The organism is Flavobacterium undicola (assembly GCF_009909155.2).
Taxonomy (GTDB): Bacteria; Bacteroidota; Bacteroidia; order Flavobacteriales; family Flavobacteriaceae; genus Flavobacterium; species Flavobacterium undicola.
In genome coordinates, this window is the sequence record NZ_JAAAPM020000007.1 from 57,672 (window position 1) to 149,614 (window position 91,943).

At 33.9% G+C, this 91,943-nt stretch carries 75 protein-coding genes (1 of these 75 only partly in view); 21 read left to right on the forward strand and 54 right to left on the reverse strand.

Going from position 1 to position 91,943, the window contains the following annotated elements:
- Together GTZ96_RS05890 and gltB are read right to left on the reverse strand one after the other, a co-directional pair.
- Positions 1 to 1,051 carry the 5' portion of a glutamate synthase subunit beta gene (locus GTZ96_RS05890; protein WP_161641845.1) on the reverse strand. 404 nt of this gene lie to the left of the window's left edge, so only the first 1,051 of its 1,455 coding nucleotides appear in the window; it begins with the start codon at positions 1,049 to 1,051; its stop codon lies off the left edge, out of view.
- A gap of 4 nt (positions 1,052 to 1,055) precedes the next feature.
- The gene (gene gltB / locus GTZ96_RS05895; protein ID WP_161641847.1) at positions 1,056 to 5,570 is read right to left on the reverse strand and encodes a glutamate synthase large subunit; all 4,515 of its coding nucleotides are present in this window, start codon (positions 5,568 to 5,570) and stop codon (positions 1,056 to 1,058) included.
- Between the two features lie 422 nt (positions 5,571 to 5,992).
- Between gltB and sucC the strand changes: the two genes are divergently transcribed.
- Together sucC and GTZ96_RS05905 are read left to right on the forward strand one after the other, a co-directional pair.
- Positions 5,993 to 7,195 carry an ADP-forming succinate--CoA ligase subunit beta gene (sucC, locus tag GTZ96_RS05900; protein WP_161641989.1) on the forward strand — a complete coding sequence of 401 codons (1,203 nt, stop codon included), beginning with the start codon at positions 5,993 to 5,995 and terminating at the stop codon, positions 7,193 to 7,195.
- A 333-nt stretch (positions 7,196 to 7,528) separates the two neighbouring features.
- Complete coding sequence (locus GTZ96_RS05905) at positions 7,529 to 7,867, forward strand: hypothetical protein (protein WP_161641849.1); 339 nt, start codon at positions 7,529 to 7,531, stop codon at positions 7,865 to 7,867.
- 99 nt (positions 7,868 to 7,966) lie between these two features.
- On the opposite strand, the gene GTZ96_RS05910 is transcribed toward GTZ96_RS05905, so the two are convergent.
- Genes GTZ96_RS05910 through GTZ96_RS05920 form a run of 3 tightly spaced genes read right to left on the reverse strand, consistent with a single transcriptional unit; the run spans position 7,967 to position 10,519 of the window.
- The gene (locus GTZ96_RS05910; RefSeq protein WP_161641852.1) at positions 7,967 to 8,434 is read right to left on the reverse strand and encodes a DUF1456 family protein; all 468 of its coding nucleotides are present in this window, start codon (positions 8,432 to 8,434) and stop codon (positions 7,967 to 7,969) included.
- 39 nt (positions 8,435 to 8,473) lie between these two features.
- On the reverse strand, positions 8,474 to 9,502 hold the full coding sequence (locus tag GTZ96_RS05915) for an aminotransferase class I/II-fold pyridoxal phosphate-dependent enzyme (protein ID WP_161641853.1): 1,029 nt from the start codon (positions 9,500 to 9,502) through the stop codon (positions 8,474 to 8,476).
- Positions 9,503 to 9,508: 6 nt separating this feature from the next.
- Positions 9,509 to 10,519 (reverse strand): dipeptide epimerase, encoded by a 1,011-nt coding sequence (locus GTZ96_RS05920; RefSeq protein ID WP_161641855.1) that lies wholly within the window; start codon positions 10,517 to 10,519, stop codon positions 9,509 to 9,511.
- A 311-nt stretch (positions 10,520 to 10,830) separates the two neighbouring features.
- Between GTZ96_RS05920 and GTZ96_RS05925 the strand changes: the two genes are divergently transcribed.
- Positions 10,831 to 11,235 (forward strand): excinuclease ABC subunit B, encoded by a 405-nt coding sequence (locus tag GTZ96_RS05925; RefSeq protein WP_161641991.1) that lies wholly within the window; start codon positions 10,831 to 10,833, stop codon positions 11,233 to 11,235.
- Here GTZ96_RS05925 and uvrB read toward each other — a convergent pair.
- Positions 11,232 to 13,223 carry an excinuclease ABC subunit UvrB gene (gene uvrB / locus GTZ96_RS05930; RefSeq protein ID WP_161641857.1) on the reverse strand — a complete coding sequence of 664 codons (1,992 nt, stop codon included), beginning with the start codon at positions 13,221 to 13,223 and terminating at the stop codon, positions 11,232 to 11,234. The genes GTZ96_RS05925 and uvrB overlap by 4 nt on opposite strands.
- 258 nt (positions 13,224 to 13,481) lie before the next feature.
- On the opposite strand from uvrB, the gene GTZ96_RS05935 reads away from it, so the two are divergent.
- Both GTZ96_RS05935 and GTZ96_RS05940 read left to right on the forward strand, forming a co-directional pair.
- Entirely contained in the window at positions 13,482 to 14,861 is a 1,380-nt protein-coding gene (locus tag GTZ96_RS05935) for a CmpA/NrtA family ABC transporter substrate-binding protein (protein ID WP_161641859.1), read from the forward strand.
- Between the two features lie 481 nt (positions 14,862 to 15,342).
- Entirely contained in the window at positions 15,343 to 15,759 is a 417-nt protein-coding gene (locus GTZ96_RS05940; protein WP_161641862.1) for a hypothetical protein, read from the forward strand.
- Positions 15,760 to 16,038: 279 nt separating this feature from the next.
- Here GTZ96_RS05940 and GTZ96_RS05945 read toward each other — a convergent pair whose 3' ends face one another.
- The 14 genes from GTZ96_RS05945 to trmD form a co-directional block, all read right to left on the reverse strand.
- Entirely contained in the window at positions 16,039 to 16,617 is a 579-nt protein-coding gene (locus GTZ96_RS05945; RefSeq protein ID WP_161641864.1) for a YdeI/OmpD-associated family protein, read from the reverse strand.
- 267 nt (positions 16,618 to 16,884) lie between these two features.
- Positions 16,885 to 19,407: a glycoside hydrolase family 95 protein gene (locus GTZ96_RS05950; protein WP_161641866.1), complete on the reverse strand. Its 2,523-nt coding sequence runs from the start codon at positions 19,405 to 19,407 to the stop codon at positions 16,885 to 16,887.
- A gap of 183 nt (positions 19,408 to 19,590) precedes the next feature.
- Positions 19,591 to 19,854: a hypothetical protein gene (locus GTZ96_RS05955; RefSeq protein WP_161641868.1), complete on the reverse strand. Its 264-nt coding sequence runs from the start codon at positions 19,852 to 19,854 to the stop codon at positions 19,591 to 19,593.
- 222 nt (positions 19,855 to 20,076) lie between these two features.
- Positions 20,077 to 21,084 (reverse strand): type I restriction endonuclease, encoded by a 1,008-nt coding sequence (locus GTZ96_RS05960; RefSeq protein ID WP_317168880.1) that lies wholly within the window; start codon positions 21,082 to 21,084, stop codon positions 20,077 to 20,079.
- 158 nt (positions 21,085 to 21,242) lie between these two features.
- A complete protein-coding gene (gene rlmF / locus GTZ96_RS05965; RefSeq protein ID WP_161641870.1) occupies positions 21,243 to 22,205 on the reverse strand; it encodes a 23S rRNA (adenine(1618)-N(6))-methyltransferase RlmF in 963 nt (320 codons plus the stop codon).
- Positions 22,206 to 22,393: 188 nt separating this feature from the next.
- The gene (locus GTZ96_RS05970; protein ID WP_161641872.1) at positions 22,394 to 23,056 is read right to left on the reverse strand and encodes a thiamine diphosphokinase; all 663 of its coding nucleotides are present in this window, start codon (positions 23,054 to 23,056) and stop codon (positions 22,394 to 22,396) included.
- Between the two features lie 388 nt (positions 23,057 to 23,444).
- Complete coding sequence (locus tag GTZ96_RS05975) at positions 23,445 to 24,263, reverse strand: DUF4249 domain-containing protein (protein ID WP_161641874.1); 819 nt, start codon at positions 24,261 to 24,263, stop codon at positions 23,445 to 23,447.
- Between the two features lie 28 nt (positions 24,264 to 24,291).
- Complete coding sequence (locus GTZ96_RS05980) at positions 24,292 to 26,673, reverse strand: TonB-dependent receptor (protein ID WP_161641876.1); 2,382 nt, start codon at positions 26,671 to 26,673, stop codon at positions 24,292 to 24,294.
- Positions 26,674 to 26,780: 107 nt separating this feature from the next.
- Complete coding sequence (locus tag GTZ96_RS05985) at positions 26,781 to 28,052, reverse strand: MFS transporter (protein WP_161641878.1); 1,272 nt, start codon at positions 28,050 to 28,052, stop codon at positions 26,781 to 26,783.
- 4 nt (positions 28,053 to 28,056) lie between these two features.
- On the reverse strand, positions 28,057 to 28,287 hold the full coding sequence (locus GTZ96_RS05990) for a hypothetical protein (protein ID WP_161641880.1): 231 nt from the start codon (positions 28,285 to 28,287) through the stop codon (positions 28,057 to 28,059).
- An 11-nt stretch (positions 28,288 to 28,298) separates the two neighbouring features.
- Positions 28,299 to 28,889, reverse strand: coding sequence for a TetR/AcrR family transcriptional regulator (locus GTZ96_RS05995; protein WP_161641882.1), 591 nt, complete (start codon positions 28,887 to 28,889; stop codon positions 28,299 to 28,301).
- Between the two features lie 324 nt (positions 28,890 to 29,213).
- The gene (locus tag GTZ96_RS06000) at positions 29,214 to 31,451 is read right to left on the reverse strand and encodes an NADP-dependent isocitrate dehydrogenase (protein WP_161641884.1); all 2,238 of its coding nucleotides are present in this window, start codon (positions 31,449 to 31,451) and stop codon (positions 29,214 to 29,216) included.
- Positions 31,452 to 31,720: 269 nt separating this feature from the next.
- Positions 31,721 to 32,071: a 50S ribosomal protein L19 gene (rplS, locus tag GTZ96_RS06005; protein ID WP_161641886.1), complete on the reverse strand. Its 351-nt coding sequence runs from the start codon at positions 32,069 to 32,071 to the stop codon at positions 31,721 to 31,723.
- A gap of 182 nt (positions 32,072 to 32,253) precedes the next feature.
- The gene (gene trmD / locus GTZ96_RS06010) at positions 32,254 to 32,934 is read right to left on the reverse strand and encodes a tRNA (guanosine(37)-N1)-methyltransferase TrmD (protein WP_161641888.1); all 681 of its coding nucleotides are present in this window, start codon (positions 32,932 to 32,934) and stop codon (positions 32,254 to 32,256) included.
- Positions 32,935 to 33,311: 377 nt separating this feature from the next.
- Between trmD and GTZ96_RS06020 the strand changes: the two genes are divergently transcribed.
- Together GTZ96_RS06020 and GTZ96_RS06025 are read left to right on the forward strand one after the other, a co-directional pair.
- On the forward strand, positions 33,312 to 33,929 hold the full coding sequence (locus GTZ96_RS06020; RefSeq protein WP_161641892.1) for a murein L,D-transpeptidase catalytic domain-containing protein: 618 nt from the start codon (positions 33,312 to 33,314) through the stop codon (positions 33,927 to 33,929).
- Between the two features lie 156 nt (positions 33,930 to 34,085).
- Positions 34,086 to 35,018, forward strand: coding sequence for a peptidylprolyl isomerase (locus tag GTZ96_RS06025; protein ID WP_161641894.1), 933 nt, complete (start codon positions 34,086 to 34,088; stop codon positions 35,016 to 35,018).
- 148 nt (positions 35,019 to 35,166) lie between these two features.
- On the opposite strand, the gene GTZ96_RS06030 is transcribed toward GTZ96_RS06025, so the two are convergent.
- Positions 35,167 to 35,730 (reverse strand): thioredoxin family protein, encoded by a 564-nt coding sequence (locus tag GTZ96_RS06030; protein WP_161641896.1) that lies wholly within the window; start codon positions 35,728 to 35,730, stop codon positions 35,167 to 35,169.
- Between the two features lie 107 nt (positions 35,731 to 35,837).
- Here GTZ96_RS06030 and GTZ96_RS06035 point away from each other — a divergent pair, with 107 nt between their 5' ends.
- Positions 35,838 to 36,179 (forward strand): tRNA-binding protein, encoded by a 342-nt coding sequence (locus GTZ96_RS06035; protein WP_161641898.1) that lies wholly within the window; start codon positions 35,838 to 35,840, stop codon positions 36,177 to 36,179.
- A gap of 8 nt (positions 36,180 to 36,187) precedes the next feature.
- Here GTZ96_RS06035 and GTZ96_RS06040 read toward each other — a convergent pair whose 3' ends face one another.
- The 3 genes from GTZ96_RS06040 to GTZ96_RS06050 all read right to left on the reverse strand — a co-directional run bounded on the left by GTZ96_RS06040 (position 36,188) and on the right by GTZ96_RS06050 (position 39,351).
- Positions 36,188 to 36,991, reverse strand: a complete 804-nt coding sequence (locus tag GTZ96_RS06040) for a sulfurtransferase (protein WP_161641900.1) — start codon at positions 36,989 to 36,991, stop codon at positions 36,188 to 36,190.
- A 143-nt stretch (positions 36,992 to 37,134) separates the two neighbouring features.
- Positions 37,135 to 37,518 carry a PUR family DNA/RNA-binding protein gene (locus GTZ96_RS06045; RefSeq protein ID WP_161641902.1) on the reverse strand — a complete coding sequence of 128 codons (384 nt, stop codon included), beginning with the start codon at positions 37,516 to 37,518 and terminating at the stop codon, positions 37,135 to 37,137.
- Positions 37,519 to 37,590: 72 nt separating this feature from the next.
- Entirely contained in the window at positions 37,591 to 39,351 is a 1,761-nt protein-coding gene (locus GTZ96_RS06050; protein ID WP_161641904.1) for an ABC transporter ATP-binding protein, read from the reverse strand.
- A 415-nt stretch (positions 39,352 to 39,766) separates the two neighbouring features.
- Here GTZ96_RS06050 and nusB point away from each other — a divergent pair, with 415 nt between their 5' ends.
- Both nusB and yajC read left to right on the forward strand, forming a co-directional pair.
- Positions 39,767 to 40,678: a transcription antitermination factor NusB gene (nusB, locus tag GTZ96_RS06055; protein WP_161641906.1), complete on the forward strand. Its 912-nt coding sequence runs from the start codon at positions 39,767 to 39,769 to the stop codon at positions 40,676 to 40,678.
- Positions 40,679 to 40,711: 33 nt separating this feature from the next.
- Positions 40,712 to 40,984, forward strand: coding sequence for a preprotein translocase subunit YajC (yajC, locus tag GTZ96_RS06060; protein WP_161641908.1), 273 nt, complete (start codon positions 40,712 to 40,714; stop codon positions 40,982 to 40,984).
- A gap of 73 nt (positions 40,985 to 41,057) precedes the next feature.
- Here yajC and GTZ96_RS06065 read toward each other — a convergent pair whose 3' ends face one another.
- From GTZ96_RS06065 to GTZ96_RS06105, 9 genes are all read right to left on the reverse strand, one after another.
- Positions 41,058 to 41,507: a hypothetical protein gene (locus tag GTZ96_RS06065; protein ID WP_161641910.1), complete on the reverse strand. Its 450-nt coding sequence runs from the start codon at positions 41,505 to 41,507 to the stop codon at positions 41,058 to 41,060.
- Positions 41,508 to 41,864: 357 nt separating this feature from the next.
- Positions 41,865 to 43,136, reverse strand: coding sequence for a peptidase T (pepT, locus tag GTZ96_RS06070; protein ID WP_161641912.1), 1,272 nt, complete (start codon positions 43,134 to 43,136; stop codon positions 41,865 to 41,867).
- Positions 43,137 to 43,197: 61 nt separating this feature from the next.
- The gene (locus tag GTZ96_RS06075; RefSeq protein WP_161641914.1) at positions 43,198 to 43,605 is read right to left on the reverse strand and encodes a DUF1003 domain-containing protein; all 408 of its coding nucleotides are present in this window, start codon (positions 43,603 to 43,605) and stop codon (positions 43,198 to 43,200) included.
- 163 nt (positions 43,606 to 43,768) lie between these two features.
- On the reverse strand, positions 43,769 to 44,350 hold the full coding sequence (nudK, locus tag GTZ96_RS06080) for a GDP-mannose pyrophosphatase NudK (protein ID WP_161641916.1): 582 nt from the start codon (positions 44,348 to 44,350) through the stop codon (positions 43,769 to 43,771).
- A gap of 147 nt (positions 44,351 to 44,497) precedes the next feature.
- Positions 44,498 to 45,769 carry an adenylosuccinate synthase gene (locus tag GTZ96_RS06085; RefSeq protein WP_161641918.1) on the reverse strand — a complete coding sequence of 424 codons (1,272 nt, stop codon included), beginning with the start codon at positions 45,767 to 45,769 and terminating at the stop codon, positions 44,498 to 44,500.
- A gap of 65 nt (positions 45,770 to 45,834) precedes the next feature.
- Positions 45,835 to 46,332 (reverse strand): Fur family transcriptional regulator, encoded by a 498-nt coding sequence (locus GTZ96_RS06090; RefSeq protein ID WP_128194229.1) that lies wholly within the window; start codon positions 46,330 to 46,332, stop codon positions 45,835 to 45,837.
- A 167-nt stretch (positions 46,333 to 46,499) separates the two neighbouring features.
- Positions 46,500 to 48,719, reverse strand: coding sequence for a RelA/SpoT family protein (locus tag GTZ96_RS06095; protein WP_161641993.1), 2,220 nt, complete (start codon positions 48,717 to 48,719; stop codon positions 46,500 to 46,502).
- Between the two features lie 183 nt (positions 48,720 to 48,902).
- The gene (locus tag GTZ96_RS06100; RefSeq protein WP_161641920.1) at positions 48,903 to 49,688 is read right to left on the reverse strand and encodes a TrmH family RNA methyltransferase; all 786 of its coding nucleotides are present in this window, start codon (positions 49,686 to 49,688) and stop codon (positions 48,903 to 48,905) included.
- A gap of 28 nt (positions 49,689 to 49,716) precedes the next feature.
- Complete coding sequence (locus GTZ96_RS06105) at positions 49,717 to 50,400, reverse strand: cell division ATP-binding protein FtsE (protein WP_161641922.1); 684 nt, start codon at positions 50,398 to 50,400, stop codon at positions 49,717 to 49,719.
- Between the two features lie 165 nt (positions 50,401 to 50,565).
- Between GTZ96_RS06105 and GTZ96_RS06110 the strand changes: the two genes are divergently transcribed.
- Entirely contained in the window at positions 50,566 to 53,577 is a 3,012-nt protein-coding gene (locus GTZ96_RS06110) for a tetratricopeptide repeat protein (protein ID WP_161641924.1), read from the forward strand.
- A gap of 111 nt (positions 53,578 to 53,688) precedes the next feature.
- On the forward strand, positions 53,689 to 55,458 hold the full coding sequence (locus GTZ96_RS06115) for a porin family protein (RefSeq protein WP_161641926.1): 1,770 nt from the start codon (positions 53,689 to 53,691) through the stop codon (positions 55,456 to 55,458).
- A 118-nt stretch (positions 55,459 to 55,576) separates the two neighbouring features.
- Here the strand turns inward: GTZ96_RS06115 and GTZ96_RS06120 are convergent, their stop codons facing one another.
- Positions 55,577 to 56,122, reverse strand: a complete 546-nt coding sequence (locus GTZ96_RS06120; RefSeq protein WP_161641928.1) for a DUF2911 domain-containing protein — start codon at positions 56,120 to 56,122, stop codon at positions 55,577 to 55,579.
- A gap of 171 nt (positions 56,123 to 56,293) precedes the next feature.
- Here GTZ96_RS06120 and GTZ96_RS06125 point away from each other — a divergent pair, with 171 nt between their 5' ends.
- From GTZ96_RS06125 to GTZ96_RS06160, 8 genes are all read left to right on the forward strand, one after another.
- On the forward strand, positions 56,294 to 56,743 hold the full coding sequence (locus GTZ96_RS06125) for a hypothetical protein (RefSeq protein WP_161641930.1): 450 nt from the start codon (positions 56,294 to 56,296) through the stop codon (positions 56,741 to 56,743).
- Between the two features lie 183 nt (positions 56,744 to 56,926).
- Entirely contained in the window at positions 56,927 to 57,196 is a 270-nt protein-coding gene (locus GTZ96_RS06130; RefSeq protein ID WP_181033152.1) for an Asp-tRNA(Asn)/Glu-tRNA(Gln) amidotransferase subunit GatC, read from the forward strand.
- 2 nt (positions 57,197 to 57,198) lie between these two features.
- Positions 57,199 to 58,596 (forward strand): amidase, encoded by a 1,398-nt coding sequence (locus tag GTZ96_RS06135; RefSeq protein WP_161641934.1) that lies wholly within the window; start codon positions 57,199 to 57,201, stop codon positions 58,594 to 58,596.
- Positions 58,596 to 61,925, forward strand: coding sequence for a bifunctional amidotransferase subunit GatB/aspartate--tRNA ligase AspS (gatB/aspS, locus tag GTZ96_RS06140; protein ID WP_161641936.1), 3,330 nt, complete (start codon positions 58,596 to 58,598; stop codon positions 61,923 to 61,925). The genes GTZ96_RS06135 and gatB/aspS overlap by 1 nt, the downstream gene beginning before the upstream one ends.
- A 325-nt stretch (positions 61,926 to 62,250) precedes the next feature.
- A complete protein-coding gene (gyrB, locus tag GTZ96_RS06145) occupies positions 62,251 to 64,197 on the forward strand; it encodes a DNA topoisomerase (ATP-hydrolyzing) subunit B (RefSeq protein WP_161641938.1) in 1,947 nt (648 codons plus the stop codon).
- A 90-nt stretch (positions 64,198 to 64,287) separates the two neighbouring features.
- On the forward strand, positions 64,288 to 65,223 hold the full coding sequence (gene mdh, locus GTZ96_RS06150) for a malate dehydrogenase (protein WP_161641940.1): 936 nt from the start codon (positions 64,288 to 64,290) through the stop codon (positions 65,221 to 65,223).
- Positions 65,224 to 65,436: 213 nt separating this feature from the next.
- On the forward strand, positions 65,437 to 68,403 hold the full coding sequence (gene secDF, locus GTZ96_RS06155) for a protein translocase subunit SecDF (RefSeq protein WP_161641942.1): 2,967 nt from the start codon (positions 65,437 to 65,439) through the stop codon (positions 68,401 to 68,403).
- A 185-nt stretch (positions 68,404 to 68,588) separates the two neighbouring features.
- Entirely contained in the window at positions 68,589 to 70,091 is a 1,503-nt protein-coding gene (locus GTZ96_RS06160) for a T9SS type B sorting domain-containing protein (protein WP_161641944.1), read from the forward strand.
- A gap of 42 nt (positions 70,092 to 70,133) precedes the next feature.
- Here the strand turns inward: GTZ96_RS06160 and GTZ96_RS06165 are convergent, their stop codons facing one another.
- The 12 genes from GTZ96_RS06165 to GTZ96_RS06220 form a co-directional block, all read right to left on the reverse strand.
- The gene (locus GTZ96_RS06165) at positions 70,134 to 71,228 is read right to left on the reverse strand and encodes a sensor histidine kinase (RefSeq protein WP_161641946.1); all 1,095 of its coding nucleotides are present in this window, start codon (positions 71,226 to 71,228) and stop codon (positions 70,134 to 70,136) included.
- On the reverse strand, positions 71,215 to 71,778 hold the full coding sequence (locus GTZ96_RS06170) for a chemotaxis protein CheB (RefSeq protein ID WP_161641948.1): 564 nt from the start codon (positions 71,776 to 71,778) through the stop codon (positions 71,215 to 71,217). Before GTZ96_RS06170 ends, GTZ96_RS06165 begins: the two co-directional genes overlap by 14 nt.
- On the reverse strand, positions 71,775 to 72,587 hold the full coding sequence (locus tag GTZ96_RS06175) for a CheR family methyltransferase (protein WP_161641950.1): 813 nt from the start codon (positions 72,585 to 72,587) through the stop codon (positions 71,775 to 71,777). The genes GTZ96_RS06170 and GTZ96_RS06175 overlap by 4 nt, the downstream gene beginning before the upstream one ends.
- Positions 72,584 to 76,642, reverse strand: coding sequence for a response regulator (locus tag GTZ96_RS06180; protein WP_161641952.1), 4,059 nt, complete (start codon positions 76,640 to 76,642; stop codon positions 72,584 to 72,586). Before GTZ96_RS06180 ends, GTZ96_RS06175 begins: the two co-directional genes overlap by 4 nt.
- 159 nt (positions 76,643 to 76,801) lie before the next feature.
- Entirely contained in the window at positions 76,802 to 77,512 is a 711-nt protein-coding gene (locus tag GTZ96_RS06185) for a DUF4369 domain-containing protein (protein ID WP_161641954.1), read from the reverse strand.
- Positions 77,513 to 77,634: 122 nt separating this feature from the next.
- Positions 77,635 to 79,491, reverse strand: a complete 1,857-nt coding sequence (locus GTZ96_RS06190) for a M61 family metallopeptidase (protein WP_161641956.1) — start codon at positions 79,489 to 79,491, stop codon at positions 77,635 to 77,637.
- A gap of 106 nt (positions 79,492 to 79,597) precedes the next feature.
- Positions 79,598 to 79,876: a DUF2805 domain-containing protein gene (locus tag GTZ96_RS06195; RefSeq protein WP_161641958.1), complete on the reverse strand. Its 279-nt coding sequence runs from the start codon at positions 79,874 to 79,876 to the stop codon at positions 79,598 to 79,600.
- A gap of 254 nt (positions 79,877 to 80,130) precedes the next feature.
- Positions 80,131 to 80,838 (reverse strand): aquaporin Z, encoded by a 708-nt coding sequence (gene aqpZ / locus GTZ96_RS06200; RefSeq protein WP_161641960.1) that lies wholly within the window; start codon positions 80,836 to 80,838, stop codon positions 80,131 to 80,133.
- 24 nt (positions 80,839 to 80,862) lie between these two features.
- The gene (locus GTZ96_RS06205; RefSeq protein ID WP_161641962.1) at positions 80,863 to 81,222 is read right to left on the reverse strand and encodes a DoxX family protein; all 360 of its coding nucleotides are present in this window, start codon (positions 81,220 to 81,222) and stop codon (positions 80,863 to 80,865) included.
- Between the two features lie 89 nt (positions 81,223 to 81,311).
- Complete coding sequence (locus tag GTZ96_RS06210; RefSeq protein WP_161641964.1) at positions 81,312 to 82,202, reverse strand: EamA family transporter; 891 nt, start codon at positions 82,200 to 82,202, stop codon at positions 81,312 to 81,314.
- 227 nt (positions 82,203 to 82,429) lie between these two features.
- Entirely contained in the window at positions 82,430 to 83,560 is a 1,131-nt protein-coding gene (locus GTZ96_RS06215) for a DUF1501 domain-containing protein (protein WP_235972877.1), read from the reverse strand.
- A gap of 62 nt (positions 83,561 to 83,622) precedes the next feature.
- Positions 83,623 to 85,029, reverse strand: a complete 1,407-nt coding sequence (locus GTZ96_RS06220) for a DUF1800 domain-containing protein (protein WP_161641966.1) — start codon at positions 85,027 to 85,029, stop codon at positions 83,623 to 83,625.
- A 335-nt stretch (positions 85,030 to 85,364) separates the two neighbouring features.
- Here GTZ96_RS06220 and GTZ96_RS06225 point away from each other — a divergent pair, with 335 nt between their 5' ends.
- Positions 85,365 to 85,820, forward strand: coding sequence for a hypothetical protein (locus tag GTZ96_RS06225; protein WP_161641968.1), 456 nt, complete (start codon positions 85,365 to 85,367; stop codon positions 85,818 to 85,820).
- Positions 85,821 to 86,340: 520 nt separating this feature from the next.
- On the opposite strand, the gene GTZ96_RS06230 is transcribed toward GTZ96_RS06225, so the two are convergent.
- The 8 genes from GTZ96_RS06230 to GTZ96_RS06265 all read right to left on the reverse strand — a co-directional run bounded on the left by GTZ96_RS06230 (position 86,341) and on the right by GTZ96_RS06265 (position 91,789).
- On the reverse strand, positions 86,341 to 87,063 hold the full coding sequence (locus tag GTZ96_RS06230) for a DUF3784 domain-containing protein (protein ID WP_161641970.1): 723 nt from the start codon (positions 87,061 to 87,063) through the stop codon (positions 86,341 to 86,343).
- A 19-nt stretch (positions 87,064 to 87,082) separates the two neighbouring features.
- Positions 87,083 to 87,640 (reverse strand): DUF4256 domain-containing protein, encoded by a 558-nt coding sequence (locus tag GTZ96_RS06235; RefSeq protein ID WP_161641972.1) that lies wholly within the window; start codon positions 87,638 to 87,640, stop codon positions 87,083 to 87,085.
- A 332-nt stretch (positions 87,641 to 87,972) separates the two neighbouring features.
- On the reverse strand, positions 87,973 to 88,542 hold the full coding sequence (locus GTZ96_RS06240; RefSeq protein WP_161641974.1) for a YdeI/OmpD-associated family protein: 570 nt from the start codon (positions 88,540 to 88,542) through the stop codon (positions 87,973 to 87,975).
- 118 nt (positions 88,543 to 88,660) lie between these two features.
- Entirely contained in the window at positions 88,661 to 89,266 is a 606-nt protein-coding gene (locus GTZ96_RS06245; RefSeq protein ID WP_161641976.1) for a hypothetical protein, read from the reverse strand.
- A 95-nt stretch (positions 89,267 to 89,361) separates the two neighbouring features.
- Entirely contained in the window at positions 89,362 to 90,027 is a 666-nt protein-coding gene (locus GTZ96_RS06250; protein WP_161641978.1) for a hypothetical protein, read from the reverse strand.
- A gap of 14 nt (positions 90,028 to 90,041) precedes the next feature.
- A complete protein-coding gene (locus tag GTZ96_RS06255; RefSeq protein ID WP_161641980.1) occupies positions 90,042 to 90,371 on the reverse strand; it encodes a hypothetical protein in 330 nt (109 codons plus the stop codon).
- Between the two features lie 258 nt (positions 90,372 to 90,629).
- Positions 90,630 to 90,935, reverse strand: coding sequence for a GIY-YIG nuclease family protein (locus tag GTZ96_RS06260; RefSeq protein WP_161641982.1), 306 nt, complete (start codon positions 90,933 to 90,935; stop codon positions 90,630 to 90,632).
- 233 nt (positions 90,936 to 91,168) lie between these two features.
- Positions 91,169 to 91,789, reverse strand: coding sequence for a hypothetical protein (locus tag GTZ96_RS06265; protein WP_161641983.1), 621 nt, complete (start codon positions 91,787 to 91,789; stop codon positions 91,169 to 91,171).
- Between the last annotated feature and the right edge of the window lie 154 nt (positions 91,790 to 91,943).

Sequence of the window (91,943 nt, forward strand, 5' to 3'; positions counted from 1 at the left end):
TATTGATTAACCAGTTTCTGTCACATCCTTCTTTGTGAGAAGAAGATGTTTTTAACTGTAACGGCCAGAAAGGCCAAGGAGTTGATTCGCTTCTTCCAACAGATGGTTTAGGCATAATCTCAAAGTTAGTCACTGATTTTGCACCGTGACGGTTTGATGTACCCACACAGTCAGAACCTGTATCTCCACCTCCAATTACGATTACATCTTTTCCAGTTGCTAAAACTTGATTTTCAATTTTTTCTCCAAAAACAACTTTAGTTTGTTGAGTTAAGAAATCCATTGCTTGAACTACACCATCAGCATCAGCACCTGGAGTTGGTAAGCTTCTTCTTTGAGTAGCACCACCACAAAGTACGATAGAATCAAATGCTTTTAAATCTTTGATATCGTAGTTTATTCCAACATTAGTATTTACTTTGAAAGTAATTCCTTCTGCTTCAAGGATAGCAACACGTCTGTCGATAATTTCTTTTTCTAATTTGAAATTAGGAATTCCGTAACGCAATAATCCACCGATTGCATTGTCTCTTTCAAAAACAGTAACAGTATGTCCTGCTCTGTTTAATTGTTGTGCAGCTGCTAAACCAGCAGGTCCTGAACCAACAACAGCAACAGCTTTGCCAGATCTTACTTTTGGTGGTTGAGGTTTAATCCATCCCTCAGCAAAGGCACGCTCCACAATATTTTTTTCTATATTTTCAATAGAGATTGGCTCATTAATAATTCCCAATACACATGCTTTTTCGCATGGAGCAGGACATAAACGTCCTGTGAATTCAGGGAAGTTATTTGTTGAATGTAATATCCAAGAGGCTTTTTGCCATTCACCTTGGTGTACCATGTGGTTGAAATCAGGGATTAAATTCCCTAATGGACATCCACTGTGGCAAAATGGAATACCACAATCCATACAACGTGATCCTTGTTTTGTAATTTCAGCTTCACTCAAAGGAACTGTAAATTCTTTATAATGTCCTACACGCTCTTGTACTGCTGTGTATGATTCATCTTTTCTTTCGAATTCTTTAAAACCTGTTACTTTTCCCATTGTATTATGCTGTTAATTCTTCTACCATTTGTACCTCAGTTTCCAAACGCTTTAATGCTTTTTTGTATTCTGTAGGCATTACTTTTACAAAATTTTCTAAGCTTGTATTCCAATCACTTAATAATTCGATACCTTTTGTACTATTAGTGTACTGTACGTGTCTTTCAATTAAGTTTTTCAATTCGTCAGCTTCGTTTCCTTCAATTGTTTCAAATTCGATGGTTTCAGTATTACATAAACCATTTTTGAATTTGTGTTCAGGATCGTAAATATAAGCGATACCACCACTCATACCTGCTGCAAAGTTTCTTCCGGTTTTACCTAGAACAACTACTTTTCCACCAGTCATGTACTCACAACCGTGATCTCCTACACCTTCTACAACTGCTGTTGCACCCGAGTTACGAACTGCAAAACGCTCTCCAGCAATACCGTTGATGTAAGCTTCTCCTTCGATTGCACCAAATAAACAAACGTTACCTACGATAATGTTTTCAGAGGCAATAAAAGTGGCGCGAGCTGGTTTCTTGATGATTAATTTAGCTCCAGATAATCCTTTTCCTAAATAGTCATTTGTATTTCCTTCAACAGTAAAAGTTAATCCGTGTGCACTAAATGCTCCTAAACTTTGTCCTGCAGAACCTGTGAAATTGATATTTAAAGTGTCTTCCGGTAGGCCTAAGTGTCCGTATATTTTAGAAATCTCGTTACTAACAATAGCTCCCACTGAACGGTCGGTATTCTTAATAGGATATTCTAAAGTCATTTTTTCTTTTCTGTATAAAGCACGGTGAGAGTCTTTCAAGATTTGGAAATCCATAACATTCTCTAATCCGTGATCTTGTTTTTCAGTATTACGAACCGTCAAGTATTTGTATTGATCTGGTCTGTGTAAGATAGAAGATAAATCTAATCCTCTTGCTTTATAATGTGTAATGGCTTTGTTAGAATTGATTTTGTGTGTTTGACCAATCATTTCTTCTAAAGTTCTGAATCCAAGTTGTGCCATGATACCTCTTAACTCTTCTGCAACATAGTAGAAGAAGTTAATTACATGCTCAGGAGTTCCTTTGAAATTTTTACGCAATTCTTTATCTTGAGTAGCAATACCTACTGGACAAGTATTCAAGTGACATTTACGCATCATGATACATCCGGAAGCAACAAGTGGAGCAGTAGCAAAACCAAATTCTTCAGCTCCTAATAAAGCAGCGATAGCTACGTCACGTCCTGTTTTTAACTGTCCATCACATTCTACAACGATACGGCTTCTTAGGTTGTTTAGTACTAAAGTTTGTTGTGCTTCAGCCAATCCAAGTTCCCAAGGAAGACCTGCGTGTTTCAATGAAGTTAATGGAGAAGCTCCAGTACCACCATCATAACCAGCAATTAATACAACGTCAGCTTTTGCTTTAGCAACACCAGCAGCAATTGTTCCAACACCAACTTCAGAAACTAATTTCACGTTGATACGTGCTTCTCTGTTAGCATTTTTCAAGTCGAAGATTAATTGTGCTAAATCCTCAATTGAGTAAATATCGTGGTGAGGCGGTGGTGAAATCAATCCTACGAAAGGAGTTGAGTTACGAGCCGATGCAATCCAAGGCAATACTTTTTCACCTGGTAATTGTCCACCTTCTCCAGGTTTTGCACCTTGAGCCATTTTAATTTGAATCTCTTTTGCACTAGATAAGTAGTGAGAAGTTACTCCAAAACGTCCAGAAGCTACTTGCTTGATAGCCGAGTTACGACTGTCACCGTTTACATCCGGTTGGAAACGAGTTCTGTCTTCTCCACCTTCACCTGAATTAGATTTTCCTCCAATACGGTTCATAGCGATAGCCAAGTTCTCGTGTGCTTCTCTGGAAATAGATCCGTAAGACATTGCTCCAGTTTTGAAACGTTTTACGATATCAGTCCATGGTTCTACTTCGTCTAATGGAATTGGATCTAAGTTGTCAAATTCGAATAAACCACGGATGGTCATTAAATTCTTAGCCTGATCGTTTACAGTTTTTGCATAAACATCATAACTGTCTTGATCGCTTAAACGTACTGCTTGTTGCAATTTAGCAATAGTAGTAGGGTTGAACATGTGTCTTTCCCCGTTACGTCTCCATCTGTATTCACCTCCAATGTTTAATCCTAAACGGTTTGGAACTAATACATCAGGATAAGCATATTGGTATCTTTCGTTGATTTCTTTTTCAATTTCATACAATCCAATACCTTCAATTCTTGAAGCAGTGTAAGGGAAGTATTTTTGAACAAATTTAGAGCTGAAACCAACAATTTCGAAAATTTGAGAACCTCTGTATGAATGTAAAGTCGAGATTCCAATTTTGTTCATGATTTTTAAAATACCTGAACCAATTGCTTTGTTAAAGTTATCAACTGCTTTTTGTTCGCTAATTCCAGTGATGAATCCTTCTTGTACTTGTACGCGAATGATTTCGTTAACCATGTATGGGTTAATTGCACTTGCTCCGTAACCAAATAATGTTGCAAAATGGTGTGGTTCACGTGGTTCGGCTGATTCGATAATAATATCAAAGTAAGAACGCTTACGCAAACGGTTCATTTGGTGGTGAACATAAGAACAAGCTAATAAAGCAGGAATTGGGGCAAACTCTTTATTTACACCTCTATCAGATAAGATAATGATGTTAGTTCCTCTATCAACTGCTTTGCTGATTTGATTGATAATGTCTTCTAAAGCATTTTCTAAACCATTTAAACCTTTATCTTTTGTATATAAAATTTCAATAGTTTCTGCTTTGAAATTATCGATATCAATATTTCTGATTTTTTCTAAGTCATCGTTAGAAATAACAGGATTTTGAATTCTTAATTTTCTACATTGTTTGCTGGAAATATCAAAGATGTTTCTGTCTTGTCCTAATGCTAAACTAATATCAGTTACAATTTCTTCACGGATACCATCCAAAGGTGGATTAGTTACCTGAGCAAATAATTGTTTGAAATAGTTAGGAATTAATTGTGGTCTATCAGATAAAACAGCAAGAGGTGTATCGATACCCATTGAACCCAAAGCTTCTTTTCCAGCTTGAGCCATTGGCGTAATCATATCTTGGATGTCCTCTAAAGTATAGTTGAATAAACGCTCTCTAGTTTTTAAATCGATAGTTTCGATTGGACAAACTTTAGTTGTAGCAGGAACGTCTTTCAGGTTCAAACGGTATTGTTTCAACCATTCCTGATAAGGTCTTTCAGAAACAATTTTGCTTTTGATTTCCTCATCATTGATGATACGTCCTTTGTTCATGTCTACCAAGAACATTTTTCCTGGCTCTAATCTACCGTGGCTTTCTACATCTTCCGGATCAACAGTTACAACACCAATTTCTGATGCCATAATCAGTTTACCACTTTTAGTTACAGTATAACGAGAAGGTCTTAAACCATTACGGTCTAATAAAGCTCCTACATAATCTCCATCAGAGAAAGGTACTGAAGCTGGTCCATCCCATGGCTCCATGATACAAGCATTGTACTCGTAGAATGCTTTTCTTTCGTCAGACATGGTTTTGTGTTTTTCCCATGCTTCAGGAATCATCATCATCATTACTTCAGGTAATGATCTTCCAGTATGTGTCAATAATTCAACTACCATATCCATAGAAGCAGAATCTGATTTTCCAGGTAAGATGATAGGGAATAATTTTTCGATTTGTGGTCCAAAGACATCACTTTTCATGATTTCTTCACGTACACGCATTCTACTTACGTTACCTCTTAAAGTATTAATCTCACCATTTTGACACATGTATCTAAAAGGTTGAGATAATTCCCAAGTAGGCATTGTATTAGTAGAGAAACGTTGGTGTACTAAAGCCAAACGAGTTACTAAATCCGTTTGTTGTAAGTCAGTATAATATGGCCCAATATCCTCAGGCATAATGATACCTTTATATATTAAGGTAGTAGTAGATAAACTTGGTACATAAAAATAAGAACTTTGCGATATTTTAGAATTCGCAATAGCATGTTCTGTGATTTTACGAGCAGCATATAGCTTAGCTTTAAAAGTAGCTTCGTCAATAACTTCGCTTTGACCAACAAAAACTTGTTCGATAGTAGGTTCAGAAGCTGATGCAATTTCACCTAGTTGTGTAGAGTCTACAGGAACTTCTCTCCATCCTAGAACAGTAAGTCCTTGTGCTTTAATTTCTTTTTCAAATATGTCTTTACAAAAAACGTATTGATTTTGGATTTTAGGTAAAAATACCATTCCAACAGCATATTCACGTGCAGCAGGTAATTTGAAATCACAAACTCTATTGAAATATTCGTGTGGAATGTCAATCAAAAGTCCAGCTCCATCTCCCGTTTTTCCGTCAGCACTTACACCACCACGGTGCTCTAGTTTTACTAGAATCTCTAATGCGTCGTGTATAATTTGATTCGTTTTCTCACCTTTAAGGTTGCAAATAAAACCAGCTCCACAGTTTTCATGCTCGAATTCTGGCAAATAAAGGCCTTGTTCTTTAAGTTTCATGCTTGATAATTTTTTCTACAAAAATAGATATTTCATTAAATATAATCCATCGATTTGGAGTATTATAAGCCACTTTTACAGGAATAATAGAAAAATGTGTAATTAATAATAATAATTGCATTATTTGTGCTATGTATTAACAAATCGTTAATTAAGCTTTGTTTTTAGGGTGTTATTTTGACAATTATTTCTGATTTTTTTAAATTCAATATTGAAAAATTCAATGCAAAAACGTCTGTTCGTCCTTTTTTTAGCTAAAAAACCTTTTTTTGGTTGAAAAAAAACTGCAAAAGCATCTTTTTTTAACTTTATTTATAAGATATTTTAAATCACTAAAAAGATTGTTGATTGTAAGTTCGTTTTTGCTACTTTTGTCGGACTTATTTTCTGAAATAAAATCAGATTCAGATAAAATCTATATTATGAACATACACGAATATCAAGGAAAAGAGATTTTAGCTAGCTACGGAGTACGCGTTCAACGCGGAATCGTTGCTAATAATGCGGTTGAAGCTGTTGCTGCTGCAAAACAATTAACTACCGAAACTGGAACAAGTTGGTATGTTGTAAAAGCACAAGTTCACGCAGGTGGACGTGGTAAAGGAGGCGGGGTTAAACTTGCTAAAGGAATTGACAAAGTGGAAGGAATTGCAAGCGAAATTATCGGAATGCAATTAGTGACTCCTCAAACATCTGCTGAGGGAAAAAAAGTACACAAAGTTTTAATTGCTGAAGATGTTTACTATCCTGGTGAATCTGAAACTTCTGAGTTTTATGTTTCTGTTTTATTAAACAGAGGAACAGGTCGCAACATGATTATGTATTCTACTGAAGGTGGGATGGATATTGAAGAAGTGGCTGAGCACACACCTCATTTAATTTTTACTGAAGAAATTGATCCTAATGTAGGATTACAAGGTTTTCAAGCAAGAAGAATTGCTTTTAACTTAGGTCTTTCAGGAAATGCTTTTAAAGAAATGGTGAAATTCATCGATGCATTATACAAAGCTTATATTGGTTCTGATGCTTCTATGTTTGAAATCAACCCAGTTTTAAAAACATCTGATAATAAAATTTTAGCTGTTGATGCTAAAGTAAATATTGACGATAACGCTTTATACAGACAAAAAGCATATGCTGAGATGCGTGATATTCTTGAAGAAAATCCAATCGAAGTTGAAGCTAAAGAAGTAGGATTGAACTATGTGGATCTTGACGGTACTGTAGGTTGTATGGTAAACGGTGCAGGTCTTGCAATGGCAACTATGGATTTAATTAAATATGCAGGTTTTGAACCAGCTAACTTCCTTGACGTAGGAGGAACTGCTGATGCTAAACGTGTGGAAACTGCTTTCCGTATTATCTTGAAAGATCCAAACGTAAAAGCTATTTTGATTAACATTTTTGGAGGAATCGTTCGTTGTGACCGTGTTGCTCAAGGTGTTGTTGATGCTTACAAAAACATGGGAGACGCTATTAAAGTGCCTATCATTGTTCGTTTGCAAGGTACAAATGCTGAAATTGCAAAAGAATTAATTGATAATTCAGGTATGCCAATTTTATCTGCTGTTCAGTTTCAAGAAGCTGCTGACCAAGTACAAGCTGCTCTTTCTGTAGTTTCTTAATTAAGAAATTTAGTTATATATCAAAATTCTGTTCGCCGCGGCGAACAGAATTTTTTGTTTACAGCCCATTCCTCTTGATTATCAATCTTTATATTAATTTAATATTATCTGGATAATCGATGCGTTTTTTTGATGATTTACCCTTTTTTGTGAGATTAATGGAATTTTAATCATTCTTTTTTATAAAGCTTTTATTTTTAGTACAGATAGTTTTTACACTTCGTAAAAGTTATAAAACGGAGTCTTTTATGTTTAGGTTAAGTAATTGTTTTTGTGATTTTTATGTTGGAAATCGGTGGTAATTTTGACCTGTAATTTAAAAACAAAGAAATCATGAAAAAATTATTTTTATCTGTTATCGTTACTTTATTTATGAGTACAGCTTTTGCTGCGGATAAGTCTCCAAATACAGCAAAAAATTTTGATGAGACTTATAGAGAATTGACTAAGTTATTGAACACATATCCTAATTTAGGAGGATTAGACCAGGACGTTGTGGTAAAAGTAAGAATTGCAATCAATGAGAATCATGAAATTGTGGTGATGAGCACTGATACTACTAACGAGGATTTGAATTATTATATTAAAAACACCTTAAACTATCAAAAGCTATTAGCTGAAGAATTGAAAGTTGGAAAAGGACTTGTTTTTCTGATTAAGTTTACTAAATAGTCTAAAGTAATTTAAACAAAAAAAATCCCGATTTCGTTTTAAGACGAGATTGGGATTTTGTTTTTATGATTGTAAAGAAAATAAAATTTTAGTTTAAACTTAAGATTTTTTTCCTTTACCGTTATTGAACTTTACTTTTTCGACAACCTGAATTTTAGGAGCTGTTTTTGAATTACTTTTCTTAAAAGGTTTTTTTGCAGTAGTACCCGATTTTGAAGGTTTTTGATCTCCTCTTCCTTTTTCTTCATCTTTAGCAGCGGCTTTAAATTCAGAACGTTCTTTGGTACTGTCTTTTTTCGGAATCTCTGCTTTGTGTTTTGCTAAAACATCATTTGGGTTTTTAGGATTTTCTTTAGTCCCACGCAAATGAATAACCAAAGCATTTAAAAAATTACGTAAAACCTGGTCACCACATTCTACATAATTAGGATGTTTTTCATCACGGAAAAAAGCCCCTAATTCTGATTTTGAAATTCTGAAATCTACTAATTCCAATATTTCTACTATTTGGTCATCACGAAGCATTAAAGCCACGCGTAATTTTTTAAAGATATCGTTGTTTGTCATTTTTGTATTTTTTACAAAGGTACGTTATTCTGGCATTAGCTAATCGCATCGATTGAGGATTTCAATTATTTTGTCCAAATCCTTCTTCTTGTGATTGGCTGTGATGATGATTCGATTCAAATAATCCGTTTCTGAAGTGTATTTAAAATTGGTGATAATGATCTTATTCGACGCTAAAATAGTATTGATGTTTTCGATTCGGGGATAAATAACGGGGTAGTTTTTATCAAACAGAATGTTAGTATTGGGAATCAATTTCGAATGAATATAAGCCAAATTTTTTCTCAATTTTTTGTTTTGCTTCCAATAAATCTTTTCGGCATCAGCTAGGGTTTTTACAAAAGCGGGATTCATCCCGGCACTCGAAACAAAAGTGTCATTTGCCTTGATTTTATTGATGAAATCAATGTCGCCGGCAATCACACCTCCTGATAATCCCATGGCTTTTCCTAAAGAAGAAACCATGATTTTTCGTTTAATGTTAGGTTGATTTATCGTCGAAAAAACACCATTTCCATCAGTGCCTAAAATTCCTAGCGAATGCGATTCGTCAATAACTAAAGTAATTTCTTTGTGATTGGGAATTTGTTCTAAAACAGAAAGTGAAACAGCAGTTACGGTATTAGTCGCAACAGCATCGGTTAGGATTGTAATTTTTTCTGGTTTGTTATTTAATAAACGCGGATTTAATTCCTCGTTTATAAAAAACGGAATACTATCACCGTTGCTAATAGCAACATGATTGTCTGGAAAATGATAGAAAACCGCTGTTTCTGACTTTAAAGTTTCAAGAACTAATTTTCCGGCTAACATACCAGAAGAAACAGTAAGAGCAGCTTCGGCTTGAATGAATTTTGCTAAAAAAGTTTCTCCTTTTTCGTAAGCAGTCAGTTTGATATTCGCATTTCTGGAACTGCCATAAGCCGTTCCCCAGCGGGTAATATTTTTAAAGAGTATTTTTTGAAATTTTTTATTTGGCGGTAGGCCTAAATAAGCTGTCCCGCCAAAATATAAATAGTTGCCTCCGTCGATTTTTAAGACCCGATCAGGGAATTTAGTTACTTTCATTAACTGTTATTTTAAAATAACTCCAGTTCCATTCAATGCTGAATAGCCAATTTTCCCATCTTTAATTTGTACTCCGCTGGCAATATCTTCGGATAAAAGTAAGGCACCATCCATGTCAACATAATCCAATTGTGGTAACAGATGTGCAATAGCTGAAATTCCGACAGAAGATTCCGTCATGCAACCCACCATGGTTTTTAATCCCAGTTTTTTGGCTTGTTGAATCATTCTTCGGGCAGGAGTCAAACCTCCACATTTCACCAATTTGATATTTATACCATGAAAATGATTGTAACATTTAGCAACATCTTGTTCAATGATACAGCTTTCGTCAGCAATGATAGGTAAAACAGAGTGTTTGTAAACAATTTCGTGTCCTTTCCAGTCGTCCGCTTTTAGCGGTTGCTCCAGAAATTCGACACCTAGTTTTTTTAATTCGATGGCATTATTTAGGGTTTCTTCAATTTCCCAACCACAATTGGCATCAATTCTAAAAATCGCATCGGTATGTTCTCTTAAAGCTTTTACAATGGCAATATCTTCGCTGGTTCCTAATTTTATTTTATAGATAGGCCATGGCAATTCTTTCATTTTAGCCACCATTTTATCGATAGAATCAATTCCGATGGTATAATTGGTTAAAGGATTTCTTTCGATGTTGTAATCCCAAAGTTCATGTAGCTTTTTACCTTTTTTTCGGGCGTACAAATCCGTGTAAGCCATGTCCAACGCACAAAGTGCAAACATATCATGCTTTAAGTAAGGATGTACTTTTGCCCAAAATTCTTCAGGAGTTTCGTCAACAGTGGATTCGATAAGCGTTTGTATGGCTTCTAAATCCTGTTTCATCATTGGCACACTAATATTGTAATAAGGATTTGAAGTTGCTTCGCCATATCCAGAGAATCCACCACTTTTTAATTGTACAATTAAAGAAGGCTGAATATCAATTGACTCTCTAGAGATTGTAAAAGTGTGCTTTAATTGTAGCTCGTATTCTCTAATTATCAATTCCATAATAGTCGCGTTTTATGATAAAATTAAGCTATAAAAACGAATATTATTTAGTGTAGATGAAGAATTTTGATTTTCTGATTTTTTTTATCTCATTTTGCAGATATCATAAAAAAGGATATCGATAAAAGCGGTTTATGTAAAAAGTGGTTTTCGGTTCTAAGTATTTATATTCCCAAAAGTTATTTTTATGCTATTTTTTGCTTTTTTATGTTGGAAAAAAAATATGATTTTCCGATTAAATTGTTTGATTGTTCCTTTTTCTTTGGGTTATTATCATAAAAAATGATATTTTAGCTAAAATTATTGACGATATGGATACTTGTGAAGAGAAGAAAAAATTGCTTTTGGAGATGATTGCCTTTGCAACAGTTGATGGTCAATTGAGTAAAAAAGGCTATGATTTTTTATTTCTAATTGCCAATGAATTGAATTTTGGAAAGGGAGGATTCATTGATTTATTGAGTCAGGAAATGCCAGCACTACCTGATAATATGAAATTGAATCGAATCAAGCAATTTTATCAGTTGGTTGTGTTTTTTCAGAACGATGGTGTTTTATACAAACAAGATCCGGATTTAATTGTTCATATCGCAATTAGCATGGGATTAGATACAGACGCTGTCAAATATTTAATAAAAAAGGTGAAAAACGCACCTAACTCATCAATTTCAGATGACGTTTTATGGGATATTTTTAATGAAGCAACAGATTATTAAGCGAGCTGTTCCTGTAGTTTTTTAATTTCATCACGTAATTTTGCTGCTTGCATAAAGTCCAAATCTTTAGCGGCTTTTTCCATTGATTTACGCTTCTCGCGAATGCGTTTCTCCACTTCATCTTTCGATAAGTATTCGTTTATAGGTTCTGCGGCAGTATTCAAAGTATGTCCCAGTTCATATTCTACCAAAGGATTTTTGGTAAAAGCACTATCAATTTTCTTATTCAATGCCTGCGGAACAACGTTATTAGCGGTGTTGAAATTAATCTGTTTTGTTCTGCGATAATTGGTTTCGTCAATTGTTTTTTGCATACTGGCCGTGATTTTGTCTGCATACATAATCGCTTTACCGTTCAGGTTTCTCGCAGCACGACCAATAGTTTGTGTCAACGAACGATGTGAACGCAAGAACCCTTCTTTATCTGCATCTAAAATAGCCACAAGCGAAACTTCGGGTAAATCCAATCCTTCACGCAATAAGTTCACTCCAATCAAAACATCAAAGATTCCTTTTCGCAAATCTTGCATAATTTCGATTCGTTCCAAGGTATCTACATCCGAATGAATGTAACGACAACGAATACTTACTTTAGTTAAATATTTCGCTAATTCTTCTGCCATTCTTTTGGTCAAAGTAGTGACCAAAACGCGTTCGTCTAATTCACAACGTTGCTGAATTTCTTCTATCAAATCATCAATTTGATTCAAACTTGGACGAATTTCGATAATAGGATCCAATAATCCCGTTGGACGAATCACTTGTTCGACCACAACGCCTTCAGTTTTTTGTAATTCGTAATCGGCAGGTGTTGCTGACACATAAATTACCTGATTTTGCATGGCTTCAAATTCGTCAAATTTCAACGGACGATTGTCCATCGCTGCGGGAAGTCTAAATCCGTATTCTACCAAATTTTCTTTTCGGCTTCTATCGCCTCCGTACATAGCGTGAACCTGAGAAAGCGTTACGTGACTTTCGTCAACGACCATCAAATAATCTTTTGGAAAATAATCCAACAAACAGAATGGTCTCGTTCCTGCCAATCGTCCATCAAGATAACGAGAATAATTTTCGATCCCAGAACAATAACCCAATTCCCGAATCATTTCTAAGTCGAAATTGGTTCTTTCTTCCAGTCTTTTGGCTTCAAGATGTTTGCCGATTTCTTTAAAATAATCGACTTGTTTGACTAAATCCTGCTGGATTTCCCAAATAGCACCTTGCAGTACATCAGGCGAAGTCACAAACATGTTAGCGGGATAAATAGTCAGTTTTTCGAATCTTTCAATGACTTGAGAAGTTTTTACATCAAAGCTTTCAATTTCTTCGATTTCGTCACCAAAAAAGTGAATTCGGTAAGCATCGTCGGCATAACTTGGGTAAATTTCCACCGTGTCGCCTTTAATTCTGAAATTTCCAGGAGTAAAATCAGCTTCGGTTCTGGAATATAAACTTTGTACTAAACTGTGAAGTAATTTGGTTCTGGAGATTTCTTGTTCTCGTTGTATTTCAATGACGTTTTTTTGAAATTCCACAGGATTTCCAATACCGTACAAGCAAGAAACCGAAGCTACCACCAGAATGTCTCTTCGTCCCGAAAGCAGCGAAGAAGTAGTGCTTAAACGCATCTTCTCGAGCTCTTCGTTGATAGATAAATCTTTTTCGATGAAAACCCCTGTTACAGGCATAAAAGCTTCAGGCTGGTAATAATCGTAATAAGAAACGAAATATTCCACCGCATTATTAGGGAAAAACTGTTTGAACTCTGAGTATAATTGAGCTGCCAAGGTTTTGTTGTGTGCTAAAACCAAAGTAGGTCTTTGCACTTCCTGAATTACATTGGCCACCGTAAACGTTTTTCCAGAACCAGTAACACCTAACAGTGTTTGGAATTTATCACCATCAATAATGCCTTGCGTTAATTTTTCAATAGCCTGAGGCTGGTCTCCCTTAGGTTGGTAATCGGATACGACTTGGAAATTCATGGGTTTATATTGCTGAGTCGCAAAGGTACAAAGGAATTCAAGAAAAAAAAGTTTAGAAAAACTTAAAACTTTCAGGAGTTCTTTGAGATTGCTGCTAAAAGATTACTGTTTCAATTTAGTTCCTTTCCAAGGCCTCAGATATACTCATTTCTCGTCTGTTTCAAAAAAATATAAAACATAAGTTAAGTTGTTTTTTCGCATATTTTAACTACGTATGGATACTTAATTTTGGACGAATAATAATTCAAAAATTGTAATATGAAAAAAATAATACTTAGATTATCATTAGTAGTGCTATTATCAATCTCTGTTTTAAGTTTTAAAAGCCCCCAAAAAACTAATGCAATTTTAATTAATCAGGAGACCTATCCTCCAAAGACAAAAAAATTAAATTTAGAAAAAACCGATGTTACTTTAGGCTTTATAAAATTGACGGATATGGCACCGCTGGCCATTGCCAAACATAAAGGCTTTTTTGAAGATGAGGGTTTAAATGTGACCTTGGAAGTGCAAGCCAACTGGAGGGATATTTTTGATAAGGTTGTTGACAGCCAAATCGATGGAGCCCAAATGTTGGCAGGGCAGCCTATAGCAGCAGCAATTGGTTGTGGAAGACAAGCCGAATTAGTGACTCCATTTTCTATGGATTTAAATGGAAATGCAATTACGGTTTCTTTTGATGTTTGGAATAAAATTGTGGCTTATTTGCCGCGTGAATATGGAGTGCCAGTGCATCCAATACCTGCCAGTGCTTTGTTGCCAGCTATTAGTTTGTATAAGAAATTCAATTATCCTTTTACAATGGGAATTGTTTCCCCTTATTCCGGTCATAATTATCAGTTGCGCTATTGGTTGGCTGCGGGAGGAATAAATCCTGGTTTTTATAATAGTGTTAATGGACAAGGAGCAACTAGTGGACAAGTGATGTTGTCTGTGATTGCCCCACCACAAATGCCGAGTTCCCTTCAGTCAGGACTGATTACCGGCTATTGTGTAGGAGAGCCCTGGAACCAGCAAGCGGTAGATCAGGGTATAGGAGTGCCTATTATTGCTAGTAAGGATATTTGGAAAAATCATCCTGAAAAAGTATTTGTGATGACCCGAGCGTTTGTTCAGAAAAATCCAAATACGGCAATTGCTATTACAAAGGCATTAATTAAAGCCGGAAAATGGCTAGATGATCCTGAAAACAGAAAAGAAGCCACCCGAATATTATCTAAATCGGCTTATGTTGATGGCGAAAAAAGGGTAATTGATAATTCGATGTTGGGAACATTTGAGTTTGAAAAAGGGGATATCAGGTCTTTACCGGATTTCAATGTTTTTTTTAGATACAATGCAACCTATCCTTATTATTCAGATGGAATTTGGTTTTTAACACAGATGAGACGTTGGGGACAAATTGCAGAATCAAAGCCGGCAGAATGGTATGATTCTAAAATTAGAGAAGTTTATAAACCCGAAATTTGGAAGATGGCTGCTAAATTATTGTTGGATGAAGGATTTTTAAGTAACACCGATATTCCAGTAACAGATGGCTATAGAGCTCCCACCAAGGAGTTTATAGATAATATGTATTATGATGGTAAAAAACCAATTGAATACATCAACAGTTTTAAAATTGGGAATAAAAATTAATTGTTTTTTTAAAGAAAATAGAGATAGTTTCCTTTTTTTAAAAGATGAAATCTTGATGAGAAAAGGGGAATTGTGTAGCTATGTCAATTTGCACCCGACGGCTTTTAGAAAGCCGTCGGGTGTTATAGAAAAATCGGTTAAAAACCGAAAGTTACTATCGTAAAATTGAAGACTTTGCGAAGCAGATTAAAAAGCCAATCGTTATGGACACGGAGTGAAAATCTGAGCTATCGGGGTTTGCGATATATACAAAAGTGATTGGGACATAATAGCTGTAAACTACTGAGATATCCACGCATGTTAATACGAAAAGTATTCAGGAAATTAAAAGTCCTTTTGAAGATTTGTAAGAAAAAAAACAATATCTTTGAAAAGATACAATAGTAACAAACTTTCACCTATATACCTAATTTGGTATACTTTGCGAAAGTTTGTTTCGCATATGTATATAGGGGTTGTGTGTAATTGTAAAAATCGAACTATGAAAAGAATTTTATTGCTTTTAATTTGTTTTATCATTTTATCTTTTTCTCAGAATAAAAATATTGAAGAATATAATTTCATTGGAAAATGGAAAGGTATCGATGACAAAGGTGAAATCGGATATATTATTTTTGAAAAAGATGGAACTGCATCGATGAAAAATGGTGATAACGCTATGGTGGGCGGTAAAGATTATTATATAGAAGGTAAAAAAGCAACGATTACTTATGTTATCGATATTACAGCAAAGCCTATCAGTATTGATTTTATCATGAATTTAGAAGGTCATGAACTACCAGGGAAATTATCTTTTGTTGCAGAAATAATTGACGATAATTCTTTTAAGGTGGAATCAACTAAGGAAAACAAATCTGGGAAAAAAAATTCAATGATATTAACAAGGATTCAGGAATAACGGAACACAATAGCTAAGCCGCAGCATGAACAATCAAACCTGTGTTGAACGGAATTTTATTTAATCATTTTCAGAATTGCAAAGTAACGAAGGAATTCAAAAGGGAAATTGTTTTAAGATGGTTTTTCGGATGGTTTTTCGGATGGTTTTTCGGATGTTTTTGAGGAATTAAAAAGCCCAACCCGACAGCTTACTAAAAGCTATCGGGTGTTTAAAATGATTAAAATAAAAAGTCTCTACCGTAAAGTTTGAGGTGTATACGTGAAGAATAATATTTTCTCAATCATCCAAGCCTTTTCCGTCAAGAATTTTGTCTATATATTTTTCGATTCGGGCTTCACGGGTTTTGGCTTGCTTGGCAGCAGAAAAATATAACAAATAGGCTTTTTGACGCCCTGGTGTCAGCGAATAGAAAGCTTTGTTCAATTCGGGCATATCATCTAAAACGGTTTTGAATTCTTCGGGCATATTGAATTCGGCGGTGGTTTTCATCACGACTTTCAGTCCTGCTTTTTCTATGGTAATGGCTTCGTTGATGTAGTCTTTAATTACCGACTCTAATTTTTCAATATCCTCCACACTTTTAAACCTGAGTTGGCGTCTGTCCTGAACATTTTCGGTTTGCTGAATGAGGATTCCTTTTTCGTCTTTCATTAATACACCTTTGAAGAAAAGTAAGGCACAGTAGTCTTTGAAACCGTGGATTAATACAATGTTAGCATTATCCAGAGTGTAGCAAGGATGCATCCATTTGAACTCTTCAGTCAAGTTGCATTCCAGTGCCATTTCTCTCAAGAGTGTCATTTCATCTTGCCACTTTTTTGCTTTGCTTAAAAATTGATCTATTTTGGGATTCATAGGATTTTTAAATAAAATTGTTTTTAACAGCTCGTTGGAAATGGATTATAAATCTATGCTATTGGATTGGTAATCAGATACGACTTGGAAATTCATTTGTTTTTCTGTTGCAAAGTTGGAAGTTGCAAAGTTACAAAGTTTATCGCCAATTCAATCTAAAGGAAAAGCTAAAGAATTGTTGTGTTTTGTTTGGGAATAAAAAAACACAGTCGCCTTATTAAAAAATAAAATGACTGTGTAAAAGTTTTGAAACGTTGAACGTTTCGGTTATAATTTGATTATTTGATAGGTTTTACCTTTGGTTGTTTTAAATGAAATTTGGTAACCATTGGCCGTTTTCTGTGAAACAATATCGGAATTTTTGATTTTCACTGGAACTTTGGTAATAATGATACATTCGGCACCATTTAATGATTTTATGGATGCAGTATTCAGCTGTTGTTTGTTCCAATTCATATCTATTTCAAATCCACCTCTGGCAATAAGTCCTTTTACGTGACCTTCGCTCCAGGCTTTAGGTAAGGCAGGCAATAATTGAATGTAATTGGATTGACTTTGCAAAAGCATTTCAGCCATACCAGCGGTACCCGCAAAATTTCCGTCAATTTGGAATGGAGGATGTGCATCAAAAAAGTTAGGATACGTACCTCCAGCTCCATAATTTGTTTTAGACGAATCAACGTAATTTAATAATTGTCTTATCAAAGAATAGGCATGATCGCCGTCTTGTAATCTTGCCCACCAGTTAATTTTCCATCCTTTGCTCCATCCCGTTCCTTCGTCTCCGCGAACTTCAAGTGATTTTTTGGCAGCATTAAAAAAGTCAGTAGTCAAAGGAGTTATTTCTCTTCCGGGATGCAAACCAAATAGGTGAGAGGCATGACGGTGGTGGATATCTGTTTCTTCAAAATCCTTGTACCATTCCATCAATGTTCCATTTTTTCCAATTTGTAATGGATAGAATTTACTTCTTTTGGCAATTAAAATGTCTCTAAAAGCTTTGTCTGTATTTAATGTTTCAGAGGCTTCAATTAAATTATCGAATAAATCTCTAATAATCGACATGTCCATCGTGGTAGCAACAGATACAGATTGTTCTTTTCCTTTACTGTCTTTAAATTTATTTTCAGGAGAAGTAGAGGGAGCAGTAACCAAATAGCCGTTTTTGTCTTCTACTAACCAGTCTAAAGAAAATAGCGCGGCATCTTTCATAACCGGATAGGCTTTATCGGCCAGGAATTTTTTATCTCCTGTAAAACGGTAATGCTCATAAAGATGTTGTGTGAGCCAGTTTCCACCCATCCACCAGTTTGCCCAAACCGGATCACCTTCGCCTTTATCGCCCACAGGATTACTCAATGCCCAAAGATCCGAATTATGGTGTGCTACCCAGCCATTGGCGTTATAAAATTCGCGTGCAGTAACTTTTCCGGTTTTAGCCAAGCTTTGAATCCAGTCTAAAAGAGGCTGGTGCATTTCAGAAAGATTAGTCACTTCTGCTGGCCAATAATTCATCTGGGTATTGATGTTGATGGTGTAATTAGAACTCCATGGTGCGCGAAGTTCTTTGTTCCAAATTCCTTGTAAATTAGCCGGAGGTCCACCTGGACGAGAAGAGGAAATCAGTAGGTATCTTCCGTACTGAAAATATAAAGTTTCTATTTCAGGATCATAAGCGCCATTTGAATAGGCTTTCAATCGTTCGTTAGAAGGTAATTTTGTTTTAATAGGATTGTTCACCGTATCTTTTACGGCAAAGGAAACCCGGTCAAAATAATGCTTATAATCAGCAATGTGTTTGCTGTACAACTGAGTGTATGTTTTTTTAATTGCTTTATTGATTCGATCTGAGGCAATTTTATTTTCATCTTTTCCATTTTTATCGGGACATTTATCAAATCCGTTAAAGCTGGTTGCTGCAGCAATGTAAAGTACCACTTCGCTAGCATTTTTAATTTTAATTCCCGAATTAGTTGTCGTAACACTTCCGTCTTTGTTAACGGCTTTAATGCGATATTGGTAGCGCATACCATCGCATCCTGTCGGATCTTCGTAGGTAATAGGTTCTTTTCCTTTTGGATTATAATAGGACGGATTTACATTCACAGGTGCTTTTCCACTAATAATAAGTTCATTGTTCCCTTGGGTTGACGGACTGTATTTTAATTGGCTTTTAGAAGAAACATCAAAAGTAAGTGCTCCTTTTTGGTTTGAAGAAATTCGAACCAACATGACATTATCCGGTGCAGAAGTGAAAATTTTCCGGGTATATTCGACACCATTAATCGTAAATTTTGTGGTTGCCACCGCATTCTGAATATCCAAATCGCGATAGTAAGCCGTTGGCTTCGCATTATTAAAATCCTGTTTGATAAGGATATCGCCTAAAGGCAAATACGACTGTGAATACAAGCCTTGCATTTTTCTGGTCAATTGATTGGCTTTGGTATAATCTTCCTCTTGTAACAAGGCTTCCCTTATTTTTGGCAAATAGTTTTTTGATTCCGGATTGACATTTGTTTTTACCGGACCACCGCTCCATAAAGTACTTTCGTTAAGTTGTAACAGTTCTTCTTCAACGCCGCCAAATACCATAGCTCCAATTTTTCCGTTTCCTACCGGTAATGCTTCCACCCACTTTTCAGAAGGTTTGTTGTACCATAATTTCAGGTCTTGTGTATTTGAATTGCTGTTGTTTTGTGCTTCACAAAAATGTGTAAAAAGGATTTGAACAGCTATAAAAGAAACAATCTTCAGCTGATTTGGTTTGGTTTTATAAAAAAAGGGCATAAAAAGGTTTGGTTTTTAATTGTGTGGTTTAATAGGTTTAAGGTTTTTATTTTGAGTTTCTAAGAATAACTAAAACATACAACTTTAGAGCAAGTTATGGTGAAATTTTAAAAGTATTGGAATAATTGGAATTCGATAATCAGGTTAAAATGTTAATCGTTGTAGGCAAAGATGCTGCCTAAACTATTCTTCTCGCAGCCATTTTTCCATTTCTTTATTTACGGAATCATTATCAAAATAATTTCCTTCAGAATATTCTTTTTGAGAATTTTGAATTTCTTTTTTTTGTTGTTCCGTAAGCATTATTATTTTTTGCAAATCAGGATTGTTGCTTTCGACACTTTTTGATTTACTATCCAAAATAGTGTTTATTGCTGATAAAAAAACTTCATCATCAATTCCAGCAATTTTAGAAATCAATAAATTTTTTAATTCAATTGTGCTCATAAGAAAAGAATTTATACAAATTTAATGAAAAGCGGTTTATGAATAATAAAACGACTAGTTTTTCTGCTAGGCTATTTATTTTGAAAATTTTAAAAGATAATTTTTAAGGGTACAGAAAGAATTTCCGGGCTAACGATTTTAAAAACTGAAAAACACTATCTCAAAGTGTCAGATTTTGAGATAGTGTTTTTAATAAAATATAATTTTAAAGAGGGTGATTTATTACTCGTAATTTTTTATTGTTGTTAACAATTCTGTTTTATAATTATAAATTTCTTCAAGTGAATTTAGAAGCTTTTTTTCTCCATTATCTTTTCCATTATTGAAAAGTTCAATGTATTTATTTGATGAATTAAAATGTAGTCTACAAATTGGTTTACGATTATTATCATCTAATAAAATTCCAAAATAGGATTGAGTATCTCTAAAAGCAATTCTTGATGCAGGTAGAATTTCTCTTAAAATGGCTTTTATTATTTGAGAACCCTCAATTTCTTCTTCTGTAGTTATGAATTTCGGTGTTTCTGCATTTTCATCTATAGGAGTTATTTGCTCAATTATTTTTGTTGGAATATTTTCACCAATATTTAAAGCGTTTTTTAATCTAAAATTTATTGATTCATTTATTGAATTTGAAAATGCCTTTTTAGTGTATTCTTTGAAAGTAGCCATTCTTGTGGCTGTTAATGGTTTGTCAAAAAATCTGCTAACTAAAAGTTTTACCATTTCATCAGAAGGATGTTTAAGCTCATTTTCAAATTCGTTTCGAATAGCTTTTATATATTTTAAAGCTTCTGCTGAATCTAAAATACCTTCTAAATTATATCCGTTTTTTGAAAATTTTTCTAATATTTTTAAACTAGAATCTTTTAGATTTGATAAGTCCAAAGTAAAGAATGGTTTTTCATCCATTATATTAGGCTTTTCTAAGTCAGCAAAAAAGTTATAAGTATGTCCGTTCGTTAAAACACCAAATCTAGACTTAGAAACGTGATAATATCTATGAAGTTGAGAATTATGTGCATCTACCTTTTCTTTCCAGTGTTTGCATTCAATAATTAAAATTGGTTCTCCATCTTTTTTAATTACATAATCTATTTTTTCACCTTTTTTAGTTCCAATGTCACATATGAATTCAGGAATTACTTCCGTTGGATTAAAAATGTCATACCCTAAAATCTGAATAAAAGGCATTACAAATGCATTTTTTGTAGCTTCTTCAGTATTAATCTACTCTTTTAAGGAATCAACTCTTTGATGTAATTGTTCCAACTTCAATTTGATATCTGTTTCCATTTGTTATGACTATATTTTAGTTGTGAAAGAAAAGGTTTATTTTGTTTCGCTAATATATAGTTTTTATACAAATGAAGTAAGAAAATTTTTAATTAAAAAACAGGCTTTTCTGTTTCGAATTTCCAGTTTTTTTGTTGGGTTTCGGTAAGGAAAGTCCAGGCAAGGATGCGGCTGATTTTTTGTCCTTGTGCCATATCGATGGTTTTTATTTGTGCAGCGTTGACCTTATTTAAAGTTTTATAAAGACTACCCAGATGCGATTGTTTAGAAACCAAACTGGTAAACCACAAGCATTGCATTGGGTAACGGGCACTTTCGTAAATCATTTGGGTGATGAAACCGAGTTCTCCGCCTTCGCACCACAATTCGCTGTTTTGACCACCAAAATTTAAAACCGCTTTGGTTGATTTTTTGTTTTCTAGATTATTTACTTTTCGAAGGCTGCCTTTGCTGGCTTCTTCGGCTGATTTATGAAAAGGAGGATTGCAAATCGTGAAGGCAAATTTATCTTCGGGGGTGATGATATTTTTAAATACAAATCGAGGCTCTAATTGTTGTTGCAAACTAATTACATCAATCAATTTTGGATTGGCTTCGATTATTTTGCTGCAATTGTTTAGGGCTTTTTCGTCAATATCAGTACCCACAAAACTCCAGTTGTAAACCACATTTCCAATGATAGGATAGATGCAATTGGCTCCAACTCCAACGTCAAGTCCTTCGACTTCGGTTCCTGTTGGAATAATGCCGTTGTTGCTTTCAGCCAATAAATCGGCGATATAATGGATGTAATCGGCTCTGCCTGGAATAGGTGGGCAAAGGTAATCTTGAGGGATATCCCAGTTTTGAATGTCGTAATAGCTAATTAATAATGCCTTGTTCAAGGTTTTTACCGCTTGAGGATTACTGAAATCGATGCTTTCTATTTGGTGTTCGTTAATGAAAACAAATGGTTTTAATTCAGGACAATTTTCGATTAGCAAGTCAAAATCATAGCGTAATCGATGTTGGTTTCTTGGATGTAAACTGGTTTTCTCCGTAATTGCTTTAGACATTTTATTTTTAATTTCGCTGCAAAGGTACTGTTTTCAAATTTGTTTATAGCTAATACTTAGTTATTTGGGAGTTAATTTATGCAGTTTTTTTTTGGGACACAGACCTGTCTGCCGACAGGCAGGTTTAAGAAATTGTAATGATTTTATAAATTTCTCTAATCAGTGTTTCTTTTTACTTTATGTGTTGATTAATCCATGCATTCCATCAGTAATAAATCGCCTTCGTTGTGCTCAATAATGACCAAACCATCCTGAGCTACATGATTGCTGCTTCCTGTGCGATAGCCAATAGTCAGGCTGTCATCTTTTAAAGGATAGAATAGGTTTTCAGAATGAATTCCACTGACATGGCCAATAGGAATTAACGAAATAGGCGTATTAGCCGTGTACCATTTTTCGAATTTTTTTGGCAACAAAAATACTTTCGAATGGTCGTCTAAGATTACAATTTTCAATTTGTCGCGGTAGCGAACAATATTGGTCAGATTGGTAATGGTATGGTCGGCTCTTCTTCCCGTTGCCCAAACTACGTTTGCCGCAGGAATATTGCGTTCAATTAAATAATCGAATGCTTTTTCTAAATCGGTTTTGTTTTGGTCGGGAGTGTGAACAATTTCAAGTGGATATTGTTTTTCTTTGTAATAATTAGCATCAAAATCGCCGTCGAAATCACCCAGTAAAACATCTACTTTGATATCCAGTTTCATCACGCGTTCGATGGCAGAATCTAATACAATTACCAGCGGAGACCATTCGAGTAATTGCCCTAATAATTCGGGATTACAGGCAGCGCCATTAGCAATGATTAATGCAGGTTCTTGATCGTCGCGAACAATATGATGTGATGACAAAGGAATGAAGATTTTAGATTAACGATTTTGATTTAAGCGTTGAGTTAGCAAAGATAGCTAATTGTTTTTGAATGTTTTTTTTGGCTTTTCCAACATTACTACAATAATCATTTTTCTTTTTTGCTTGATCAAAAAAGAAACAAAAAAATCAAGTCTTGCACTTCCTCGTCGGTCAAATTAGTTTTCGAATTAGCTTCGCTCTGTTCGCCTTCGGCTCGAGTCTAAAAGAAAAGAACTCTCCGCCGCGGCGGATCAAACAGCTTTTCTTTTTGCGTATTCTTCAAACATTTGACACTCGAATGCGGAAGTTAAGGACAGTTTCACAAATAAAATCAATTTAGTTTGTGGCTGAAAATAAATAAAATCTAAAACGATATTATTTTAATATTTATTGAACTACATAACGGCGCATATCAGATTCGCCAAGAGCAAAATAACCCAACGGATAATTTTTAGGATTGGTACTGTTGCTAACATTTCCTCTTACAGTAGCAGGAGGAGTTTGAAAAGGACCGCCAGAATTACTACCCATGATACCAATTAAAATATTCATGTAATTGTAATATTGTTTGGAAGCAGCAAAGTGTGTCAACTCGATTACATCGCCTTTTTCTAGATGGTCATTTTGTGAACGGCTGGAAAATTCGTTCCCCTGAAAAAATTTGTCTTCATCTACATTGTAGTCTACAGTAGATTCACCGGAATATTCATAGCTATACAGATAGTAGTTGTTTACAGTAGCAGGATCATTAAAATAAGCCTTAATTTCAATCTCTTTTCCTGTAAAACCACCTTGGTTGTTTTGTTCAATTCGGGTTATTGGAGCTAGCGCCTGAAATATTTCTGTTGCGGTATAGGTTTCACCATTGTTAATGATTTTCAAGGTATAGGTTTTTCCAATTTCCGGAACAAAATCAGTACAGCCGTATTCTCCTGTGTTTGGAATTTCTATAAAATTAAAAACCCTATTGTTACTGTTTGTAATAGAAACATTAGCTCCCGTTACAATAGGAACTTCGGTGTTATAATAGCCAGTGGTTGTGGTGAGTTTTATTTTTTGCGCATTTCCAGAGCTGCCTTTGATCCAGGCAATGTTAGCTTCGACAACTAATCGGGGAGCAGCGGTGTCTAATTCTAAGTCAACTACTTCTTCGCAGCTGCTAAAAAAAGTCACCAATAGTAAAAGGGGAAATAGTATTTTTTTCATTGTCGTATCTTTTTTCGAAAGGAAATTTTTAGAATTTAAAATTATAACTCACCGCAGGAACTATCCCAAAAATGGATGTTTTTACGGCTTCGTTTGCAGCAGTATCCACATTTTGTCTAAAATTGATTGAAGCCGCATTCTTGCGATTGTATAAATTGTAAATACTGAAAACCCATTCGCCTTTCCAGTTTCTATTTTTGTTTTTAGTAGGCGTTAAAGTTGCTGAAACGTCTAAATGGTGGTAGGCAGGCAATCTGTTTTGGTTGCGTAAACCATAACTGGGAACATCCACGCCTAAATAATTGTATTTGCCATCAGGATAGGTTACCGGTTGCCCCGATTGCAGAGCGAAATTGGCTCCAAAAGCCCATTTTTCATTCAAATGATAGGCAGAAGTTATCGCTAAATTATGCGTTTTATCATAAGCCGAATTATACCATTCTCCGTAATTGATACCTATTTCTTCGGGAGTTCTGCCCGGAGTTTGTTGCTCTGATTTAGATAGGGTGTACGAAATCCAACCATTTAATCGTCCTTCATTTTTCTTTAACATCAATTCCAAACCATAGGAACGCATTCTGCCATTTAGCACAACTTGTTCGATAGCTTCATTGGCAATCAAATCGGCACCATCAATGTAATCCATGCGGTTTTGTATTTTCTTGTAATACGTTTCTATTTCCAATGAATAATCTCCATTTTGGATGTTTTTAAAGTAACCGATGGCTACTTGATCGGCAATTTGCGGTTTTATATAATTATCGCTAGGCATCCAGACATCCAAAGGGGTAGGAGACGAGGTGTTAGAAACCAATTGAAGATATTGTAACATTCGATTATAACTCGCTTTTAAAGCATTGTCTTCATTCAGTTGGTAAGAAATAGCAAATCGCGGTTCGAAGTTGTCAAAGCTTTTGATAGTTTTGTTTTTGCTGTAATATTTTGTGCTTGAAGGAATTGCTTTTTCGTAAATCTGAAAAACCGGATTGAAAACTACCGGATTGTTGTTTTCGTATAAATTGATTGTTGAATTTCCTAAACGATAGAACATACTGTAACGCAAGCCATAGGTAACAGCCAGCTTTTTGTTTAGTTTGTTTTCGGCTTCAATATAAAGTGAAGGTTCAAAAGCATATTTTCGGTCTAATTGGTCTGGATTTATTCCAGATTTGGCATTAGATGGTTTGATAGTTCCGGGATTGAAATTGTAATAAATGGCATTGGCACCATAATTCAATTTGAAATTATCGGAAATATAATTTTTGAAATCGTATTTGATATTATAGTTTTTAATGCCCGAATCCCAATTGAAACCTACGAAATCCAAATCCAATCCGTAATAGTAATCACTGTAAATTACCGAAAGATTCGAAAATAATTTATCAGAAAATAAGTGATTCCAACGCATATTTAGCGTGGTGTTTCCGTAAGTATTGCTAAAACTTTTGTTGATTGCAAAAACATCACGACCAAAATAACCCGATAAATAAATATTGTTGTTGTCGTTAATTTTATAGCTTAATTTGGTATTCAAATCATAAAAATAAGCCGAGTTATTTTTTTGTTCTTCGGACAATTTTAGAAATAAATGGGCATAAGAAGCTCTTCCGCCAATTAAAAATGAACCTCGGTCTTTTACAATGGGACCTTCGGCAAGAAGGCGACTGGAGATTAATCCGATTCCGCCATTCATGTGAAATTCGTTACTGTTCCCGTCTTTTTGATAAATATCTAAAACCGAAGAAGCTCTTCCTCCAAAACGAGCCGGAATTCCGCCTTTGTATAATTTTAAATCCTTGATAGCATCGGGATTAAAAACAGAGAAAAATCCAAAAACATGTGAAGAATTGTAAATAGTGGCTTCGTCTAAAAGAATTAAATTTTGGTCGGCACCACCACCTCGAACATTAAATCCCGAGGCACCTTCACCAGCATTAGTAACCCCAGGCAATAGTAAAATCGATTTTATAACGTCTACTTCTCCTAAAACTACAGGCATTTTTTTAATGGCTGAAATAGAGAGTTTGTTCACACTCATTTCGGGTGTTCGGGTATTGGCTCGGCCTTTATTATCGCTAACAATTACTTCGTTTAGGATTTCGCCGTTTTCGGTAAGTGCCCAATTCATTTTGGTACTTTGCGTGAGCGAAATGTTTTTTTGAATGCTTTGGTAACCAATATAACTGATGTTTAGATTCTGATTTCCTTTTGGAACACTTATCGAATAAAAACCATATTCGTTAGTAGTGGTTCCTATTTTTAAATCAGGGAAATAAAGATTGACACCAATTAAGGTTTCGTTATTTTTAGTATCGGTAATAATTCCGCTTAAGGTGAATTTGTCTTGTGCAAAAGTAGTTATGCTAATGAACAGAAAGACAAAAAGGAAATTGATTTTTTTTGTAATCATTTTAGGAAAATTGAATTGCAAATGTCAATTATTAGTACAGAAAAGCCAACTGAACAACTGTTAATTAATGTTTAATATTGTGTGCAAATCTTTTTTAGTTATGCCAATTAAATTTCTGAAACTGCCAATATAGTCTTTGATTCCTGTTCCGGATTTTTTTTCAGATGCTGACTCACACGACTAAGCAATAGAATTGAAAGCAATGATATTCCAATTATTATAAAACCTAAGGTGTTGTAATGTTCTAACGGACTAAAATTGTCTTTTTGAACTACAATTGTTCCTGCAAAGGCGGCGGCAATTCCGCCTGAAATTTGTTGTAACGAAGAATTGATACTCATAAAAGCACCTCGGTCTTCTTTGGCAGGAATTGAAGTTACTAAGGCCGTAGAAGGAACCATTCGGCTCATTACGCCCATCATCATAAGAATGTTGATAATGGCTACCAACCAAAAAGGAGTTTCGGCAAGATTAGTATAAACAGCAACTGTTATGATTGTCCAAATAGAAGCCACAGTGAAAATTTTGAATTTATCGATTCGATCACTTAGTTTTCCAATAATTGGCATGATAATCAACGTAGAAAAACCTGCAATCATAAAAAGAAGAGGTAATTGCTCATCGGTTATTTTTAAATTGTTAATGGCAAAAGCACTACCAAAAGGCATTAGCATAAAACCTCCAACAGAAAGAACTGCGGTTGCGGCAAATCCTATGCGGTATTCGCGTTTTGAAATGGTATGAATTAAATGTTTAAATGCAGAATTCTCTTTTTGTATAGCAAGATGTTCCGTAAGTGGTTTTAATTTTATTGCAATTAGAATAGCGATGATTAATGCCATTGCTGCTACCCATAAAAAAGGAGCATGCCAATCCCAGGCAGTAGCAATATAAAGACCAAGCGGAATTCCGAAGATTTGGCTTGCGCCAAAAGCCATTTGGATAAAACCCATCACGCGACCACGTTGTTGCATCGAAAACAAATCCGTTACAATTGCCATAGAAATGGAACCGATTACTCCACCAAATAATCCTGTGATGATTCTGGCTGCAACCAGTAAAGGGTAAGAAGTAACTACTCCGCATAGAATGGTTCCTAAAATAAATCCGGTGTAAAAGAATAGAAGTAATTTTTTTCTATCGAATTTATCAGCAAAACCGGCGGTTAGTAATCCTGAAATTCCCGCACTAAAGGCATAAGCCGATACTACTAAACCAAAATGGGATGGTTTTAGTTGCATCGTCTTCATTAAAATATCACCTAATGGCGACATGACCATGAAATCTAAGATTACCGTAAATTGGGTAATGGCTAAGATAAAAATAGCAAATTTTTGATAGGAAGTAAAAGGAACTGCTTGTGGTGTTGTGTTCTTCATTTTGTTATTCGGTTAGTTCAGCACATTTAAAATCCTCTGCTGTTATCATTTTAATGATTTCTTGTGCATGTAAAGATTTGCTTTCAATTCGCAATACCGAATCAATGTCTTCCAAATCGATATTCCATTGTTCAATTGCCGGATTTGTATTCAATAGCTTGCTTATAATTTGCTTTTCTTTTTCGGTTTTGATATTGGTACCAAAAATCAAAATGTTGTTAAAATCAGTTTCCATAAGTTATAATTTTACGGTGTTAATGCTTTTAGGACTAATTCAAATGTTTCGTCGATTGTTTTTTTGTTGAGTTTAAAAGGGCCTCCTCCAAAGTTTTTACCGTCTCTTTCAAATCGCAATAAGGAGTATAAAGGCCCATAAGCTACACTCCAAAATGTTTCTTTTGAGATAGGAATTAATTCCTTTTTCTCCACTGAGTTTTTGAAAAAGGAGCCCATAATAATTTTGAAATCCAATAAGCTTTTTTCTAGAATGTATTCGCCATAACTAGAGTGGGTTAGGACTTCCCAGCAACTGACTTCAAGCGGTTTGCTTAGCGCAAAACGGATTCTGTTCTCCCATTGTTTGTATAAACCTTCTTTGAACGACATTGAAGGAGAGAAATCTTTAGCCATTTCGTCAAAGAAGTTTTTCCCAATTTCGATTCCAATTTTCTTTATCAAATCGTCTTTGTCTGAATAATAGATGTACAAGGTAGCTACTGATATACTGCTTTCTTTGGCCAGACGGTTCATGCTAAAACCTTCGATGCCTTTTTCAACAAGCAATGCGATGGCTTTTTGTTTAACGATTTCTTCTTTATTGCTATCTCTTGTTCTCATTCTTTTTTGAATTATGCGACAAAAGTATTAATTATAAATGAATGTTCGTTTACTTATAATGAAAAATATTTTATATTGTTTAGTTGTTTTGCGACCAAAGATGTTTGCAATAAAGTAAAAAGGAACACAGATTAGAGAAATTTATAAAATTATTCCAATTACTTAAACCTGCCTGTCGGCAGACAGGTCTGTGTTGCAGTAAAAACCTCAAACTATTATTGAGTTGATGTATAATTTAAAACGGTATTCTTGAATTTTTAAAAATAAAGAACAAAAAAAAGACAACCCTTTCGAGTTGTCTTTTGAATATTGGTATAAAAACGATTAAGCTGTTTTTAATACTGAAATTTTATCTAAAATAGCATTAAAAGTTGCGCTAGGACGCATCGCTTTGCTTGCTAAGGCTTGATTTGGTTGGTAGTAACCACCAATTTCTTGTGGTTTTCCTTGTGCACCAATTAATTCAGCATCAATTTTAGCTTCGTTTTCAGTAAGTTCTTTTGCAATTGGAGCAAAGATAGCTTGTAAGTCAGCATCTTTAGTTTGGTTTGCCAAAGCCTGAGCCCAGTATAAAGCTAAGTAAAAGTGAGAACCACGGTTGTCAATTTGACCTACTTTTCTAGCTGGAGATTTATCATTTTGCAAGAAAGCATCATTTGCCTGATCTAAAGTTTCAGATAAAACAATTGCTTTTTCATTATTTAAACTTTGTCCTAAATGCTCTAATGAAGCGCCTAAAGCCAAAAATTCTCCTAATGAATCCCAACGTAAATATCCTTCAGTTACAAATTGCTCTACGTGTTTAGGAGCTGATCCACCTGCACCAGTTTCGAATAATCCACCACCATTCATTAATGGAACGATAGATAACATTTTAGCAGAAGTTCCAACTTCTAAAATTGGGAATAAATCAGTAAGGTAATCACGCAATACGTTTCCTGTTACTGAGATAGTATCTAAACCTTTGATGATTCTTTCTAATGTGAATTCAGTTGCAGCAATTGGGTTTAAGATACGAATATCTAATGCAGTTGTATCGTAATCTTTCAAGTATAAGTTTACTTTTTCGATTAATTGTCTGTCGTGTGCTCTGTTTTCGTCTAACCAGAAAACAGCAGGAGTATCAGATAAACGTGCTCTATTTACAGCTAGTTTTACCCAGTCTTGAATAGGAGCGTCTTTAGCTTGACACATTCTGAAAATGTCATTTGCTTCAACAGCTTGTTCCATTAAAATATTTCCGTTTACATCAACCACACGAACAACTCCGTTAGCTGACAATTGGAAAGTTTTATCATGAGAACCGTACTCTTCTGCTTTTTGTGCCATCAAACCTACGTTTGGAACAGATCCCATTGTTGTTGGGTCAAAAGCACCATTCTTTTTACAGAAATCAATTGTAGCAGTATATACACCAGCGTAAGAACGGTCTGGAATAATAGCGATAGTATCTTGTGCTTTTCCTTCTTTGTTCCACATTTGTCCAGAAGTACGGATCATAGCTGGCATAGAAGCATCTACAATTACATCTGAAGGTACATGAAGGTTAGTGATTCCTTTGTCTGAATTCACCATGGCCAAAGCTGGACCGTTTTCAATTGCTTGATTGATGGCGGCTTCTACTTCAGCTTGTTGTGGGTGACCTGCAATTTTAGCATATACATCACCTAAACCATTTTTAGTGTTTACTCCTAATTCAGCAAATAAAGCTGCGTATTTTTCGAAAACAGCTGCGAAATATACTTCAACGATAGCTCCAAAGATAATTGGGTCAGAAACCTTCATCATCGTAGCTTTCAAGTGAACAGAAAGTAAAACTCCTTGTGCTTTAGCCTCAGCGATTGTTTTAGCAACAAAAGATTTTAAAGCGTTCAGGTGCATTACTGAACTATCGATAATTTCACCAGCTTTTAATGGAGTACTTGCTTTAAGAACAGTAGCAGTACCATCTTGTGCAACAAATTCGATTTTTACATCAGTAGCTTCGGCTACAGTAAGTGATTGCTCACTTCCGTAAAAATCACCGCTTTCCATAGAAGCAACCGCTGTTTTTGAATCAGCAGACCAAGCTCCCATTGAATGTGGATTTACTTTTGCGTAATTTTTTACTGCTTTAGGAGCTCTACGATCAGAGTTTCCTTCGCGTAAAACTGGGTTTACAGCCGAACCTAATATTTTAGCATATTTTGCTTTGATTTCTTTTTCAGCATCATTTTGTGGATCTTCCGGGAAGTTAGGAACATTGTATCCATGTGCTTGCAATTCAGCAATAGCTCCTTTTAATTGAGGAACAGATGCAGAAACGTTTGGTAATTTGATAATGTTTGCTTCTGGAGCAGTAGCTAGTTTTCCTAATTCAGCCAAAGAATCTTTTACTTTTTGATCCTCAGTTAAAAACTCAGGGAAATTAGCAAGGATACGAGCAGCAACAGAAATATCTTCTGTTTCAATTTCGATTCCAGCTGTAGCAGTAAAAGCTTCAACAATAGGTAAAAACGAATAAGTAGCTAACAAAGGTGCTTCGTCAGTTAATGTGTAAACAATCTTTGATTTTTGTGTCATTTTTTTAATTTTATAATCGTAACTCTTCGGCGAAGAATGTGAAATGTATTGTTTGCTTTGAATAAAGCGGTGCAAAGATATGTAAATCAGACTAAAATACAGTCCCGTTTGTTATAGAAATAGCGGAATTATGGGATAACTAACTACAAGGCTTTAAAATGTTATTTTTTTAAAGAATAGCTGTTTATTTGAGGATGTTATCCTTTTAGAGTAAAGTCCAAAAAAAAGTCCCGACAACGTCGGGACTTTTATGATAAAGAGACAATAAATTATCTTCTTTTGTCTTTGATTTTTGCTTTCTTACCAGTAAGTTGTCTGAAGTAGAAAATTCTAGCTCTACGTACAGCACCTTTCTTGTTGATTTCAATTTTTTGCAAAGCTGGCAAGTTGATAGGGAAGATACGCTCAACACCTACTGAACCTGACATTTTACGAATTGTAAAAGTTTCAGTACTTCCAGTACCTCTTCTTTGAATTACAACTCCTTTAAAGAACTGAGTTCTAGTTTTTTCACCCTCTTTAATTTCGTAGTAAACTGTGATAGTGTCTCCAGCTCCGAATTCAGGGAAATCTTTTCTTGTAACAAATTCGCTATTAACGAAATCTACTAAATTTGCCATTTTAATTGCTAATTATGGTTTTAAATCTAAACAACATTCACGGGTATCGCCAGAGGTTAATTAAATGTGGGTGCAAAAGTAAAAAAAAGTTATGAGTTATCAGTTATGAGTTATGAAATATTTTCGTTAAAAAGTTATGAGTTATTTAAACGGTTACACGCTTAACTCTTAACGTATAACTTTTAACTTTCCTCCAACAAATCCGGTCTTCTGTTTTTAGTGTGTTCATACGCCATGTCCTCGCGCCATTTGTCAATTTTAGCAAAATTTCCGCTAGTTAATACTTCGGGAACTTTCCATCCTTTGTAATCTGCTGGGCGGGTATATATTGGTCCTGATAATAAGCCGTCTTGAAAACTATCGGTCAATGCTGAGGTTTCGTCACTCAAAACTCCTGGAATTAATCGGATTAATGCGTCTGATAAAACTAAAGCTCCTAATTCGCCTCCGCTTAAAACATAATCTCCAATAGAAATTTCTTTGGTAATAAAATGATCGCGAACTCTTTGATCCACTCCTTTATAATGTCCGCATAGAATAATGATGTTTTCATACATTGACATGGTATTGGCCATTTTTTGGTTCAAAGTTTCTCCATCAGGCGACATATAAATAATCTCGTCGTATTCTCTTTGCGTTTTTAAATGCGTAATACAGGAGTCAATAGGTTGTACCGTCATGACCATTCCTGCTCCGCCTCCATAAGGATAATCATCCACACTTTTTTGTCTGTTGATAGTGTAATCTCTTAAATTATGGATATGAACTTCTACGAGACCTTTGTCAATGGCGCGTTTCATAATCGAAGCCTCAAACGGACTGCGTAGCAATTCAGGTAAAACAGTAATAATGTCAATTCGCATGATTGTATATCTAAGTTTGGATGGGGCAAAGGTACAAAGTTTTTTTTCAGAAGCTAATCAAGCTATTCACTTCAATATTGTCTTTTTAGAAGAAAGAGAAATAGATTTTAGACAAATGAAATTTCGAAAAATAGAAGTTGGCTAAAGTAATTCGGACTAAGGATTAGCGAAAAACAGCTTTTTCTTATTAATGTTATTTTTTATATAAAAGTGTATTGTTTGTTAACTTGGATTGCTTTTTGAATTTAAAAAAACAATACATTTGTAGTGTTATTTGTTTGTAATATAGTTAGTTATGTTTTTTTTTTTTTTTGTTTGGAAAAAGATAATTAATTAAGAATGCTGAAAGATTTTTGTAAAGCTAAAAAAAGAGGGAAATGAAAAGAGTGATTTTAGGGATGCTTACAATTGGATTGCTTTGTAGTTTCGGATTTATATCAAAAAAGAATAAAACGACTTCAAGCATAATTCGATCATTAAATACGGCGACTACTGAAGAAAGGATTTTTGAACAAGTTACGAGAATAAAAGACTTAGTAAAAACGAATCCAAAATTCAATAATGAAATTGCCTTTCTACTTGATATGAGAATCATGTCGGGGAAAAATCGCTTTTTTGTTTATGACCTAAAAAATGATAAGATTATTGATCAAGGCTTGGTTGCCCATGGTATTGGTTCCGGCTTGTATGGAGAGTTAAAATTTAGTAATGAAAATTATTCGTACTGCACTTCATTAGGAAAGTATTATATAGGCAAAAGTTATACAGGCGAATACGGAAAATCATATCGACTGCACGGATTTGAAGAGACAAACAGTAATGCTTTTTCGAGAAGTATTGTATTGCATAAATACAATAAAGTACCTTATGAAGAGCAGAATAATATTATATGTAATAGTTTAGGTTGTCCCATGGTAAATGAAACCTATTATAAAAGAATTGAAAAATTAATAGATGCTTCCAAAGGCAATATTATTCTGGATATTTACTATTGAAATCTTTCTTATCGTTTGAACAGTTTTTGTTTTAATCAGGACAAAAGATTTTCTGGACTGATTTAGTTTATTTCTACTTCAAATTTTCTGTTTTGCACATTGGCACATTCTCTAATTTAATTTGTAAATTTGCACTTCAATAAAAATTATTAAATAATGGAAAACGGTATATACGCTAAATTCAATACTTCAAAAGGAGCTATTTTAGTGAAATTAACACATGATTTAACCCCTGGAACGGTTGGTAACTTTGTAGCATTAGCTGAAGGAAACTTAGAAAACAAAGTAAAACCTCAAGGGACAAAATATTACGATGGATTAACTTTTCACAGAGTAATTCCTGATTTTATGATTCAAGGAGGTTGTCCTCTAGGTTCAGGAACAGGAGATCCAGGGTATAAATTTGATGATGAGTTTCATCCAAGTTTAAAACATGACAAACCAGGAGTTTTAGCGATGGCAAATTCAGGGCCTGGAACAAACGGTTCTCAATTTTACATTACTCACGTACCAACTTCTTGGTTAGACGGAAAACACACTGTTTTTGGTCAAGTAATCGAAGGTCAAGATATAGTTGATGCAATTGCTCAAGGAGATGCTTTAGAAGCACTAGAAATAGTTAGAGTAGGGGAAGAAGCTCAAAAATGGAATGCAGTTGAAGCTTTCCGTTCATTTGAAGGAAACCGTAAAAAACGTTTAGAAGCTGAAAAAAATGCTGCTGAAGAAGCAATGGAAAAATTAGCAGCTGGATTTGAAAAAACAGAAAGCGGTTTACGTTACCAATTCATCCAAAAAGGAGAGGGTAAAAAAGCGGAAAACGGAAAAACAGTTTCTGTACACTACACAGGACAATTACCTGACGGAAAAGTTTTTGATAGCTCTTACCCACGTAAAAAACCAATCGAATTCCCATTAGGAAGAGGAAATGTAATTGAGGGATGGGACGAAGGTATTGCTTTGTTGCAAGTAGGAGATAAAGCTCGTTTTGTAATTCCTGCTCACTTAGGATATGGATCTCGTGGAGCTGGAGGAGTAATTCCACCAAATGCTACTTTGATTTTTGACGTTGAATTGATGGACGTAAAATAATCTTTAGATTTAAGAATTCAGAACGCAGATTTTAGATTTCGGTTTTGATTCAAATAATAAAAAGTGGTTTTCTAACTGGAAAACCACTTTTTTTATATCTAAATTCTGCCTTCTCTATTCTGTTTTCTAAATTCTGTAATCTGCTTTCTTAGGATTTTTTCCACTTGATATTACAGCCAATGCTTGGTTTCTGGTTTGGATTAATACTTCTATTGTATAAAACACCATCTATGGCACCTCGCAAATCACTACCGCTTAACGGAATTCCGTTTCCGGGACGGCTATCGTCCAGTTGTCCGCGATAGACTAATTTGTCTTGTTGGTCAAACAAATAAAAATCAGGAGTGCAAGCAGCATTATAGGCCTTAGCGACTTCTTGGCTTTCATCATATAAATAAGGGAATTCAAAATTATTCTCGAAAGCATATTCGGTCATCAATTCAGGGGCGTCTTGCGGATAATTTACCACATCATTACTTGAAATAGCAATGATGCCAATTCCTTGAACTCTATAATCATTGGCAATTCGAACTACTTCTTTTATTACATGGTGCACAAAAGGACAATGATTGCAGATGAAAAACACCAATGTGCCTTTGTTTCCTTTTAAATCAGCAAAAGAAAATTGTTCTGTATTGGATTTGGTGTCTTTTAAGTAAAATTCGGGAGCTTGAGTTCCTAATTCGAGCATATTAGATGGAGTTCGTGCCATTATTTTATTGTTTGTTTTAGAGTTTAAAGTTACTAAAATTGCGGGCTATTTGAATGGTATAAACTAATTTTGAATTAGTAATGTTTTTAAAATATTATAATTGATTTATGGAGAATAATTTGACTTGGGCTGAATTTGAAAAAGTAGCCATGTACGTTGGAACAATACTAGCAGTTAATGATTTTCCTGAAGCGAGAAAGCCTGCTTTTCAATTGACTATTGATTTTGGCGAAGTCATCGGAATCAGAAAAACTTCGGCGCAAATCACCAAAAGATATTCTAAAGACGAACTTTTGAATCGTCAAATTGTTGCTGTAGTCAATTTTCCTAAAAAGCAAATAGGGAAATTTATGAGTGAATGTCTTGTTTTAGGTGCGGTAGGTGAAGAAGGAGATGTTATCCTATTAGCTCCTGATTTCAAGATTGAAAATGGTTTGCGAATAGGATAACTGCTTTTTTATTTTTCTATTGGTAAATCGTGGTCTTGTCCCCATTCGGTCCAGGAACCGTCATAAACTGCTTTTAGGTTGTTTGACGAAATTAATTCGTAAGCAATTAAATCAATACAAGCTGTAATTCCGGAACCGCAAGAGAAATATAACGGCTGGTCTTGATGTGGGAGTATGTGTCTTAGCTCTTCTTTAGGTAGAAAATGACCATCTTTTATAACTTGAGAAAAAGGTAAGTTTACGGAATTAGGGATGTGTCCGCTTCTTAGTCCTTCTCGAGGTTCTTCGGTTTCGGCATTAAAGCGGTCTGAAGAACGTGCGTCAATTACAATGGCTTCTTTTGAAGTAACATTATGTAAAATCTGAAATTTGTTTTTAAACATTTCTGACTTGAAGTGAACTTCGAAATCTCCTTCTCTAAATGATTTTGCACCCACTTTTTCGGTAGCTAAACCTTCTTTTGTCCAGGCAGGAAATCCTCCATCGAGTACCCATACATTTTCATGTCCCATACTTTTGAATAGATACCATGCTCTTGGACTCGAATAGATTCCTTTAGTGTCATAAACCACAATTTTACTATGTTTATTGATTCCAAGTTTTCTTGCTTCGGCAGCAAAAGCTTCTGGTTTTGGTAAGGTATTGGGTAATGAGGTTGAAATATCACTAAATTTATTTTTAATATCAAAAGTTCGGGCTCCAATGATTTGTAAATCATGAGGAGGAGTGTCCAAAACTGCATCCAGAATTATTAATTCAGGATTGTTGATGTTTTCTTGAAGCCAGTTTACAGATACAATTGGAATTTTCATAGGGATGTTTTTTTTATTGTTAATTGAAAAAAGCTATACTAAGATACAAAATTGGAAGTTAACTTGTTTTGTTTTTCTATAATGCAAAAAGTCCAAAAACCGAATGATTTTTGGACTTAAAGTATTGTTGTGATTTCTAGGAATTAAATATCGTCAAAATCAATATCTGTAAAACTAGAGGTTTCTGGAATAGATCCGTCAGCAGTCATTCTTTCAGAAGCATATTCTTTTTTGAAATCTTTTTGGTGTCTTTCAGAGATTACTTCTTCTCCTTTGTGGTTTAAAACGTAAGAAGTCATTTCTTCAAGGATTTCGGTGAAAGCAGCAAAATCTTCTTTGTATAAATATATTTTGTGTTTTTTAAAATGAAATGAACCATCTTCTTCAGTGAATTTTTTACTTTCGGTAATGGTAATATAATAATCATCCGCTTTTGTAGCTCTCACATCGAAGAAATAGGTTCTTCGTCCTGCACGTAAAACTTTAGAAAAGATTTCTTCTTTTTCTAACATGTCATTTTCTCTCATAATCCGTTCTATACAATAATATGGTTGTTAATTGAACCCAAAAATGATAAAAATATATTTATTAAGCAACATTTAAAGTAATTCTTTTTCAGAAAGTTGTTTTAAATAGAGTGATGCATAATAGCCTTCCTGATTTATTAACTGGTTATGAGAACCTTGTTGAATAATTTTTCCGTTTTCAAGAATTAGGATTCTATCAGCATTTTTTGCTGAAGATACACGATGGCTGACAATAATGGTTGTTTTGTCTTTGCAAATGGCGTTTAGGTTGTTTAAAATAGCCTCTTCGGTTTCGGTATCAACCGCTGATAAACAGTCGTCAAACAATAAAATAGGCGGGTTTTTGATAATAGCTCTCGCTATAGAAACACGTTGCTTTTGTCCGCCCGAAAGGGTAATTCCTCTTTCGCCAAGAATCGTCTCGTATTGCTTGTTGAAACCCATAATGTTATCGTGTACCACAGCATTTTTGGCGGCAGCCATAACCTCTTCAATTTCGGCATCTTCTTTACCAAATTTGATGTTGTTTTTAATGCTATCCGAAAATAAAAAAGCATCCTGAGGGACAATTCCAATGCTGTTTCGCAAATCAAATAAGTTCAAACGGCTAATTTCCTGTTCGTCAATTTTTACCGCTCCTTGGGTTACATCGTACATACGGGAAATTAGAGATAAAATAGTCGATTTCCCGGAACCTGTTTTCCCAAGTATCGCAAGCGTTTCTCCTTTGTGTACCGTAAACGAAATATCTTGAAGCGCATTAATATTAGTGTCTTCATAGGTGTAACTCACATTTTCGAATGTGATTGTTCCTCCTATTGTAGATTTCTCAGGATTGTTATTTTTAATTTCGGGTTCTATTTTTAGAAACTCATTCAATCTTTTTTGGGAAGCTTCTGCTTCTTGAACCATTGAAGAAACCCAGCCTAATGATGCTACTGGCCAAGTTAGCATATTGACATATAAAATAAATTCGGCAATAGTTCCAATGCTTTTTATGGTTCCTTGAATGTACATTAACCCACCAAAATAAATCACGACTAAGTTGCTGATTCCGATTAAGGCTAACATTAAAGGACCAAATAAGGATTGAACTTTGGCTAAATCCAAGCTTTTACTTTTGCTTTCTAAAGAAAGGGCATGCATATTATCCTGATGTTGATTTTCTAAAGAATAGGCTTTTATTACGCGAACTCCCGAGAATATTTCTTGGGAAAAACTAGAAACTTTAGATAAATATTGCTGAAAAGTGGTGCTTCGGATATTGATTTCGGTACTTAGTTTAAAGATAGCATACGATAAAAGAGGCAATGGTAAAAGGGTGTACAAAGTAAGCAATGGCGATACTCTGTACATGAAAATAATAACGATAGCAAAACGAATGATGGTGTTAATGGTGTACATAACAGCCGGTCCTACATACATTCTTACTTTTGAAATATCCTCGCTTATACGATTCATCAAATCTCCGGTACGGTTTTTTTTGTAGAAGTTTTGAGACAGGCTTTCGTATTGTCTGAAAACTTCATTTTTTAAGTCAAATTCAATATGACGTGACATCACAATCAAGGTTTGACGCATTAAAAAGGTTAGAAATCCGGCAATGATGGTGGTAGCGATGATGAGTAAAATATTATTTACTAATTGGTCTTGGATAACCGAATTAGATATGCCTTTATTTTTGGCAAAATCTTCGATTGATGCAAAGGATTTACTAATTAATTTAGGAGTAAAAAGTGAAAATATTTGTGCTACAATAGTAAATACAATTCCTAAGATAAAACGGTATTTGTATTTAATAAAATATTTATTGAGATAGAGTAATTCTTTCATTTCTAGACTAGGCTGTATTTTATAAAAAACAAAGATATAGCTTTAAAAGTAAAATTGTTAGCTGTTCGTAAGCTGTTAAGTCTCATTTAACGTTTCATTAATGAAAGTGTAAAGGGGAAAAAAGAAAATATAAATTTATCTGAATTTTACACAAATTGCACGAATTAGCACAAATTTGGATGAAATAAATCTCACGAATCTGTCTAAAGCAGATAAAATTTGTGGAATTTCTTTTTAGAATCAAAGTAATATTCGTGATAATAGGTGTTAATTCGTGTCAAAAATAACTGCTACGTTTGTCCTGCTTTTTATGGCTTTTAATTTTATTTTGAAAAAGGAAATCCTTATTTTTGCAGACTAATTTAATAAAAGTTCTTACAAGGTGGTAAATAGACGACACATTCGCGTTAAAGTTATGCAAACCATTTATGCGATGCATCAAAATGGCTCTGATAACCTGGAAAAGGAAGAAAAATTCCTTTTTTACAGTATCGATAATATTCAAGATTTATACCTTACAATGATTTCTTCTTTGTTAGAAATATGTAAAAAAGAAACACAATTTTTGCATTTATCTAGTCAGAAACATTTAGCTACTGCAGCTGAACGTAAACCGAACGAAAAATTCATTAAGAACAGCATTTTCGAAATTCTTGCCGAAAACAATTCTTTAAGCATTGCTCTAGAAACCAGAAAAATTGATGCTTGGCATTTGCATGAGGATTATATAGCGTTGTTATTAACTGCTATAAAAGAGAGTTCTTACTATCAAACTTACATGAGTAATCCAACACGCTCGTTTGAAGAAGACCGACAGTTGATTATGGATTTATTTACTGAAGTAATTGTTCCAAATGAGAAATTGTACGAGTTCTTGGAAGACGATAAGCTGACTTGGATTGATGATATTCCGATGGTGAATACACAAATCATCAAGCAATTGAAAGCGATGAAACCTATCGAAAATGATAATTTCAGAGTGCCAAAATTGTACAAAGACAATGAAGACAAGGATTTTGTTAAAGATTTGTTTCGTAAAACGGTGTTGAACGAAGCAGAATTAGCGAAAGAATTTGTAGACAAAACACCTAACTGGGATAGCGATAGAATTGCTGAGGTTGATACTATTATTTTAAAAATGGCAATTTGCGAATTTTTGAAATTCCCATCTATTCCCGTGAAAGTAACTTTGAACGAATATTTAGAATTAGCTAAAGAATATTCTACTCCTAAAAGTAGTATTTTTATCAATGGAATTTTAGATAATCTTGTTAAAGAATTAGAGTCTAGTAAAAAAATGATTAAAGCCGGTCGCGGTTTAATGTAATATTTATAAATTTAAAAAAAAGAATTAAAAATTATGGGTCAATTAACTCAATTTGCGCCGTTTATCTTAATGTTTGTGGTTATCTATTTCTTTATGATTAGACCACAACAAAAAAGAGCAAAACAAGAAAAAGAATTTGAAGCTAGCTTAAAAGTAGGTGATAAAATTATTACTAAAAGTGGTCTTCACGGTAAGGTAGCTGAACTAGCCGATACTACTGTAGTTATTGAAACTATGGCTGGAAAATTAAAAATGGAGCGTACTGCGATTTCTATGGAAATGAGTGCTGCATTAGCAAAAAAATAATTCAATATTTTTTTATAGTAAAAGCCCCAAATCTTTCAGTAGAATTGGGGCTTTTACTTGTTTGAAAATGACATTATTTCTTCTTGCTTTTATTTTTTTTGATTTTCTTTTCTTTTTTAGATTTTTTCTTCGCTTTTTTCTCTTTGGCCTTCGCTTTTAGTTTTGCTTTTTTGACTTTTTCTTTCTTGGCTTTCTTGGCTTTTGCTTTCGCTTTTTTTGCCTTCGCCTTTGCTTTTTCTTTAGCGTTCGCTTTTAAAGCTTTCTTTTTTTCTTTGTCTTTCATCTTTTTCTTGTTTTCTTTTTTTGTGATGGCTAGGTCGTCGTTTTCAATTGTTTCTGTAGCTGTTACCTCCTCGGTTGCTGCTGGGGTTTCGTCAATAATTGCCGAAAGGATTTCTTCTGTTATTACAACAACTGGTTTTTGTTTTGTTCTTGAATTTCTGGTTGCAGGTTTTACTTCTTTTAATGGTTCTTGAGGAGGAGCTTCATTTGCTTCTTTGTTGTTTGTCTCTTTTTTAATCATTTTGTTAAAATATTTATATTAATATATTTAATGTTATGTAATTGTAAAATTAATGTAAGTGAAAATACAATTTATAAATGGTTTTTCAATGTTAATTTTTTTTTAAGGCTGGACTGAAGTCCAGCCTTAAAAAATGTGTCGAGTTTACGACTCTAAGTTCCGTAGGAACGAAATGTATTATAGCAACGGATTTTACCGTTGTGAACAAAAAAACCGACACATTGCTGTATCGGTATATTGATATACTAATCAAAATACAAAATGTGTCGTTCCTACGGCTCTAAGTTCCGTAGGAACGGGCTATATTGTAGCAACGGATTTTAATCCGTTGAAAACAAAGAAACGATTCATGAAGTATTATTTCCCTTTTTTTATTGGTTCCAAACCAAAGTTAGGTAAAGCTGTAAGCTCGGCAATTTTTACAATGACTTCTACTGCTTTTTGCATACTTTCTACAGGAACATATTCGTATTTTCCGTGAAAGTTGTGTCCTCCGGCAAAGATGTTTGGGCAAGGTAATCCCATATAGGATAATTGCGAACCATCAGTTCCACCGCGAATGGGTTTGATAATCGGTTTGATGTTCAATTCTCTCATCGCTTTTTCGGCAATGTCTACAATGTGTTTCACAGGAAGTACTTTTTCCTTCATATTGTAATATTGATCTTTGATTTCAGTAACTACGATGTCTTCTCCAAATTGTTTCGCAAATTTCTTATTGATTTTGCTCGCTATTTTTTGAATTTTCTCTTTTCTTTTTTCGAATTTTTTACTGTTGTGGTCTCTAATAATCAATTCCACTACTGTTTCTTCTATGCTCCCGTTAAAGTGATGCACATGATAAAAACCTTGATATCCTCTGGTTTTTTCAGGAACTTCATCAGAAGGCAATTCGATGATAAATGAATTCGCAACTAACATTGAATTAATCATTTTTCCTTTGGCATAACCAGGATGAACGCTTTTTCCTTTGAAAGTGATTTTGGCTCCAGCCGCATTAAAATTTTCATATTCTAATTCGCCTATTTGACTTCCGTCCATCGTATAAGCCCATTGCGCTCCAAATTTTTCCACATCAAAAAAGTGTGCACCTCGACCAATTTCTTCGTCAGGAGTGAATCCAACTCTTATTTTTCCGTGTTTTATTTCTGGATTTTTGATAAGGAATTCCATTGCGGTAACAATTTCAGTAATTCCGGCTTTGTCATCCGCACCTAAAAGTGTGGTTCCATCAGTAGTAATTAGGGTTTGCCCTTTGTATTGCAATAGATCTTTGAAATAATTAGAAGATAAAACGATGTTTTGTTCCGCATTTAGTACAATATCCTTTCCGTCATAATCGCGAATAATTTGTGGTTTTACATTGGCTCCAGAAAAATCAGGAGAAGTGTCAAAATGAGAAACAAATCCTATTGTAGGTACTTCGTGCTCAACATTACTGGGTAAAGTTGCCATGATGTAAGCTTTGTCGTTAATAGTAACGTCTTGCATTCCAATAGCTTTTAGTTCTTCGACTAATTTATTGGCTAAAACCCATTGTTTTTCGGTACTTGGAGTCGTTTCTGAATTCGGATTGGATTCGGTATCTATTGTTACATAACTGACAAAACGATCGATGATATCTTGCATAAAGTGGTGTTTTTTTATTGGCTAGCAAAGATAAGATTAATTTAAAGGATAGTACGGTAGCCTATTTCATGTTTTCCAGCATTTGGATTATTTTATCTAATTTCTCAACATCAATAGAGTTGAGTTTTGTTGCCAAAGCCTCAATTTCCAGTTTTGCTTCTTTATTCGTATTATAATCTTCTTGAGCTTGTACACGGTCTCTTTCGTTTTGGCGGTTTTGTGCCATCATAATTATGGGAGCAGCATAAGCCGCCTGGGTAGAAAATACCAGATTGAGTAAGATAAAAGGATAAGCATCCCAATGTTTTAAATAAGCGAAAAGGTTTAATCCCATCCAAATAATTACAAACACAGTTTGAATGATTATAAAACGCCAAGACCCCATGCCTTTGGCTACAGCATCTGCTATTCGGCTTCCAAATGCTAGGCTATCGTAATGTTGTTGATGCCAGTTTTTATTGATATCCATATTGTGTATAATTTATTTTTATTTAAAAGTAAGGAAAGTTTATTTATAAAAAAACCACAAATTCATCAATTAGTTGTTCCGTTTAGATGGAGTTAATTGGTGAATTTGCGGTTGGTTTTAAGTTTGTAAAGATTTAATTACTGATGTTCATTCTATTCGTTAATTACATCAGCCCATTTATCTTAGCATATTGCAACAACATAATGGTTTTGGCATCTTTTAGTTCTCCTGTTTCAATCATAGCATATGCTTGGTCGAATGACATTTCTATGACTTCAATATTTTCTTGTTCATGATCTAGTCCGCCTCCTTCGCTGACTTTCATAGAAGCGTCGTATTCGCCAATAAATAAATATAGGATTTCAGTTATGGCACCTGGTGACATATAGGTTTCCATGATTTTTTTAACCTTAGAAATTCTATAGCCTGTTTCTTCTTCTGTTTCTCTGATGATGCATTGTTCTGGTTCGTCCTGATCTAATAATCCGGCACAAACTTCTACCATCATTCCGTTATTGTTACCGTTTAAGTAGGTTGGTAAACGAAACTGACGCGTTAAAATAATAGTTTTGTTTGTTTTGTTGTAAAGTAAAATGGCCGCTCCGTTTCCTCGATCGTAGACTTCTCTTTTTTGAGTAATCACGCTGTTGTCAGGTTTTTGATAATCAAAAGTTACTTTGTTCAGAATGTACCAGTTGTCTGAAAGTAATTCGGTTTTTTGGATGGTTATTTTTGGCTCGTTCATCTGTTATTTATTTTACAGCAAACCTGTCTGCCGGCAGGCAGGTTCGCAAATTAAAAATGCAGAAGCAAAAATAATTTGCGAATTTTCGGTTTGATTTTTTTGTTTAAATATATAAAAAAACGCTCTGAAAAATCAGAGCGTTAAGTGTTATTTCAGAATAGTTTGTTTTCTGTCTGGACCTACAGAAACAATTTTGATAGGTACTTCAAGTTCTTTTTCAATGAACTCGATGTATTCTTTTAATTCAACTGGTAATTCCTCGTAAGTAGTCATTCCTGTTAAATCTTGTTTCCATCCTTTAAATTCTTTGTAAATTGGAGCAACATTTTCTTCTTCCACATTGTAAGGGAAGTGAGCGATGTTTTTTCCTTTATAATTGTATTCAGTACATATTTTTAAGGTATCAAAACCTGAAAGTACGTCACCTTTCATCATCATCAATTGAGTTACTCCGTTTACTTGAACAGCATATTTCAACGCTACTAAGTCTAACCATCCACAACGTCTTGCTCTTCCTGTAACCGAACCAAATTCGTTACCCACTTTTGCCATAGTAGCACCTACTTCGTCAAAAAGTTCAGTAGGGAAAGGACCGCTACCAACACGAGTAGTGTAAGCTTTGAAAATACCGTACACTTCTTTGATTTTGTTAGGAGCAATTCCTAAGCCTGTACAAGCTCCTGCAGCTGTAGTATTAGAAGAAGTTACGAAAGGATAAGTTCCAAAATCAACATCTAATAATGAACCCTGAGCTCCTTCGCATAAAATAGATTTACCTGCTTTTTGAGCTTGGTACATGTATTCTTCGCTATCGATGAAATCTAATTTTTTAATTTCTTCGATAGATTCAAAGAATTCTGCTTCTAATTCAGGTAAGTTGTATTGTAATTCCACTCCGTAGAATGCAATCATTGCTTCGTGCTTGTCAGCTAGAGAACGGTATCTTTCTTTAAAATCTTCTAATTCAATATCTCCTACGCGTAGACCATTTCTACCTGTTTTGTCCATGTAAGTTGGTCCAATACCTTTAAGTGTAGAACCAATTTTAGCTTTCCCTTTAGAAGCTTCAGAAGCAGCGTCTAATAAACGGTGCGTAGGTAAAATTAAGTGTGCTTTTCTGGAAATGATTAATTTCTTTTTGATATCGATGTTGAATTTTGCCAATCCTTCGATTTCTTTTTGAAATACAACAGGATCGATTACAACACCATTTCCAATAACATTTATCGCTGATTTATGGAAAATTCCAGAAGGAATGGTTCTAAGTACGTGTTTAATTCCGTCAAATTCTAAAGTATGCCCTGCATTAGGTCCTCCTTGAAAACGAGCAATAATATCGTAATTTGAGGTAAGAACATCAACAATTTTTCCTTTTCCTTCATCTCCCCATTGTAATCCTAGTAATAAATCTACGGTCATTTTAATTTCTTTATTTAATCGTTAATTCGTTTTGGTGGTAAATTAGCTTACCGCCTTTTTTTAAACTAAATGTTATCGTTATTGGTTTCTTCTTTCTCTTCGTCTGTTTTTGCCACTCTTTTTGTACCATAAAAATACAAGGAATGATTTGTGATGTCTACATCAAAAATTTCTTCTATAGTCTTTTTGATAGATTGAATTCTTGGATCACAAAATTCTACTACATCACCACTATCTGTCATGATAAGATGGTCATGTTGTTTGTCAAAATAGGATTTTTCATAGTGTGCCTGGTTTTGTCCAAATTGGTGTTTACGCACCAAAGCACAGTCAAGTAGTAATTCTATAGTGTTGTACAGCGTAGCTCTACTGACACGGTAGTTTTTGTTTTTCATTTTGATGTATAGATTTTCTATATCAAAATGTTCTTCGCTTTCATAGATTTCCTGAAGTATAGAGTAACGTTCAGGCGTTTTTCTATGCCCGTTTTTCTCAAGATACATTGTAAAAACGTTTTTTACAATCTCTTGATTTTTGTTGTTATTTGTGGAAATGAGTGTCATATTCGGCAAAGATAAATTTTTATTTTAATAGTTTTCAAGTTTAAGTACTTATAAGGTAATAATTTTGTTTTTTTAATAGAATCAACCCCTAATTTAAGTCTCTTTTTTATTTAAAAACGTTTTTGAATACTTAAAAAGTATTTGAAACAAAACATATTGTGGAAAAATTAATTTTTGTAGACTCGGGTTACCCGGTCAATTCCGTCAATTTTTTTGATGTTTTCAATTAGTTTTTTCAAAATAGTTATGTTTTGTACAATCACCGTTAGCTGTCCTTTGAAAAGTCCTGCGTCACCACTCAACGAAATACTTTGAATGTTCACATTCATATTATTCGAAATTACCTTTGTCAATTCGTTAGTTAAACCAATGGTGTCCATTCCTGTAATATTTAAAATAGCTTTGAATTCTTCTTGAGAAGAGTCAATCCATTTGGCGGGCATGATGCGGTAAGCGTAATTGGATTGTAAAGCGATGGCATTAGGACAATCTTTTTTGTGCACTTTTATCCCCTCATTGATGGTAACGAAACCAAAAACCTGATCTCCGGGAATTGGATTACAACAAGTAGAAAGTTTATAGTCTAATTTGTCTTGTTCCTTGCCGAATACTAACAAGTCGTAATTGTTGTTGAGTATAGGTCTGTGGATATCAGTATCAGCGGTATTTCCGGTACGCTTGATTTTACTTTTAAAGAAATTGATTAAAGTATTGCTTTTTTGCGCAGCAAAGTCTTTTAACTGTTGGTTATCAATGGTTCCAATTCCAACTCTGTAAAATAAATCTAAACTGGTTTTAAGGTGGAAAAAGTTTACTAATTCATTTGTAACCGTTTCGTTTAAGGTAACTTTAAGATGTTTTAGTTTACGGGTCAGTACTTCTTTTCCGTCTTCTGCAATTTTCTTCGTGTTTTCGTTAAGAACGTTTCTAATTTTATTTTTTGCTCTCGAAGTCGTTACATAATCCAACCAGTTGGCAGTGGGTTTTTGATTTGGAGAAGTGATAATTTCAACCTGGTCGCCACTTTTTAATTCGTAGTTTAAAGGAACTAATTTTCCGTTGACTCTCGTTCCGCGGGTTTTAATTCCAATTTCGGAGTGGATGCTAAAGGCAAAGTCAAGAGATGTTGCTCCTTTAGGTAAGGATTTAATATCACCTTTAGGGGTGAAAATGTAGATTTCTTTCGAATACAAATTCATTTTGAAATCTTCTACAAAGTCGATAGCATTAGTTTCAGGGTTTTCTAATGCTTCTTTAAGCAGGTTAAGCCAAACGTCCAAGCCACCTTCTTCGGTAGCTCCATTTTTGTATTTGTAATGTGCTGCATAACCTTTTTCGGCAATTTCATCCATACGCTCGCTACGTACTTGTACTTCAACCCAGCGGCCTTTAGGTCCCATTACGGTAATGTGCAGGGCTTCGTAACCAGTTGATTTAGGAGATGAAATCCAGTCTCTTAATCGGCTAGGGCTCGGTCTGTAATGGTCAGTAACGATAGAATATATTTTCCAGGCGATAAATTTTTCGTCATGAGCATCTGATTTATAGATAATTCGAAGTGCAAATTTATCGTAGACTTCGTCAAAGCTTACGTTTTGTGCTTTCATCTTTCTACGAATTGAGTAGATCGATTTTGGACGTCCTTTTATGATATAGTCAATTCCTTCGGCGTTTAAAGAGGCTTTAAGGACATCGGAAATGTCTTTGATATAAGCATCTTGTTGTTCTTTGGTCTCTTTTATTTTGCTAACAATGTCGTTGTATATGGCAGGTTCAGTATATTTTAAACCTAAATCTTCCAATTTTGTTTTGATGTTGTATAAACCTAATCGATGGGCAAGTGGCGCGTAGATGTATAAGGTTTCTGAAGCAATTTTGACTTGTTTGTGGTCATCCATTGACTCCATAGTTTGCATATTGTGCAATCTATCGGCTATTTTTATCAGGATCACACGCACATCATCATACAAAGTCAATAACATCTTTCGGAAGTTTTCGGCTTGCATAGACACATTCATGTCTTTTTGTACGATGGATATTTTAGTTAAACCTTCAACCAATTGTGCTACTTTAGGATTGAACATTCGCTCAATATCTTTAACGGTAGTAGGCGTGTCTTCTACAACATCATGTAATAAGGCGGCTGCAATTGAAGTAGCTCCAAGACCTATTTCGGAGGCAACAATTTTGGCAACAGCAATGGGATGAAAAATATAAGCTTCTCCTGATTTTCTTCTTTGGTCTTTATGAGCTTCCACAGCAACGTCAAAAGCCTTGCGTATCAGTTTTTTATCCTCGGTAGTTAATGTTTGGTAACTAATACGAAGTAATTCTTTGTATTCTTGAGCAATTGCTTTATTCTCTTTTTCGATATCTATTTCAGTCATAAGTGCAGGGTTCATTTTCTAAAAATAACGATAAGTTCGCATATATGCAAGAGTTGGGATTGTTGATTTTAGATTTCTGATTTTAGATATTAGATTTTAAAAAATGTCTGGTTTTTAAATCAGAAAATTGAATTTATAACTGTTTAATTTTTAGTATTAAATCTGCATTCTAAAATCTAAAATTTAAAACCCTCTTTGTCTTTTGGCTTCGAATATTAATATGGCTGCGGCAACTGAAACATTCATGCTGTCAATTTCCCCTTGCATAGGAATGATGATGTTTTGCGTAGCGGCATCGCGCCATTCCTGGGTAAGTCCGGTGGCTTCAGTTCCAACAACTAGCGCGGTTGGTTTTGTATAATCCTGGGTGTGATAGCTTGTCGAATTTTGCAAGGTGGCACAGTAGAAATTGATGTTTTTTTCTTTTAAAAAAGAAATGATTTCTGCGGTGCTTGCTGTTGCAATTTGGTTCGTAAACAAACAACCTACGCTAGAACGAACAATATTCGGGTTGTATAAATCGCTTTTGGGATTGGCAATAATTACAGCATCAAGATTAGCGGCATCGGCGGTTCTTAAAAGGGCACCAATATTGCCTGGTTTTTCCGGAGCTTCGGCAACTAAAATTAATGGTGTTGCTGAGAGTTTTAAGTCAGAAAGTTGTAAGGATTTTGATTTGGCTACAGCCAATACCCCTTCGGTGGTTTCGCGGTAGCTTAATTTTTGAAATACATCTTTGTTTATTTCGATTAATTCAGCTGATTGAGCTAATTTTTTAGCTTCAATTTCGCTGCAAATTTCAGGATAGAATAATACGGTTTCAATTTCATAATTTCCTTTTACAGCTAATGAAATTTCGCGTACTCCTTCAATTAAAAACGTTCCGGTTTGTCTTCTGTTTTTGGCTTTTTCCTGTAATAATACTAAAGATTTTATGAATGGATTTTGAATGGATGTAATTTGTTTCAAGAGATTCTAAATTTTAGTATTATAAAAATTAAATGGTTCTTTGGACTACTTCAAAAATTTTAGCATCCTCACATTTTAATGTTTTCGAAGGGAATTTCATCAACAAAGCATAATCATGCGTTGCCATGATAATGGTTTTTCCGTTTGCGTTAATTTTTTTCAAAACATCCAAAACTTCCGCACTGGTTTGTGGGTCTAAATTTCCTGTTGGTTCATCCGCTAAGATAAGTTCAGGGTCATTAAGTAAGGCTCTCGCAATAGCTACACGTTGTTGCTCGCCACCAGAAATTTGATGAGGCATTTTTTGCGCATAGTTTTTCATCCCTACTTTATCCAGTACTTCTTCTATCTTTCGATTCATTTCGTCCTGATCCGTCCATCCTGTTGCTTTAAGTACAAAAAGCATATTGTCTTGAATAGAACGGTCTGGTAGCAATTTGAAATCCTGAAAAACAATTCCGATTTTACGTCTTAAAAACGGAATATCATCTTCTTTCATTGTTTCTAAATCAAAGTCTACAATATGTCCATTTCCTTCTGTCAATTGTAAATCGGCATAAAGTGTTTTCATCAAACTACTTTTTCCTGAACCCGTTTTTCCAATGATATAAATAAATTCTCCATGGTTTACTTCCAAGTTAACATTTGATAAGATTACTTTATCTTCTTGATAGATGGTCGCGTTTTTTAGTGACAGTACAGCTTGAGACATAATTGGGGTTTGTTTGTGGCGTAAAAGTAATTATCAATTATGAAATAGCAATATCAATTAGTAGTTTTTTGTGGTCTGTTAAAATATTTGTTCATAATAAAACCAATTAGAGGTTCGTTATAAATTTTATAATATGATATATTTGAATATTAAAATAAAATAAAAATGCGTAAACTTTCCTGGCTCTTCTTTTTGTTGGTTTTTGTTCAAACCACTACGCTTTTAGCACAGAAATCATCAATATATACTAATGATTTAAAAGATTATAATAGAGCAGTTTCTTTGTACAAAGACAATCAATATGCTTCGGCTCAGTTCCTTTTCGAAAAAGTAAAAGAAGTAACTAAGGATGAAGAAGTTAAATCAGATTGTGCTTATTATGATGCCAGCTGTGCTGTTCGATTAGGGCATGCCAATGCTGATGCTTTGATGGAAAACTTCATGGAAGAGTATCCAACAAGTTCTAAAAGTAATCAGGCTTATATTGAAATTGCACATTATTATTTCAATCAGGGAAATTATGCTGAAGCTTTAAAAAGATTTGAAAAAGTCGATGAAAGTCAGCTAAGTGCTAAGGATAAAGACCGATTTAATTTCCAAAAAGGCTATAGCTTATTTAGTTCTAACAACAAAAAAGAGGCGAAAACCTATTTTAATAAGGTTTTAAAATCTGAAGTATACGGCTCTCAAGCTAAATATTATTTAGGTTTTATGGCTTATGAAGGCGATAATTATCAGGAAGCTAATAAATATTTCGATCAGGTTTCGGGAGATGAAAAATATGCCGAAAAGTTATCTTATTATCAGGCCGATATGAGTTTTAAATCGGGAAATTTTGAAAAAGCAATCGCCTTAGGACAAAAAGCGATGGGCAAATCGAATGCTCAGGAAAAATCAGAATTGAATAAGATAATAGGAGAGAGCTATTTTAATTTAAAGAAATATAGCGAAGCCATTCCGTATTTAGTAGCTTATAAAGGCAAAAGAGGAAAATGGAATAACACCGATTATTACCAATTGGGTTATGCTTATTACAAGCAAAATGATTTTGAAAATGCTATTGCTCAATTCAATAAAATTGTTGGAGGAAAAGATAGTGTAGCTCAAAATGCTTATTACCATTTAGGAGAAAGTTATCTTAAATTAGATAAAAAACAACAGGCATTGAATGCGTTTAAAAATGCTTCCGAAATGTCATTTGATGCAGCAATTCAAGAAGATGCTCATTTAAATTACGCTAAATTAAGTTATGAATTAGGGAATTCTTATCAAAGTGTGCCTTCGGTTTTATTGGGTTTTATCAATAAATATCCAAATAATTCCAGCCGTTCAGTGGTAGAGAAATTATTGATTGATTCTTATATTTCTTCTAAAAATTATAAAGCAGCTTTGGTTTTATTGGAAAAAAATAAAACTCCCGAAAATAAATTGGCTTACCAAAAAGTGACATTCTATAGTGGTTTAGAATTGTATACCGATAGAAATTATGCTTCTGCTTTGCAGATGTTCCAGAAATCTTTAGCAAATTCAATTGATGCCGAATTTACTGCAAGAGCGACTTTCTGGAAAGGAGAAACGGAATATGTTTTAGGCGATTACAATAAATCATTGTTGAGTTTCAAACAGTTTGTTGGCATGTCGGTTGCGGCTTCAACACCTGAATACAAAAACAGCAATTACAATATAGCTTATGCTTATTTTAAGTTGAAAGAATACGATTCGGCTGGAGATGCTTTTCAGAAGTTTATCGATAAAGTAAAAGACGATAAAACAAGAGTGACTGATGCTTATTTGCGATTAGCCGATTGTCGTTTTGTGACTACTAAATATTGGCCGGCAATGGATGCGTACAATAAAGTAATCGAACTGAAGAGTGTAGATGCTGATTATGCGTATTATCAAAAAGCAATTTGTAATGGTTTTGTTGGTAAAAATGATAAAAAAATTGAAGAGTTAAATTCATTTTTACTAGCGTATCCTAAATCAAGTTATGGCGATGATGCCTTATTCGAATTGGCAAATACGTATGTGGCGACTAATAAACAGGATTCGGCTTTAAAAACTTACGACCGATTAATCAGCGAATATAAAAACAGCACTTTTACGTCAAGAGCTATTTTGCGTCAGGGATTAGTTTATTATAATTCAGATAGAAATACAGATGCTTTGGTTAAATTCAAAAAAGTTGCGGCTGAATATCCTAAAACTCCCGAAGCTTTAGAAGCCGTTGCTACAGCAAGATTGATTTATGTAGATAGCGGAAAAGTAGGTGAATATGCTACTTGGGTTCGAACGTTGGATTTTGTTGCTGTTACCGATGCTGATTTGGATAATGATACGTATGAATCGGCGGTGAAACAATTTGAACAAAACAATAATACTCAGGCTATATCAGGTTTTAGAGCTTATATTTCGAGTTTTCCAAATGGAATTCACGCTTTGAAAGCTAATTTTTATTTGGCGCAAGCTTATTATGCCGAAGGTCAAAAAGAAAAAGCAATTCCTAACTACGAATATGTTGTTAACGAACCAAGAAATGAATTTACAGAGCAATCTTTGGCAAGATTAGGGCAGATTTTATTAGATAGTGGTGCGAAAGAAAAAGCAATTCCGGTATTGGCGCGTTTAGAAAATGAAGCCGACTTGTCTCAGAATAAAGTTTTCTCACAGGCTAATTTGATGAAGTCTTATTATGAGAAGAAAGATTATGCTAATGCGGTAGTTTATGCCGAAAAAGTGCTGAATAATCCAAAAACAGATGATAATGTAAAAAGTGATGCGCAAATTATCATCGCACGTTCAGCCATGCAAACTGGAGATGAGGCTAAGGCCAAAGCGGCTTACGCCAAAGTGATTTTGATTGCTAAAGGGGAACTTGCTGCTGAATCCTTGTATTATGACGCTTATTTTAAAAATAAAGAAAATAAGTTTGAAGCATCGAATACAGTTGTTCAAAAATTAGCAAAAAATTATGCGTCTTACCGTTATTATGGAGCAAAAGGATTGGTGTTAATGGCTAAAAACTTTTACGGATTAAAAGATAGTTTTCAGGCAACCTACATTTTGGAAAGTGTAATTCAGAATTTCTCTGATTTCCCGGATGTGGTTTCAGAAGCTCAAACGGAGTTGAGTGCTATCAAAGGTGAAGAAGCCAAAACCAATTCGTCAATTAAATAAAAAATAAGAAGCGAGATACAAGAATAAAGGAATAAGAATATAGATTGTTTGTGCGATTTTGTCTTTTTTCTTGCTTCTTTTCTCTCTTTTCTCAAGATAAAAATATAAAATATGAAAATTAATTTCAAAAATATAATTGCCTTTGCTTTGGTACTAACGTTTCAATTTTCTTTCGCCCAAAAGAAAGAACCAAAGAAAGACGAGAACATTGGTTCGGAAGTGGTAAACGTAGTGAAGCCTTATACGCCAACAATTTCAGATGCATCCAAAATTCAGGAATCTCCTGTTCTTGATGATGAGGGCAATGCTAAAAAAGAAACGATTAAATATTCTATTTTTTCTTTTCCTGTAGCTTCGACTTTTACACCGGCAAAAGGAAAAGCCGAAGGAGTGGACAAGGAGGCTAAAGAAAAGTTCTTTAACAATTATGCTACTTTGGCAATTGGTAATTATGGAACGCTTAATGCCGAGCTGTTTGTAAATCAGGAATTAGCTAATAATGATTATGTAGGCGGAATGTTTCGTCATTTTTCTTCTCAGGGAGGAATTAATAACTTGGAGCTGGACGATTGGTTTTATGATACTGCTCTAGATGTGAATTATGGTGCTAATTACGATAAGATGTCTTGGAATATTGATTTGGGATACCAAAATCAAGCCTATAATTGGTATGGTTTACCATCCGATTTTGGAAGTACATTGACTCCTGGCGATAGAAATAATTTGATTGCAGGTATCGATTCAAAGCATTCGTATAACGGAATTTCTTTAGGAGGAAAGCTTAATTTTAAGGAAGGTGCTTTTAAAGACGCATCGATGAAGTTTAGTCATTTTTCAGATAATTTCGGATCGTCTGAAAATAGATTTTTTGTTAAACCTTCTTTGCAATTTGATGTAGCGGATCAATTGGTGAAAACCGATATTATTGTGGATTATGTGGGCGGTTCTTTCGATAAAAATTATGAAGAGACTAATATAGCCAAGATTAAATATGGTTTTACTAATTTAGGAATTTCTCCTAGTTTTAATATTAACGAAAACGGTTGGAACGTAAAACTGGGAGCTTCGTTGTTTTATAGTATTGATAAAATGGGAGCCGATAATAAGTTTTTAATATATCCAAATGTGAGTGTTTCTTATCCTGTTGTGGAAGATTTGATGATTTTTTATGCAGGAGCCGAAGGAGGTTTAGAACAAAACTCTTATATGGATTTTGTGAAAGAAAACCCGTTTTTGTCGCCTACTTTAGCAATTGCGCCAACAGACAAACAATATCAAATTAGTGCAGGATTGAAAGGGAAATTAGCTTCCAGTGTGAGTTATAACATTCAGGGTTCTTATAATAATGAGAGAAATAAAGCTTTGTTTAGAAGTCATGATTATACTGAAAACAATGCTAATGAAGATTATGCTTATGGTAATTCGTTTCAAGTGGTTTATGACGATGTGAGAACGTTTCGTTTTTCAGGGGATTTGAAAGCTGATTTTTCTGAAAATGTAAGCTTTGCTGTTGGAGGAACTTTTAGCAGTTACAAGAATAGTATCGAGCAAGAAGCCTGGAATTTACCTGCTGTAGAATTAAACTCGTCAATTGATTTTAATATTACACCAAAATGGTATGCTGGCGCAAAGGTGTTTTATGTGGGCGAAAGAAAAGATTTTCAATTGAATAGTAATATTGTTTACGTAACACAACCTGAGCCAATGACTTTAAGAAGTTATTTTGATGTGAATTCACATGTAGGTTATAAATACAATTCGCAATTAACCGCATTTTTGAAGTTGAATAATATGACGAATAAGTCTTATCAAAAATGGATGAATTATCCTGTGCAAGGTTTTCAGGTGATGATAGGAGCTAATTATAAATTTGATTTTTAAAAGTCAAGTTTTTTTAAACCGCAAAGAGCGCAAAGATTTCGCAAGGAAACGCAAAGAATTATAAAACTCTGCGAACTTAGCGTAAAACTTTGCGCTCTTTGCGGTTAAATAAAAAAAATTATTCTGTAAAAGGAATCGCAACGCGGGTTTTATCCCAACCTAAGTTCAGAATCATACCGTTATCAGCTTTGGTGAAAACCATAGAAAATGCTTCAAGAGATTCTTCAGCTTGAGTAACGGGAACGCTTAGTCGGGCTACATCATTTTCGGCTTGATAAGAATAAGCTCCCCAAACATTGGTGCTTTTGTTTAGAATGATAGTGTAATTGTCTTTTTCAGGAATGGTATATAAAGAGTAAGTTCCTGCTTTTATTTTTGTTGTACCCAATTTTACATCTTTGTAAAAAGTGATTTCGGTAGCTTCGTTAGCGCCAGTTCTCCATACTTTTCCGGCAGGAGTTAGTTCGCTTAAAGCGCGTCCTTTAAGTTGTGGGCGGCTATAGATAACTTTGGCTGTTTTCGTTGGGATTTTGTTGTCAGAAGGATATAGCGCTTCGTCCATTGGGCTTTTGTCTAAACCCGGGAATTTTTGAGCTTGTGCATTTGTTGTCAATAATAACAGAAAGCCAAAAGCGATTGCGGAAAGGGATTTTAATTTTTTCATAGTTGATTTTAAAAAGAATAAGATTAATAAAGATTCTTTACGAAGTTAAATAAAAATTGTTGTACGATTGGTTAAGAATTTCAAATACGCCTAAAATAGTGTGAGATTGGGATAATAAAGTAAATTTGCTTTTTTACACCTTAAAAAAAGAACATCTTAGACTTTAATAAAATGACTTTCAAACAAAAAATATATAACTATTATTTTCGATTAGTAGAAGATAGAATCGATGCTTTTCGGGATATGATAGCGGCTTTGACCGAGGATTCTAAAAATGATGCCAAAGGCTCAGCAGGCGATAAACACGAAACGGCTCTGGCGATGATGCATTTAGAACAGGAAAAATTCAATACGAAACTAAGAGAAGTTCTGGATCAAAAAGCAGTTTTAGACAAAATTGATGCTTCGGTAATTGCAAAAACAATCGTTTTAGGAAGTTTGGTAAAAGCCAATGGGATTTATTTGTATCTGTCTTTGGCTTTGCCAAAAATAACTATCGATGGAGTAAATGTAATTGCTTTGTCTCCGCAATCACCGTTGGGAAGTAAGTTAATGGGGAATTCGGTTGGTTTTTCTTTTGAAATTAATGGAACGAAGTATTTGATTGAGAGTGTTGAGTAGATTCTGTTTTTTGTAAAAACAAGTATTTGTAAAGTGATAATTTATATAAAAACCAAAGCCTGTCTTTATGAGATAGACTTTCGTTTTTATGCATTTGAAATCATTTAAAAAAATGGGATTCCCTAAAAAAAACTTTCGTAAATTCGCCAGCTTAAAAGTTTGACTTTAAAACGAATTAAAATTATGAGTAAAATAATGACAGTCGACATCTTGTCGAGTATTAAAGGAGCACAGCCTTCCGAAAGCGTGAACAAATTATTTGATGTAATTAAGAATGCACATCCATCAAATAATAATGCTGTAAATACTGTCAATCATAATTGTGTTTCAGTAAGTGATTTAAGGGAAGATGTTGTGGTAGAGAGTTCGGCTATTGAGAAACAACTCATTTTAGAAAATTTCCCGAATAAGAAAAATGGTTTTTTAGTTGTTGCTAAAGTTATAGAAGGATAAAAATGGATTCTCAGATAAAAAAAATACACCAACAATTGGTGTCAAAACAAATCACTTGTACGGCTTTAGTGCAAGAAAAATTAGACTTACTAAAACAAAATACCTACAACTCTGTCAATTCTTTATTGGATACTATGGCTCTGGAATTAGCAGCTAAGGTGGATGCTAAAATTGCAAACGGAGAAACAATAGGTTTGCTGGAAGGAATTCCTTTTGGAATTAAAGATGTCTATATGTTGCAGGGAACTTACACAACTGCAAGTTCTGATTTATTGAAAAATTATAAATCTCCTTACACGGCTACTGCGATTCAGAAATTATTGGATGCCGGTGCTATTCCATTGGTAAAAGAAAACTGCGATAGTTTTGGTCACGGATCTTCCAGTGAAAATACCATTTTTGGAGCGGTAAAAAACGCTATCGATCCAACATTAGTTGCTGGAGGTTCAAGTGGTGGATCTGCAGTTAACGTTGCAAAAGAATATACTGCGTTTTCTATTGGTGGAGATACAGGAGGTTCGATTCGTCAGCCTGCTGGGTACAATCATATTTATGGTTTTAAACCAACTTACGGAAGAATTTCCAGATTTGGATTAATGGCGTATGCATCTTCTACAGATTGTGTTGGTCCACTGGCAAAATCAATCGAAGATATTCGAATTGTGTTGAATGTAATGAGTGGAAAAGATCCAAAAGATCAAACTTCAATCGCTTCATCAGAAATTAGTGAAGAAGCAATTGCAACTTCTGCTGTAAAAACAATAGGTTATTTTAAAAACTTTATTGAAAGTGATGCTATCGATACCCAAATAAAAGCTGATTTTTTAGCTAGCATCGAAAAAATAAAAGCCAAAGGAATTGCAGTAAAAGAATTGGATTTTTTCAAATCGGATATTTTAGTTTCGACTTATTATACGTTGGCGATGGCAGAAACGGCTTCCAATTTATCTCGTTTGGACGGAACAAATTATGGTAATCGTATTGAAGCGGAGAATTTAATTGAAACTTATGCAGTGACACGTTCTGAAAACTTTTCAGAAGAAACAAAACGCAGAATTGTAGGTGGAAACCAAGTGTTGTCACAAGGTTTTTCAGATGAAATATATTTAAAAGGATTGGCTGTAAGAGATCAGATTTCTGAGAATTTCAGTAAGGATTTCGAAGAAGTTGATATCATTTTATCACCGGTTACACCAAGTACGCCGCCTAAAATTGGAGACAGTTTAAAAGATCCGTTGGCGATGTATTTATCCGATGCTTATACGGTTGGTTTTAGTTTGGGACAATTACCGACTTTAACCGTGCCACAAGGAACAAGTACAGGATTGCAGATTACTGCCGCAAAAAATAATGATGAATTAGTGTTGAAGTTTGCAAACTTCTTAAAAGATACGATATAATGGAATTGGAGCAATTAACTGCGGCTTTAAAAGCCCACGATTTAGAATTGGTAATTGGACTGGAAACTCACGTTCGATTGAATACCAAAACCAAGTTGTTTTGTTCTTGTCCAAATCAAGAAATAGAAACAGCGAACCAAAATATATGTTCAGTTTGTACTGGACAAATGGGTGTTTTGCCTGCTTTAAACAGAGAAGCAATCACCAAAGCGATTTATTTTGGAAAAGCGGTCAATTCGACATTTAGCAATGAAGTGATTTCTTGGGATAGAAAGCATTACGAATATCCTGATAATCCAAAAAATATTCAAATAACGCAATTTCACAATCCAATAATTCCTGACGGACAGGTTTCTTGTTACCGAAATGACGGTTCTCAATTTACTGTAAATTTAACTCAGGTTCATATTGAAGAAGATGCTGCGAAATTGATGCACGAAAAGAAGATTTCGTTAGTCGATTTTAATAAAGCAGGAGTTCCGTTGATTGAAATTGTTACGGAACCTTGCGTTCGTAATATTGAAGATGCTTCAACTTATGCGCAATACATTCAGCGTATTGTTCAAAATTTAGGAATCTCTGAAGCTAATTTGGAGAAAGGAGAATTCAAATCGGATGTTTCGGTTTCTTTACGTAAAATAAATTCGGAGGTTTTAAATCCAAGAACGGAAATCAAAAATTTGAACTCGTTTAAGTTTATGGTCGAAGCTTTGAAAGAAGAAGTAGAGAAACAGTTCAATTATTTTATCGAAAACAAAGAGTTTAGACCTGATCAAACGACTGTGTTGTGGGATGCTGATTTAAAGCAAACCAAAACCATGCGTAAAAAAGAATTTGAAGCGGATTATCGTTTTATTTCAGAGCCAGATTTACCTTTTGTAAATATCAAAGCGGAGATTGAAGCAATTACAGTAGATACAAGTGCTTTGCCTTATGCTGTTGAATCTATTTTGATTAACGGAGGTGTTTTGCCACAAGATGCTAAATTTTTCACGGCAGATGGGTTGCGTTCCAGAACATTTGTGACTTTAAATAACGAAATTAAAGATCCGTCGTTTGTTGCTAAAACTTTGGCAAATAATGTAAAGGCTGAAGACTATGATAAAATTCATAATATTGAGCATTTAATAACCATTTTTGTATTATTCAAAGCCGAAAAAATTACGGCAGTTTTAGTTCAAAATGCGATTTCAGGTTATTTGAAAGATCAAAATTTTGATTATAATAAATACTTTGCAGATAACACCATTTCGGAAGAAAAAGTTCAAGAAGTTATTGCTAAAGTAATTTCAGAAAATGAGGCTGTTGCCAATGATATTAAAGCAGGTGATCAAGGTAAAGCTGGTATTTTAGTTGGTAAAGTTTTAGGCGTTATTGGAAAAGGTGCTAATGGTAAAGTAATTCGTCAAATTATTTTAGACAAATTAGGAGCCGCTGCTGTTTTAGAAAAAGAACAAGCCTCTGAAAAAGTTTCCGCAGCAACAGTTGCAGAAAATAAAGAAAATCAAGAAGAATCGCTTCCTGAAATTCCGATTATTATAAAAGACATTTACCGAACACATAAAATTTCACAATTATCAGAAGCAAATAGCAATGAAGAAGTGCTGTTGTCTGGTTGGGTAGCGAGTGTTCGTGATCACGGGGAATTGATGTTTATTGATTTGCGTGATTCGAGTTATGAGATTTTCCAAATCCGTATCAGTAGAGAGTCATTCCCTAATATTGATGAGTTGGTGAAATTGAAACCGGAATCGGTAATTTCGGTGAAAGGTATTGTTGTTGGGCGTAATGAAGATGATTACAATGCAGGTTTACGTACTGGTAAAATTGAATTAGAAACTTCGGTTTTAGAAATTTTAAATTTATCTAAAACATTGCCTTTTGAAATTAAAAGAGCGGCAAAAACAAATGAAGCAATTCGTTTCCAATACAAGTTTTTGGATCACAGAAACGAAGAGGTGCGACGAGCTATTGTAAACCGTCATAAAGTAATTAAGTTAATTCGTGACATCTTAGATGAAGAGGAATTCTTAGAAATTGAAACGCCAATTTTAAGCGCAGGAACTGATGAAGGAGCACGTGAATTTATTGTTCCTACACGTAAACAAGCTGGTTTGTTTTATACGTTGCCGCAAGCGCCACAGCAATTCAAACAAATGTTGATGGTGAGTGGTTATGAGAAATATTTCCAAGTAGCGCGTTGTTTTAGAGATGAAGATTCTCGTGGAGATCGTCAGCCGGAATTTACGCAATTGGATATGGAAATGGCGTATGCCAGTATGCAGCAAATTATCGATTTAAATACTAAAATATTTAATGAAGTAGTTAAGAAAGTATATGGTAACAAATGGATTTTACGTCCGTTTGAAGTGATTACATACAAAGATTCGATGGATTTCTATGGTTGTGACAGACCTGATTTGCGTTACGGATTGAAAATGCAAGACATTACAGCTATTGTAAAAGATACTACTTTTCAGGTTTTTTCTAAGCCAATTGAAGAAGGTGGAATTGTAAAATGTATCAAAGTTTCGGCTCAAGAGCAAGGAAATAAACGTATGTCTAAAGGTCAGATTGAAGCTTTAACTGCTATTGCTCAGCAACATGGTTTAGGTGGATTGGCTTATATTATTGTGAATGAAGAAGAATTGCAATCGCCAATTATTAAGTTTTTAGGTGAAGAAATTGCAGCAGGAATTATAAAAGCGACTGATGCACAGGTCGGAGATATTGTATTCTTTTCAGCGGCGGATTATGCAACGGCTAATAAAGCTTTGGATGCTGTTCGTCAGGAATTGGGTAGAATGTTACACTTGATTAATCCAAAGGAATTACGTCCGGCTTGGGTAGTTGATTTTCCAATGTTTGAAAAAACGGATGAAGGAAGATGGACATTTACGCACAATCCGTTCTCGATGCCGGCTATTTATGATTTGCAAAAGCACATGAATGGTAAAGAAGAAGAAATTGGTTCAATCATAGCGCAACAATACGATATCATTTTGAACGGTTACGAAATTGGTGGAGGATCAGTTCGTGCGCATAAATCGGAGATTCTAGAGGCGACTTATAAAAATATGGGTTACAACAAAGAAGAGATGATTAAAAGTGTGGGAACAATGTATAAAGCCTTCCAGTATGGCGCACCACCACACGGAGGAATTGCTTGGGGAATTGACCGATTAATGATGATTTTAGAGAAAAAAGCATCTATTAGAGAAGTTATGGCTTTTCCAAAAACAGGAACCAGTGAAGATTTGTTATTTGGAGCTCCTTCTCTTTTATCAGATAAAAAGGTAGAGGAAATGAATGTTAGAATAATCAAATAGCAATATCAAAAATCAATTTCAATGACAATGATTAATTGAGGTGATTGAAATGATTCAATTTTCAAATTTCCAAAACGACATTTTAAATGCTTGTTTTGGGAATTTGTGTTTTATAGCTTTTTTTAAATTGCTATTGCTTTTTTTGCCATTATCATTGACTTTTGATATTGCTATTGCTTTTTTGAAATTGCTATTGAAATTGCTATTGAAATTGACATTTTTTGTTGATAACTTAAAGGCTTAAAAGCCAATTTTGGCTGTGTTCTAATTTCAGTTTTTATATATTTGCGTGTTATACGAAAAATACATTTTTAGATTAAAAAATATGAGCGAAGAAATCAAGAAGGAAAATAATTATTCAGCAGATAGTATTCAGGCATTAGAAGGAATGGAGCATGTAAGAATGCGTCCTTCGATGTATATTGGAGATGTAGGTGTTCGAGGACTGCATCATTTAGTTTATGAAGTAGTAGATAACTCTATCGATGAGGCAATGGGAGGTCATTGTGATACGATTCGAGTGGATATAAATGAAGATGGTTCTATTTCGGTAGAAGATAATGGACGTGGTATTCCTGTAGGTATTCATAAAAAAGAAGGTGTTTCGGCATTGGAGGTTGTAATGACTAAAATTGGTGCCGGAGGAAAATTCGATAAGGATTCGTATAAAGTTTCCGGAGGTCTTCACGGTGTTGGGGTTTCGGTGGTAAATGCATTGTCAAACCATTTGAGAGCAACAGTTCACAGTAGTGATGGAAAAGTGTACGAACAGGAATATGAAAAAGGAAAAGCACTTTATCCGGTAAAACAAATTGGGGAAACGACAAAAAGAGGTACAATTGTAACTTTTTATCCAGATCCTAGCATATTTACACAAACAATAGAATATTCATACGATACTTTATCAGCGCGTATGCGTGAGTTGTCTTTCCTTAACAAAGGAATTACAATCACTTTTACGGATAAAAGAGAATTAGATAAAGATGGAAATTTTACTTCTGAAATTTTTCATTCTGATGAAGGTCTAAAAGAATATATTCGTTATTTAGATGGGAATCGTGAGCCAATTATTGCGCACGTTATTTCGATGGATCATGAAAAAGGAGAAATTCCGGTTGAGGTTGCCTTAATCTACAACACTAGTTACACGGAAAATATTTTTTCTTATGTAAATAATATCAATACACACGAAGGAGGAACACACTTGCAAGGTTTTAGAACTGGTCTTACCAGATCATTGAAGAAATATGCAGATGCTTCGGGAATGTTAGATAAATTGAAGTTTGATATTTCCGGAGATGATTTCCGTGAAGGTCTTACTGCAATTATTTCGGTAAAAGTTGCTGAGCCACAGTTTGAAGGTCAAACGAAAACTAAACTTGGAAATAGAGAAGTTGTTTCGCCTGTAAGTCAAGCGGTGAGTGAAATGATTGAAAATTATTTGGAAGAAAATCCAAATGATGCTCGTATTATTGTTCAAAAAGTGATTTTGGCTGCTCAAGCCCGTCATGCGGCTAAAAAAGCGCGTGAAATGGTACAACGCAAAACCGTAATGGGTGGCGGTGGATTGCCAGGGAAATTATCAGATTGTTCTGAGCAAGATCCTGCAAAATGCGAAGTATATCTTGTCGAGGGAGATTCGGCAGGTGGAACTGCTAAGCAAGGTCGTGATAGAAATTTTCAAGCTATTTTGCCATTGCGTGGTAAGATTTTGAATGTGGAAAAAGCGATGCATCACAAGGTTTTTGAAAACGAAGAGATTCGAAATATATTTACAGCACTTGGTGTAACTATTGGAACTGAAGAAGATAGCAAAGCATTGAATATTTCGAAATTGCGTTACCATAAAGTAATTATTATGTGTGATGCCGATGTCGATGGTAGTCACATTTCTACTTTAATTTTGACATTTTTCTTCCGTTTTATGAAAGAATTAATCGAAGAGGGACACGTTTATATTGCGGCTCCGCCTTTGTATTTGGTTAAAAAAGGAAACAAAAAAGAATATGCTTGGAATGACGTGCAACGTGATCAAGCGAATGAAAGAATGGGCGGAAGCGCGGGAATTCAACGTTATAAAGGTCTTGGAGAGATGAATGCAGAGCAGTTGTGGGAAACTACAATGGATCCTGGTTTCAGAACTTTGCGCCAGGTGACTATTGATAGTTTAGCCGAAGCGGATCGTGTGTTTTCTATGTTGATGGGAGACGAAGTACCACCGCGAAGAGAATTTATCGAGAAAAATGCTGTTTATGCTAATATTGATGCATAAAAAATAGTTTATTCGGTGGTTAATTTGAGCAATAAATTGTAGATTAGCAGGAGTTAACCAATTTTTAAATAACCGAATAAACGTTAAAATATGAAAGTTACTATTGTAGGAGCAGGAAATGTTGGAGCAACCTGTGCAGACGTTATTTCTTATCGAGGAATAGCTAGTGAAGTAGTTTTGTTGGATATTAAAGAAGGTTTTGCCGAAGGTAAAGCTTTAGATATTATGCAATGTGCTACCGATACCGGATTTAATACCCGAGTAGTTGGGGTTACCAATGATTATTCAAAAACGGCGAGTAGTGATGTTGTCGTGATTACATCAGGAATTCCTAGGAAACCGGGAATGACTCGTGAGGAATTAATAGGTATCAACGCTGGAATTGTTAAGAGTGTAGTCGAAAATGTACTTCAATATTCTCCGAATACTATAATTGTAATGGTATCAAACCCAATGGATACAATGACCTATTTGGCATTGAAATCGACTGGTTTGCCAAAAAATAGAATTATTGGAATGGGAGGTATTTTAGATAGCTCCCGTTTTAGAACCTATTTGTCTTTAGCTTTGGATAAACCGGCAAATGACGTATCGGGGATGGTTATAGGTGGTCATGGTGATACAACCATGATTCCGTTAACGCGTTTGGCTTCTTATAATGGAATTCCGGTTTCGCAATTTCTATCTGAAGAAGTTTTGCAAAAAGTAGCTGCTGATACTATGGTAGGAGGAGCAACACTTACGGGGCTTTTAGGAACATCAGCCTGGTATGCACCTGGAGCATCCGTAGCTTTTTTGGTTGACAGTATTTTGAATGATCAAAAAAGAATGATTGCCTGTTCGGTATATGTTGAAGGAGAATACGGTCAGAATGATATTTGTATCGGAGTGCCGTGTATAATTGGTAAAAATGGGGTAGAAGAGATTCTTACCATTCAATTAAACGATCAGGAAAAAGCATTGTTTGCAAAGAGCGCTGATGCAGTTAGAGTGATGAATGATGCTTTAAAGTCTGTTTTAGCTTAAGTTTTTTTCACATATAAAGTGAAGACTGCAATTTTGCAGTCTTTTTTTTGAGATTAATTAATAAATAAAGTTGGTTAATCTTAACCAGAATTATATATTTGCTCGGTTTAAAAAATGATTTGGTAGATTCTGTTTTACAGATAATGGCTAAAGTGTTGTTTACAAGGTTTTAACACAAAATAATAAATTTAAAATAATTAATTTTTAGTAATAATGCAGAATAAAGGACTTATTAAATTTTTTGCAATTCTATTTGCATTGGTAAGCATTTACCAACTTTCTTTCACTTTTGTGGCAAACAATGTCAAAAGTGAAGCCAAAGCTTTTGCAGGAGATAATCCTGATAAAGAGCTAAAATATTTAGATTCTATTGGAAAAGTAAGTGTGCTGGATCTTGGCTTTACTGATTTTACTTATAATGAAGTAAAAAACAAGCAAATTAATAAAGGTCTTGACTTAGAAGGAGGAATCAATGTGATTCTTCAAATTTCTATTAAAGACGTTTTAAAAGGATTATCAAATAATTCTAAAAATCCAGTTTTTAATAAGTCATTGGCTGATGCTACTGCAAATTTAGAAGGGAATACAACCTATTTGAAAAAGTTTTTTGAAGCTTTTGAGGCAAATTCTAAAGGAACTGTAAAGTTAGCTTCTCCAGATATTTTTGCAAACAGATCATTGCAAGGAGAAGGTGGTGTTGATTTTCAAATGACTGATGCTGAAGTTCAAAAAGTAATCAAAAGAAAAGTTGATGAGTCAATTGAAAGCGCTTATAAAGTATTAAGAGAGCGTATCGACAAATTTGGTGTTACGCAACCTAATATCCAAAAATTAGGAGAAACTGGAAGAATTCTTGTAGAGCTTCCTGGTGCTAAAGATGTGGATAGGATTAAAAAATTATTAGGTGGTAAAGCACAACTTGAATTTTGGGAAACGTACAAAGTTGAAGAAATAGGTAATTTCTTAATGGCTGCTAATGAGGCATTGAAAAAAACAGAAGTTGCTAAAGTTGAAAAGAAAGCAGTAGCTAAAGATTCATTAAGTGCATTGTTAACTGATACTAAAGATTCTACAGCTACTAAGAAAGGAAATAATCCATTGTTTGACAAAATGTTGTCTCAAGGTGGAGGTTTAGGAATGTATGCTCCAAAAGATACTGCTGTAATTAATAGCTATTTAAAAAGAGCAGATATTAGAATTTTATTAGCTCCAGATCAACGTTATGCAAAATTTGTTTGGGGTAAATTGACTAAACTAAAAGATGCTAAGGATAAAGAGGTTGAGGCGGTTGAATTATATGCTTTAAGAGGTAATAGAGATAACGCGCCGGCAATGCTTGGTGGTGTAGTTACTGATGCTAAAGATACTTTTGATCAAATGGGTAAACCAGCAGTTTCTATGCAAATGAATGGGCAGGGAGCTAAAGCTTGGGAAGAATTAACAGGTAGAGCTTATACTCAAAAAACGAATATCGCTATTGTTTTGGATAATGTTGTTTATTCAGCACCAGGTGTTTCTAGCGGGCCTATTTCAGGTGGAAGATCAGAAATTACAGGTTCATTTGATATAACTGAAACTCAGGATTTAGCGAATGTATTAAATGCAGGTAAATTGCCGGCTTCAGCTGATATTGTTCAATCGACTGTAGTTGGTCCATCATTGGGACAAGCTTCAATTGATGCAGGGATGACTTCTTCAATCGTTGGATTTATTTTGGTTTGTTTATGGATGGTATTCTATTATGGTAAAGCAGGTTGGTATGCTAACTTAGCCTTATTGTTAAATTTACTTTTCTTATTCGGAATTATGGCAAGTTTTGGTTTTGTATTAACATTACCAGGTATTGCAGGTATCGTATTGACATTAGGTACAGCGGTAGATGCGAATATTATTATTTACGAAAGAGCAAAAGAAGAATTGCGTGAAGGTAAGTCACTTTCTGAAGCTGTTACAGCATCTTACGGATGGCATGGAGCAATGCGTTCTATCATTGATGCTAACGTTACTCACGTATTGACTGGTGCTATCTTATTTATTTTTGGAACAGGACCAATTAAAGGTTTTGCTTTAACCTTACTTATTGGTATTGCAACTTCATTATTTACATCAATTTTTATTGCCAGAATTTTTATCGATAAAAATATTCTAGGAAAAGCGAACTTGACTTTCTGTACAAATATTACAAAAAATTGGTTTACTAACTTTCATTATGACTTTATTAAGATTAAGAAAATTACTTATGTTTTCTCTTCAATTGTAGTTGTTGTAAGTTTGATTTCTATCTTCTTCGTTAACGGATTAGATCAGGGTGTTGATTTTGTTGGAGGAAGAACGTTTCAGGTAAAATTCGAAAAAGCAGTTGATGCGACTCTAATTTCAGAAGAATTATCAGCTGCTTTTGGAACTCCTGTAGAAGCTAAAGTTTTAGGAGATGATGATCAGTTGAAAATCACGACGAAATATAAAATTAAAGAAGACGGTATTGCTGTAGATAAAGAAGTAAACGAAAAATTATATAACGCTTTAGCAAAATATTATCCAAATACTTCTTATGATAAATTCATTAATGCTTTTGACGGTAAAAAAGTTGGAGTATTACAGGCTTCTAAAGTTGGGGCTTCTATCTCTGAAGATATCAAAACCAATTCGTACTGGGCAGTTCTGGGTGCGATGGCAGTTATTTTCTTATACTTGATGATTTCATTCCGTAAATGGCAGTATTCATTAGGTGCGATTGCCGCTGTTGCGCATGACGTAATCTTTGTATTAGGAATCTATTCTTTATGTTATAAATTCATGCCTTTCCACATGGAAATGGATCAGCACTTTATCGCTGCGATTCTTACGGTTATTGGTTATTCGATGAATGATACCGTAATTGTATTTGACAGAATTAGAGAGTTTATCATCGGTAATCGTAAAGGAAGTTTTGAAGCTATCGTAAACGCTTCTATTAACACTACTTTATCAAGAACCTTGAATACTTCATTGATGATGATTGTTGTATTATTGACCATGTTCCTTTTTGGAGGAGAATCAATTAGAGGTTTTATCTTTGCGATGTTAGTGGGTATTTTTGTAGGAACTTATTCTTCATTGTTTATTGCTACACCAGTATTGGTTGATACTATTTCGAAAGAAGAAAAAATAATTGTTGAAAAGCAGCATCAAGCAGCATAATTTACTTTGTTAGTATATAAATTAAGACCCAGCTTTTGTTGGGTCTTTTTTTTTGAATTTAATTCAGTCATTAACGGCTTTTGGTTTTATATTTTGCAATTAATTTTATTAAACCTTCGTTTTTTAATATATTTACCTAGTAATAGGATTTCCCCAAATCTCAATCTATTTTAAATATTAGAACAATGAAAAAGAGTATACTTTTACTTGTCTTTGTTTGCTTAGTTAATTTGTTAATTGGCTCTAGTGTTTTTGCACAAACACCTCCGCCAACAGTTTCTTCTCCAGTTTATTATTGTCAAGGAAGTACAGCAGTAGCTTTAACTGCCACTCCTTCGCCTGGAGCAACTTTGAATTGGTATGGGATTGCCGCAGTTGGTGGTACAGCTTCTTCAATAGCCCAAACTCCTTCTACAACAACAGTGGGTTCTACTTCTTATTATGTTAGTCAAACCATAGGTGCTGTAGAGAGTACTCGTTCTAGTATTGTAGTAAATGTAGTTGCTGATAATGGATCGAAGATTCTTCTTTTTAGATGCGATGAATCTCAAATAGCACTTCCTTCTACAAGATATGATGCAGTTTTTTTTGAATGGACAAATACTTCAGGTGTACCCAACCAATATACTTACAGTTATTCTATTGATGGAGCTGCTGCAATTAATGGAAATATAAATAATGGTACTCATTTACAAGTGTCCGGATTAACACAAGGACAATCTGTTACTATGACTTTGTATCATACAACATATCCTTGTGATCGTTCAGTACTTACTTGTACTGTTCCTTGTAATACTTTATCAACTCCTACTTTTGATCCCATCGGTCCAATTTGTTCTGGTGATCCAGCTCCGACATTACCGGCAGCTTCAAAAGAAGGTATTATAGGAACTTGGTCTCCTGCCATAGTTAACAATACAACTAGTGGAACTTATGTTTTTACACCGAATACGAATGAATGTGCCAGAAATCAAACTATTAGTATAGTTGTAAATCCAAATAATCCAGGATTTAGCGATTTTTCTATTTGTTCAGGAAATGGGGCACCAACTTTAGATACAACATCTCCCAGCGGTGCTACTGGAACTTGGAATCCTGCAACGGTTGATGATATAAATAGTGCTTCTTATACTTTTATCCCTGATCCAGGACAATGTGCTACATCGCAAACGATAGATGTTACTGTGATACCATCAAATACACTTGTAGATTTTGATTGGGAAGTGACAGAGGCATTTGTGCCAAACCAAAAAATTGCTGTTTCGGCTATTGCAGCAGGAGGAGATTATTGGTACCAATTAGACGATGGGCTGTTTCAATCCAATCCTGTTTTTGAATATGTTGCCTCGGGCTTACATTCGATAACTGTAAAGGATCAAACGGGTTGTAGTACTCCTATAACTAAGACTGATATAATGGTAGTGAATTATCCAAAGTATTTTACTCCTAATAATGATGGTTATAATGATTATTGGAACATAACAGAATTAAGTGCTCAGCCTTATGCTTATATTCGAATATTTGATCGTTATGGTAAATTTTTAAAACAAATAAGCCCTAATGGTGCTGGCTGGAATGGCACTTTTAACGGACATTATGTACCTGCGGATGATTATTGGTTTGTTATTCATTATTTGGAAAATGATATCGTAAAAGAATTTAGATCGCATTTTTCGTTGAAAAGATAAAATGAAAAAGGAATTGCTGTAAGCAATTCCTTTTTTTATGGTTTATGAGGTGATTAAATCAGAAATAATAAATTCAGATCCGTTTTTATACTTGGTATTATAATGCACTTTTACTTCGTTTCTTTCGGCTAATTTTCGAACTAAATTTAATCCCATTCCAGTGCCGGATTCTCCTCTTGAAGATTGTCCAAGGGTATAAAACATTTGAAATATTTTTTCTTCTTGATTTTCAGGTATTCCAGGTCCGTTGTCCCTTATTGCTATTTGTTGCAGTTCATCGTCGTAAGAAATGGTAATCTCTGTAATTTCTTTGTCATTGTATTTGATAGCATTTGATAGTAAATTTTGAATAATTTGTTTAAATGCTACCGATTGAAAACTAATGCTGTGATTTAAGTTTTCCTTCGTGATTTTGATATTGTTATTAGGATTAATTAATTTAATAACAACATTGGTTTCACTAAAGATATTAATAGATTCTTTTCCTTGGTTGTTTTCAACGTTTTTAGAATAGTGTAGCAAATCATCAATTAATTTAGACATCGACATAGCCGATGATTTAACCATATCAAATAAGTCTGTAGCTTCATCTTTTAGCACTAATAGATGTTCTTCTTCGATAAATTCAACTAAGGATTTAATATTATTTAAAGGTGTTTTTAAATCATGCGCAATGATATTAGCAAATTGTTCTAATTCACCATTTTTGGCTACTAATTTTTCATTTAACTTTTTTAATTCCTGGTCGTAATCCCATATTTTCAAGAAAGACTCTACTTTTTTTCTAGTAATTTCAGTATTTAATGGTTTGAATAAAAAGTCGATAGCGCCTAATTCGTATGCTTTGTTGATGTATTTAGCTTCGTCACTTATGGCGGTTACAAAAATGGTTGGAATATTAGCTGTATTGGGATGCTGTTTTGTTATTTCAACAAATTCATAACCATCCATTTCGGGCATTTGTACATCAACCAAAATAAGGGAAACCTTTTCTTTCAATAATATTTGTAATCCTTCGTTCCCAGAATTACAGCATATTATTTCTCTGTCAGGACTTTCCAAGATGCTTTTTAGAGCAATTAAATTTGCGGGTTTATCGTCGATTAATAAAAGAGTATGTTTTTTAGTGGTATTCATTATTTAATGTATTTATAATGTTTGTGGTATTTAATTCTTTGTGTTTGGTATAAATATTTTTTGCTGCTTTTGGCATGATGTCAAAATCGGCTTCGTTACAGTCCTGAATGATTGTTTTTCCATTATTTTCGGCCATGATTTTTAATCCATTAGCCCCGTCTTGATTTGAACCTGATAATAAAATTCCGCAACATTTTTCCTTTAACAATGTTGAAAAAGACTCAAATGTAACATCAATGGATGGACGACTAAAATTGACCAGTTCTGATACATCCAGAGAAAAAGTATTTTCTTCTTCTAAAAGAACGTGATAATCAGCTGGAGCGGTGTATAAAAAACCTTTTTCCATTTTTTCTTTATCTTCTATTTCTTTGACCACATAATGGGTGTTTCTTTGTAAAATAGTTTCAAATGAGGATGCTGTATTTTTTAATCGATGCAAAACAATAACAATAGGTATGTTTATACTTTTGTCTAAATGATTTAGAATAGACAAGATAGCATCAAAAGCTCCAGCAGAACCACCTATTATTATGACTTCGGGTCTCATTTTATTTTTTGATAAATTTTTTGCTCTCGGTCGATTTCTTTAAAATTCTCATAAACCGAACTAAACCGCAAAGATTCTTTTTTCCCAATTGCCAAAAAACCATGAATAGGTAAGCTTTCATAAAAAAGCTCTAACGCTTTGTTTTGTAAATTGTTGTTGAAATAAATCAACACATTTCGACAAAGAATGAGTTGGCATTCTTTAAAAACTCCATCGGCAACCAAGTTATGATTTGAAAATAAGATGTTTTGCTTTAAGTCAGATTGTATCATCGAATGCCTTTCGTCAGAAACGAAATAATTCTTTAAGGATTCTTTTCCTCCGCATTCATAATAATTTTTAGTGTATTCTTTAAAATTAGTATTGTCATAAATCCCTTTTCTGGATTTTTCTATGGCATTATTACTGATGTCTGTGGCATAAATTCTACTTTTCGAATCCAGACTGTTTTCTTTTAACAGAATATTTAAAGAATAGGTTTCTTCTCCAAAAGAACAGCCGGCACTCCAAATATTAATTTTAGGATAGCTTTCTAAATAAGGAAAAATGTTTTCCTGTAAGGATTTAAAAAAGCTGGGATCTCTAAAAAATTCGCTCACATTTACCACAATTTCATTGATGAAATTTTGGAAAATAGTAGGGTTGTTGATTAATTCAAATTTTAACTCAACAACATTTTTCATGTTGTTGATACTCATAAAACGATTTATTCTCCTAAGCATGGATGCCTTAGAGTAATCACGAAAATCGTAATCGAATTGTTTTTTTATGGTAAAAAGCAATTCATCAAGTTCTTTTAGGATTATCATTTATATATCCAGATACTAATTAAAGAAATAAGTTTTTGAATATCAATAGGTTTTGATTGATAATCTGATGCACCAGCTTTTAATATTTCATCACGATCACCTTTCATTGCTTTGGCTGTTAAAGCAATAATAGGTAAGTTTTTCCATTTTGGATTTTCTCTAATTTTTTTAGTCGCTTCAAATCCGTCCATTTCAGGCATCATAATATCCATTAAAACAATGTCAAAACTAGGATGTTCATCTAATGTGCTCAAAGCTTCTAATCCGTTAAAAGCAGTTGTTATAATGGCTCCTTTGCTTGTTAAAGCTGCCGATAATGCATAAATGTTTCGGATATCGTCATCGACAATCAGAATGCTTTTATCTTTCAAAATCTCGCCTCCGGATAAATTAGGAGCATTTTTATATTCTGTTTTTTCTGAAGTTTCTACTTTGCTTAAAAACAACAAAATTTCATCTTTTAGTCTCTCGGTGGCATTATTGGTTTTTATTACAATGCTATCCACACTTTTTTCAAGCTCTAATTGTTCATTGTCTGATAATGTTTTTCCAGTGTTGATGATGATTTTGATATTCCTGTTTTTTGATATACTTTTTAATTCAGAAATGGCTTTTACATTGTCTGAATCAGGTAAACCTAGGTCTATTATAGCACAATCAATTTCAACATTTGTCAGTATGTTTTCGGCTTCTGATCGGGAATAGGCTTGTATGCAAATGGTATTTTTGTCATTGGCGTGCAGCAATTGTTTTATCGAATAATTTAATTTTTCATCATCTTCTAAAATCAGTACTTTTTTATAAACTTTGTTTATTTCCTCATCGATAGAAAGGAAGGCATTTTTAAGTTTTTCGGGAGTAATTGGTTTAACTAAGAAATCAAAAGCACCCATTTCTTTAGCTAATTTTTCTCTTTTCATTCCTGACATTACGTGAACAGGAATGTGTTTTAATTCAGCATCTTCTTTAAGCCATTTCAAAACAGTCCATCCATCAATTCCAGGTAATTTCATGTCCAGAATGATGGCTTTAGGATTGTATTTTTTAGCATATTGGAATCCGGTTTCTCCTTGATGAGCAATAATTGCTTTGAACCCATTAGTATGTGCTACCTGAAGTAAAACTTCTGCAAACGATGGATCGTCTTCAATGATTAAAATGGTTTTATCATCAATATCTGCTTTGTATCGGTCATCATTAATGTTAGCCGAAAGGTCTACAAATTCCTCATTGAGTTTTGGATATTCTGATTCAATTTGTTTTTCTTTCACCTTTTCAGGAACTGCAGTATCAGGAATGCTATTGCTATTATCGTTTTGAAATTTTATTGGAATTAAAAGTCCAAAGGTACTTCCGTTATTGAGTTTACTATCAAAAAATACTTCACCGTCCAGTAAATCAGCCAGTTGTTTAGAAATGTATAAGCCTAAGCCTGTTCCTCCATATTTTCTACTAGTAGAGCTGTCCGCTTGCTGGAAACTTTGGAATAATTTCTTCTTGTTTTCTTCAGAAATTCCAATACCGGTGTCTTTGATTTCAATGGACAGAATTTCATTGTTGTTTAGTGACGCTAATTTCGGATTGGTGTATTCCCATTTTTCGTTCACGACATCAAAAGTCATCGTGACAGTTCCTCCATCAGGAGTGAATTTTAAAGCATTTGATAGGAAATTTTTAAGAATTTGCTCTATTTTACCTACGTCACTATAAATTTCTCTGGGACATTTGTCTGTGATTTTAGTTTCAAAATGAATCTTCTTTTTCTCCATTTGTGCTCTAAAAAGCCCTTCCATATCCGAAAATATTCGTTCAGAAACAGTGTTTTCAGGATAGATTTCGACTTTTCCAGCTTCAATTTTTGAGATGTCTAAAATATCGGTGATTAAGTCTAATAAGTCTTTCCCAGAGGTGTTAATTACCGATAAGTTTTCTAATTGTGAATTGTTCAAATTCCCAGAGGTATTGTCTTTTAAAATATCCGAGAGAATTAAAATACTGTTTAAAGGCGTTCTTAATTCATGCGACATATTGGCTAAAAACTCCGATTTGTATTTGCTTGCTTGCGCAATTTCTTCCGATTTTATATTTAATTCCTCTTGAGCAATAACAAGGTCATCGTTCTTTTTCTCAATTTCATAGTTTTTTGTTTCCAGTTCCCGGCTTTTTTCTTCGAGATAAGCATTGGTTTGTTCTAATTCAGCTGCTTGGGTTTTTAGTTCTTCTTCTGATTGTTGTAACAGTAAGGTGTGCTTGTTGAGTTCTTCGTTATTTTGTCTTAATTCTTCTTCTTGAACCTGTAAAATATTGTTTTTGCGATTAATCTCCTCGATAGAAATTTTTAATTCTTCGTTTCTAATAAATACTGCTATGGCACTTCCCAATGAGTTCTCTAAGGTGATTAATAATTTTTGGTCTGTATCATTAAAGTTTTCCAAAGAGCCAATTTCTATAACTCCTATAACCACATTTTTATAGGAAATAGGAGTGATTAAAACATTGTAAATAGGCGATTTTCCTAATGAAGACGCCAGGAATGAATATTCTTTGCTTAGATTATTCAAACACTTTTGTTCATTGTATTTAACCACTTCGCCTATTAATCCTTCTCCAAAAGCAATTGTTTTAGGGCTGTGGTCGTCATCGGCATAACTGCCAATTTTTATTAGATTGTTTTTGTTGTCGATGTAATCGGTGGTGTAAAAAGTAGCTTGGCAAGCATTAGTTTGCTGGCTTAGAATCTTAGTGATATTTGCACCAAAATCATTGATGTTTTTAGAATTAATGATAGCATCGTTTATTTCGATAATATTTTTTTCCAATAAACTATTGGCAGCAGCCTCATCATTAAAACGTTTCAATTCTAAAGACATCGTATTTAGCGATTGGTTTAAAGTGTCTGACTCACTTCGAATTAAGATGGTGTCACCAAAACTTCCAGAGCTGATTTTTGTGGCTAAATTAATTTGCTCTTTAATAGCATTAGTTAGCTTTTTTAAGGATTCTCTGATGGAATCTAACTCTATGTTGCCAGTAAGTGTATGTTGAAAATCAGTATATCCTAAAGAAATTTTTTCAATTTTTGCCGCAATTATATTTAGCGAATTTGAAGTATTGCTAATCAATTTATATACTAAAATTCCCGTTGCAATTAATAGTAATAAAAGTGATAGCAGGGTAATGATAGTGCTGGAAATAGCTTTATCCTTTTCTTGTTTTGCTAAAGCAGTGATATAATTTAGCTTTTTGATTTTTAAAACATTGAGTTTGTCATTTATTGCAGTGGACTGATTCCACCATGCTTCTGGTGTTATTTTGGAGGTGTTATAAAGAATCGATTCTGCGGTGGCTAAAAATGATTTAAATTCAGCTGATTTTTTGAATTTAATTATTTCATTATTGATTTTAAGGGTATTGTAGTTTTCTAATTTAAAATCAGCATTTTTATTTAGGTTTTTTAGATTGTCATAATATCCATATAAATCGCTATGAATGGTATCATCAATTAATTTATCGAATACGATGCCTCTTATTAAATTAACAGCTGCTTTTGAATCAATATAAGACTTTAAATTATTAGCTAGTTTAGCCAAATTTGCATTGTCACAATTTACAATCTCTCTATCTATTAAATTATTCAATATGTTGTTTAAATCCGCATATTCATTAAAATTTTCTAATGAAGATGTAGTGGCGTTTTCGGTATTGTAATGGATTGTATTGATGATTTTTCTAGCTTCGTCAATGTTTTTAATAACAACGCTGTCAGTAGAGTTTATTTTAGAAAACCATTCGAGTGTTTTTTCCATTTTTAATTTGAATTCCACTTTTTTATTGGGATCAAATTTTGAATATTCACTTAATGTTCTTTCGTCGTTAATAAGCATTATACCCTCAGATAAATTGGCAATTTTATCAATATTTTGAATGCTATTTTCAATTCGGGAGTACTTTTGATAAGTATCATTAATATTTAAAATAGTAAAATAAAGTAGTCCAAAAACAGGTATTAAGAGAATTAAAGTTAATTGTTTTTTAAAGGATAAATTTTTCCACATAATTTAGAAGTAGGTTAGATAGCTAATTTATTTAATTTATTTGGATGATTAGTATTTATAGCAAAAATATTGGGGAATGTTTTAGATAGAAAAACAAAAAAGCATTTCAAATAAGAACTGAAATGCTTTTTTTTTTTGGATTATTTAGAGCTAAAAAAGTTAGTTGGCTTTTTTTAGAGTATTAATATATTCGGTTAATTTTTTACCATATAAAGATTGAGCTACTTTGGGTGTCATTGCATTTTTGATGGTATCTAAATATTTGATGTTAATGTCATAGACTTCAGCTAAAGCTATATAAGGAGCAATCTCATGGTCTTTATTGTTCATTGCAAAATTTACAGCAAATAAGTATTTACGCTTTAGATTTAAGTCTTGTAAATGATTCAAGCTATCTATTGCTTTACTATCTTTTCTTTTAATGGCTTTGAATTTTTGCTCAATTAAGTTCAGGTTTTCATCTTTATATCTCGAAGTTGTTTTTTTGTAATCTTCGAATAAATCCTGATTTTTTGAACCTGTAATTTTTGCCGCTGAAAGAAAGGCATCTAAATTAGTTTCGATGTTAATAATACCTGGTTCAGCAAAAAACATAAGATTATTATCTAACGAATTACTAACTCCTCTATCAAGAAAAAGATAAAGCATTTCAGGTGATTTCAAGTCAATACTACTTTCAAAGTGTGAATTTCCGTCAATTTTAATAGTATCGATGGCAACTAAGGCTGTGTCTACTACTTTTTGAATGTATAAAGTCCCTTCTTTTAATCCTTTTACATTTCCTGTGACGATTAGATTTCCTTTTGATTCTTTTTTATTACATGAGACAATTAGAACTATGGCAACTAATGCGAGAATTGATTTTTTCATTGATGAATATATATTTTGTGCAAAATAAAGAAAATAGTTGAAAAAAAACAGCAAAATTTTGCTTTCATACTTTTCAAATAAACGGTTCTTTATTTGGGTTTGTTTGTGATTAAATTTTTAGATTATCCTTTTAGCCAAGCTTCTTTTAATTGCGTTTTAGAGGCATCAGTAGCTTCTATCTGTTCCTTGTCTTCATAAGGCAACTTAACAGTTCCTTTTAGCAATTCTTCAACGCCATTGCGTTTTATTTTTACAGTGATAGCTTCGTTTTCTTGCCATTTACTACTTTGGTTGATCATATCGTAAATGTTTTCATAATTGTAAGCTACATTGTTTATCTCTAAGATAACATCTCCACCTTTTAATCCAAGGTTTGTGAAAAACACATTCAACTCGATATTTGGGATGACACTAATTTCATTGTTGTTAGGATTCACCGTTATATATGGTTTTTGGTCTTTCAAGAAAACAGCAGCTGCAACTTGTATCTTAGATTTTGCTAATCCTACTTTGGCTAAATAAAAATCATAAGGAATAGGAGTGGTTCCTGCAACGTATGTTTTTAAGAAATCGCCAACTTCAGGATAAGTCAATGCCATAATTTTATCAAAAAGTTCCAGATCATTAAATGGTTTTGAAACTCCGTATTCGTTAGATAATTTTTGCATTAAATCAAGAATTCCTCTTTGTCCATTGCTTTTTTCTCTGATAATGATGTCGATACACATTCCTATCAAAGCTCCTTTTTGATATACATTGATGTATTGGTCTTTATATGGTTGTTTCAATACATTCGTACTCATTGTGGTAAAGGACATGGTGTCATCCATTTTGTTTGCTCCTTCAATTTTTTCAGCAATTCTGTTGTAAAAATCTTCTTCTGTAATCAAACCTTGGTTGATTTGGAAAAGATTGGCAAAATATTCAGTAACTCCTTCATACATCCATAAATGTTCCGACATTTTTGGTGCGTTGTAGTCAAAATATTGAATTTCTTTAGAATGAATAGTCAAAGGCGTTACAATATGAAAGAATTCGTGCGAAACAACATCCATCATCGATTTAACTAATTCGTCTTTTTTCATCATTTCCGGTAATACTACAGTGGTAGCAGTAGGATGTTCCAGCGCTCCAAAACCACGAGCATCTTCTTCTTTCATACTTGATAGATATAAAAGAACAGAGTATTTTTTAGTTGCATTAATTTTTCCTAAAAAGTGTTTTTGAGCTGTCATCATGGCTTTCATCTCTGCTGTAATGCTTTCGGCTGTATATTTTCCAGTAGGCGAATAAACACAGATTTGGATATCCATACCATCAACATTAAAAGTAGTATAATCCGGTTTGGAATACATGATAGGATTTTCTACCAATTCGGCATAACGTGAAGTAACAAAAACATCTTTTGTAGTGCTGCTATCTTGGTCTGTCATTGAAGTGCTTCCCCATAAATTAGCCGGGTGATTTATAGAAACCTGGTAAGGAGTTGTCAATGAATTATCAAAATAACCCACAAAACAATGGGTGTTTATCATAAAATTTTCGCCTGCATTAATATTAGATCCTGCAGGAGAAAAAACATCGTCTTTACCAAAACCAGTTCCTTTTTCACTGTCGAAAGTATCGTTGACTAAATAAGTGATTTTATTTAAGGATTTAGCTTTGGTTATTGTCCATGAATTCTCGTCTGTTTTTTTTACAGTTAACAGATTTCCTTTTTTATCATAGGCTTTTAAATTATCAATGTATTTTCCGTAATTGTCTTCCGAATAGGTTCCGGGAACTGTTTTCGGAATTCGAAAAGTAATTTCGTCACTACTGCTTTTAGGAGCATTTACGGTAACTAAAACCTGATCGTTTTTAACCTCATTTAAATTGATGTCAACTTGAATAGCTTTCTCTTTAGTAGTTTGAGCATTTATGGTTTTACAACTCAATATTAGAGACGTAATTGCTAAGACAAAAAATGTTTTTTTCATGTTTTTTCGAAATATTTTGGTGCAATAGTTTTTATAGTTGTAAAGAGGTTTACAAGCTATAAAAAGAGATAAAAAAAACACTCATGATTAAGAGTGCTTCTAAAAATTAGTCTAATTTATTTTTGATATAATACTTTCCATCTAAATCGTCATCAAAATCATCAATTTTAAGCGGTTTAGGTTTAGGTTTAGTTGCTGTAGCTTTCTTTTTCCACATTTCAAATTTTTCTAGAGGCATCTTTTTTTTCATGATTTCCAGAACTTCTTTTTCAGCCAATCCAAATTCTTTTTTTATAATTTCAAAAGGATTCTTTTCCTCTAAGGCTAATGCAACAAGTTTTTCAGTTTGTTCCCAACTCAGTTCTTTACGGTTACTCTTTTTCATCAGGTGAAAATTAATTCTAATAGTTTTTTAAATTAAAAAATGAAATTGTATTATGTGTCAATATTAATAAAAAAAATAATCACTTCACAGCTTCCGTAGCTTTTTTTGTTGATATTTTTCGACTCTGAACATCGAGTTAAGAAATTGTTACTTTTTAAACGATTCTTTTTTATTTTGCTGATTTTTAAACCCTTTTTTAATAAATCAATAAGATGTTTTGTTTTCTTAACTTATTTTATAAAGTGAAATAAATGTTAAGCTTCATTCTGGTTTTGTAAAAGTAATTTATAAATGAAACCAGCAGCTATGGCTCCTAAAATTGGAGCAATCCAAAACAGCCAAATCTGACTTAAAGGTTCACCACCCACAAATAAAGCCTGTGATAGGGAACGAGCAGGATTTACAGAAGTATTGGTAATGGGAATACTGATTAAGTGAATTAAAGTTAAGCCTAAACCAATAGCTATTCCGGCAAACTTTCCATTGGCAAATTTGTCTGTCGCTCCTAAAATGATTAATAAGAAGAATAAAGTCAGTACAAATTCAGCGATAAAACAAGCTTCTAAAGAATAACCATCAGGCGAAAAAGCACCAAATCCATTAGATGCGAATGCTCCTGCCTTGGTATTATCAATTGCAAATCCCGCTTTTCCTGATGCAATGGTATACAAAGTACCCGCTGCGGCAATAGCGCCAACACATTGAGAAATGATGTAGGGAATTAACTCTTTGGCATCAAAACGTCCGCCAGCCCACAATCCAAAAGAAACAGCAGGATTAAAATGCCCACCCGAAATATGTCCAACAGCATACGCCATTGTTAAGACCGTTAGACCAAATGCCAGAGCTACGCCTGCAAAACCAATTCCTAAATCAGGTATTCCGGCAGCGAAAATAGCACTACCACAACCGCCAAAAACCAACCAATACGTTCCGAAGAATTCTGCGAATAATTTTTTCATGATAAATAATTTATATAATGGTTACTAGTTAAATGTGTATTGATATGCCCACCCAATAAGGATTATTTGTAAAGGTAAACGCAATAGTAAAATCCATTTGGGTATGCCAAAGCTTGCTTTTTGGTTTTGAAACATAAATAGGTTAGCTGGAAAAACAGCTAATAACAGTATAATAATTCCCCAAGCAGCATAATTTGTCATGTTTGGAAGAACTAACAAGAGTCCTAAAATCACTTCGGCAGCTCCACTAAGTTGGTTGAGTAATTTAGGATTCGGTAAATAAGGGGGGATAATTTTGAGGTATGTTCTTGGAATTCTAAAATGATTTAATCCTGCCATGATATATAGTAAAGCCATGATATAGAGATGCCAAGGTAAACTCATAACAAAAACATTTGATACGAATTTATTGAAAAAAAACGAATAAAGAATAGAAAGTGTAGGATTTTTTAAGCTGTTGTAAGTGGTTTGTTTTATTTTTTTAAACGAATATTCATTAAAACAATAGCGGTAATAATTAAAAAAATACCAAACCATTGTTCCAAGTTTACTTTTTCAGCTAATAAAAAATAAGCCATCGTTACCGAAACAGGCAATTCTAATGCCGAAACGATACTGCCTAATCCAATTCCTGTAAGCAGAAAACCAGTATTGAGTAGTAAAGGAGGGATTATGGTGCCAAATAATGCCAAAATAATACCCCATTTCATGAAAATCGAAAAATTAAATGCGGTGTTTTGAGTAATAAGTGCAAATGCTATTACAATCAATGTTCCGCCAATGAGCATGAATAAACTGCGTTGTATGGAAGGAATTTCGGTGGCCACTTTATTAGCACTAAACATGGTAGCGGTAAATGCTGCTGCTGCTAATATTCCCCAAAAGAAACCACGCCAGTCTAGAGTAAGGCTGTTGTGCAATAAATTAGTAGCCAGAGCAGTCCCAATTAAAGTAAGGATTACCGATGCGATTTTTTGCGAAGAAGGAATTTTTTTGTCTAAGAACATTTCGAGTAAAACACCCATCCAAACGGTTTGCATTAATAAGACAATACCAATAGATACAGGAACATATTTTACAGATAAATAATAAAATACACTGGTAAAACCCATCGAGGTTCCTGCTAAAATGAGTTGAGAAATATGGTGTTTTGAAATTTTTATTTCGTCATTATTCTTTTTTACTTTTCGAAAAATATTTAATAGTAAAACCGCTAAAAGACCTAGAGAAAATTGAGATCCGCTAACTTCAGCAGTCGTATAACCTTCTTGATAAGCCATTTTGACAAATGTAGCCAGCATGCCATAACTACTGGCTCCTAATCCTACTAGTAGTACTCCTTTTAAGGTTTTGTTTTTAATCATGCTGTGCTTTTGAACTTACAAAAGTAGGCTATAGCATGAATTAAATAAGAATAAAACTAATATGATTGCCCTGTTTAGTAGGCTAAATAAAAAAATAGCCCACAGATGAAACAGATTTTAGCGGATAAAAACGGATTTTTTTAATTTCAATCTGCGATAATCTGTTAAAATCAGTTTGATCTGTGTGCCAAATTTGGAGTCAGTATAAGAAACTAATGTTGCAATAATTAAAACAATCCTTGTAAATGGGGACTTTTTATCCCGATTTTAGTGTAATCAAATGCCATTTTTTCTTTTAACAAACTTGCATATACTGATCTAAAATCGATTTGGTATTTTAAATCCCCTTGTGATAAATCGGAAAGGTTTGGGTTGTTACCAATTACTTTTCCTCGATTTTGTCCGCCAATAACAAACATCGGTGCAGCAGTTCCGTGATCGGTTCCATTGCCGTTGTCTTTGACTCTTCGTCCAAATTCTGAGAACACAACTATAGTCACATTTTGAAGTAAATTGGCTTGTTTTAAATCCTGGTAAAAGCTGAAAATTGCGCTATCCAGTTCTTTAAATTTGTTGCTTTGAATCACTAATTGGTTGTCATGGGTGTCATAACCACCTTGTGAGGTGTAATAGACTTTCGAATTTAAATTTCCTTTAATCAATCGGCTAATCCATTCCAGATTTTTGCCCAACGTATTTTTAGGATAGCTAGTTTCGGTAGTAGATTTTGTTAGTGCTTTTTGGATTTCTTCAGAGCCTTCTAAAACGGAATTAGCTACTTTTCGAACAAAATCTAGCGAAGGATTCTTAGATAAAACATCCGTTTCTTCTTTTATGTTTTTTATTTTAAATCGGTCCGGGTCTTTTACGGTTATAGAGTTTGGACTTTGTCCTTTCAATGATAAATTATCTATCGAATCGATGTTGATTCCGGCAGTAGGAGTATGACTTACACATTGTAAATCAAGGTAACGACCTAACCAACCTTCATTAATGTATTTATTAGAATCGGTAGCGGTTTGCCAAATTTCCTGACTTCTAAAATGGGAACGATTGGGTTCAGGATAACCCACATTTTGAATTACTGATAAATCCCCGTTTTGCTGCATTTGTGCAAATCCTTTTAGCGAAGGATGAAATCCCATTCCTTTGGTTGTCGAAATAACATCACCTTTGGAAATAGCAATTTTGGGACGTAAGTCATAATACAACGGATCTTCAAAAGGAATAAAAGTATTTAGCCCGTCATTTCCACCATTAAGCTGTACAAAAACAAGACATTGTTCGCCTATGATTAAGTTTTTTTGAGTGCCATAAGAAAATAAAAAGTTAGGAAGCAATAAGGTTCCACCTGTCAATGTTCCTGCTAAGCGATAAAAAATTTCTTCTGTTCATAATCGGTATTGTTAGAAGGGTTCTTTTAAATTAATTGAAATTCAGGTTCTTTTACTATGGCATTAAAGAGTCTCAAAACAGCCTGATCGGCATTTTGTGCCTGACTGTCAAAATCGTATTTTAAGATGTTCTCGAAATCTTTTTGAGTGTCGTTATCTACTTGAAATAACAATCGGTTTGATAATTCACTAATGATTTCTTTGTTAGTTCCTTTGTTCCAATCCAATTGAATTACTGTTTTTCTCAGTGCTGGACGATTGCTGTTTTCATCCATCATAGTACCCATCGTTTTCTGATTAAAATTCTCTCTTCCACTACAATACAAATCGGCTATGTTGTTGCGTTGTAAATAAATTTGAGAAGTCAACCAAGATTTTCCACCTTCCCAGCCTTTTACATTGGGTTGGTTGAATAAATCCATGCCTTGGTTTTTTAGAAATGCCACCATTGGTCGGCTATTTCTAGGATTGATGTGCAATTCCGAAATGAGTTGCAAACTATATTCTAAAGGATTTTTAATTTTTGAACCTGCGGTGTTTTTATCAAATTCTTCGGTGAAAATTTTTTCTAATAAGGGTTTGATTTCAAAGTCTTTTTTTCTGAAATAATCCCCATAATAAGTGACCAATGCCTCGCTGGGATTGTCATAAATAAACCATTGGAGAATTTTTTTAGTAAAAAGATACGGGCTGTTTTTTTGTTTGAAAATGATGTCAACGATATCATCGACTTTAAAATGTCCTTTTTTACCGAAATATATAATTTCTGAATCGTCGGCTATTTTATCTCTGTAAACACCGCCATTTTCTCCAATACCTAATCCTGCCAGTGCTTTAGCTCCGTTTTTAATATCTTCTTCGGTGTAATTTCCAATGCCCAGAGTGAAAAGTTCCAGTAATTCCCGACTCAGATTTTCATTGATTTTACCTTTTCGATTATCTACATTGTCTAAATAACGCAGCATCGCATTGCTTTTTAAAATGGCTTTGGTTAAGTCTTTGAAATTGCCAAAAGCGTGTTTTCGAAGTAGCTGATTGTGCTCAAAAATCCAGTAGTTCATTTTTACTTTTTGAAAAGTAGAAACAAAATGATTGTGTAAAAATAGCGTCATTTTCTCCTGTAAAGGATAGCTGTCAGACATCATTTTTTCCAGCCACCAAGCTTTCATATCTAATGAGGTGAGGGCTTCTTGTTTTTGAAAATCTCTTTTTTGTTCTTCTTTTTGAACTTCGGTAAGCTCTTTGGATTTTTTTCGAAGTTCTCTGTAATCTGCAAATGTTTTTGGGCTGTCTTTTAAAAAGTCGGGAATGCTATTGTCAAAATTTGTTTTGAATGAAGCATCCAGGAATTTTGAAATTCCCATTTTTTCTATTGCTGCAGCTTGCTTATTTGAAAAGCCTAAGCGGAGGGACCAAAGCGAATTAGGGTTCATACTTAGTAGGTTTTAGGTTTTTTGGGTTTGTTTTCTAGGTTGTTATTAATTAAGATGTTAAATAAGAAAAAAGGTTTAATGGATTGGATTTTTTTATTCAATTATCTAAAATACACAATTTAATTTTTCAAAATAATTAAATGCTTAGGTAGGGTAAAATGACTTATGGTTGTCTTACTATTATAAGCAATACTATAACGATAACTAAAATTAAAAATTATGAAATCGCCACTATAAAAGAGTTTGTTGTAAACAAACACCAATAAACAAAGGGCGATATCATACCTGCCTGTCGGCAGACAGGTTTGACCACTAACAAATAAATTTTACATATTATGAAAACGATATTAGCAATATTTCTTTTAGGAACAATAGCAACGACACAGGCGCAAGAGGCTAGTGTACGAAGTGAAACCAGTATAAATGCAAATTCGAATAAAATAGCGTATTACCAACAAAGAGGAGCAGAAGACGCAAAATTTGAGTTGGCATTTACGGCTAAAACAAAAGACGAGGAAAAAGCTTTTTGGAAAGAACAAAAAGCCTACGAAAAAGAGTTAAAGGAAAGAAATAGAAAAGCCTATCGCGCTTATATTGCCAGTAAAAAAGACGTTTATGCTGAGCATTATTACCATTGTGACGGAAATTGTCACCATAATGATTCTTTTTATACCTACGCTGAGTTTTATTATTACCAATACAATCAACCTTATTATCAAAGAACTCCAAGTAGGACTTCTGTAAATACCCAAATAGGTGTACGTACCCCCAGCGTACGATTGGGCCTTTAATATATTTGAAGGTCGCTAATAGCCATCTCGTTTTTTAGAACGAGACGGCTATTGTTGTTTTTTAGATAAAGCTTCTCGATACAATTTTTAATAATATAGCTATCACATTATTATTAAAAATTACTACCAATGACTTTTTTATTAAAAGTAAAATTATGGTTTGCTAATTTTCTTTTTTGCTTGATCAAAAAAGAAACAAAAAAATATTCATGCGTTCTTATTGTTTTTCGGTATTCATGAATCTTCGATTTCAAGTCTTGCGCTTCCTCGTCGGTCAAATTAGTTTTCGAATGCTAAAAGAAAAGAACTCTCCGCCGCGGCGGATCAAACAGCTTTTCTTTTTACGCATTCTTCAAACATTTGACACTCAACTGCGGAAGCTAAGGACAGTTGGAACTCTTAAAAAATCACGTTTTGATTTATAGTCGAATATAATTATAAACGTCATTTTATATTGTTTTTAGAATAAAATTACACCTCGAAGTGACGACAAAAAAGCTTAGCTTAATAATTTTGGGCTTTAGTTTTTTGAAGTAGATTTAATTTTCTCAAATAATTTTTCATTCGATTCTTCTTTTGAAGAATAGTAAATTTTCTTGCCATCAGCCTTTGTTAGAAGAATATAAGGCTTGTCGTCTCCATTTAAAATTAGTTTTACTATTTCGCCTTTATTGGTTTTAAAATAGCCTTTTTTAACGGTTCCAAGAGCAAATCCATTTGTTCTTAAGGTGATTTTTGGTTTGTCATTGACCAGTTCGATACTTTTGATTTCGTTTTTTGGTACAACTTCTCCATAACTTCCTTCAAATTCAATAGAATTGGAGTTGAAAATGAGTTTGTCTTCCTTAAGTTCGCGTCCAAATAGAACAATTACAAAAATCAAAGTTCCCACAAGAATAAAAACTCCAATTTTATTCTTTTTGGTATAAAGGCCTCCATTAAAATATTTAGCACTGGTGGCAATCAAATAGATGTAGGCTAAAATAGGATAAACCGCTAAGAAAATCCCTGCTGCGTTTTCATGAACAAAATAATTCAGTAGGTTTCCAATCAAGAAAAACGAAACACCTAAAAAGATGTGAAACTTTCTAAAATAAGGAATGTAAGCTTTGATGTCTACCTTTTTTCGCTCTTCTTTACTCATCGTATTGTATCCCGAAAGCAGGTATTTGGCATTATTCTCGTTTACAATAAATCCTATGGCGATAAAAAGCAAACTCATTCCAATTAGTGTGTACATCATTTTAGTTTTTTTATAAAATTTAAATTTTTAACGACCCACGAAATCCTCTGGCGGCATAATAAGATTCGGCGCCGTTGTGGTAAATAAATACATTTCCGTAACGGAAATCAGCAAAAATAGCTCCACCTAATTTTCTAATTTCGGCAGGAGTTTCAATCCAACTCGATGTTTTGGTGTCGAATTTTCCAAATTTTTGCAACTCTCGGTATTGTTCTTCTGATAAAAGAGTAATTCCCATGGCAGTAGCTACATCAATAACACTGTTTTTGGGTTTGTTTTCTTTTCTTGCATCTAAAGCCTGACGGTCATAACAAAGACTTCTGCGTTCTTTTGGACTTTCTGCCGAACAATCATAAAAAGTATATTCTCCTGTGTTTTTATCATAATTGACAACATCTGGTTCGCCGCCCGTTCTTTCCATTTCATTTAGTGACCATAGTTTTTCAGGATTTGCTTCCAACTTAGCTAATACTTTATCCCATTCAAGACCTTCGTGACGGTTAGCATTTTTTTCAAAACGCTCTTTTACTATTTTTAAAAGTGCTTCTGATTCTGAAGATGATAATTTCTTTTCCATAGTGATGATTGTTTTTGTAATGTAACATTGAGCTTGTTGAAGTGTTTTTTTGACGCTCTCTTTGACAGGCTACCAATGACGTTTTTATTAAAAGTAAAAATTAGATTTACCAATTTTCTTTTTTGCTTGATCAAAAAAGAAACAAAAAAATCAAGTCTGTACTTCCTCGTCGGTCAAATTAGTTTTCGAATACTAAAAGTAAAGTACTCTCCGCCGCGGCGGATCAAACAGCTTTTCTTTTTGCGTATTCTTCAAACATTTGACACTCGACTGCGGAAGCTAAGGACAGTTAAATTTCTTAAGTAATAGTTTTTTAATTAGAATTTATTATTTTATCCTCTCATTTTACAATTTCGCTCGCACAAATCGATAACTTGAGTGATTCTAGATTGTCTTGTTTCTGGACGTTTGGCTTGGCTTACCCAATATAAATAATTTTTTTTATAGGATTTACTGAAGTTTTCATAATTAGAAAAAGCAACTGGGTTTTGAGCAAAAGCCATTTGTAAATCTTCTGGGATTTCTAAGTTTTCGATTGCATCTAAACTCTCCCAGGAACCATTTTTATTAGCCGTTTCAATTTTTTTCAAACCGCTTTCGTGCATTAAATTGGCAGCAATTAAATCTTCGATGTACCCTTTGTTTATTTTGCTCCAAATGCTTTTGTCTTTTCTGGGAGTAAAAAGCTGTTGTCTTCGGTGTTCATCCAGTTTTCTAACCGTAGAATCAATCCAGCCATAACAAATAGCTACTTTTACGGCTTCTTCCCAACGCATACTTTCTGCCTCGTGTGCTACTTTATAGAAAATCAAATGGACCGCCTTGTAACTGCTGTGGTTTTCATGCAGCCAGGCTCTCCATTCGGAAGCATTTTTAAAATAGAGTATTGGTTTTTCGTTCATGGTTTTATTTATTAGTTATCCGCAATTTCATTGCGAGGAACGAAGCAATCTCATACAGTAACTCGACAAAGTTGCTTATTGTTGTGGGCACGGATTGCAAATCCGCAATATCTTTTTTTTAAGATTCAATATTAAGTATTAGAATAATCTCCCCATTTTTTGTTTTGTAAACAGAAATTCCTGATATATCCATATCAGCAATGTCATGTCCCCAAATTCCATACTTTCCATTTGTTTCATTTCGATTATACATCGTTGTTCTTTTTTCAATAGGTATTGTTTTTATAGTAGCTGTTTTTTCTTCTTCTTCGTATAGTAAATAATAATGTTTACTAATCTCAGTTAATAATTGACCTCTTGTAAATCCATTTTCAGATTCTAAAGTAAATTCATACTGATTTGTTAAAGGATAATCTATAACTATTTTTACTAATTTATTAGAAACTACAATTTCGTCTTTTTTGTCAAGATTAGCTAAATCACTGTCAGGTTTTTCTAAATCTGCCCATGGTATAAAACCATCTTCAAAGTCTTTAATATTAGCTGTTTTTACTTTAAAGTCAAATTCTGAAACTAATTCTCCAATTTCAGAATAATCCTTTTGCATTGATTGTTGCTCTCTTTCTTTAATTATTTCAAATGAATCTTTTAAAACAGCTGATTTTTTTTGTCCATTGCAAGCAATTACTAAAATGGATAGTGAAAGTATTAAATATTTGGTCATGATTTTTAGTTTATAAATGATTGATTTATATATAGTGTTAGTTATAGTTAATCCATGAAGTTGTTTCCTTGTTTTCCAGGTACTAACTCTCAGCTTTACTCATAATCTGACAAATAGAGTTCGTCAAAATCTTTAACCTCTGATAGTTTGATGAGTGGATTTTGCTTGATGGTTTTCCAGGTATCTTTAAAAACTTCTTGACCACCTTCGTCATTCTTGTTAGTGTTTACCCTTTGAAGTTTCTTTTTAGTTAGGAAATTAATACTAGTTTCATCGCTAATCACTGCTCCGCCATTGCTTATGTCATAACCAATTAAATCAAAATCGGCGTTTTTATGTCGAAAAGTATATTTCCAATAGCCATATCTACCATGTCCGTAATGCACAATTAAGTTTCCTTTTTCTATTAGAACACTTAAATCCGGAGGGAAATAAACTCCTCCATCTTCATTTTCAGAAGAGAAACAATTATAGTTTTTCGCAGCCAATTCGTAATGGTCTTTTTTGTTAAATAAAATGATAATACCCCTTCGGTTTCGGTCTAATTCTCCGTGATATTCATGTTTAAAAAAATTACTTTTATCAGTGCCTTTAATAATAAGAACACAATCTTCGATGCCATCTTTGTTCAAGTCTCCATTGATTTTTTCAAAAAGTACATAGCCTTTAGGTATAAAATCAGATGGATTTTTTCTTTGTTCATTTTGTCCAAATATTATTGTTGCGAAAAATGTTGTTAGAAGGACTAATATTGTTTTCATTGTTTTTTTAGTGTTTAATTCGGATTTCCTCCTTCATTGGATTTATTTTTTCGATATTGAATGTATCGTTGTATAAGAATCACTATTAATAATATTGCTCCAACGATGCATTCCATAATTAAAAGAAAGACCCAAGCCAATCCATTTCTATGAGTGGCATGTCTTAATGATTCACTCATTATTTCAAGATTTATAATTGCAAAAGCCACATGTCCAAGTAAACTTATTAAACTTACTTCCCAAAAACTTAAAGAAATGGAGTATTTAATCGCTTTGATCCCAGAGATTAACTGGAATAGCAATGGCGAAAATAAAAGAAGAAATAAAGATATTAAATGTATCATGTTGTTACTATTTTTTAAAATTAGTTATCAATTAAGCTATTTTGTATCCATTTGTAATTTCACTATACCCAATTCCTCACCGACGTGTAAACGAAGTTTTTAAAACATTGATGCGAAAACATTTCCCGTTGTTGACTGTGTCAAGTTGTGATTTCTACTCGCAATCTTGTCATTCCGAAGAATGAGGAATCTCCTCAAGTAACTCGACAAAGTTGTTCGTTGTTATGAGCGTGGATTTTAAATTTATTAAAATAGGTATCATTCAGTCATTATATCTCTAATTTCATCAAATAAATCTTTCCATGTTGGATTGATAGACCGAATCAAATTGTTTTTTGCTGCTCTTGAACCCGCTTTTATTTGTTTTTCACGAGCTATAGCATCTTCAATCCATTGAAATTGTTCGTAATAAACTAATAGGTTTACATCGTATCTAGCTGAAAATGATTTTGGATATTTCTTATTTTTATGCTCTAAAATTCTTTGTGGAAGATTTGAGGTTACACCAGTATAAACTACGGTTTGGAATTTATTGGTAATGATATAGACAAATCCTGGTTTCATCTTTTTTAGTTTTATTGAGAGGTTAGCGATGTAATTGCATAATTTATTTTTTTTAGTGAGATTGCTTCGCTATCGCTCGCAATGACTTAAACCGCCTAGTATGTCATTGCGAGGAACGAAGCAATCTCATCCAGTAACTCGGCAAAGTTGCTCATCGTTACGGGCACGGATTACTAAATCAGTACGCTTCGCTCGTGTGCAAATCCGCGCTATCAGGTTTACTAGATATCTTTCTACGAAATCCAAGTTTTTTCTATTTGATCGATGACCCATTTATTTTTGATTTTCCTGATATAAATTATAAATCCACTACCACATAAATGCCCACACATATATCCAGCAGTAATTGCTGCAAATTCTTTTTTTGAATCAAATCGCACTCGCGAGAAAAATAAATATCCAGCTAAATTAAATTTATATTTTGTAATCCATATTGCATCACGTTTTGGAAAAGTTGAAGCATATTTTAGTTTATACTTTGTTTTATTTTGGAAAACAGAAATATTAAATTTATGCGGTTTTAGTTCAAGTGTATCGAGTAATATTCCTTTTTGTTTGAATTTATTTTTGATACGTGAAATTTCCATAAAATTGAGCTGTCCAATTGAATCGGGAATCGCTATAACAATATTTAAAGTATCATTTTTAATTCTCTTTACTTCCTCTTCATATTCCAATTTGTTTTTCTCGTAGTCTTTTACATCTGAGAAATTTTCCTCAGAAATTATAAAAGGCGGTGGAACCATTAATCGCCGATCAATACAAATAGAATCCAACATTTGAGGAAATATATCTGCAAAAACTTGATTTTCCAGTTCAATAGATTCATCTTTTTTTGTACAACTAAAAGACAAAATTGCAATTAAAAAGAAATATATAATTTTTTTGAGTTAGTCATTTAGTTTCTGTATTTTTATGTCTTTAAAAACAGTCGTTATGGAAGTATTTGAAGGACAAAGCATACTAAACTTTATAAAAGAATTGCCAAATGATGAAGCTTGCAAAGCT

What these genes read in the sequence shown, in the direction of transcription:
- GTZ96_RS06115 (WP_161641926.1), top strand. Translation starts at nt 53,689, where the DNA reads ATGAAAATTAATTTCAAAAATATAATTGCCTTTGCTTTGGTACTAACG.
- GTZ96_RS06025 (WP_161641894.1), top strand. Translation starts at nt 34,086, where the DNA reads ATGGAAAACGGTATATACGCTAAATTCAATACTTCAAAAGGAGCTATT.
- GTZ96_RS05955 (WP_161641868.1), bottom strand. Translation starts at nt 19,854, where the DNA reads ATGAGCACAATTGAATTAAAAAATTTATTGATTTCTAAAATTGCTGGA.
- pepT (WP_161641912.1), bottom strand. Translation starts at nt 43,136, where the DNA reads ATGCAAGATATCATCGATCGTTTTGTCAGTTATGTAACAATAGATACC.
- GTZ96_RS06195 (WP_161641958.1), bottom strand. Translation starts at nt 79,876, where the DNA reads ATGAAAAAGAGTAACCGTAAAGAACTGAGTTGGGAACAAACTGAAAAA.
- GTZ96_RS05915 (WP_161641853.1), bottom strand. Translation starts at nt 9,502, where the DNA reads ATGAAAGTAACTAAATTCCCTGATCGGGTCTTAAAAATCGACGGAGGC.
- yajC (WP_161641908.1), top strand. Translation starts at nt 40,712, where the DNA reads ATGGGTCAATTAACTCAATTTGCGCCGTTTATCTTAATGTTTGTGGTT.
- gyrB (WP_161641938.1), top strand. Translation starts at nt 62,251, where the DNA reads ATGAGCGAAGAAATCAAGAAGGAAAATAATTATTCAGCAGATAGTATT.
- aqpZ (WP_161641960.1), bottom strand. Translation starts at nt 80,838, where the DNA reads ATGAAAAAATTATTCGCAGAATTCTTCGGAACGTATTGGTTGGTTTTT.
- gatB/aspS (WP_161641936.1), top strand. Translation starts at nt 58,596, where the DNA reads ATGGAATTGGAGCAATTAACTGCGGCTTTAAAAGCCCACGATTTAGAA.
- GTZ96_RS06160 (WP_161641944.1), top strand. Translation starts at nt 68,589, where the DNA reads ATGAAAAAGAGTATACTTTTACTTGTCTTTGTTTGCTTAGTTAATTTG.
- mdh (WP_161641940.1), top strand. Translation starts at nt 64,288, where the DNA reads ATGAAAGTTACTATTGTAGGAGCAGGAAATGTTGGAGCAACCTGTGCA.
- GTZ96_RS06185 (WP_161641954.1), bottom strand. Translation starts at nt 77,512, where the DNA reads ATGAAAAAATCAATTCTCGCATTAGTTGCCATAGTTCTAATTGTCTCA.
- GTZ96_RS06175 (WP_161641950.1), bottom strand. Translation starts at nt 72,587, where the DNA reads ATGATAATCCTAAAAGAACTTGATGAATTGCTTTTTACCATAAAAAAA.
- GTZ96_RS05920 (WP_161641855.1), bottom strand. Translation starts at nt 10,519, where the DNA reads ATGGAATTGATAATTAGAGAATACGAGCTACAATTAAAGCACACTTTT.
- GTZ96_RS06085 (WP_161641918.1), bottom strand. Translation starts at nt 45,769, where the DNA reads ATGACCGTAGATTTATTACTAGGATTACAATGGGGAGATGAAGGAAAA.
- sucC (WP_161641989.1), top strand. Translation starts at nt 5,993, where the DNA reads ATGAACATACACGAATATCAAGGAAAAGAGATTTTAGCTAGCTACGGA.
- GTZ96_RS06245 (WP_161641976.1), bottom strand. Translation starts at nt 89,266, where the DNA reads ATGACCAAATATTTAATACTTTCACTATCCATTTTAGTAATTGCTTGC.
- GTZ96_RS06045 (WP_161641902.1), bottom strand. Translation starts at nt 37,518, where the DNA reads ATGAGAGAAAATGACATGTTAGAAAAAGAAGAAATCTTTTCTAAAGTT.
- GTZ96_RS06190 (WP_161641956.1), bottom strand. Translation starts at nt 79,491, where the DNA reads ATGAAAAAAACATTTTTTGTCTTAGCAATTACGTCTCTAATATTGAGT.
- GTZ96_RS05910 (WP_161641852.1), bottom strand. Translation starts at nt 8,434, where the DNA reads ATGACAAACAACGATATCTTTAAAAAATTACGCGTGGCTTTAATGCTT.
- GTZ96_RS05950 (WP_161641866.1), bottom strand. Translation starts at nt 19,407, where the DNA reads ATGCCCTTTTTTTATAAAACCAAACCAAATCAGCTGAAGATTGTTTCT.
- GTZ96_RS06000 (WP_161641884.1), bottom strand. Translation starts at nt 31,451, where the DNA reads ATGACACAAAAATCAAAGATTGTTTACACATTAACTGACGAAGCACCT.
- GTZ96_RS06050 (WP_161641904.1), bottom strand. Translation starts at nt 39,351, where the DNA reads ATGAAAGAATTACTCTATCTCAATAAATATTTTATTAAATACAAATAC.
- GTZ96_RS06260 (WP_161641982.1), bottom strand. Translation starts at nt 90,935, where the DNA reads ATGAAACCAGGATTTGTCTATATCATTACCAATAAATTCCAAACCGTA.
- GTZ96_RS06250 (WP_161641978.1), bottom strand. Translation starts at nt 90,027, where the DNA reads ATGAAAACAATATTAGTCCTTCTAACAACATTTTTCGCAACAATAATA.
- GTZ96_RS05995 (WP_161641882.1), bottom strand. Translation starts at nt 28,889, where the DNA reads ATGAGAACAAGAGATAGCAATAAAGAAGAAATCGTTAAACAAAAAGCC.
- uvrB (WP_161641857.1), bottom strand. Translation starts at nt 13,223, where the DNA reads ATGAATTTCCAAGTCGTATCCGATTACCAACCTAAGGGAGACCAGCCT.
- GTZ96_RS06030 (WP_161641896.1), bottom strand. Translation starts at nt 35,730, where the DNA reads ATGGCACGAACTCCATCTAATATGCTCGAATTAGGAACTCAAGCTCCC.
- nudK (WP_161641916.1), bottom strand. Translation starts at nt 44,350, where the DNA reads ATGAACGAGCCAAAAATAACCATCCAAAAAACCGAATTACTTTCAGAC.
- GTZ96_RS05935 (WP_161641859.1), top strand. Translation starts at nt 13,482, where the DNA reads ATGAAAAAAATAATACTTAGATTATCATTAGTAGTGCTATTATCAATC.
- GTZ96_RS06225 (WP_161641968.1), top strand. Translation starts at nt 85,365, where the DNA reads ATGAAAACGATATTAGCAATATTTCTTTTAGGAACAATAGCAACGACA.
- GTZ96_RS05975 (WP_161641874.1), bottom strand. Translation starts at nt 24,263, where the DNA reads ATGAAAAAAATACTATTTCCCCTTTTACTATTGGTGACTTTTTTTAGC.
- secDF (WP_161641942.1), top strand. Translation starts at nt 65,437, where the DNA reads ATGCAGAATAAAGGACTTATTAAATTTTTTGCAATTCTATTTGCATTG.
- GTZ96_RS06020 (WP_161641892.1), top strand. Translation starts at nt 33,312, where the DNA reads ATGAAAAGAGTGATTTTAGGGATGCTTACAATTGGATTGCTTTGTAGT.
- GTZ96_RS06230 (WP_161641970.1), bottom strand. Translation starts at nt 87,063, where the DNA reads ATGATGTACACACTAATTGGAATGAGTTTGCTTTTTATCGCCATAGGA.
- GTZ96_RS05925 (WP_161641991.1), top strand. Translation starts at nt 10,831, where the DNA reads ATGGATACTTGTGAAGAGAAGAAAAAATTGCTTTTGGAGATGATTGCC.
- gltB (WP_161641847.1), bottom strand. Translation starts at nt 5,570, where the DNA reads ATGAAACTTAAAGAACAAGGCCTTTATTTGCCAGAATTCGAGCATGAA.
- GTZ96_RS05980 (WP_161641876.1), bottom strand. Translation starts at nt 26,673, where the DNA reads ATGATTACAAAAAAAATCAATTTCCTTTTTGTCTTTCTGTTCATTAGC.
- GTZ96_RS06090 (WP_128194229.1), bottom strand. Translation starts at nt 46,332, where the DNA reads ATGACACTCATTTCCACAAATAACAACAAAAATCAAGAGATTGTAAAA.
- GTZ96_RS06255 (WP_161641980.1), bottom strand. Translation starts at nt 90,371, where the DNA reads ATGATACATTTAATATCTTTATTTCTTCTTTTATTTTCGCCATTGCTA.
- GTZ96_RS05985 (WP_161641878.1), bottom strand. Translation starts at nt 28,052, where the DNA reads ATGAAGAACACAACACCACAAGCAGTTCCTTTTACTTCCTATCAAAAA.
- GTZ96_RS06075 (WP_161641914.1), bottom strand. Translation starts at nt 43,605, where the DNA reads ATGGATATCAATAAAAACTGGCATCAACAACATTACGATAGCCTAGCA.
- GTZ96_RS06105 (WP_161641922.1), bottom strand. Translation starts at nt 50,400, where the DNA reads ATGTCTCAAGCTGTACTGTCACTAAAAAACGCGACCATCTATCAAGAA.
- GTZ96_RS06180 (WP_161641952.1), bottom strand. Translation starts at nt 76,642, where the DNA reads ATGTGGAAAAATTTATCCTTTAAAAAACAATTAACTTTAATTCTCTTA.
- GTZ96_RS06065 (WP_161641910.1), bottom strand. Translation starts at nt 41,507, where the DNA reads ATGATTAAAAAAGAGACAAACAACAAAGAAGCAAATGAAGCTCCTCCT.
- GTZ96_RS06095 (WP_161641993.1), bottom strand. Translation starts at nt 48,719, where the DNA reads ATGACTGAAATAGATATCGAAAAAGAGAATAAAGCAATTGCTCAAGAA.
- GTZ96_RS06235 (WP_161641972.1), bottom strand. Translation starts at nt 87,640, where the DNA reads ATGGAAAAGAAATTATCATCTTCAGAATCAGAAGCACTTTTAAAAATA.
- rplS (WP_161641886.1), bottom strand. Translation starts at nt 32,071, where the DNA reads ATGGCAAATTTAGTAGATTTCGTTAATAGCGAATTTGTTACAAGAAAA.
- GTZ96_RS05905 (WP_161641849.1), top strand. Translation starts at nt 7,529, where the DNA reads ATGAAAAAATTATTTTTATCTGTTATCGTTACTTTATTTATGAGTACA.
- GTZ96_RS06240 (WP_161641974.1), bottom strand. Translation starts at nt 88,542, where the DNA reads ATGAACGAAAAACCAATACTCTATTTTAAAAATGCTTCCGAATGGAGA.
- GTZ96_RS06205 (WP_161641962.1), bottom strand. Translation starts at nt 81,222, where the DNA reads ATGAGTTTACCTTGGCATCTCTATATCATGGCTTTACTATATATCATG.
- GTZ96_RS06110 (WP_161641924.1), top strand. Translation starts at nt 50,566, where the DNA reads ATGCGTAAACTTTCCTGGCTCTTCTTTTTGTTGGTTTTTGTTCAAACC.
- GTZ96_RS06130 (WP_181033152.1), top strand. Translation starts at nt 56,927, where the DNA reads ATGAGTAAAATAATGACAGTCGACATCTTGTCGAGTATTAAAGGAGCA.
- GTZ96_RS06170 (WP_161641948.1), bottom strand. Translation starts at nt 71,778, where the DNA reads ATGAGACCCGAAGTCATAATAATAGGTGGTTCTGCTGGAGCTTTTGAT.
- GTZ96_RS06220 (WP_161641966.1), bottom strand. Translation starts at nt 85,029, where the DNA reads ATGAACCCTAATTCGCTTTGGTCCCTCCGCTTAGGCTTTTCAAATAAG.
- GTZ96_RS06125 (WP_161641930.1), top strand. Translation starts at nt 56,294, where the DNA reads ATGACTTTCAAACAAAAAATATATAACTATTATTTTCGATTAGTAGAA.
- GTZ96_RS06210 (WP_161641964.1), bottom strand. Translation starts at nt 82,202, where the DNA reads ATGATTAAAAACAAAACCTTAAAAGGAGTACTACTAGTAGGATTAGGA.
- GTZ96_RS06120 (WP_161641928.1), bottom strand. Translation starts at nt 56,122, where the DNA reads ATGAAAAAATTAAAATCCCTTTCCGCAATCGCTTTTGGCTTTCTGTTA.
- GTZ96_RS06040 (WP_161641900.1), bottom strand. Translation starts at nt 36,991, where the DNA reads ATGAAAATTCCAATTGTATCTGTAAACTGGCTTCAAGAAAACATCAAC.
- GTZ96_RS05945 (WP_161641864.1), bottom strand. Translation starts at nt 16,617, where the DNA reads ATGAATCCCAAAATAGATCAATTTTTAAGCAAAGCAAAAAAGTGGCAA.
- GTZ96_RS06165 (WP_161641946.1), bottom strand. Translation starts at nt 71,228, where the DNA reads ATGAATACCACTAAAAAACATACTCTTTTATTAATCGACGATAAACCC.
- GTZ96_RS05940 (WP_161641862.1), top strand. Translation starts at nt 15,343, where the DNA reads ATGAAAAGAATTTTATTGCTTTTAATTTGTTTTATCATTTTATCTTTT.
- nusB (WP_161641906.1), top strand. Translation starts at nt 39,767, where the DNA reads ATGCAAACCATTTATGCGATGCATCAAAATGGCTCTGATAACCTGGAA.
- rlmF (WP_161641870.1), bottom strand. Translation starts at nt 22,205, where the DNA reads ATGTCTAAAGCAATTACGGAGAAAACCAGTTTACATCCAAGAAACCAA.
- trmD (WP_161641888.1), bottom strand. Translation starts at nt 32,934, where the DNA reads ATGCGAATTGACATTATTACTGTTTTACCTGAATTGCTACGCAGTCCG.
- GTZ96_RS06035 (WP_161641898.1), top strand. Translation starts at nt 35,838, where the DNA reads ATGGAGAATAATTTGACTTGGGCTGAATTTGAAAAAGTAGCCATGTAC.
- GTZ96_RS06135 (WP_161641934.1), top strand. Translation starts at nt 57,199, where the DNA reads ATGGATTCTCAGATAAAAAAAATACACCAACAATTGGTGTCAAAACAA.
- GTZ96_RS05990 (WP_161641880.1), bottom strand. Translation starts at nt 28,287, where the DNA reads ATGGAAACTGATTTTAACAACATTTTGATTTTTGGTACCAATATCAAA.